The 115,343-nt window shown below is 39.1% G+C and carries 101 protein-coding genes and 4 tRNA genes (2 of these 105 only partly in view); 58 read left to right on the plus strand and 47 right to left on the minus strand.

What is annotated here, in order from left to right:
* Positions 1-270, plus strand: partial view of a GyrI-like domain-containing protein gene (locus K2F45_RS13715; protein ID WP_075992676.1) — the 3' portion only. Its footprint begins 189 nt before the window's first position; the window shows 270 of its 459 coding nt (coding positions 190-459); its start codon lies off the left edge, out of view; it ends in the stop codon at positions 268-270.
* 94 nt (positions 271-364) lie between these two features.
* Positions 365-1,660, plus strand: coding sequence for a chloride channel protein (locus K2F45_RS13720; RefSeq protein ID WP_075992677.1), 1,296 nt, complete (start codon positions 365-367; stop codon positions 1,658-1,660).
* An 81-nt stretch (positions 1,661-1,741) separates the two neighbouring features.
* Here the strand turns inward: K2F45_RS13720 and K2F45_RS13725 are convergent, their stop codons facing one another.
* The 3 genes from K2F45_RS13725 to K2F45_RS13735 all read right to left on the minus strand — a co-directional run bounded on the left by K2F45_RS13725 (position 1,742) and on the right by K2F45_RS13735 (position 4,832).
* A complete protein-coding gene (locus K2F45_RS13725) occupies positions 1,742-3,163 on the minus strand; it encodes an RtcB family protein (protein WP_075994809.1) in 1,422 nt (473 codons plus the stop codon).
* Between the two features lie 103 nt (positions 3,164-3,266).
* Positions 3,267-4,361, minus strand: coding sequence for a slipin family protein (locus K2F45_RS13730; RefSeq protein ID WP_075992678.1), 1,095 nt, complete (start codon positions 4,359-4,361; stop codon positions 3,267-3,269).
* A gap of 405 nt (positions 4,362-4,766) precedes the next feature.
* Positions 4,767-4,832: transfer RNA gene (locus K2F45_RS13735), tRNA-OTHER, on the minus strand.
* A 542-nt stretch (positions 4,833-5,374) separates the two neighbouring features.
* Between K2F45_RS13735 and K2F45_RS13740 the strand changes: the two genes are divergently transcribed.
* The gene (locus K2F45_RS13740; protein WP_237241671.1) at positions 5,375-5,962 is read left to right on the plus strand and encodes a hypothetical protein; all 588 of its coding nucleotides are present in this window, start codon (positions 5,375-5,377) and stop codon (positions 5,960-5,962) included.
* Between the two features lie 82 nt (positions 5,963-6,044).
* On the opposite strand, the gene K2F45_RS13745 is transcribed toward K2F45_RS13740, so the two are convergent.
* Positions 6,045-7,298, minus strand: a complete 1,254-nt coding sequence (locus tag K2F45_RS13745) for an amidohydrolase (protein WP_075992679.1) — start codon at positions 7,296-7,298, stop codon at positions 6,045-6,047.
* Positions 7,299-7,374: 76 nt separating this feature from the next.
* Positions 7,375-8,226, minus strand: coding sequence for an AraC family transcriptional regulator (locus K2F45_RS13750; RefSeq protein WP_075992680.1), 852 nt, complete (start codon positions 8,224-8,226; stop codon positions 7,375-7,377).
* A gap of 390 nt (positions 8,227-8,616) precedes the next feature.
* On the opposite strand from K2F45_RS13750, the gene K2F45_RS13755 reads away from it, so the two are divergent.
* The 3 genes from K2F45_RS13755 to K2F45_RS13765 are packed head-to-tail and all read left to right on the plus strand — an operon-like array spanning position 8,617 to position 10,780.
* Positions 8,617-9,231 (plus strand): hypothetical protein, encoded by a 615-nt coding sequence (locus K2F45_RS13755; RefSeq protein WP_075992681.1) that lies wholly within the window; start codon positions 8,617-8,619, stop codon positions 9,229-9,231.
* A gap of 14 nt (positions 9,232-9,245) precedes the next feature.
* Positions 9,246-9,599 (plus strand): hypothetical protein, encoded by a 354-nt coding sequence (locus K2F45_RS13760; protein ID WP_075992682.1) that lies wholly within the window; start codon positions 9,246-9,248, stop codon positions 9,597-9,599.
* A gap of 5 nt (positions 9,600-9,604) precedes the next feature.
* Positions 9,605-10,780, plus strand: a complete 1,176-nt coding sequence (locus K2F45_RS13765) for an oxygenase MpaB family protein (protein WP_075994811.1) — start codon at positions 9,605-9,607, stop codon at positions 10,778-10,780.
* Here K2F45_RS13765 and recR read toward each other — a convergent pair.
* Positions 10,777-11,391, minus strand: a complete 615-nt coding sequence (gene recR, locus K2F45_RS13770; protein WP_075992683.1) for a recombination mediator RecR — start codon at positions 11,389-11,391, stop codon at positions 10,777-10,779. The genes K2F45_RS13765 and recR overlap by 4 nt on opposite strands.
* 115 nt (positions 11,392-11,506) lie before the next feature.
* Between recR and K2F45_RS13775 the strand changes: the two genes are divergently transcribed.
* The 6 genes from K2F45_RS13775 to K2F45_RS13800 all read left to right on the plus strand — a co-directional run bounded on the left by K2F45_RS13775 (position 11,507) and on the right by K2F45_RS13800 (position 20,255).
* Positions 11,507-12,211 carry an LOG family protein gene (locus K2F45_RS13775; protein ID WP_075994812.1) on the plus strand — a complete coding sequence of 235 codons (705 nt, stop codon included), beginning with the start codon at positions 11,507-11,509 and terminating at the stop codon, positions 12,209-12,211.
* 212 nt (positions 12,212-12,423) lie between these two features.
* Entirely contained in the window at positions 12,424-12,981 is a 558-nt protein-coding gene (locus tag K2F45_RS13780; RefSeq protein WP_075992684.1) for an RNA polymerase sigma-70 factor, read from the plus strand.
* A 67-nt stretch (positions 12,982-13,048) separates the two neighbouring features.
* Positions 13,049-14,188 carry a FecR family protein gene (locus tag K2F45_RS13785; RefSeq protein WP_075992685.1) on the plus strand — a complete coding sequence of 380 codons (1,140 nt, stop codon included), beginning with the start codon at positions 13,049-13,051 and terminating at the stop codon, positions 14,186-14,188.
* Between the two features lie 35 nt (positions 14,189-14,223).
* Positions 14,224-17,496 carry a TonB-dependent receptor gene (locus K2F45_RS13790; protein WP_075992686.1) on the plus strand — a complete coding sequence of 1,091 codons (3,273 nt, stop codon included), beginning with the start codon at positions 14,224-14,226 and terminating at the stop codon, positions 17,494-17,496.
* Positions 17,497-17,514: 18 nt separating this feature from the next.
* Entirely contained in the window at positions 17,515-19,065 is a 1,551-nt protein-coding gene (locus tag K2F45_RS13795; RefSeq protein ID WP_075992687.1) for a RagB/SusD family nutrient uptake outer membrane protein, read from the plus strand.
* A gap of 68 nt (positions 19,066-19,133) precedes the next feature.
* The gene (locus K2F45_RS13800) at positions 19,134-20,255 is read left to right on the plus strand and encodes an acyltransferase family protein (protein WP_075992688.1); all 1,122 of its coding nucleotides are present in this window, start codon (positions 19,134-19,136) and stop codon (positions 20,253-20,255) included.
* 560 nt (positions 20,256-20,815) lie between these two features.
* On the opposite strand, the gene K2F45_RS13805 is transcribed toward K2F45_RS13800, so the two are convergent.
* Positions 20,816-22,276, minus strand: coding sequence for an exonuclease domain-containing protein (locus K2F45_RS13805; RefSeq protein WP_248931731.1), 1,461 nt, complete (start codon positions 22,274-22,276; stop codon positions 20,816-20,818).
* 122 nt (positions 22,277-22,398) lie between these two features.
* On the opposite strand from K2F45_RS13805, the gene K2F45_RS13810 reads away from it, so the two are divergent.
* Complete coding sequence (locus K2F45_RS13810) at positions 22,399-22,737, plus strand: GNAT family N-acetyltransferase (RefSeq protein ID WP_237241674.1); 339 nt, start codon at positions 22,399-22,401, stop codon at positions 22,735-22,737.
* Between the two features lie 90 nt (positions 22,738-22,827).
* On the opposite strand, the gene hutG is transcribed toward K2F45_RS13810, so the two are convergent.
* Genes hutG through hutH form a run of 4 tightly spaced genes read right to left on the minus strand, consistent with a single transcriptional unit; the run spans position 22,828 to position 28,669 of the window.
* A complete protein-coding gene (gene hutG / locus K2F45_RS13815) occupies positions 22,828-23,832 on the minus strand; it encodes a formimidoylglutamase (protein WP_075992690.1) in 1,005 nt (334 codons plus the stop codon).
* Entirely contained in the window at positions 23,829-25,847 is a 2,019-nt protein-coding gene (locus K2F45_RS13820) for a urocanate hydratase (protein WP_075992691.1), read from the minus strand. The genes hutG and K2F45_RS13820 overlap by 4 nt, the downstream gene beginning before the upstream one ends.
* Positions 25,848-25,851: 4 nt before the next feature.
* Positions 25,852-27,102, minus strand: a complete 1,251-nt coding sequence (hutI, locus tag K2F45_RS13825) for an imidazolonepropionase (RefSeq protein WP_172840693.1) — start codon at positions 27,100-27,102, stop codon at positions 25,852-25,854.
* 7 nt (positions 27,103-27,109) lie between these two features.
* Complete coding sequence (hutH, locus tag K2F45_RS13830) at positions 27,110-28,669, minus strand: histidine ammonia-lyase (RefSeq protein WP_075992692.1); 1,560 nt, start codon at positions 28,667-28,669, stop codon at positions 27,110-27,112.
* 77 nt (positions 28,670-28,746) lie between these two features.
* Here hutH and K2F45_RS13835 point away from each other — a divergent pair, with 77 nt between their 5' ends.
* From K2F45_RS13835 to K2F45_RS13860, 6 genes are all read left to right on the plus strand, one after another.
* Complete coding sequence (locus K2F45_RS13835) at positions 28,747-29,679, plus strand: LysR family transcriptional regulator (protein WP_075992693.1); 933 nt, start codon at positions 28,747-28,749, stop codon at positions 29,677-29,679.
* 117 nt (positions 29,680-29,796) lie between these two features.
* On the plus strand, positions 29,797-30,087 hold the full coding sequence (locus tag K2F45_RS13840; protein ID WP_075992694.1) for an antibiotic biosynthesis monooxygenase family protein: 291 nt from the start codon (positions 29,797-29,799) through the stop codon (positions 30,085-30,087).
* A gap of 109 nt (positions 30,088-30,196) precedes the next feature.
* Positions 30,197-30,703: an S-ribosylhomocysteine lyase gene (locus K2F45_RS13845; protein WP_075992695.1), complete on the plus strand. Its 507-nt coding sequence runs from the start codon at positions 30,197-30,199 to the stop codon at positions 30,701-30,703.
* Complete coding sequence (locus K2F45_RS13850) at positions 30,704-31,345, plus strand: 5'-methylthioadenosine/S-adenosylhomocysteine nucleosidase family protein (protein ID WP_075992696.1); 642 nt, start codon at positions 30,704-30,706, stop codon at positions 31,343-31,345. It begins immediately after the preceding gene.
* Positions 31,346-31,558: 213 nt separating this feature from the next.
* Positions 31,559-33,742 carry a bifunctional alpha,alpha-trehalose-phosphate synthase (UDP-forming)/trehalose-phosphatase gene (locus tag K2F45_RS13855; protein WP_075992697.1) on the plus strand — a complete coding sequence of 728 codons (2,184 nt, stop codon included), beginning with the start codon at positions 31,559-31,561 and terminating at the stop codon, positions 33,740-33,742.
* Positions 33,742-35,553: a glycoside hydrolase family 15 protein gene (locus K2F45_RS13860; protein WP_075992698.1), complete on the plus strand. Its 1,812-nt coding sequence runs from the start codon at positions 33,742-33,744 to the stop codon at positions 35,551-35,553. The genes K2F45_RS13855 and K2F45_RS13860 overlap by 1 nt, the downstream gene beginning before the upstream one ends.
* Positions 35,554-35,637: 84 nt before the next feature.
* On the opposite strand, the gene K2F45_RS13865 is transcribed toward K2F45_RS13860, so the two are convergent.
* From K2F45_RS13865 to K2F45_RS13875, 3 genes are all read right to left on the minus strand, one after another.
* On the minus strand, positions 35,638-35,823 hold the full coding sequence (locus tag K2F45_RS13865; protein ID WP_075992699.1) for a CsbD family protein: 186 nt from the start codon (positions 35,821-35,823) through the stop codon (positions 35,638-35,640).
* Positions 35,824-35,862: 39 nt separating this feature from the next.
* Positions 35,863-36,135: a hypothetical protein gene (locus K2F45_RS13870; protein ID WP_157626102.1), complete on the minus strand. Its 273-nt coding sequence runs from the start codon at positions 36,133-36,135 to the stop codon at positions 35,863-35,865.
* 181 nt (positions 36,136-36,316) lie between these two features.
* Positions 36,317-36,895 carry a hypothetical protein gene (locus tag K2F45_RS13875; protein WP_075992701.1) on the minus strand — a complete coding sequence of 193 codons (579 nt, stop codon included), beginning with the start codon at positions 36,893-36,895 and terminating at the stop codon, positions 36,317-36,319.
* Positions 36,896-37,040: 145 nt separating this feature from the next.
* On the opposite strand from K2F45_RS13875, the gene K2F45_RS13880 reads away from it, so the two are divergent.
* Positions 37,041-37,391, plus strand: coding sequence for a hypothetical protein (locus K2F45_RS13880; RefSeq protein ID WP_075992702.1), 351 nt, complete (start codon positions 37,041-37,043; stop codon positions 37,389-37,391).
* A gap of 57 nt (positions 37,392-37,448) precedes the next feature.
* On the opposite strand, the gene K2F45_RS13885 is transcribed toward K2F45_RS13880, so the two are convergent.
* Positions 37,449-37,700: a hypothetical protein gene (locus K2F45_RS13885; RefSeq protein WP_153848526.1), complete on the minus strand. Its 252-nt coding sequence runs from the start codon at positions 37,698-37,700 to the stop codon at positions 37,449-37,451.
* Between the two features lie 402 nt (positions 37,701-38,102).
* Here K2F45_RS13885 and K2F45_RS13890 point away from each other — a divergent pair, with 402 nt between their 5' ends.
* The 3 genes from K2F45_RS13890 (at position 38,103) to K2F45_RS13900 (ending at position 40,261) form a co-directional block, all read left to right on the plus strand.
* A complete protein-coding gene (locus tag K2F45_RS13890; RefSeq protein WP_075992704.1) occupies positions 38,103-38,603 on the plus strand; it encodes an RNA polymerase sigma factor in 501 nt (166 codons plus the stop codon).
* A 77-nt stretch (positions 38,604-38,680) separates the two neighbouring features.
* Complete coding sequence (locus K2F45_RS13895) at positions 38,681-38,872, plus strand: hypothetical protein (RefSeq protein ID WP_075992705.1); 192 nt, start codon at positions 38,681-38,683, stop codon at positions 38,870-38,872.
* Positions 38,873-39,286: 414 nt separating this feature from the next.
* A complete protein-coding gene (locus tag K2F45_RS13900; RefSeq protein WP_075992706.1) occupies positions 39,287-40,261 on the plus strand; it encodes a DNA topoisomerase IB in 975 nt (324 codons plus the stop codon).
* Here K2F45_RS13900 and K2F45_RS13905 read toward each other — a convergent pair.
* Positions 40,258-41,463: an NAD(P)/FAD-dependent oxidoreductase gene (locus K2F45_RS13905; protein WP_075992707.1), complete on the minus strand. Its 1,206-nt coding sequence runs from the start codon at positions 41,461-41,463 to the stop codon at positions 40,258-40,260. The two genes, K2F45_RS13900 and K2F45_RS13905, sit on opposite strands and share 4 nt — an antisense overlap.
* A gap of 128 nt (positions 41,464-41,591) precedes the next feature.
* Between K2F45_RS13905 and ku the strand changes: the two genes are divergently transcribed.
* The 5 genes from ku (at position 41,592) to K2F45_RS13930 (ending at position 45,898) form a co-directional block, all read left to right on the plus strand.
* Positions 41,592-42,347, plus strand: a complete 756-nt coding sequence (gene ku, locus K2F45_RS13910) for a non-homologous end joining protein Ku (protein ID WP_075992708.1) — start codon at positions 41,592-41,594, stop codon at positions 42,345-42,347.
* A gap of 17 nt (positions 42,348-42,364) precedes the next feature.
* Entirely contained in the window at positions 42,365-42,517 is a 153-nt protein-coding gene (locus K2F45_RS13915; protein WP_172840694.1) for a hypothetical protein, read from the plus strand.
* 6 nt (positions 42,518-42,523) lie between these two features.
* Positions 42,524-43,150 carry a hypothetical protein gene (locus tag K2F45_RS13920; RefSeq protein ID WP_075992709.1) on the plus strand — a complete coding sequence of 209 codons (627 nt, stop codon included), beginning with the start codon at positions 42,524-42,526 and terminating at the stop codon, positions 43,148-43,150.
* A gap of 166 nt (positions 43,151-43,316) precedes the next feature.
* Positions 43,317-45,485 carry a GAF domain-containing sensor histidine kinase gene (locus K2F45_RS13925; protein ID WP_075992710.1) on the plus strand — a complete coding sequence of 723 codons (2,169 nt, stop codon included), beginning with the start codon at positions 43,317-43,319 and terminating at the stop codon, positions 45,483-45,485.
* Positions 45,486-45,598: 113 nt separating this feature from the next.
* Positions 45,599-45,898: a hypothetical protein gene (locus tag K2F45_RS13930; protein WP_075992711.1), complete on the plus strand. Its 300-nt coding sequence runs from the start codon at positions 45,599-45,601 to the stop codon at positions 45,896-45,898.
* 7 nt (positions 45,899-45,905) lie between these two features.
* Here the strand turns inward: K2F45_RS13930 and K2F45_RS13935 are convergent, their stop codons facing one another.
* The 3 genes from K2F45_RS13935 to K2F45_RS13945 all read right to left on the minus strand — a co-directional run bounded on the left by K2F45_RS13935 (position 45,906) and on the right by K2F45_RS13945 (position 49,568).
* Positions 45,906-47,924 carry a glycoside hydrolase family 43 protein gene (locus tag K2F45_RS13935; RefSeq protein ID WP_216640359.1) on the minus strand — a complete coding sequence of 673 codons (2,019 nt, stop codon included), beginning with the start codon at positions 47,922-47,924 and terminating at the stop codon, positions 45,906-45,908.
* 266 nt (positions 47,925-48,190) lie between these two features.
* A complete protein-coding gene (locus K2F45_RS13940) occupies positions 48,191-48,847 on the minus strand; it encodes a response regulator transcription factor (RefSeq protein ID WP_075992712.1) in 657 nt (218 codons plus the stop codon).
* Between the two features lie 10 nt (positions 48,848-48,857).
* Complete coding sequence (locus K2F45_RS13945) at positions 48,858-49,568, minus strand: hypothetical protein (protein WP_157626104.1); 711 nt, start codon at positions 49,566-49,568, stop codon at positions 48,858-48,860.
* Positions 49,569-49,937: 369 nt separating this feature from the next.
* Here K2F45_RS13945 and K2F45_RS13950 point away from each other — a divergent pair, with 369 nt between their 5' ends.
* The 3 genes from K2F45_RS13950 (at position 49,938) to K2F45_RS13960 (ending at position 53,046) form a co-directional block, all read left to right on the plus strand.
* A complete protein-coding gene (locus tag K2F45_RS13950) occupies positions 49,938-50,444 on the plus strand; it encodes an RNA polymerase sigma factor (RefSeq protein WP_075992714.1) in 507 nt (168 codons plus the stop codon).
* Between the two features lie 170 nt (positions 50,445-50,614).
* The gene (locus tag K2F45_RS13955) at positions 50,615-51,337 is read left to right on the plus strand and encodes an SIMPL domain-containing protein (protein WP_075992715.1); all 723 of its coding nucleotides are present in this window, start codon (positions 50,615-50,617) and stop codon (positions 51,335-51,337) included.
* Positions 51,338-51,711: 374 nt separating this feature from the next.
* Entirely contained in the window at positions 51,712-53,046 is a 1,335-nt protein-coding gene (locus K2F45_RS13960) for a GH1 family beta-glucosidase (RefSeq protein ID WP_075992716.1), read from the plus strand.
* A gap of 19 nt (positions 53,047-53,065) precedes the next feature.
* On the opposite strand, the gene K2F45_RS13965 is transcribed toward K2F45_RS13960, so the two are convergent.
* Positions 53,066-53,878, minus strand: coding sequence for a hypothetical protein (locus K2F45_RS13965; protein ID WP_075992717.1), 813 nt, complete (start codon positions 53,876-53,878; stop codon positions 53,066-53,068).
* Between the two features lie 108 nt (positions 53,879-53,986).
* Between K2F45_RS13965 and K2F45_RS13970 the strand changes: the two genes are divergently transcribed.
* Entirely contained in the window at positions 53,987-54,502 is a 516-nt protein-coding gene (locus tag K2F45_RS13970; protein ID WP_120334321.1) for a hypothetical protein, read from the plus strand.
* A 69-nt stretch (positions 54,503-54,571) separates the two neighbouring features.
* Positions 54,572-54,916 (plus strand): ribosomal maturation YjgA family protein, encoded by a 345-nt coding sequence (locus K2F45_RS27455; protein WP_420833024.1) that lies wholly within the window; start codon positions 54,572-54,574, stop codon positions 54,914-54,916.
* Positions 54,917-54,918: 2 nt separating this feature from the next.
* Here the strand turns inward: K2F45_RS27455 and K2F45_RS13975 are convergent, their stop codons facing one another.
* On the minus strand, positions 54,919-55,437 hold the full coding sequence (locus K2F45_RS13975; RefSeq protein ID WP_216640360.1) for a VOC family protein: 519 nt from the start codon (positions 55,435-55,437) through the stop codon (positions 54,919-54,921).
* Positions 55,438-55,697: 260 nt separating this feature from the next.
* Between K2F45_RS13975 and K2F45_RS13980 the strand changes: the two genes are divergently transcribed.
* Entirely contained in the window at positions 55,698-56,723 is a 1,026-nt protein-coding gene (locus K2F45_RS13980) for a threonine aldolase family protein (RefSeq protein ID WP_075992720.1), read from the plus strand.
* Between the two features lie 94 nt (positions 56,724-56,817).
* Here K2F45_RS13980 and K2F45_RS13985 read toward each other — a convergent pair whose 3' ends face one another.
* From K2F45_RS13985 to K2F45_RS14000, 4 genes are all read right to left on the minus strand, one after another.
* Complete coding sequence (locus K2F45_RS13985; RefSeq protein WP_075992721.1) at positions 56,818-57,534, minus strand: MIP family channel protein; 717 nt, start codon at positions 57,532-57,534, stop codon at positions 56,818-56,820.
* Positions 57,535-57,661: 127 nt separating this feature from the next.
* Positions 57,662-59,842, minus strand: a complete 2,181-nt coding sequence (locus K2F45_RS13990) for a DUF4838 domain-containing protein (RefSeq protein WP_075992722.1) — start codon at positions 59,840-59,842, stop codon at positions 57,662-57,664.
* A 248-nt stretch (positions 59,843-60,090) separates the two neighbouring features.
* On the minus strand, positions 60,091-60,471 hold the full coding sequence (locus tag K2F45_RS13995) for a response regulator (protein WP_075992723.1): 381 nt from the start codon (positions 60,469-60,471) through the stop codon (positions 60,091-60,093).
* A 168-nt stretch (positions 60,472-60,639) separates the two neighbouring features.
* The gene (locus K2F45_RS14000; protein ID WP_120334319.1) at positions 60,640-61,719 is read right to left on the minus strand and encodes an NAD(P)H-dependent flavin oxidoreductase; all 1,080 of its coding nucleotides are present in this window, start codon (positions 61,717-61,719) and stop codon (positions 60,640-60,642) included.
* A gap of 178 nt (positions 61,720-61,897) precedes the next feature.
* Between K2F45_RS14000 and K2F45_RS14005 the strand changes: the two genes are divergently transcribed.
* Entirely contained in the window at positions 61,898-62,890 is a 993-nt protein-coding gene (locus tag K2F45_RS14005) for a 2-hydroxyacid dehydrogenase (protein ID WP_120334318.1), read from the plus strand.
* Between the two features lie 35 nt (positions 62,891-62,925).
* A complete protein-coding gene (locus K2F45_RS14010) occupies positions 62,926-63,837 on the plus strand; it encodes an EamA family transporter (RefSeq protein ID WP_120334317.1) in 912 nt (303 codons plus the stop codon).
* 4 nt (positions 63,838-63,841) lie between these two features.
* Here the strand turns inward: K2F45_RS14010 and K2F45_RS14015 are convergent, their stop codons facing one another.
* The gene (locus K2F45_RS14015; protein ID WP_088161659.1) at positions 63,842-64,180 is read right to left on the minus strand and encodes a winged helix-turn-helix transcriptional regulator; all 339 of its coding nucleotides are present in this window, start codon (positions 64,178-64,180) and stop codon (positions 63,842-63,844) included.
* A gap of 118 nt (positions 64,181-64,298) precedes the next feature.
* Between K2F45_RS14015 and K2F45_RS14020 the strand changes: the two genes are divergently transcribed.
* Entirely contained in the window at positions 64,299-65,702 is a 1,404-nt protein-coding gene (locus tag K2F45_RS14020) for an MFS transporter (protein WP_248931732.1), read from the plus strand.
* Between the two features lie 59 nt (positions 65,703-65,761).
* Here K2F45_RS14020 and K2F45_RS14025 read toward each other — a convergent pair whose 3' ends face one another.
* The 6 genes from K2F45_RS14025 to K2F45_RS14050 all read right to left on the minus strand — a co-directional run bounded on the left by K2F45_RS14025 (position 65,762) and on the right by K2F45_RS14050 (position 74,940).
* A complete protein-coding gene (locus K2F45_RS14025) occupies positions 65,762-66,709 on the minus strand; it encodes a hypothetical protein (protein ID WP_075992728.1) in 948 nt (315 codons plus the stop codon).
* An 89-nt stretch (positions 66,710-66,798) separates the two neighbouring features.
* Positions 66,799-69,939 carry an error-prone DNA polymerase gene (locus K2F45_RS14030; RefSeq protein ID WP_075992729.1) on the minus strand — a complete coding sequence of 1,047 codons (3,141 nt, stop codon included), beginning with the start codon at positions 69,937-69,939 and terminating at the stop codon, positions 66,799-66,801.
* 9 nt (positions 69,940-69,948) lie between these two features.
* Complete coding sequence (locus K2F45_RS14035; RefSeq protein WP_075992730.1) at positions 69,949-71,448, minus strand: Y-family DNA polymerase; 1,500 nt, start codon at positions 71,446-71,448, stop codon at positions 69,949-69,951.
* Between the two features lie 2 nt (positions 71,449-71,450).
* Positions 71,451-72,191, minus strand: a complete 741-nt coding sequence (locus K2F45_RS14040; RefSeq protein WP_157626106.1) for an ImuA family protein — start codon at positions 72,189-72,191, stop codon at positions 71,451-71,453.
* A 124-nt stretch (positions 72,192-72,315) separates the two neighbouring features.
* Positions 72,316-73,050 carry a LytR/AlgR family response regulator transcription factor gene (locus K2F45_RS14045; protein WP_075992732.1) on the minus strand — a complete coding sequence of 245 codons (735 nt, stop codon included), beginning with the start codon at positions 73,048-73,050 and terminating at the stop codon, positions 72,316-72,318.
* 12 nt (positions 73,051-73,062) lie between these two features.
* Positions 73,063-74,940, minus strand: a complete 1,878-nt coding sequence (locus K2F45_RS14050; protein ID WP_248931733.1) for a sensor histidine kinase — start codon at positions 74,938-74,940, stop codon at positions 73,063-73,065.
* A gap of 505 nt (positions 74,941-75,445) precedes the next feature.
* Between K2F45_RS14050 and lgt the strand changes: the two genes are divergently transcribed.
* Positions 75,446-76,264: a prolipoprotein diacylglyceryl transferase gene (gene lgt, locus K2F45_RS14055; RefSeq protein WP_075992735.1), complete on the plus strand. Its 819-nt coding sequence runs from the start codon at positions 75,446-75,448 to the stop codon at positions 76,262-76,264.
* A 63-nt stretch (positions 76,265-76,327) separates the two neighbouring features.
* Here the strand turns inward: lgt and K2F45_RS14060 are convergent, their stop codons facing one another.
* Positions 76,328-76,996: a response regulator gene (locus K2F45_RS14060; protein WP_075992736.1), complete on the minus strand. Its 669-nt coding sequence runs from the start codon at positions 76,994-76,996 to the stop codon at positions 76,328-76,330.
* A gap of 341 nt (positions 76,997-77,337) precedes the next feature.
* Between K2F45_RS14060 and K2F45_RS14065 the strand changes: the two genes are divergently transcribed.
* Positions 77,338-79,365, plus strand: a complete 2,028-nt coding sequence (locus K2F45_RS14065) for a PAS domain-containing sensor histidine kinase (protein ID WP_248931734.1) — start codon at positions 77,338-77,340, stop codon at positions 79,363-79,365.
* A gap of 96 nt (positions 79,366-79,461) precedes the next feature.
* On the opposite strand, the gene K2F45_RS14070 is transcribed toward K2F45_RS14065, so the two are convergent.
* From K2F45_RS14070 to rocD, 6 genes are all read right to left on the minus strand, one after another.
* Entirely contained in the window at positions 79,462-80,532 is a 1,071-nt protein-coding gene (locus K2F45_RS14070; RefSeq protein WP_075992738.1) for a phytase, read from the minus strand.
* A gap of 13 nt (positions 80,533-80,545) precedes the next feature.
* Positions 80,546-81,808: a right-handed parallel beta-helix repeat-containing protein gene (locus tag K2F45_RS14075; protein ID WP_248931735.1), complete on the minus strand. Its 1,263-nt coding sequence runs from the start codon at positions 81,806-81,808 to the stop codon at positions 80,546-80,548.
* A 150-nt stretch (positions 81,809-81,958) separates the two neighbouring features.
* A complete protein-coding gene (locus tag K2F45_RS14080) occupies positions 81,959-84,745 on the minus strand; it encodes a TonB-dependent receptor (protein ID WP_075994818.1) in 2,787 nt (928 codons plus the stop codon).
* 206 nt (positions 84,746-84,951) lie between these two features.
* Positions 84,952-86,574 (minus strand): tetratricopeptide repeat protein, encoded by a 1,623-nt coding sequence (locus K2F45_RS14085; RefSeq protein ID WP_248931736.1) that lies wholly within the window; start codon positions 86,572-86,574, stop codon positions 84,952-84,954.
* A 201-nt stretch (positions 86,575-86,775) separates the two neighbouring features.
* Positions 86,776-87,741 (minus strand): arginase, encoded by a 966-nt coding sequence (locus tag K2F45_RS14090; protein ID WP_075992740.1) that lies wholly within the window; start codon positions 87,739-87,741, stop codon positions 86,776-86,778.
* A 3-nt stretch (positions 87,742-87,744) separates the two neighbouring features.
* Positions 87,745-89,004, minus strand: a complete 1,260-nt coding sequence (gene rocD / locus K2F45_RS14095) for an ornithine--oxo-acid transaminase (protein WP_075992741.1) — start codon at positions 89,002-89,004, stop codon at positions 87,745-87,747.
* Between the two features lie 122 nt (positions 89,005-89,126).
* Here rocD and K2F45_RS14100 point away from each other — a divergent pair, with 122 nt between their 5' ends.
* Positions 89,127-89,579, plus strand: coding sequence for an Lrp/AsnC family transcriptional regulator (locus K2F45_RS14100; RefSeq protein ID WP_075992742.1), 453 nt, complete (start codon positions 89,127-89,129; stop codon positions 89,577-89,579).
* Positions 89,580-89,631: 52 nt separating this feature from the next.
* Here K2F45_RS14100 and K2F45_RS14105 read toward each other — a convergent pair whose 3' ends face one another.
* Positions 89,632-89,817 carry a hypothetical protein gene (locus K2F45_RS14105; RefSeq protein WP_046673540.1) on the minus strand — a complete coding sequence of 62 codons (186 nt, stop codon included), beginning with the start codon at positions 89,815-89,817 and terminating at the stop codon, positions 89,632-89,634.
* A gap of 208 nt (positions 89,818-90,025) precedes the next feature.
* On the opposite strand from K2F45_RS14105, the gene K2F45_RS14110 reads away from it, so the two are divergent.
* The 3 genes from K2F45_RS14110 to K2F45_RS14120 all read left to right on the plus strand — a co-directional run bounded on the left by K2F45_RS14110 (position 90,026) and on the right by K2F45_RS14120 (position 92,510).
* Positions 90,026-90,268, plus strand: coding sequence for a hypothetical protein (locus K2F45_RS14110; RefSeq protein ID WP_046673541.1), 243 nt, complete (start codon positions 90,026-90,028; stop codon positions 90,266-90,268).
* 84 nt (positions 90,269-90,352) lie between these two features.
* The gene (locus tag K2F45_RS14115) at positions 90,353-91,006 is read left to right on the plus strand and encodes an NAD(P)H-binding protein (RefSeq protein ID WP_083663642.1); all 654 of its coding nucleotides are present in this window, start codon (positions 90,353-90,355) and stop codon (positions 91,004-91,006) included.
* A 91-nt stretch (positions 91,007-91,097) separates the two neighbouring features.
* A complete protein-coding gene (locus tag K2F45_RS14120; protein WP_075992744.1) occupies positions 91,098-92,510 on the plus strand; it encodes an alkaline phosphatase in 1,413 nt (470 codons plus the stop codon).
* A 42-nt stretch (positions 92,511-92,552) separates the two neighbouring features.
* Here the strand turns inward: K2F45_RS14120 and K2F45_RS14125 are convergent.
* From K2F45_RS14125 to K2F45_RS14135, 3 genes are all read right to left on the minus strand, one after another.
* Positions 92,553-92,625: transfer RNA gene (locus tag K2F45_RS14125), tRNA-Thr, on the minus strand.
* A gap of 33 nt (positions 92,626-92,658) precedes the next feature.
* Positions 92,659-92,731: transfer RNA gene (locus tag K2F45_RS14130), tRNA-Thr, on the minus strand.
* 34 nt (positions 92,732-92,765) lie between these two features.
* Positions 92,766-92,838 (minus strand) — tRNA-Thr (locus tag K2F45_RS14135).
* 271 nt (positions 92,839-93,109) lie between these two features.
* Here K2F45_RS14135 and clpB point away from each other — a divergent pair.
* Positions 93,110-95,710: an ATP-dependent chaperone ClpB gene (gene clpB, locus K2F45_RS14140; RefSeq protein WP_075992745.1), complete on the plus strand. Its 2,601-nt coding sequence runs from the start codon at positions 93,110-93,112 to the stop codon at positions 95,708-95,710.
* A 61-nt stretch (positions 95,711-95,771) separates the two neighbouring features.
* On the opposite strand, the gene K2F45_RS14145 is transcribed toward clpB, so the two are convergent.
* Complete coding sequence (locus K2F45_RS14145; protein ID WP_075992746.1) at positions 95,772-96,266, minus strand: TlpA family protein disulfide reductase; 495 nt, start codon at positions 96,264-96,266, stop codon at positions 95,772-95,774.
* A 157-nt stretch (positions 96,267-96,423) separates the two neighbouring features.
* Between K2F45_RS14145 and purN the strand changes: the two genes are divergently transcribed.
* Positions 96,424-96,996, plus strand: coding sequence for a phosphoribosylglycinamide formyltransferase (purN, locus tag K2F45_RS14150; protein WP_070563826.1), 573 nt, complete (start codon positions 96,424-96,426; stop codon positions 96,994-96,996).
* 244 nt (positions 96,997-97,240) lie between these two features.
* Here purN and K2F45_RS14155 read toward each other — a convergent pair whose 3' ends face one another.
* Positions 97,241-98,473: an MFS transporter gene (locus tag K2F45_RS14155; protein WP_075994819.1), complete on the minus strand. Its 1,233-nt coding sequence runs from the start codon at positions 98,471-98,473 to the stop codon at positions 97,241-97,243.
* A 91-nt stretch (positions 98,474-98,564) separates the two neighbouring features.
* On the opposite strand from K2F45_RS14155, the gene K2F45_RS14160 reads away from it, so the two are divergent.
* From K2F45_RS14160 to K2F45_RS14200, 9 genes are all read left to right on the plus strand, one after another.
* Positions 98,565-99,062: a PaaI family thioesterase gene (locus tag K2F45_RS14160; RefSeq protein ID WP_070563819.1), complete on the plus strand. Its 498-nt coding sequence runs from the start codon at positions 98,565-98,567 to the stop codon at positions 99,060-99,062.
* Between the two features lie 40 nt (positions 99,063-99,102).
* The gene (locus tag K2F45_RS14165) at positions 99,103-99,525 is read left to right on the plus strand and encodes a hypothetical protein (RefSeq protein WP_075992748.1); all 423 of its coding nucleotides are present in this window, start codon (positions 99,103-99,105) and stop codon (positions 99,523-99,525) included.
* A 101-nt stretch (positions 99,526-99,626) separates the two neighbouring features.
* The gene (locus K2F45_RS14170; RefSeq protein ID WP_075992749.1) at positions 99,627-100,274 is read left to right on the plus strand and encodes an SCO family protein; all 648 of its coding nucleotides are present in this window, start codon (positions 99,627-99,629) and stop codon (positions 100,272-100,274) included.
* Position 100,275: 1 nt separating this feature from the next.
* Positions 100,276-100,695: a c-type cytochrome gene (locus K2F45_RS14175; RefSeq protein ID WP_075992750.1), complete on the plus strand. Its 420-nt coding sequence runs from the start codon at positions 100,276-100,278 to the stop codon at positions 100,693-100,695.
* Positions 100,696-100,989: 294 nt separating this feature from the next.
* Positions 100,990-101,577 carry a TetR/AcrR family transcriptional regulator gene (locus K2F45_RS14180; protein ID WP_158638758.1) on the plus strand — a complete coding sequence of 196 codons (588 nt, stop codon included), beginning with the start codon at positions 100,990-100,992 and terminating at the stop codon, positions 101,575-101,577.
* An 8-nt stretch (positions 101,578-101,585) separates the two neighbouring features.
* A complete protein-coding gene (locus K2F45_RS14185; protein WP_075992752.1) occupies positions 101,586-102,911 on the plus strand; it encodes a TolC family protein in 1,326 nt (441 codons plus the stop codon).
* Positions 102,912-102,937: 26 nt separating this feature from the next.
* Positions 102,938-104,095, plus strand: a complete 1,158-nt coding sequence (locus tag K2F45_RS14190; protein ID WP_075992753.1) for an efflux RND transporter periplasmic adaptor subunit — start codon at positions 102,938-102,940, stop codon at positions 104,093-104,095.
* Between the two features lie 38 nt (positions 104,096-104,133).
* On the plus strand, positions 104,134-107,304 hold the full coding sequence (locus tag K2F45_RS14195) for an efflux RND transporter permease subunit (protein WP_075992754.1): 3,171 nt from the start codon (positions 104,134-104,136) through the stop codon (positions 107,302-107,304).
* A 131-nt stretch (positions 107,305-107,435) separates the two neighbouring features.
* Positions 107,436-108,047, plus strand: coding sequence for an HAD family hydrolase (locus K2F45_RS14200; protein WP_153844589.1), 612 nt, complete (start codon positions 107,436-107,438; stop codon positions 108,045-108,047).
* A gap of 79 nt (positions 108,048-108,126) precedes the next feature.
* On the opposite strand, the gene K2F45_RS14205 is transcribed toward K2F45_RS14200, so the two are convergent.
* Together K2F45_RS14205 and K2F45_RS14210 are read right to left on the minus strand one after the other, a co-directional pair.
* On the minus strand, positions 108,127-109,491 hold the full coding sequence (locus K2F45_RS14205) for a hypothetical protein (RefSeq protein ID WP_075992755.1): 1,365 nt from the start codon (positions 109,489-109,491) through the stop codon (positions 108,127-108,129).
* Between the two features lie 14 nt (positions 109,492-109,505).
* On the minus strand, positions 109,506-110,111 hold the full coding sequence (locus K2F45_RS14210; RefSeq protein WP_075992756.1) for an RNA polymerase sigma factor: 606 nt from the start codon (positions 110,109-110,111) through the stop codon (positions 109,506-109,508).
* 326 nt (positions 110,112-110,437) lie between these two features.
* On the opposite strand from K2F45_RS14210, the gene lysS reads away from it, so the two are divergent.
* The 4 genes from lysS to K2F45_RS14230 all read left to right on the plus strand — a co-directional run.
* Complete coding sequence (gene lysS, locus K2F45_RS14215) at positions 110,438-112,156, plus strand: lysine--tRNA ligase (RefSeq protein WP_075992757.1); 1,719 nt, start codon at positions 110,438-110,440, stop codon at positions 112,154-112,156.
* Between the two features lie 441 nt (positions 112,157-112,597).
* Positions 112,598-113,653 (plus strand): patatin-like phospholipase family protein, encoded by a 1,056-nt coding sequence (locus tag K2F45_RS14220; RefSeq protein WP_075992758.1) that lies wholly within the window; start codon positions 112,598-112,600, stop codon positions 113,651-113,653.
* A 31-nt stretch (positions 113,654-113,684) separates the two neighbouring features.
* Positions 113,685-114,917: a nucleoside recognition domain-containing protein gene (locus K2F45_RS14225; RefSeq protein WP_075992759.1), complete on the plus strand. Its 1,233-nt coding sequence runs from the start codon at positions 113,685-113,687 to the stop codon at positions 114,915-114,917.
* Between the two features lie 71 nt (positions 114,918-114,988).
* Positions 114,989-115,343, plus strand: the 5' portion of a protein-coding gene (locus tag K2F45_RS14230; protein WP_075992760.1) for a methylglyoxal synthase. The gene runs 26 nt beyond the window's last position; the window shows 355 of its 381 coding nt (coding positions 1-355); it begins with the start codon at positions 114,989-114,991; its stop codon lies off the right edge, out of view.

Below are 115,343 nucleotides of genomic sequence, written 5' to 3' on the forward strand. Positions count from 1 at the left end.
CATACCCTACCTTATACGACTTTCTTGGGCTGTAAAGTAAGCAATCTTGAAGAAGTACCCGAAGACTTGGATGGTATTCATATCGCTGAAAATCATTACCAACACTTTACCGCGGAAGGAAGTTTAGAAGATGGCATCGTTTATGAAACTTGGCAAAAGATATGGAGTTCGGATTTACCAAGAACGTATGCCGCAGACTTCGAAATATATGGCGAAAAAGCCCAAAATCCACAAGATGCAAAGGTGGATATATATATAGGTATCCATTAGCGGTATACCGTAACAAAAAGTATGTCTTAAGGTATTTATCATTTATTTTAAACTAAATAACCCTTACCTTTGTGCCGATTTAAAGAAAAACATTATGCAAGGCAATACGACATACAGAAAAAAAGTTGTTCGATATAGCTATTTAAAATTAATTGGAAGTTCAGCTCTCGTTAGTATCATTTGTTGCTTATTGGCATACAGCCTCAAGCACAGCACAGGTTATGTACAGGAAGAATTGTTTGAAAGAGTATCTTCCTGGAATCCTAAACTGTTTATTATTCTACCCAGCATCGGTATTACAGCTATTTATTTCTTACGGAAATACGCTTTTCAAAACAGAAAAAACAAAGGGATCAAAGAAATCTATACAACATTGGAAACAAGAAAAGACCATTTGCCTTTTTTTAAGATTCCTTCACATTATATCAATGGTTTTCTAACTGTAATTTTCGGTGGTTCAACCGGTGTTGAAGTCTCCACAGTTGTTGCCACAGCTACAGTAGGCAACCAAGCGTATAAGAGATTACATCCGGCTTGGGCCTACAAAACCGAGTTGATCTGCGCAGGCGTAATTGCTGGAGTCACACTGTTGTTTGGAAGCGCATTGGGTGGTTTTCTTTTCGCTTTTGAGGTAATTGCACGGAGATATAATAAGACTTTACTCATTAGTGGAATAACTTCAATGGCTGTGGCGTCCGTATTTGTTTATTACCTTGAGGCAAGTCCTTTATTTACATTTGAAGTAAAAGCATGGCGATGGCAGGCGATCCCTTTTGTCGCTATTTTAGGACTGATTGGCGGGATCTTAGCGTTATATTTCACTAAAATTGTTATTTATGCAAAATCCTATTTTGCAGGCATAAAAAGTAATTTTATCCGTGTCAATTTGGGCGCAATCACCGTTGGGACGTTTATCTTTTTCTTGCCGGCACTGTATGGCGACAGCTATCATGGTCTTGGAGAAATTCTAAAAAGCAGTCTGCATGATTCTGTTAATTTACTGTACTTTCTTCCGCTGATTCTGCTTGTTCTCTTAAAACCTTTTGTAGCCTCTTTGACTTTAGGTGCAGGTGGTGATGGCGGCGTTTTTGCCCCAAGTATTGTTACCGGTGCATTGTTAGGCGTTTTGTTTGCACAGCTTTGTAATCATTACCTGGGCACACAATTGGTGGTTATAAATTTTGCTCTTTTTGGTGCTGCAGCAATGCTTTCTGCGGCTATACACGCACCATTTACGGCAATCTTTATTATTGCAAGCCTTGTTCCTTCAGGCTATTTATTACTAGCACCGCTACTCATCAGCAGTTTTATTGCGAAAGCGCTGGCAAAAAAACTATATCCTTATAATGTATACACCTATAAGGAAGTGGCGACAGCCAAACCACTTTAATCTCACGCATTGATCAACAAAACATGATCAAATTATAATAAAAAAGCGTCTCAAATACATTTGAGACGCTTTTTTCATGATTTAATCTTCCCTGCTCCCATCATCTGCCATACGGACTATCTTGGGCGAAAATTTTGCCACGACATCAACAAGATCTTTTTGTGAAGCCATTACGGTATGGATGTCTTTATAGGCCATCGGCGCTTCATCCATCCCTGCCCCAAGCAACATAATACCTTTATCTTTAAGCATCGAATGGAGATCATGGGAAGATAGCGTTTTAATCGCTTGCGTACGGCTCATCAGTCGACCTGCCCCATGAGATGCCGATTGTATCGCATTCGACTCCCCTTTTCCACGAACCAAAAATCCTGGTGTAGCCATGGAGCCTGGAATAATCCCCATTACCCCTTTTGCAGCCGGTGTAGCACCTTTTCGATGGACAATAACCTCTTGACCATTCCAGGTTTCCTTCCATGCAAAATTGTGGTGATTTTCAACCTTCGCCAACGATTCGGCCCCTAAAGCCAACGTAATCTTTTCATGGATCACTTCATGGCAAGCTGATGCATAATCGCCGGCGAGATTCATCGCTAGCCAATATTCTTGCCCTTCATGGCTGTCCAGGTCCAGATAGGCCAGATTTTCCGCTTGGTAAGGCAACTTACACAAGGATTTGGCTAATTTTGTATAATGTGCAGCAATGGTAGCGCCCATTCCTCTTGAACCTGAATGGGTCAATAAGCCTAAATAGGCTCCGCTATCAATGTTCAAAACCTCATCTCTTTCTTCAAATTCGACTATACCGAACTCCACAAAATGATTCCCCCCACCCGAAGATCCCAATTGCGTCCAGGCCTTATCCTTCAATGAAGAAAGCAAACTGTTTTCCCTAAACAACTTGTTATCTAGTACCTCATGATCGACACGTTCATGTCTCAAATATCCATTGCCAGCACCAAACTTACTATTACGCAGAATAATGTCTTTCAAGGTCATTAAATTGTCTTCCAAAAATGAGGCTGGCAAATCAAAGATCGACAAAGCCATACGACAGCCAATATCGACACCGACCCCATAAGGAATCACCGCATTATTAGTCGCCAGTACTCCACCAATTGGCAACCCATATCCTTGATGCGCATCTGGCATCAATGCTCCCGCAACTGAAACAGGTAATTTCATGGCGACACTCATTTGTGCTTTCGCCCCTGTTTCGATCTCAGACGCACCATAAATCGTATATTCCGCCGGAGTCTCGTTCAATGCAATTAACGTCTTATCAATAGCCTCTTGCCCAAGTATGGCATGGGCCAAAATTCCGAAAACAGCATCTTCTGAATAGCCGATTGGATCTTCCAAGACAGCCTTGAACTTTTCGAGTATTTCTACCCGCGTAAAACCGTGTCTTTTACTGTTGATTTTCAATGCAACACCCAAAGTATGATTCTCTTTATATCCTAATGCAATTAAATCATTGCCATTTATTCTCTTATTTTCCATTTTTTTACTTTCTTTTTTGATGGAGCAGCCATACAACTTCTCCAAAGCAGGTAACAACATCTCTTTACGTTGCTACCTGCACCTCTTTCAACTTATTAATCTTTTATTTCACAAACAATTGCTTGAGCTGATCAACAATCTGTCCATTTCCGGAAACCGAAATCGTATTGATCTTTTCAGCAATCTTTTCAACATATTCCATTTCCTTCAATTTAAACAACATACTGTTTTCTTCCATCAGCTTCGCAGTATTCAACAAACTCCGTGTTGAAGCAGTCTCTTCACGACGCATGATGCTATTTGCCTGCGCCCTCTTCTCTGCAATCAACACCTGGTTCATGATGTCTCGCACATCTCCTGGTAAAATAACATCTTTAACACCACAGGTCAACAGTGTTATACCCAAGCCCGCGACTTGTGGCAATGTGTTTTCTAAGACATAGCCCTGTATTTCAGTCTTTCGCTCCATCAACTCGTCTAAAGTCATCTGGCCAATATAGGACCGTAAGGTCAACTGCATCAACGAATACAATTGCTTTTCATATTCTTTATTATCCAATAGCGCTTTGACAATATCCACAATCTGATATTGCAGCGTGAAATTGATTCTGATCTGTGCCTTATCTTTGGACAAGATCTCCTGTCCTACCACTTCCAATGTCAAGACCCTCATATCAGCTTTTAAAATCGCTATGGTTTTTGCATTCTTCCACCAACAATACGTTCCCGACTTCAAAATATCCACAAACACACCGTCTACAAAAAGCAGCGCTTTCTCATTTGGTTCAATCTTATATTGACGTACATAATAGCCTAAGCTCTGCTTCTCCAGCAATTGACGATTAACAGATGCAGGGATCTCAATCTCCGTAATGTCTTCCAATTGAAATCTGCGTTCGCGCAATTCCTTCCAAAAAACATGCCTGCCAGACGCTAACGTCTTTTCAAAATTACCATTCAAAAAAACAAGACAGATCTCCGTATCACCCACTTCAACGATATCGACCAATTCGCGAAAACCTGTCAACTGCAACAGTACATCGACATTGCGACTGGAAGGAAATGGATGAGTAATCGTGTACTTCTCCAGTTTTTCACCAAATCCCAACCAGTAGTTACCGGATTTCAAAACACGGATCACCGCATTGTTCTTAACAACCAATCCGATTTCGTCTGTGGTTAGCTGTACTCTTTTCATTGTATATTCTTTTAAATTTTCCTCATTTCTATTATAAAACCTGCTATTTTTTATCCCTTGACCTCAAGCGGGATTCGAAAGTCCTGGTACCCTTTTTTAAAATCAAAAGTCGATGAACAAATACCCCATCTTATTGTCATGACTTTTTATGATAAATCTAGACACCTCATCTTAGGAATCTCAGGCCATCAATCAATTGCTCAATCGCATGAAAACAGCGTATAAGCAGGATAAAAGATAGCAAGCTTCTACCAAATGACCTTTTTGAAGAAAGTCTTAACTTTGAATGTCCGAATGGACAGTTCGATGCAATACCCTTATGCTATTCCATCCGAAAATGGAAGTGGGATTCGAACCCACACGATTGTGTTGTTATTCTAACCAGACTGAACTATCCTGATTGCTCAAGAGTAGGAATCGAACCTACGACCCACAACTAAATGCTTTGCTCTACCCTTGAGCTACCTTTTTTACAGGAGAGGATTCGAACCTCTATCACGAGCACTTTCCTTTCAACTTCTCGTTTTATCAGTATATTGAAACTCATAGAGAACAATACTAACCTGCTATACTGAAACAGGTGACCAGGATGCAATCTGAAGAAGAAAGGCTCTTTTATACTTCATAATAAAGTATATATCTTAAAGCTTTTCGCTATAATTTCCATCAAAGAACGTTTGTCATTGTTGACATTACAAATATCATTGGTTTAATACGCAGGGAATTTGCGTAACAATAAAAAGAAATAAGAAAAACTCATATAAAATTATATAGCTCTGATATACAGGTAATAAAAATAAATAATTGTTGTAAAAAAAGATTAGAAGTCCTGAACTACGCAAATTCATTGCGTCTTAAATCGACATGGTAGACTTACGGCCCGCTGCATTATTTCAAAAAGAATGGAAAATTAGATTTTTTGATGAATATTCTGTTGAATATAGTGGTAATCCGTGATCATGTTATCCAATTTATATCCTAATTTTATTCCAATATTAAGACGATATCAAAAAATGAAAAGTTTATGTACAACAATAGGGCTGTTTTGCATGTTAGCAAGCTGTACAAATTCAGCGCAAGACCATAAAAGCGCTACGGCAAATCATCCTGCAAAGCAAATACCATTCAAAGACAGCACAAGGACAGCGGAGCAAGACACGGCAGTGGGTGAGAATCAGCAAGCAGAAGCTTGGTTGAAAGGAATTTTTCAATGTACAGGTTCCGCATCTGGAAAATATTGTTACTATCTGGATAAAGAGGACGCATTATGTACCAAGCGATTCCAAGCCTTTTTAAAAGATGCGAATGAAATTTACGGGCCCTCCAACCTCACAGATGAAGAACTACCCAAAGCTGAGGCAGCTTACAAGGCAAAATGGGAAAAAATCTACCCCTTATATACAGCGGAAACCTGGTTATTTGGAAGAGGTAATGACGACGCATTGGATATCAAGGATGTCAAAATCGACAAAGTAACTGAAAGCAAATTTATCGTATTTATTGATTACGGTAATGACATCCGAACAAAAAATGAAGTTCAATTGGTCAATGAGCAAGGTGCTTATAAAATAGATTATTGCAAGACGACTTTCCTACACTAAACGTTACCCCCCAGCATTGAAAATGCCAATTTTCTAGACGATAAATTGGCATTCTCAATTTATGATTATTTGCTACTTTCAATTAAGCTTGGAAACTATTGTTCCATTTGACCACATTTCCCTGATGGATAAGCCCATCGACGGTTGAGATGCGAGAAACTGCTTCTGCAGAACAACTCGCATCGACAAAAAGGAGGCTAGCATCATCTCCAACTTTCGGCCATACGGAATTCCCTTGATCATCAAGCGGAATTTTGCCATTGGTCGCATAACGAAGGCAACGGGATAACTCGAATTCAGTTTCATAACCATATAATTCCGCAGCTAGATTGGCTTTTTGAAGCATATTACCGCTACCGAAAGTACCCCAATGGTCCTGAACATTGTCGTTTCCTACAAAAACTTCCACTCCCGCTTTTTTCAGTTCCCGAAATGGCATCAACATATTGCGAAAAGGAACCGAACTGCAGATACCAACTTTCGCTTCTGCCAATCGTTCGGCCGTATGTGCTAAGTCCTTTTTCGGCATGTAACCTAAGGCGAAAGCATGACTGATAAATGTACGTCCCTGCAATGCCGGATTTTCCAATGCTTTATCAATCAAATAATGTATGGTCTTAACACCTGATTCCCCACCCTCATGCAAGTGGATATCGATTCCTTTGTTATTATCCAATGCAAGTTGAACTGTCAAGTCCATCGGTTTCTCAATACTGCCGTCAATACTAAAGGGATCCAAACCACCAATAAAATCTACCTGCTCCCATTTAGCGACTTCCTCCATCAGCTTCGCTGATGCTGTGTAGAATAGACCGTGCTGAGGGAATGCAACCAGTTCTGCAGCAAATGAATATTTTAAATGTTCCAGCGCCTGTAACAAATGCTCCAATGACTTCGTCCCCGATGTAGGGTCTACATTAAAATGCGTACGTGCAAAATTTGTTCCGTAGCCCTGCAATAGCGCGATTAACTTTTCGGCCCGTTCGACAGAGGTTTTCAACAACTCGGGGATAATCACCTGTTCCTTGGCAATCATATCTTTTACAGTCCTATTTTTTGGAAATACCGCCTTCCAGGGCAGGCCATATAAGGTTTTGTCCAAATGAATGTGCATGTCACGGAATGGCGGCAATGCCAATTTACCTTTCACATCAAAGGCTTTTCCGCCCCCTGCCGATTGCGCAGGCTCAATACTTTTTATTTTATTTGCCTCAATTTGAATATCAAATAATGCTGTTTTCGTAGCAACAATTTCTTCCTTCTCATAAAGAAAGCCTGTTTCTAGCAATACATTCTTCAACAAATATGTCTCTTGATTCTGATTGATCTCATTCATACCTATATCATTTTTACCAAAGCTAAGTGATTTGAGACAATGATCTTTGTACGAATTATCACAGCTTATGTAGATATTATGGCTGCGCTTTAAACTGGCTTGGCGTCATATTCGTATGACTTTTAAAAAACTTGCTAAAGCTTGCATTATCGTAAAACCCTAAATCAAAGACAATAGCTTTGATCGTTTTATCCGAAATTTTAAGCAACCGCTTTGCTTCCAGTAACACACGTTCCTGAATCAAAAATGAAGCTGATTTCTGTAAAACCCGATTACTTAACACATTCAGATAATTTGCCGAAATATTTAGCTTCTCGGCATAAAAAGCGACTGATTTTTCACTTTTATACCATTCATCGATAAGCTGCACAAATTTTGCCATAATTGGATTAGCCTGATATTGTTCATAATCATCATAATTATCCTGAACGATCTTGCTGATCAGAAGCGTAATTACTTTGACCCGTGCGTAAATCAATTCCCATAGGATCTCACCATCCTGTAAATCATTTGCAATTGCCTTGAATTCTGTCAATAACGACTGAAAATTGGTCGTTGAAAGATCAATGACCAAATGCTTAAGATAATAAGAAATAGGAAATCGCAACGCAGGTAATAAACTTTCGAACCAATGTCTGCTGATCATGAGCTGCAGCGCATAGGTAGGATCAGCCATCTGCCACTGATGTACCTGTCCCGGAAAAACCAGATGTAGCTGATTTGCGCCTAGTACAAAACGGTCAAAATCTATTGTATGTGTACCTACAGACTCCTGGAATAATAAAAGGATAAAAAAATCGTGTTTGTGCGGTTCACTAATTTCTCTAGGGCCAATGAGTTCATGAAAAAGTAAATCGCGGTCAGCGATAATCCCTTCCTGGAATTTCTGCAGGTCTAATATTGGAAAATGGTCGTTGGGTTGATACATAAACAGTATTCCAAAGATAGTATCTAAATATTAAAACAAAAAACAAAAGCTAGTGAGAGCTGGTAACAATGCTAAAAATTACGACTAACTTATGACCAACTTCGTCATGTAAGCACAGTGAGTCCACAGTAAGTCCACGTTGAGTCCACCTTTTTAAGTGCATTTACTATGGATGCATCGTACAGACATACTGCTTACAGTCCGAAGTTGGTTACTTGTAGTCCATAATTTGTTCAAATGAAACTCTTATTGTTTGGACTCCTTGTATAAAAGAAAATTGTTACGATTATAACTATTGTTTAATATAAAAAAATGTTACTTTAACGCGGTTGCCAGGGTGTCAAGGGATATTGAATGCCGACGCCCCCATATCTAATTTAAAATCGAGAAATGCAAATCGAAATCGGTCGTATATTTTATGAAATAGTTCCCTGGAATAAAGATTATATCCAAATTTCGGGTAGTTCATCACCCTATCGTGTACATGCTCCGGCACATTGCGATGTTGCTTTCCTTAAAGAATACATCAAGTTAAACCCGCCAGAAAGTAAATCGGAAGGTATATCCTATTCCTATCTAGAAAATCCCTACTACCTATTTGGAAAACCTTATTTGGTCAAAATCTATCCTTCCACAACGCTAGCAACCGTTGAACTGACAGCTACAAGTATATGTGTATATCAAAAGAAGAGCACGAATACATTGAAATTACTGCACAAATGGAGTCAGGAATTACTCTATCATGAAATAATCAAGCAGATTGCTTATTGGGAAGAACAGTTGGATATATATGATGTAGCTACAGTAACCATCCATAACTTATCCAAAAACGATTTTAGAATCGTTGAAGGTGGATTTCATTTTTCAAATCGACTCATTGATTTCGAAAAAGAACACATCAATCTAATTATTCTAAAGGCTTTCTGTAAATTTGCTCATAAGACGCGAAAAGAAACAGAAGCAATCTTCAGTTTATATATTCCAAACTGGAGAGATCTTTATTAGTACAGCATAATAAGATGACAGAAATTAACATCAGAATCCAACTAAAGAAAGACGATCTAATCATACCATTCAGCAATCAAGATCTTATACCATTCATCGCCAAACATCAGCAAGAAATCAATGATTACGTTATCGAGCAATTGGAAGATAAAGATGGCGCACCGCATTTAAGTGACTTTAGCATAAGTGGATTAACTTTTTATACAAATAGTACCGAAGGTTCATTTAGACTTCATTTTAAAATTGATCGTCAATTTTGCTGCAGTGATCTCTCATCGTGTCAAATGGATTATATAGACTTTAAGTTTAATAAATCAAATATTAGTATCACACTAACTGGAAGTTATACCGTTTGGACAATTCAATAAAAGATATGCGAGTACCCGAACGTTATCAAGTTAATACAAGTTCATTTTCTTTTTATTGGTCGAAGGGTCTTGGTGTCGAATTGCTTCGCAAATTGCCGACGAAACTTTCCCTCGCTGCTGCCGATCAATTTACTCCTTTACTCTATCAATTTGACAATAGCTGCGACCAACTTGTCGAGCAGCTACACCTAAAAATTGGTTTCCATCAAGGTCAACAACTGCTTAAAGATGCACTTGCAGGCAAGCCTATTGATGCAGCATACGAACATGTATTGCTGAATTTTTTAAATACATTAGATCTCAGCCCTTCTTGGTTAGATTGGGATAAAATAGAACAAGGCATTGGGCTCAGTCAACGTTCTGGTTTATCAGGACTTATTGTGTTACGGGATTATGTCCTCATGGGGGGCTATGAATCCAGTGCGATCAATAAACCCTTAATCTTTACAGGTGCGTTAAAAAAAGGGGCTGTCAAACGACTCACCGAAACGGTAACCTTTTGGGTGGATATCACAGGCGATGATGCACTGAAAAAGGGTAATATCGGCATAGAGGCCATTCTACTCACCCGGTGTATCCATTCGTATGCGCGATTAAACATCCTAAAGCACGGTCAGTGGCAAACAGAAAAATGGGGTATTCCATTAAATATGTGGGATATGCTTGCAACCAATCTCGGATTTTCTCTTGTTTACCTAACAGGACTAAAACGCATGAAATTCAATGTATTGAAAAACGAGGTTGAAGGTTTATTCCATGTCTGGAAATTTATCGGAACATTGCTGGGTATTCCATTGCAACTTCTCCCCGACACAGAGGAGCAAGCCATTGAAGCTTTGTATTATTGGACCATGACACAACAATCAGGAGATCAGGATAGTTTAGCTTTAGCAAAATCACTCATGGAAGAGCCCATTAAAGCGGCCTACCCCACAAACAAATGGGGACGAAAGCTCATGCGCGAAATTCACCTCTACTACAATCATTATCTATTGGGCGACTATTCGTGTTCACTATTGGGTTTAAAGAAGACGGTACTCGGTAAAATTGCTTATGTGAATATCTTAAAAAATAAAAAAGCAAATCGTATGGTTACCGACAGCTTATGGCGACAACAACAAATTGAAAAAGGAAGAAAAGTACACGAAGGCGTGAAACAAATCTATCTTAAATACAATTAACCAACGTTGCGCTCGTAAGGCACCCGTGTCGCAATGGAGCGTCCCAGGGTTAGCTCATCGACATATTCCAACTCGCCACCAAAGGCAATACCGCGGGCAATCGTTGTAATTTTTACATCAAATTCACGCAATTTACGGTATAAATAAAAAATGGTGGTATCCCCTTCCATTGTTGCTGAAAGGGCCAAAATAACTTCTTCTACCTCACCTCTCTGGATTCGGTTAATTAACCCTTCGATTTTTAAATCAGCAGGGCCAATACCATCCATAGGCGAAATTAATCCTCCCAATACATGATATACACCTTGATAGGAATTTGTATTTTCGATGGCCATCACGTCTCGCGTGTCTTCTACAACACAGATCAAATTTTTATCGCGTTTGAATGAGGCGCATATCTCACATATATTGTGGTCAGAAATATTGAAACATTCTTGGCAATATTGAATATCTTCTTTCAAGCGATCGATAGAGGCCGTAAAACGCGCTACATCTGCATCGGATTGCTTCAACAGATGCAAAACCAGTCTTAATGCCGTCTTTTGTCCCACGCCAGGTAATTTTCCAAATTCGGCAACTGCGTTCTCGAGAAGTTTAGAAGAAAAATTCATAATGCAAATGTAAGAATAATCAGAAAAAGTAGCTAGTATTAAAAAAATAGCTATATTGTATTCCTTTTTGAAAAATTAGGTTTTAGAAATTAAATGTATAACGTTATATATGGACATTACAAAAGAAGATAAAATTATCCGCGCATTTGAAAACAAAACATGGCAGGAAATTAAAGTAAAGGACTCTTGGCAGATTTTTAAAGTGATGTCAGAGTTTGTGGATGGGTTTGAGAAATTGGCGAAAATTGGCCCCTGTGTTTCAATATTTGGATCAGCACGTACCCCACGCGAACACAAATATTATCAAATGGCGGTAGATATTGCTAGCTTATTGACGGAACGCGGTTATGGTATTATCTCTGGTGGTGGACCGGGTATTATGGAGGCAGCCAATAAGGGCGCCTACGAATCTGGAGGGAAGTCTGTTGGTCTAAACATTGAATTGCCATTCGAGCAATTTCACAACAAATATATTGACCGCGACAAATTGCTTGAATTTAAATACTTTTTCGTCAGAAAGGTCATGTTTATGAAGTATTCTCAAGGGTATATTGTTATGCCTGGAGGTTTCGGAACCATGGACGAACTTTTTGAAGCAATCACACTGATTCAAACCGGTAAAATTGCACGTTTTCCAATCGTATTGGTCGGCTCTGAATATTGGAAAGGATTAATAGACTGGGTTCAAAATACGATGATTTCAAACAAATATATCAGTGAAGAGGATTTAAAACTATTTCGAATTGTGGATACGGCCGAGGAAGCAGCTGATCATATTTTCCGATTCTACGATAAATACTTGTTGAAGCCAAACTTCTAAGAAGTACTTCTTAAAAAAAGGAGTATCTGTTGATTCAGATACTCCTTTTTTTTGTCTATTCGAAGCTGCTATCCTTTGTAAAATATGCGTTTAGCTGCTTAAAGCCAGCTTTTATATATTAAAGTTGCATTATTCATAATTTAGTCCCTACATTTATAGCGCAATTAGCATTTCACGTCGTATAACCATAGAAAAACAAATTATTGTCTTGCATGAAAGATTTTGGAGGCCATTCAGATGAAGAGTTGATCGTGTTGATTCAACAAGACGATAGCTTAGCTTTCGAAGCTTTGTATGATCGCTATTGGAAAACGCTTTATTACCAGGCTGCCCGCAAAACAAATTCACTGGAAGATGCGCAGGAAATTGTACAAAATATCTTTACTTCACTTTGGCTGAGACGCCATCAACTCCAAATCAAAAGCAATCTCGCCTCCTACCTCGCTGTGGCCGTTAAATACAAAGTATTTAAATATCTCGCACAACAATACAAACAGAAAGCTTTTAAGCATGATACGGAATGGGTGGATTTTGATAACTCGACGGAAAATTGGCTCCAGTTTGAAGAGCTTCGTGTTCGGCTAGATCAGCTTGTTTCGGAACTGCCTGAAAAATGCCAGCTTGTTTTCAAATTATCCCGCGAGGAGGGCCTCTCCTACAAACAGATCGCTGAAAGCATGAACATCTCTGTGAAAACTGTCGAAACCCAATTAAGCCGTGCTTTAAAAAAAATACGCACTGGTATTCAGCGCTTTCTGATTACTTTGTAATTTTTTTTCTCTTCTTGTCAGGGTATCAGCCCGATTTAGGGACTCTACATATAAATAACCCCTAAATATGGTTGATCATAATCAATTCCGGATAAAGCAATTGGCTTATAAATGGCTTCAAGGCACATGTACCCCTGAAGAAGAGGCCGAACTGCAACAATGGTATGAAACAAGTAATGGCGAACCTCTCCCTATCCCCGAGGAGCTCGCAACGGATGAACAACAACTCAAAGAGCTGTTATTCTTAAATATAAAGCAGGAAATCCAAGCGTCAAAAATCAAGCGAATTCCACAATGGGTGAAATTGGGTGGAATAGCTGCTGCTTTAGCACTGTTATTTATATTCCCCCTTTACCTTGTTAAAAGAACAACCGGAGATACCCCACAGGTAGCCGTGAAGACGCAACAGCAAGTTCATCCGGGCATTAAAGCAGCCGTATTAACTTTAGCCGACGGAACTAAAATTGACCTTTCTGCCCACCAACAGAGCGTTCTTCATCAGGATGAACAGGTGAAAATTGTTACAACTGCTTCCGGAACCGTGCAATATCAATTTACAGCCAGTAAGAATACTGCTGCTAGCCGAACCAATACCATTGAAACGCCGATTGGAACAGAATATACGATCATTTTGGCCGATGGCAGTAAGGTATGGCTAAACGCTGGCTCCGTGCTGACATTTCCTGAATCTTTTGCGTCAAATAGCCGTGAAGTAAAATTATCTGGTGAAGCCTATTTTGAAGTCAGCCACGATAGTAAGCGACCATTCTATGTGCGATCGAATGAACAAACCATTCGCGTATTCGGAACACATTTTAATGTAAGCTCCTATCCAAATGAAAACAATAAAACCACACTTATAGCGGGCTCTGTACAAGTCTCGCAATTCGGCAAGTCAAAAATGCTGAAACCTGGTCAAGCAGCATTTACCACAGGCGGGAATCTTATCGTAGCAGAAGCCAATATCGAAGAGGCAATGGCCTGGAAAAATGGCTTTTTCTATTTTGAATCGACACCAATAAAAGATGCACTCGCCGCCATAAAACGCTGGTATAATGTAGATATTGTCTATAAAGGAACAAATGAAAAGCGTGAACTGACAGGAAAAATAAAACGTAATTCAACGGCCCAGCAACTGGTTGAGACCCTCAACTTCCTGGATATAAAATGTCGATTGCAAAACAATAAAATTGAAGTTGAACTCTAAATTATTTAATATAAAACAAACTTACCCAACTAATTATGTATAAACTTAAAACCATCCAAGGGGCTGGTAAAAAGGCAAAACTATTTGCTGCTTTACTTGCGATCCAATGCGTTTCCCATGCAAATAATTTGGCGATGGCGAATGTAAACCAAACTAAAATCAAGTTACAAGACAAGGAATACACTTTGGCTAAGTTTGCTAAAGAGATCGAACGTCAGAGTTCTTATGTGTTTCTGTACGATAACTCACAGATTAATGATAACCAAAAAATCCGAATAAACCATAAAGATGGTTCTATTGTTGAAATTCTGGATGACAACCTAAAAGAGCTATCGTATTCTTATAAAATTGTCAACAACACCATTGTCCTAAAAAGGAAAACAGATGATATGCCCTTAAGAAACACGATCAATGTGCAACAGCTTGTCAAAGGACGCGTTTCCGATAGCGATGGTAAAGCATTAACAGGGGTCACAATCCGCAATACAACAACAGGTAAACAAACGGAAACAGACAGTAAAGGTGAATTCTCGATTGAAGCGACCCCTACACATCAACTCAGCTTTAGTTCGATAGGTTATGAGACTATCAGTAGTACGGTAGGCTCCAATAGCTTCCTCAACGTGCAGATGAAAACTGCCAACAACCAACTGGAACAGATCGTTGTGGTCGGTTTTGGAACACAGAAGAAAAAGGACATCACGGGAGCCATTGCAACCATGAGCACAAAAGATATTGAAGATCGCCCTGTGACCCAATTGGCGAGTGCCATGGAAGGTAAGATGGCGGGGGTAGAAATTGTAAAATCCTCCGGACAACCGCAAGCTGGCTTCTCCATTCGTGTTCGTGGAACTTCAACAATCACTGCAGGTAGCAATCCATTATACATTGTAGATGGCGTTCCTACCGAAAATATATCGGAGCTCAATCCATCAGATATTCAAAGCATTTCGGTATTAAAAGATGCTGCTTCTGCCGCTGTCTATGGATCTTCTGGAGCCAATGGCGTTGTGTTGATTACGACCAAAAGAGGAACAAACGGTAAGACACAGGTAAATTTCGAAACCTATCAAGGATTTTCAGCCATCAGAAAAAAGCCTAGCGTTCTAAATGCGGCACAGTATAGAGAATTAATGACTGAGGTGGGAGAAGCCTTGGATTGGTCGAAATATACCGCTGATACGAACTGGCCAGATCAGCTATTCCGCACCGGCCACAGCCAAAAATACCAGGCTTCAGTACGCGGTGGAGATGAAAAGACAGGGTTTTACATTTCTGGATCTTATCAAAAAGATAATGGCACGGTCATCACAAATACAGTAAACAAGGTCAATTTTAAGGTTAATTTGGATCATCAGATCAATAAAATCTTTAAAGTTGGAACAAGCTTATCTTACAACCGTTGGTACGATGTGGACATTAACGAGAACTCCCGAAATGGAGTCATCATGAATGCTTACCTGGGCTCTCCAGTCATCGGCATATACGGTGACAAGGGGGCTTTCACAGTAGATCCATTCTATACGGATCTTGACAACCCCGTTGCATTGGCAACAGGCAACGAGCACAGCTATATCAACAACAGATTTACAGGAAATGCCTTTGTGGAGGCTAATATCCTACCGGGACTAAAATTCAAATCGCTGTTTGGGTATGAGAAATTTAACAACCAGTATCGCACTTTTGTGGATCCGTTCCGCACGACAGAGGGTAGAAAATATAAAGGGATGGCGACGCTCCAGCAGCAGGACAATCAGTATTGGATGTCCGAAAATACATTAAACTATGACAGAACTTTTAGTGACAAGCACCACTTCACAGGTTTATTAGGTTATATTACCACTAAAACACAAACAACAATCTCAAATATTGCTACCCAGAATTTTGCTAATCCAGCGATTCACACCGTCAATGGAGGTTCGATGATTACGGCGATGCCAACAGCGATAGATGCTGCTGTATCCACTGTCTCCGGCATTGCAAAAATCGGTTATGATTATAACGACAAGTACTTATTTACAGCCAATCTGAGAGCTGACGCGTCATCTGTATTTGGGCCTAATAACCGTTGGGGGTACTTCCCTTCTTTCTCTGCCGGCTGGCGTTTATCCAATGAAGATTTCTTTAGTTCGCTGAAAAATACAGTAAACGATTTGAAAATCCGCGCTAGTTGGGGTAAGGTTGGAAATAGCCAAATCCCGGCCTTTTCCTATCTTGGTTTAGTTGACGTCACGGGATCGTACAATATCGGCGATCAGGTTGTACCGGGGTATACACCTTCTACCTTGGACAACCCCAATCTAAAATGGGAAACAACAAACCAGACCGACATTGGTGTGGATGCCAGTTTCTTTAATTCCAGATTGATATTTGGTGCAGATTATTATGCAAAAAAAACTGTAGGCCTACTTCTCAACTCAAGAGTTCCGTATAGTTCCGGTTATAGAACTGCGCTGAAAAACCTCGGCGACCTACAGAATAGAGGTTTCGAATTCGAATTGAGTAGCCGAAATTTCGTTCACGATTTCAAATGGAATACAACAGTCACCTTTGGGCTCAATCGCAATAAAGTACTGAATATTGATGGCGGAACCTACTATGACGGAAATATTGATGGCCGCGGCAATAGTACGATTGCGAAAGAAGGGGTTGCATTGGGATCATTCTGGGGTTACGTCGCGAAAGGTGTCAATCCAGAGACCGGAGATATGATCTATCAGATGGCCGACCCTGAAGCAGGTCTTCAAACGAGTGATATGTCTATCATTGGTAATGCTACACCAAAATTCTCTTATGGCATGACAAATGATTTTAGTTATAAGAACTTCAGCTTTTCTTTTTTCTTACAGGGTGTACAGGGAAATGATATCCTTAATGCGACACGTATTTATACAGAAGGTATGTGGGAACCGAGAAACCAAAGTACTGCCGTGTTAAACAGATGGACAGTCAATAACAAAAATAGTACTATGCCACGTCCGGATCTAAACAATACAGATGACAACTACAATTCACAGATTTCTTCCCGTTTTGTAGAGAAAGGTTCCTACCTCAGGGTAAAATCGATGACTTTGGCCTATACCCTACCTAAACAAGTGCTTGAAAGATGGAAGCTCAATAAGGTCCGTTTTTATGTGACAGGCGAGAATCTGTTAACATTCACAAAATACTCAGGTTTAGATCCTGAGGTAAGCATGTATGGGGGAGCTAACCAGGAAACCGTGAGCTCCAATATGGCGCCGGGCATCGATTTTGGCACTTCGCCGCAGGCACGCACCTTTATTGTTGGTTTAAACCTAACTTTTTAACCTTTTAGCTTACAAACAATGAAATCAAATAGATATACGTCATTAGCCATCGCCTTATTGGCTTCTCTTGCTCTAAATTCCTGCAAAAAGTTTTTAGATCTTCAGCCTACCTCCACGGTAACGAGTGAAAATGCCTATCTCACCGGAGACAATATTGAGAAAGCATTAAACGGGGCCTATAATTCTTTTATAGGCAATGGTACCCGCCCAGGAAGCAATGCCAATTATTATCAATGGGAGATGATTTTACAGACCGATATCCGTTCGGACAATGCGCATGCGGCCGGTGGTGGTGAGATAGACTTTGCACAAATTGACTATAATACCATTACCAATACCAATGACATGGTACGCAGGGATTGGGAAGAACTGTATGGAGCAATCTCAAAATGCAATATCGTTATCGACAATGTTGATAAAGTCACAGATCCTACTTTTTCGGATGAAAGACGCAAACAAATTCTTGGAGAAGCTTCATTTTTAAGAGCCTTCCATTATTATCAATTGGTCAAACTTTATGGTGGTGTACCCTTGGAAAAACACTCCAACAGTACAGATGCCGAAGTATTACGCATCAAGCGATCAACTGTAGAGGAGGTTTATGATTTTATAGATTCGGATCTACAAGTGGCAGCAAACAATCTTCCCGATGGATTTGGACAAGCCTCTATTGACAAGGTTAGAGCTACAAAAGGTGCTGCAAATGCCTTGCTGACCAAGATATGGGCACAACGCCCTGATCGAGATTACAATAAGGTATTGCAATACGCCGATGCAGTGATTACTGGAAAAGGTGGCTATCAGCTCCTTCAAAACTATGCGGATCTTTTTGACGGTAAACATAACTATAACAGTGAATCTATCATAGAGATTCCCTATATCGCCGGCAGTCCCAATCTAAGCTGTTGGGGTGGCGCATTCTTTTTCCCGGATCTTGATGAAAATGGCCAAATCAACGAAAACGAATGGCGCCGGTATGGCACACCTTCGAAAGATCTAGTCGAAGCTTATGACAACGCTGGCGACACTGAACGAAAGAATGCCAACATCTGGTTTTTCTCTGTCCCTTGGGCAGATGAGTTCTGGAACCCTTGTGGAGATGCCGATACAGAAATCCCATTTAATGTAAAGCAAAAACATGCCAACAGCTTCCAAAGTGGCGATCATTTTTACCTTTTGCGGCTTGCGGACATCATTCTGCTTAAAGCAGAGGCTCAAAACGCCTTGGGAAATACTTCTGGTGCGATAAACACCATTAATGTCATACGTCATCGCGCAGGGCTGTCCGATTTATCCGGTGTCAGCTCCAGTGCGCTAAAGGCCATCATTCTCAACGAGCGCCGATTGGAACTTGCTTTCGAAGGTCAACGTTGGGATGATTTAAATCGTTATGGTGTCACGGTAGATGTAATGAATAAACTAAATGAAATAAAATTTACATGCGATAACGGCAAACAGAGCAACCCTACGTTGATTAAGTATAATTTTAACCAAAATAGCCTGCTCCTTCCAATACCATTATTGGAACTGCAGGCAAATCCGAGCCTGACTCAAAATCCAGGCTATTAATTAGACCAAGCATAGGCTGTTCAAAGGATTAATTCCTTGAACAGCCTTTTTTACGAATATACTTTATTATGACTCGTTTTAAATCACTGGATATTTTCCGTGGGTTTACACTCGCGGCTATGATTCTCGTCAATAATCCCGGCAACTATCATCATGTATTTCCTCAACTTGAACACTCCATCTGGCATGGATGTACGTTTACAGATCTTATATTTCCATTTTTCTTATTTGCTGTTGGAAACTCGATGGCATTTTCTTTAAAAAATATAGATCAACAGGCTCCATCAGCCTATTGGCAAAAAGTTGCGAAAAGAACGGGCATCCTTTTTATGCTGGGCATCTTTTTAAATGTTTTTCCTTTTGTTGAATGGAATAGCCTTCACAAGCTGGAATGGATTCCATTTGCCAAGTACAGGTATTTCGGCGTATTGCAACGTATCGCTATCTGTTATTTCAGTTGCGCCATGTTAATATATTATTTTAAAGATAAAGGCACAATTATCATCGGTGTGGCCTTTCTCTTGTTCTATTGGTTGATTTGCTACTATAGTAATCCATCGGATCCCTATAGTTTGGACGGTTGGTTCGGAACAGCACTCGATATCCGAATCTTTGGTGCATCCCATCTCTATCACGGCGAGGGCACAGCATTTGATCCAGAGGATATCTGGAGCGCATTACCGGCCATCAGTCAAACAATATTCGGGTATATTACCGGAAAGTACATTATTCAAAAACTGACAGGAAAAAGGGAGCTGATGAACCTCGTTGTCGTAGGTCTGTCCTTTATCCTTATTGGCTATCTATGGTCATTTGTTTTTCCTATTAATAAGAAGATCTGGACCAGCAGCTACGCCGTATTCAGCACTGGAATTGCACTCTCTTTTCTTGGTATATTAATCTATCTTATCGAATTTCAAAACATCAAAGGGATAATTTACACTGTCCTTGACGATTTCGGTAAGAATACACTATTTATCTATTGTCTTAGCGGCTTAATCCCCACGATTTGTTCTTTTATTCTCATCGGGGATACACATCAAAATCTTTGGAACTTAAGCTACCATTTCCTGTTTGATAGCTGGCAAAACCAACGATTATCGTCCGCCCTATTTGCGCTGCTATTTGTCGCTTTGAATTGGTTGATCGCATATTGCCTACGGAAGAAAAAGATCTATATTAAAATCTAGGTCGAGGTACCGTTGGCTTAAAATAGGCAATCTGAATAATAGGAATAAAAAAAAAGGGCCAAGGCCCTTTTTATATATAAAGATATGGATAAGATATACCGCAGCTACTTTTAGAAAACGCCCCATCTTTGTTTTACTATTTCGCTATTACAGTATGCTGACACTAAAATAGCTCAAACTAACTATACAGAGAAAAAACTTAGGGGGACAAAGGGGGGACAAAATACAATCGCTTGAAAAACAGCAAATTGAAACACGTATTTAAATTAAAAAAAGCGCTACTTTATTTTGAATAATCATAATAGAAGTCATACTTCGCGTAAAATTCTTGTCCGGAAATATTAAAAAAAGAAAACCTGAGGTTGGGAGCCCCAGGTTTTAACTAACCAATTATTAACCTAAATTATGAAAAGTCTTTTTTTAATATTCTACACAAAGAATATTTCAACTATTGGACCAAAATCGCGCGTAATTTACTATTTCACATTTCTTTAACAGATTACTGAGATTGAAATGACTAAAGGGAAGACATTTCCAAAATAAGAATAGAACATAAACTGTTAAAAGAAATTAAAGAGACTATTCGGAGCCAATTTTTCATAAGAGAAATCAGGTTCTGCCGCAACATCAGGTAAAATCTTTGATTTTGTTAGGAAATGTATTTTAGCGGGATGTCTTTCTGCTGCCATTTTGACCAATTCCATCATGTAGTGATTGCTCTGATATCTTTTTACTTGTCCTTTTATATCTTCAAACCCGCTATACTGGCCGTATTGATCAATATATCCCATTCCATAAAAAACACCATTTTCAATGACGATACAGCTTTTTTCATCGGAATTACGTCCTTTATCGATCAATACAAAGGATGGCTGCTGTTTGAGCCAATCCTCGATACAACGTTCCACCCGGGTATTGTGTAGGTCTCGATCGGGCAATTCGGTCTTCTTTAGCGCTTTCGTAGACAAACTGGCGTGCCCAAACTGACAAAATTGCGGATTAATAGCGTCATGCTGAATAAAGTTTTGCAGCAACTGAATAGCGTCATATTCGCGCTGAAACAACTGAACACATTCTTGTCCCCTTGTCGTCTTCCCAATAGCCAGATGGAGATAGCCATTTTGATCCTCATAAGAAAACAAACCGAATTTAGGCTCATACCGTTTAAGTGCTCTATTATATTTTGGCCAGAACTTTTTGATTTCCGCACATTCCAACAACAATGACATCAGCTCTGTCCCGCAGCACTCATAACTTATATGATGAATTTCCTTTAAGAAATGTTGCCTTTGCGCTTGAATATTATTCCCTGTAAAATGAGACAATACTCTTTTTTTTATATTGACGGCTTTGCCAACATAAATTACTTTTCCAGCTTTGTCGTGAAAATAATAGACTCCAGCCTCGTTGGGCAATTGTTCATACTCCAAGGGATTTAAATGCGGTGGAAACCGTTGATCTAGCGCTTTATGTTTAATCATATCCTGAAATACCTGTTCGGTATCTAGCACTTTCAAATAAGCAAAGAGAATGGCTGTTGCATCGGCGTCGCCACCTGCACGGTGCCTATTTTCAATCGGGATATCTAAATAATCACATAATCGCCCCAAGCTATAGGACAATAATCCCGGCTTTATTTTTCGCGCATAGCGTACTGTACACAATTTAATCGCCGACCACTCGAAGCCCGATTCCTGAAGCTGAAATCGAATGAATGAATAATCAAAATTTACATTATGTGCAACAAAAATACGGTCTTTGAGCATTTCATAAATCTGCTCGGCTACTTCATCAAATAATGGAGCGTCCTTCACCATGTCATTGTTTATACCCGTAAGCGCAAAAATCGAATTCGGAATCTCTTTCCCTGGATTCACCAAGGTCTCCCAACGTTCCAAAACCTGATTACCATCATGAATAACAATGGCAACCTCTGTGATCCTGCTCGATTTTGCATTGCCACCTGTAGTCTCTATGTCCACAATGGCAAATTCTTGTCTTTTGCTTTGATTTACACTCATAACGCAAAGCAAACATACTAAAAATATTAGCTATCCAAAAGAATCATCGCAATTTTACAAAACACGGACGCCAATTATACAATCTAGCTGATAGAAATAGCTGTTTTTCTAAACTACTGTTCATGTTATATATTGCTGGATTTTGTTTATTTTGGCTTTTCTTAATTAAATTCATGCTCATGGAAATAATACAAAAAAATAACGATAAACATGGTAGCTTTGAGGTTATCGATCAAGAAAAGTCAGTGGCACAAATGACCTATACCTGGGCTGGCCCTACAAAATTCATTATAGACCACACGGAAGTAAATTCAGAATACGCAGGAAAAGGGCTAGGTAAACAGCTATTGATGGCGGCAGTGACTTATGTACGTAAAGAAAATTTAAAAATTATGCCTTTATGTCCTTTTGCAAAATCAGTTTTTGATAAGGATCCAGCATTAGCCGATGTGCTTTTTTAAGACCTCGCCAATGTGAAAAAAGATGGTTAGATTGCTGTCGCAATGTATCTAACCATCTTTTTTGCCTCCTGTTTAGCTAATGAGCAGTTGCTAATCAAGTTTGATTGCTAATTTGTTTATCAACTTAAAAATGAGATCAGCCGTTAGTTTGGCCGTTCTGGAATCAATATCAAAATGGGGATTGAATTCGGCAAAATCGACAGATTTTAGATTAGGCAGATCCAGTAGCATATCGTAGATCGTAAAAAACAAATGATCAGGAACTATACCGTTAAATGCCAATGCACTTACTCCCGGTGCATAGGCTGCAGCGAAAGCATCAAGATCAACCGTCAAATACACATAATCCACTAATTTGGAGAAACGAACAATTTTCTCCCTAATTAAATCCAGCTTTTCAATGACCAAACTCTCTCTTTCAATAATCTGCACATCCTTCTCTTTGGCATAGTCCAGCAATCCCTTGGTGTTACTAATTCCCTGAATACCGATCGCCAAGTAATGAAATGGCAAATCAGCTTTAGACTGATCCTGCTCGATTTGAAAGAAGCCCGTTCCAGAATTCCCTTTGCCATCCTGCAATGGACGGATGTCTAAATGGGCATCCAAATTAATAATGCCAAGACTTTGGTTACGACTCTTTAGAAATTCTTTAACACCCAAATAATGGCCGTAAGTTACTTCATGGCCACCACCTAAGATGACTGGAAATCCTTCTTGTTCGAGAATACAATTTAATGCAGCCCCAAGCCCCTGTTGAGATAGCTCTAAATCACTGTCTTTTATAAGTATATCACCGCAGTCTTTAAGTTTTAGTTTATCAGAAAAATGTACAGGAAGGTTTGTTAATACATTCCGAAGTGCTGTCGGTCCATCTTTGGCTCCTACACGACCTTGATTGCGTCCAACCCCCTCATCGCTACAGAATCCGAGAAAAGCAATGGACTGCCTTAAATCGGGCTGCCCGAGAAGATCAACACAATCCATTAATTGATGCCAGCGCATCCATTCACGATCCTGCCCATCGATACGCCCCTTCCAGACCGCTTGGTCTCCTTTGTTGTATATTTCCGGATTATTCAACAATAAGTTCATTCGCTCAGATCAAATAATTGTTCGATAATATCGTCATCTACAAGTTGGGCGCGGGTAACTTGCAATGTCGTATTTTTCTCCATTGCACGATCTAGCGCCTGATTAGCTTCCTTATTTCTAGCCCAGGCGCGCCTAGCAATCCCATTATTCACATCAAAATACAGCATCTTTTCTAACTTAAAAGCTGCTTCTTCAGAGCCATCTAGCAGTAGACCGAAGCCTCCGTTGATGACTTCACCCCAACCGACTCCGCCGCCATTGTGAATAGATACCCAAGTGGCCCCCCGGAAACTGTCGCCAATGACGTTATGAATAGCCATATCTGCTGTAAATTGACTGCCGTCGTAGATATTGCTTGTTTCCCGATAAGGTGAATCGGTACCGCTCACATCATGATGGTCTCTTCCCAAAACAATAGGTGCTTCAAATAAGCCACTTTTTACGGCTTCATTAAAAGCCTTTGCTATGGCAATACGTCCATTGGAATCTGCATAAAGAATACGCGCCTGAGAGCCTACTACAAGTCTATTTTTACCAGCTTCTTTGATCCATTGAATATTATCTTGCATCTGCTGCTGAATCTCCACAGGGGCTTCTTTTCGGAGCTTTTCTAAAACTGTCATGGCTATTTCGTCTGATTTTTGGAGATCCGAAGTCTTTCCAGACGTGCAAACCCAGCGAAATGGTCCAAAACCATAGTCAAAACACATTGGACCAAGAATATCCTGCACATAAGATGGGTAGCGGAACTGATCCTTTTTATCATTCCATACGGCTGCACCAGCACGACTGCTTTCCAACAGAAACGCATTGCCGTAATCAAAGAAATAGGTTCCCTTGGATACATGCTTATTGATGGCATCGACATGTCGTACTAAGCTTTCTTGTACACATCGCTTAAACCGGTCAGGATCGGTCGCTAATAGCGCATTGGATGCTGCAAAGGTCAGCCCCATTGGATAATAGCCCCCGGACCAGGGATTATGTAATGATGTCTGATCAGATCCTACCGTGATGTGGATATTTTCGCGATCAAAGGCTTCCCACACTTCGACAATATTACCGATATAGGCGAAGGAAATTGTTTCCTTTTGATCCATCGCCAACTGTACCTGTTCAACGAGTTCATTGATATTTTCTATCAATCGGTCTACCCAACCCTGTTCATGCCGCTTTTTTGCCGCAGCGGGATTGATTTCAGCGCATACGGTGATACAGCCGGCAATATTACCTGCTTTGGGCTGTGCGCCACTCATACCTCCCAAACCAGAAGTCAAAAACACCTTGCCTTGAATGGTATCGTCTACTGCTAAATGTTTTCGAAAAGCGTTCATGACAGTAATTGTGGTGCCATGCACAATACCCTGCGGACCAATATACATATAGGAACCTGCTGTCATCTGTCCATATTGTGTAACACCTAAGGCGTTAAAACGTTCCCAGTCATCCGGTTTCGAATAGTTTGGAATCATCATGCCATTGGTTACAACAACACGAGGTGCATGTTGTGAGGAAGGGAAAAGCCCCATTGGATGACCACTGTAAAGATGTAAAGTTTGCTCATCTGTCATCTGCGAAAGATACTGCATGGTGAGGCGATATTGAGCCCAATTTTGGAAAACAGCTCCATTCCCACCATAGGTAATCAGTTCATGGGGATGTTGTGCTACAGCTGGATCGAGGTTGTTCTGAATCATCAACATAATAGCTGCCGCCTGCTTACTCACTGCTGGATAATCATCTATCGGTCGAGCGTGCATTGCATATTGGGGTCTAAAGCGGTACATGTAGATTCGCCCAAAACTACGAAGCTCCTCTAAAAATTCAGGTGCTAAAACCGTATGCCATTGTTTTGGAAAATAACGCAATGCATTCCGTAGGGCCAGCTTCTCTTCCGACTTGGTGAGAATATCCTTTCGTCTGGGGGCATGACTTATTGTATGATCTCGTTCTACTTTTGGAGGTAATACGGTCGGAATACCTTCCGCAACCTCACTCTTAAATGTATCTTCCATGTTGTTATATTGAGAATACTTCCTGACCATTTTTCCATACTGCTGTAGGCTGCAAGCTTCCTTGGTAGTAGGTAATATCCTGATAATTATCTGTTTTAAATAAACTAAAATCTGCTTTCATGCCCTTGGTCAACACGCCGCGATCCGACAGGTTTAAGGCTTTTGCAGCACGGTAGGTTAGTGCCGCAAGCAGCTCAGCATTCGTCAACTTTTCTGCTGTTGCCAAAATACTCGCACTCGTCAGTAACTGTCCCATGGGCGCGGAACCTGGATTCCAGTCACTTCCTATTGCCAAACATGCCCCTGCATCCAGCAACTTTCTAGCAGGTGTAAAACCACATCCCAGACCGATTGAGGCGGCAGGCAGCGCCACAGCAACAGTAGCTGAGTGTGCGATGAGTTCTATTTCAGCCGCAGTTGATGCTTCAAGATGATCCGCGGATTGCGCACCGAGTTCTACAGCAATCTGACTTCCCGAAGTGGTAAACTGATCGGCATGAATAGTCAGATCAAAACCCATTTCTTTTGCTTTTCGTAAATAGGCCACAATGTCTTCCCCCTGAAAAGCCGTTTTTTCGATAAATGCGTCAATCCGATTCGATAGCCCTTCTGATTTCAATAGGGGAAAAAGATCTGTTGTGATCAGATGAAGATAATCTTTTGCGGATCCGTCGAAGTCCCGTGGGAGCATATGTGCAGCCAAACAAGTTGGAATAAGGTCTGATGCTGTACGACGATCCGATTTCTGAATGCCCCGTAATATCTTAAGTTCTTCTTTAACATTGAGGCCGTAACCACTTTTAACTTCAATTGTTGTGATTCCTTGCCTTAATAGAAAATTTGCGCGCTGGATAGTGAGATCAATCAATTCTTCTGCCTTACAATCCCGCGTATGGGAAACGGTGCTCCAGATCCCACCTCCTGCCGCTGCAATCTCCAGGTAGCTTGAGCCTGCATTTCGAAGGGCGAAATCATTCGCTCGATTACCGGCAAAAGCAATATGTGTATGGCAATCAATAAAGCCTGGCAGAGCGACCTGATCTCCTTCTACAAGTACAAGTGCCGCCTCCTTTCCCCATTGCAGTTGTAATTGCTCAAAATCCCCCACTTCCAATATATGGTTACCCGCTATTAAAATACCTCCTTCTTTAATAATAGCCAATTGTTTATCGTGGAGTGCCCCATTTACGGGCATATTTGACAGCGTTAATACCTGCCTAAAAGGTCCAACTAATTTCAGCTCTTTTTCCATCATTCTTCGTTTAAAACATTTCAAACCTTTGTTTCAAATCCGCTTCAATCTCACCTGTAGCATATTGACGATGCAATGTGATCAGTTCGCCTGATTTTACGAGGCTTAGTGCCTCCGTCAGCAGCTCTTCCATCGGTTGATCGGATTCAATATGCGGAATGGACTGGCGAATTCTTGCATGGATAGCTTCCAATGCTGCAGTCGATTTTAATGGCTGATGGTAATCTTTGGCCTGTGCCGCACATAACAGTTCAATACTTAGTATTTTATCGACATTGTCAATGACCTGCAGTAATTTTCGGCCGGCAATAGATCCCATACTGACATGATCTTCCTGGCCTAAAGAGGTAGGAATACTATCTGCACTTGCAGGAAAACAAAGTCCTTTATTCTCACTTGCTATCGCGGCAGTGCTATATTGTAAGATCATAAATCCTGAATTGAGACCGGTTGACTTCATTAACAATTTTGGGACGCCGTTGGTTTGACCTTCTAAAGACAAATAGACCCTTCGGTCCGAAATATTGCCAATTTCCGATGCGGCCAGTGTGGCATAATCCAAAGGCAGAGCAATTGACTGTCCGTGAAAGCTACCGCCACTAATGGTTAGTTCATCATTAATGATCACAGGATTATCGGTCACTGCATTTATTTCGATTTCTATGGTATCCTTCAAATGAAACCAAGCATTGCGTGATGCTCCATGGACCTGAGGGATACAGCGCAGCGAGTAGGGATCTTGTACACGAGAACAGTCTTTGTGGCTTTCCAAAATGGCCGAGCCATGAAGCATGTTAAAAATGCTTGCAGCGACATAGCGGTTTCCTGGGTGCGGGCGTAATTGATGTAATTCTGTAAAAAATGGTTTTATTGAACCATTTAAGCCTTCAATCATTAAGGTAGCAATAATGTCAGCGTTCTGAAGTACACGATTTAACTCGGCAACAGCCATCACACCATGTGCCGCCATAAATTGAGTTCCATTGATTAAAGCCAGCCCTTCTTTTGCGCCCAGCTGAACCGGTGCCATACCGTGTTTTTCCAAAACGGCAGCTGTCTCCACAATCTCCCCTTCTACGTTAACTTTTCCTAAACCAATCAATGGTAAAAATAAATGTGACAATGGGGCCAAATCACCCGATGCGCCCACAGAACCTTGTTTGGGGACCACAGGAATGACATGATTTTCAATATGCCAAATAATCCGCTCAATCGTCGCATACTGAACTCCTGAAAATCCTTTAGAAAGCGCGTGAACTTTAAGAATAAGCATCAATTTGGCCAAATCGTTGGCTATAGGTTCTCCCATACCGACAGCATGGCTTTTTAGAATATTTTCCTGTAACAGCTGCGTTTGACTTGCATCAATAAGTGTGGTGCACAATGGACCAAAACCTGTATTGATCCCATAGACAACCTCACCGCGCTCTACTATTTTCCTGACATAACTGGCGCTTTGCTCGATCTTATCCTTGACTTCGGGGGAAATTTCCCCGGTAACCGTTCCTTTTGCTATCGCTAAAGCTGTGGAGCATGTTAGCTGCCCACTGCCATATAAAAATTTTTCCATTATCATAACTGCTTTACTCAAATGTACTTGCTATATTTGATAATTAGAAATACCATTTTTATCATCAATTGATAACCATGAATTATCAAATAGAGCTAAGACATTTACTGTATTTTAAAGTATTGGCGGAAGAACTGCATTTTAGAAGGGCTGCCGAAAAATTGTTTATTGCGCAGCCAGGCTTGAGCAGGCAAATTAAGCAGCTGGAGGAATCCTATGGCGTAACATTCTTTGAGCGTAATAAACGAAATGTTCAAATGACTGAAGCGGGGATGTATCTCTTTCAGGAGGTGAAAGAACTATTTAGGCACTTGGATCAGATTGAAACTCAACTTCAAAGTTTTGCCAACGGTAAAATAAGCACCTTAAAGCTGGGGTTTATCGGGTCGGCTGTTCAAACAATCTTACCGCAATTGCTTGTCACCTTAAAACAGCAGCAGCCTGATATCGAGTTATCACTTCACGAACTAGCGAATGAAACCCAGCTGGATCTGCTGGAGAAAAAAGAACTGGACTTAGGGTTTGTTCGTCTTTCCGAAACGCCCCCCGGGTTATGTAGCCTGCCTCTACATACAGAGCACTTTAGCCTCGTTTTACCCAACGATCATCCCCTATTGAAGTCGCCGCAACCAAGTCTTGATGCGTTCAAAAATGAATCATTTATCTTATTTTCCAAAAACTATAGCCACTCGTATTATGATCTCGTGATGAGCATTTTTAGTGATCATAAGTTTATCCCCAAAGTTACTTTACGCACAGTGAATGCTTTAACTATTTTCAATATGGTTGCTCAGGGACTGGGTGTTGCAATAGTTCCTTCATCTTTAAAGAACGGATACCATGTTGATGTCACTTTCCTTGAATTGACCACTTTACCACAACGAACAACGCTCTCTTTAGTTTGGAATGCCCAAAATCGTAATCCCGGTATTCCATTAGTTATTCAGATCATCGCTTCGCAACCCAACAAAACTGGACCTGATACTGCCGGCATAAACAATAATAGCTAAGACTGCATCAAAAGAATGCCAAATAAATTGTTCGGATAAGCTTGTTATTGTATTGCATATAAAAAACAAATTCTCTAAGTTTGATATATTTACTAAACTTTATTTAAAAAACGAATTATGATTTTAGAAGTAGCTGTATTACAAATTATTGAAGGAAAACAGTCCGATTTTGAAAGAGATTATAAAACAGCTTGCCAGTATATTAGTGCGAGTAAAGGTTATATCACGCATTCCTTACGTAAATGTATTGAAAAAGATAACCAGTACATTTTGTTGGTTGAATGGGAAACTTTAGAAGACCATACCATTGGTTTCAGGGAGTCGGCATTATTTAAGGAATGGGAGAAACTTTTACACCATTACTACGATCCATTTCCAACAGTCGAACATTATGAAGTGTTAAAATAGTAGTTTTGTCGTCCTTTTCTACAATAATCTAGTATCTTTGTAGAAATTTTTGATATTCAACTTTTAACCCCTATAACGTCACAAGCGTTATAGCTTTGAACAGAACAAGATGTACACAAAAGAAAAAGCAAAAGTAAATAGTTTTACGGTAGATCATACCAAGTTAAAACAAGGGATCTACGCTAAAGCTTCTACAACCAATAACAGCAATGTTGAGAGTTATACAACTTACGACATTCGCATGATCAGACCGAATTCTCCGGAGCGTATGCTATCACCTGAGGTCATGCATACCTTAGAACATTGTTTTGCAACAGAAATTAGAACCATCTTAGGTGATGAAGTTATTTATGTTGGGCCAATGGGCTGTTGCACGGGATTTTATGTTGTATTGGCTGGAACAGCGAAAACTCCTCAGAACGTGGCGGAATTGATGAAAGAAGTATTAGAGACTGTTCTTACAGAAGGATACGAAGTACCTTTCCAAAATCCAATTAGCTGCGGAAACTACACATTCATGGATTTTCCCACCTCAAAACAGGCTTGTGTTAACTTCTTAAATCTAATTACTGCCGAAGAATTGGAATTTGAGTATCCATATATCGAAGAAAATTAAATGATCCTGAATAAAGATATTGAAACGATTATCTTGGTAGCAAATAAAAATGAGCTATCTTTTAATTCGACAAGTGAATCGACTTTTGTATACGAAATTGGTGTAGGTAAAGTAAATGCGCTCCTGTCCGTAGCTACGCTTTACGAAGACATCAAAGCATTAGGGATCAGTCCTGTTCTTCTCAATGTTGGCACGGTAGGTTGTACAAGGCATCCGATAGGCCATGTCCTTTATCCGGCATACTATGCACAAGGGGATGCTTATACGGATGGATTTTTCCTGGAAAACACCTTGTTTTTTAAAGGTCAAGGCGTATTGGAATCCATATCTCGTGATGAATTTCGCTACGAAGATGCACTTTTGACATCGGATCGTTTTATCAATGTAAATACTGCTTTTTATCAGGATATCAAACATTTTAATCCTTTGGCATTTGATATGGAATCTTATGCCCTAGCGAATTTCTGTTTTCAAAAAAATCTCACCTTTCATAGTATTAAAATTGTTTCAGACAATTGTGATGGCACAGTTAAAGATTGGGAAAGTATTTTAGGAGAAATTTCAGGGAGATTAGGTGATATTCTCGATCAATTCATGAAAAAGCTGGATAACGAAAAAGCTGCTGCGGTCAGTATATCGTAATCTAATGAAATAGCAAAAAAAAGACCTGTAGAAATAAAGGTCTTTTTTTTTGCAAATTACCGTGTTCTTTCTTCAACAGCTTCCCTCTTGTCTTTCTAATTTGAATTTATTCAAACTATTCTCTCCCGAGGTTGTTCAGATAAGTGGATTACAAGCCCATCGTTATTTCAATATAACTCTTCCACACTGCAAATAAATCGATCTAATATTCTTATGAAGAAAAAGAAGAAAATAATAATTTCAAATAGACTGCCGATACAAATAGAACGAAAAAAAGAAAAATTAATCATCAAGCCGAGTGCGGGCGGACTGGCAACCGGTTTAAATTCCGCCTTTGATACGGATGAAATACTTTGGGTTGGCTGGCCGGGAATTGTTCCCAAAGATGAAGAGGAAAAAGAAAAGATTGTCGAGCTTCTCAAACCGATGAGCTTACTTCCTGTTTTCTTATCAAAAGATGAAATACATAATTTCTACGAAGGTTATTCCAATGAGGTCCTCTGGCCTATTTGCCACTATCAGCCGAGCTACATCCATTTTGACCGCGAATATTGGTCTACCTATGTCATGGTAAATAAGAAATTCTGCGAGGCTGCGCTTTCTATCGATGAGCCATCCGATTTTATTTGGGTCCATGATTATCAGCTTATGCTGCTCCCTCAACTGCTGCGTTCAGAGAAACAAGAGCTCAACATCGGTTATTTTCACCATATTCCTTTTCCTTCGGAGGAACTCTTTATGAACATTCCGCAACGTAAAGAATTGGTTGAAGGTTTACTGGGAGCAGATCTTATCGGATTTCATACTTTCGCCGATAGTCAGAACTTTCTAAATGCCTGCAAAAAAATATTGCATGTATCATCTGGACATAACCAGCTCAAGTACAAAGACCGTCATATATTTATAGAATCCTTTCCGATGGGCATTGATTTTGATAAATTCGTCGAAGTCAGCAGTCAGCCTAAAATCCAGTCGATTGCAAGCCAATTCCGGAGCCATTTTCCCGATCAAAAGATTATTATAGCTGTAGATAGGCTCGATTATAGCAAAGGCATATTAGAGCGATTACGTGCTTTTCTCACTTTCCTTGAAAAATACCCCGAATGGCATACAAAAGTTATATTGTATATGCTTATCGTACCCTCTAGGGATAAGGTATCGCAATACAAAAAACTGAAAGATGAGATTAACCGGAAGGTGAGTGAAATCAACTCCATTTATGGCAATCTAAGCTGGACGCCGGTACTATATTTTTACAAATCACTTCCATTCGAGGAGCTGGTTGGATTATATGTTGCATCCGATATCTGTATGATTACATCTACGCGAGATGGGATGAATCTTGTAAGTAAAGAATACATCGCCAGTAAGACTTTATCAAAGGGGGTATTGATTTTAAGTGAGTTTGCAGGCGCCTCCAAGGAACTCGTTGATGCCTTGATTATTAACCCCTATAATCGTACAGAAACGGCAGACAGTATTTACCAAGCGCTTAAAATGCCGCCCGAAGAAATTCAGGAACGTACCGATGCCAATATTCAGATTATACAGAAGTTTAATGTGCAGCATTGGGTGCAGCTCTTTACCAATCGTTTGGCCGAGACCAAAGCCATACAACGTGACGAATGGGCAAGACGAATCTCGGATAAGGTATTGAATAGTATTTCAGAAAGGTATAGCAAAAGTAGCAATAGACTCTTTTTTCTGGACTATGACGGTACTTTGGTCAAATTCCAGAATCATGCCCAGAAAGCGAGTCCGACGACCCTGTTGTATAACCTTTTGGATAATATCATTTCTGATCCACTCAATACATTGGTCATCATAAGCGGCCGATCACAAGAGAGCTTATCGTCTTGGTTTGACGGTCGATCATACTATTTAGTTGCCGAACATGGCATTTGGTCAAATTTCCCAAATTTCAACTGGTCGTATAAGAAAGGATTGGCCCTCCACTGGATGCCTGAAGTAAAAAAGCTGATGGAAAAACTCGCCGATCAAACTCCGGGGGCTTACATCGAGGTCAAGCCCTACTCGTTAGCTTGGCATTATAGAAAAGTGGAACTGGGCTTAGGCGAACTTAAAGCAACCGAGCTAAAGGAGATCTTAAACCCAATGCTCAACGACTATGGATTACAGCTACTGGACGGAAATGCTGTCATTGAGGTCAAAAATACAGAAGTTAATAAAGGTAAGGCGGCATTGGAAATCGCAGGACATATAAAAGCAGATTTCATGTTGGCTATTGGCGACGACATTACCGACGAGGATCTATTCAGGTATCTACCGCAATCGACCATAAGTATTAAGGTAGGCAGCAACAAATCTGCAGCAAAATATTATTTAGATGAACAAGAAGATGTTCTTCAATTTTTAAATCAACTTATCGTAAAATAATGAACGAAAATACAACAGAAAACAGACATATCTACCAATCTGGAATCATTGGAAATTGTTCCTACATAGCGCATGTTGGCATCGATACAAACATATCATGGTTGTGCTGGCCATCGTTCGAAGATAGCTTTGTATTCGGCAGTATGATTGATAAAAATCAAGGTGGAACTTTCAAGATCAGTTCAGAGGAAGCAGTTGTGGAAACCAAGCAGTATTACATCAAAAACTCCAATGTGCTCTGTACGGAAATCCACACGGAATCCTACGCCTATCGTATTACAGATTTTGCACCTCGTTTTGAACAATTCGGGCGGTATTTTAAACCATTGATGCTGATACGAAAGATCGAACCACTGCATGGTGCCCCTAGCGTCAACATTAGATGTCAGCCGACTGCTGACTACGGCCGATTGGCACTTAAGCCTACCCGTGGCAGCAACCATATTCTTTATAGCAACGATCAGGTCGGAGAACGAATTCGACTTACCACTGATCTGCCTATTTCACATTTCTTCCAAGAGGAAAGCTGGACCATTATCAGTGAAAATAAATACCTTATACTGACGTATGATGCTGCTTTCGAATCGGCCATTGTAAGCACCTGTGAGGATTTCCTCCATAAAACGCTCAGTTATTGGCAGCGATGGATTAAAAGGTGTAGTATCCCTAACATTTATCAAACAGAAGTTATACGATCGGCTCTGGTGCTGAAACTTCATCAATATGAGGATACCGGAGCAATTATCGCTGCATCAACAACTAGTCTGCCCGAATATCCAGGTTCGGGCAGAAACTGGGACTACCGTTATTGCTGGGTACGTGATAGTTATTATGTCTTAACAGCATTGACGCACATCGGTCAGTTTGAAGAAATGGAAAGCTTTGCTAATTATATTGCTGGTATCACGCATCGCAACCCTGGAAGACTTCAACCTTTGTATGGTATCCTTGGTACCACCGAACTGACAGAACATATCTTACCTTACCTAAAAGGCTATCAGGATAACGGTCCAGTGCGGATTGGCAATCAAGCTTTTGAACATATCCAAAACGATGTATACGGCCAAGCAATGATTGCCTTGTTACCTCTTTTCACTGATCAGCGTTTTAAAATCCATGAAAACAAGAATGTTTTAGGCTGGGTAAATTTCATTCTCGAAAAGATTGAGGCTACTATCGAGGAAAAAGATGCCGGTATCTGGGAGTTTAGAAATTTCGCCAACCACCATTGTTATTCCAATCTTTTTCAATGGGTCGGATGTAAGGCGGCCCTATTGATTGCGCGTCAAAATGGTTATCAAGATATGGAGGATCGCGCGAATGTCCTCTTAAAAAAAGCAGAAGCTTACATCGAGGCCTGTTATGACGAAGAGCGAAAAGTCTATCAGAATGCTATTGATAGCCGGAATTTAGACGCCAGTACCTTGCAGCTCATTGTCATGGATTACCTTGACCCAAAATCGGAACGCGCCCTTCATCATCTCGAAATGCTGGAAAAGGAATTAAAAGGTGAAAATGGACTTTTCTATCGCTATAAACATCAGGATGATTTCGGCAGACCCAAATCCACTTTCTTAGTCTGTGCATTTTGGTACGTGGAAGCGCTAGCCTGTGTCGGCCGTGTGGAGGAAGCGAAAGAGATCCTCGAACGTTTGCTGACCTACAGCAATCACCTGGGGCTGTTCAGTGAGGATGTTACCGAGGACAATGGCAGCCAATGGGGCAATTTCCCACAGGCCTACAGTCACGTTGGCTTGATGAATGCCGTTTATCGTCTTGCCATCAAATTAGATAAACCAATTTTTCAATGACATAAAAACAAAATGTGCGATCAAAATAAATTGATCGCACATTTTTGCGCTTATAATTGCCAATTAAATGGCCTTGATAAAATATTACAATTTATCCAGCCAGTTTTCTACCTCTTCTTTGGTTTTTCCGGTCTTTTGTTGCAATTTACCCAACAATTCATCTTCCTTTCCCTCGGCATACAACAGATCATCATCGGTTAAATCTGCATATTGCTGTTTCACTTTACCTTTCAGCTCGTTCCAACGGCCTTTCCATGTTAAATTACTCATAAATGCTCCTTGTTTTTAAAAAATGAAATGTATGTGCTTTTATATTAATGTCTGTTTATAGCTGTCAAAATGTTCACAGATCTCCTCCATCCCGATTTGCTTGCCCATCAAGTCTATAAAACGGTTTTTATACAAGGAAAATATGTATAGTCCCGTTGCCAAACTCCCTATGACAAAAATACCTTCCAGCTCATTGCTCTTCACAAGCTTGTTGTTCAGGTGACACTCTTTGAGTAATGGAATGTTATAAGAAGACCATTTACCCATTTTATCTTTGAGTACCAAACCAATATTTTTTGTCCCTGTCATCATTTCAGCTCCTTTTATTAGAAAAACAGCTACTTTACTTCAAATGTTTTCTAATTTTTGTCATTTTGAAAAGAATAGGTCTTTCATACACAAGAGCAAGTAATTATACGGTGGCGTCCAAAAAAAATGTTTCCAATTGATTAATTGGAAACATACTGTTAAAGATTGCTTTTACTATTTTTTGTTAGCGTTTACCTGGTAAATAGATTTGAAAACCTACGCCAACGCCTAAACCACTCGCACCGCTGCCTGTATTAATATTAGCCTTGCTATAATTGTAGCCAAAGGTAGCTTCCAAAGCAACAGTTCGTGTGATAAAATGTGCATATCCAACATTGGCTCCTACAGCCAGTGCGACATCTTTGCCCCTAGAACTTCCTGAAATACCAATGTCTCCCTGTCCAAAAAACCGACCTGTACTTGATCCCGCATTTGGAAAGTAATAACGCACAAATGGCGCTACACCATAAGTCCATTCATTATCAGCATCTTTTTGAGTAGCCAAGCCAAGATTTGCCTGTGCACCAATAGCCAATCCATCGGACACGAAATAACCAGCTCGTGGTTGAAGTGCTACATTAAATGATTTTCCTTCAAAACTATAGCCAAGATTACCGATCGATCCACCGACCATCCAATTTCCTTGTCGAATAGGTTCAATTCCGACATCCGAGGACATCTGTGGCGTAGTTTCAATTTTCTGAGCATGGGCCTGATACCCAATTCCTGCTGTTATTAATAAAAGAAGTGTCAATTTTCTCATAGTATCTCTATTATCTAAATTACTTTAGTTTAATAACAAGATCGACAAATGAAAAGTTTTAAATTTATTCTTAAAATATATCGTTTTGTCATTTTGTAAAAAAGAGAACCAATCAGATTTGACTCATGTTCCTATTAAAAAGACGATGAATACAGCAATTCAATTTGGTGATGCTATTTCAGATTATTTCCAAGAAAGCTCCCTATTCTTGCACGAAATAGCCCCAATGGAAAACCAACCGGACAGCTACAGTCTTAAGTCCGTATTTAGTCCATCCAAGGTTTCGGATCGAGATACGTTCAATCTCAAACTAGACTCTCCAAAAAGTATGGCTGGCCCCGATCCAAGTGAAGAAGAACAACGCGACCGCACCACTAAAGAAAAGATTAATACAGAAGAGGATCAACATAAAGAGAAACCAGATCATTCAGAAGAAGATATTTATGATGCTGATTCAGATCAAAAGGAAAAGGACAAAAAAAACTCCCACAACTAAGGGAGTTTTTTTGTGAATATAACGAAGAGGTCCGAGTGACCTTTTCTGAGTGCTCCTTTAAGGTTTAGATTGTATAGCATTGATGCTATCCTTCCTAAGCGTGTCTGCTAAACTGGTATCCTTCTGCATGCTCATTTTTTGTTGCTCGCTTAAATTGTATCTTGTTTCATCGGCAGCGCTCGGAGCGATATTGTCTGCCTGACCACTTCCCTCTGCTGGATTTTTGTTTGGATTTTGGCACGCAAAAAATAGTGTGCTGCAAAATAATAACGTTCCCAAAACTACCGTAAATTTCTTGCTCTTTTTCATATTCTGTTTTGTTTTTGTGATCAACCTTTTTCTTAAGAACCACATTCAGAACTTATTAGTTTAATAAAAACTGATAAAAAACAATCATTTAAACTTCTGCTTAAAAAAATAGACAGTTCCCATACTCCACCTAATACAGAAGGATACCCGTAATAAAGACATTTTTTAATGGAACAAATACCCAATTGACCGGCCCCTAATCGGCCGCCTATTTTTATCGGGACGCTTTCAATTGTGTATTCTTGTAGCGTTTAGGCTACAAAACGATCAATACGCATGTGTACGTATTTTCCCCCTATGCCTGTTTAAACAAGTTTTAGATGAACCTGAAAACGTAAATGTAGCACTTAAATTGCACCTCCATGTATCAAATAAACATCAATCAATTTAAAAAACGGTACTATGAGCAATTCCAATTTGAATATTTTAGTCGAGGAAAAAAGAAGTCTTTTGAAACATTTTGCTGGAAAATTCACCAATGATCCCGATGAAAAAGAGGATTTAATTCAAGAAACGCTTATTCGTGCATTGAAATCGATCGATGATTTTATCCGTCATCCAAAATTAATGTCGTGGCTCTACGTTATTATGAAAAATGTTTACATTAACCAATATCGTAAAGCCAAACGTACAAACGACATCCATGAAACATACATCGGTCTAGAAAGCACGAACACTGTAGAATCCAATAAAAGTGACAACAAGTTTATCGCTGATGATATTCAAAAAGCGATGTGCAGTTTGTCCGAAGAAAATTATCAAGTATTTCAATTATTCCTTGAGGGATACAAATACCATGAGATCGCCACCTATTTTGGCATGCCCGAAGGAACAATCAAAACAAGGATACATATGACGCGAAAAAAGCTTCAAAAACAGCTTAAAATTTACAAATTAAAATAAAACAAAATGTAGCTTTTGAGGTTATTTACCTAGAGTAACTTAACCAGATAGCTGACAATTCGCTAAATAATAAATATATGAAATCAGAAGTTAAAACAAAAAATCAGCACAATATGGTCATTACGCTGATTATCTGTGGCGGTCCCATTGGAAAGGGAAATGGTAAGACCATTGTACAAGCGGCCGTTACGGACACATTAGACAAAAATCAAACTAAAGTAGAGACAGAAAAAGCTAAAAAATCTTCTTCTGTAAATAAAACAAAATAGATGAGAATTTACTCATAGAACATTTGAAATTTATCCATAGAAAGGGTTGTTTTTGTTAAGAAAGTAACCCTTTTTAGTATATTTTTCTTTCTATTTACATGATAGTCCGCCCCCCCGCCCCCTTTTCCTGTATAAAACCCTTGATTTATGTAAATAATACGCATCTTATCTTTTTTGAAAACTGGAGAGACCTCTCATCCGTTCTTACAAGAAAGATTAAAAATTCACTCATCAGCATGATACAATGGAAACCAACCTTATAAATGACCATAGAATGATCATCGATCTTATACAGATCAACCATGATCGAATTGCTGATTAACAAATGGCAACTGATATGGTCTCAAGCATCCACATAAGAAATTTAAATAACATTTTTGGGTTTAAGCATACATTGACTTTGGAGATTATTATATGAAAGTAAAAGCTGGTTATACAAGAAAGAAAATAGGCAAGTCTTTTAAATATTTCGATACATCAGGAACAGAAGTATCTGATAAAAAGATCTTAGAAAGAATTATGAAACTGGTTATTCCACCCAACTGGAAGGATGTATGGATTGCCAAAAGTAAGACCAGTGATCTGCAAGCTTTTGGATTCGATCAAAAAGAGCGTAAACAATATATCTACCATACGAAATTCGTTGACCAACGGCAAGCGGCAAAGTTCAGCAATATTCTTTTTATGGGTAAATATTTACAAGAATTAAGAAAGATCAGCACTAAACATCTAAAAAAACAGGTCTGGGATATGGATAAATTGTGTGCAATTGCTTTTAAAATTATGGACAGCACATTAATTCGTATCGGCAATAAGCGCTATACACTGACCAATAAGTCATATGGCCTAAGTACACTGGAAAAAAGGCACGTCACCATCGAAAACAACACGATATCTTTGGCTTATAAAGGTAAAAAGGGTGTTTTTCAGCAAAAGTCATGGTCCAATAGGCAACAAGCTAAGCTTTTGGAAGAACTTTTAAAAATGAAAGGAAAAAGGATATTTCAGATTGATAGTGCTACGTGCGAAAGCACGTTCTGCGGTGCGGCCTTTAATCAGTATCTCCGGGAGAATTCTACAGGTCAGATCAGCTGTAAAAGCATTCGTATTTGGGGAGCCAGTCGAGAAGCTTTTTACCAGCTCGCCCAAACAAAACAGGCTGAGTCGCTTAATGCCCGAAAAAGACAGTTAAACAAAGTCATTAAACATGTTGCTGAGCAACTCGGCAATACAAAGACTGTTTCACAGACTTATTATATCCATCCTGCCATACAACGTTTATTTATGGAGGGAAGATTCCCCAGTATAAAAAGTAAATTACCGCTTGCGAAATTAGAGGATAAATTGTACCGTTTTCTGCTTAAACACACCGATAAGGCAATTGTTTAACGTCCAAACCTAAACCATTCGTCCAATGGATGGCTTAGGTTATTCATCCAGCATGATGCCATATCCATGGCGGCAACAGAAAAAGTGATACCATTTCCACCGAAACCACACACAAAGTATGAGTTTTTAAACTTTTCATGTTTTCCAATATAGGGCAATCCATCTTTGGTTGTTCCAAAAGTACCAGCCCAGGCGAAATCTGCATGAAAGACCCTATCGGTAAAAATTTTGTTAAATGACTTTTCCAATTTAAGTGATTTCGCTGAAATGAGACTATCTCGCTTGATGGGGTCTTTAAATTCTTCATCTTCTCCCCCAATCAGAAACCTATGATCATCTGTGGTACGCATATACAGATAGGGTTCAGCAGTATTCCAAATGAGCAGATCGCGATACCGATCATAATTGTCTTTATCGACTTCTGACACGATTGCGAATGTACTCAATAGATCGACAAATTTTTCAGGAATAAGGTTTGTCGTTTCGTATCCTGTACAATAAATAATTTTCTTCACTTTGATTTTAGCTCCTGTCGAAGTGGTTACAAGATTATGCCCCGACTTATATAATACAGAGCCTAAGGCTGTTTTGTCGAAAATCAATAATCCCTTTCTAACGTTGTATGCCAGCAGTTCATGTGTAAAGCAAAAGGCGTCTATGCTTGCCCCTAAAGCCGAGAGAATTCCAGCATAAGCGCCATGTATAGCATAACGAGCCCTGATATCTTGTTCCGTTAACCATTTAACATCAAAACCCGCCGCTTGTCGGGCTTCAAACTCTTGCTTCAACCAGGAGATATCTTTTTTCCTTGCCGCGTAGTAGAGTGACTTTTTTGTTTGAAAACCAGCTTTGGACCGGATTTTCTTTGCAATTTCCCCCAATTTGACAATTGCTTCACCACAGGCTCTGTAGCTCGCTATTGCGCCCTCTTTACCAATTAATTCCTTTAATCTATACAAAGGCACATCAATTTCATATTGCAACATAGAGGTTGTTGCCGCCGAACTCCCATTCACAATTTCACGCTTGTCGATTAGAATACATTTCTTTCCATCGTTTATGCATTGATGTGCGATCAGCGCCCCTGTAATGCCGCCCCCAACGACAAGAATATCACAGTTAAGATCATCTTGCAAGGAAGGATAACTGTTTAGAAGACCGTTTTTTATTAACCAGAAAGGTTCATTTGACTTTAAATCCATTGTAATAAAAGCTTATTGAATGTTTGTATAACTATTTCTTTTCAGAAATAGTTTGGTTGGCATTTTATTAAATTTCAAACCATTTGAGCATTACCAAGGTTATCCTATTAGCAATTAATAGATTACTTATGCGAGCAATTTGGACGGGGGCTATTGGTTTTGGTTTGGTCAATATCCCAATTAAAATATATAGTGCAACGGAGAATGCAGCTTTAGATCTGGATATGCTTGATCGAAATGATCTATCCAATATTAAATTCAAGCGGGTAAATGAACAAACCGGCAAAGAAGTAAAATGGGACAATATCGTTAAGGGATATTTCATGAAAGACCACTATGTCGTGCTGGAAGATGCAGATTTTGAAGACGCAAGTCCGGAGAAGACCAAACTTATCAATCTTCATGCTTTTGTCAAACTGATGGATGTAGACAGTATATATTTTGAAACGCCCTACTATCTGGAGCCACAGAAAGGTGGAGAAAAAGCCTATCAGTTATTGCTCAAAGCATTAGAAAAAACTAAAATGGCGGGCTTAGGGTCGTTCGTCATGCGAAATGTAGAACATCTAGCTCTTATAAAGCCCTACCAAAATGCATTGGTTTTAAATAAAATACGTTATCAACAGGAAATTAGAGCACTTGATGAGCTTAAATTACCTGCTGCAATTAAAATTCAAAAAGCAGAAATGGATATGGCTACACAGCTGATCGAGCAACACAGCACATCCTTCGATATCAGCAGCTATAAAAATGAATATATGGACGAGCTCCTCAAAATAATCAAACAAAAAGACAAGGGTAAACGTCCTACCATTCGAAAGATGAAAATAGAGCATACAAAAGCAGATGATTTGCTTGCAAAACTTAAAGCAAGCCTTGGTTAAACAAAACACCCTGTGCCATGATACGTAAACTAAAATCGGGTCAATATCGAATATATGCCAAGCATCCTGATAAAGAGACTAACCGACGTCGGAATCTGGGTACTTTTGATACCCTTGAGGAGGCAAAAAAACACGAGCAAGAAATTCAATATTTTAAGCATAAGAAGTGAAATAAGATGAAGAATATCATACCAGAACAGAAAGAAGGCAAGCAACTGGATTGCTTTGAATCCCTCGAGTTTCCAAGTGAGGCTATTGCCGATTTAGCCTATACTTCGGCTATAAACAATCTTAGAAAGGTCAATCATTGGTATGAACTCGCTCAGATTCCTTCCACTGTATTTCAATTAACGACGGGTTATGGTACTCCAATAGATCGTTTACTCGAATTACACGATTATATCAGACTCGATATTCCAGGACCGGGACTTCCCAGTAGTAATGGTTATGATTGGGTGAATGTAGTCAGCCTCATATCAGACAAAACGGACGATTATAGGGTTTTTGCCATAACATTAAAACCTTGCCCCGATCCAAGCCATCCTGGAGATAAAAATACAGCTCATTTTTTTGAAGGGATTTCATCTTCTACCTTTTTGATCGAACAACGGAGGAATAGTATTTTGTTCCAGTACGCTGGAAGAAACGAGATCATCAATGTCGACAATGAGAATATAAGTGATAATGTCAGGAATTATGTTATTGGACTAGCAGCTAAAATTGGGGCATCTTACCCACAATGGAAATCACTTCTTAAAGGGATGGCTCATGCAATCGCCAAAGAGTTTAATGTTCAGCATTAGTTCCTTCTGCCGAACGGAAATTGGCAGCTGCTTTAATTTAAAAGTAAAAAAAAACCAATAAGACAATTTTATATAACTTTATAACATTCTGTTAGCAAAGATTCGATCTATGTAGTCGTAATTTTTTTTGTATATTTATGTATATCATAAGAAGTTTTGGGGTATTATGAATCATACATTTCAACCGAACAATCAAACCATCATTACGCTTCAATCTTTTGGCAGTCTGGTCATCTTAGATCGACATTTTAATGTCGTTGGGATAACCGAATCTGTCGTAAATGATCACGACGCCAAAGAGAACCTATTAGGAACTCATTTCTTTGATAGCTTTAGCAATACATTCGGTGAAGCGTTATCCAAAATCAAGAATGCAGTAACTGATCTACTTGAAAACGGGCAGTCGCGCCATATTATACCCATTAAAATGAGAAAAGAACGTGTTTATGTAAAATTGCGAAGACACGATGAATACTTCTATATCGAGTGGGAACAACAACACAAAAAATACATTGCTGCAAAAAAAATAAATGAACTTAATTTTTTGCTAGATACTATTCAACCAAATAATTGGGACCGTGTTTGTTCGGCCATCAACAAATTACTGAATTACGATCGGGTTTTCGTTTTGCAGGTTCAGGAAACGGGTTATAGTTCCGTGATTGCGGAACATACAGCAGATGGACAAGCTCATTTCAAAGGAATGGAGTTCTCGAAAGATTTCATGCCCGAAGAGGTCTTGTCGTACTATCGGAGCTATTCATATCGATATGCTCCCAATATTAATATCGAGGGACAAGAATTCTATTATACGGACGAAGGAATTGATCCGGTCTCGAGCTTATTATCACCTTTACCAGAACTTCACCGGATTTTTTTAAAAAAGATAAATGTCGAAAGCGCCTTGTTTTTTAGAATCTGTATCGATGATGACTTTTGGGGTCTTGTGGTCGCACAGAATGATGAAGAGCGGGTGGTCGATCTGCAGCAGCGAAAACTATGTACGTTTGCCATCCAGGCAGCCACCAGCAAATATGAGAGTCATGTCAAACAGAATCTGTTGGAAAGAACGGAGCTTCTTAAACTCGCTGAAGAAGAGTTAAAAAGGAGCCTTTCTGAAAATAAAATGGTGAATTGTGCTTTGATACAACATATGGATATTCTTACCCAGCTGGTCAATGCAGATGGATTGGCCATATTCAATCAGGGCGATGTCTTTAACTATGGTCACTCTCCGCAGAAAGCACAATTTTATGAAATCATTCAATTCCTGCAGAAACATACCGATAAAGCGCTCTTCAAAGATTATAACTTTCGGCTGAATCATCAGGATAACTTTAACGATAAACTTGATTTTGCGGGTCTCATGTATCTAAAGGTTGGCTTGGAAAACGATTATTACCTGGTTTGGTTTAGAAAGGAAAACCGCAATCAAGTGATGCAGATGGAGCTGAAAAATGAGCCGCATGAAAACAAACAGCTCAAAATTTGGGAAGATATGCGCTATGACGTTGCCAAACCCTGGAATGATGCTGAAATCAATTTTGTCCTTCGTCTGAATCAGATTATCAAGGAATCCATTTTTGCAAAACTAAAGGAACGTCAGTTGCTGAATGAAGAGCTTCTGAGCTTGAACAATGAGTTGGAAATGTTTACACATACCCTTTCTCATGATTTAAAAAATCCCTTGTCCATCTTAAAAATGGGCATACAGTTTCTCCAGCAGCACTCCGACAATATTGATTTTACAAAAATCAATAAGTGGTACCAGAATTTCAGCAGAAGCGTTACAAACATTGAAGATATTATCAACAATATGGTCCAGTTGAGCCAGCACCGTTCCAGCGTTTTAGACAAGGAACCACTTCCTATGGCCTATACAATTCAGCGCATATTTCAAGAAAACAGCATTTTATATAACGCCAATAATTGCCAACCCACTTTTGGTACTCTATTACCAATTTGGGGCGAAAAAAGTGCCGCGTATCAAATTTTTTCAAATTTAATTGTTAATGCAATAAAATATTCTGCACAAGCAGACAGGCCTTTAGTGACAATAGATAGCTCCAACGAAGACAATTATACCCATTATCGGATTAAGGATAACGGTATTGGCATACCAAGTGACCACCTACCCCACATTTACGAAATGTTTACCAGAGCCGACAATGTGGGATCAATACCTGGTACGGGCATTGGGCTTTCGCTGGTGAAACGGATAATGGAACGATTGGGAGGAAGTATCGAAATTGAATCAGAGGTTGGTGTAGGCACCGTCGTCCACCTTTATTTCCCTATTGTTAAACCATTTCCTGAGCAAATGCTACTTGATTGATCGTTGTTTCAAATCCTGAACTCTTTCAAACTATTTTCCATCTAAAGTTGTTCATTTAAGGAGAGTATATCATCCAATAAAAAGGATCGTATCACTTAAAAAAGAAATTGAAAATGGAAGAGATATTGCAACATGCAGTAGTAAAACGAGGTTTAATTATTGCCTATTATTTTAGTAACATCTGGTATCGTAAAGGATTGTTCGGGGAACGTACTATTCCCGATTCAAATGACACTGATCCCATCGAACATCCTGAACCTGATATAGATGAAACCGATCCTGAAGAAGAGGAGAATATCAACTACACACATAAAAACCCGCAGCCAAGAAACAGTATAAGTCCTGGAAAGAAGTCTGCCGCTAACTGGGACGAAAATGTAGAAAATCGGGCCATATCCAAAAAGACAGATTGACCCAGGGTCAATCTGTAAAGATATTCAACTGTCCTTTTTCATCAAAAAAAACATCGCTAATAAAAACGATACGCTGATCTCCCGTCTTTAGGGTGCGGCCATGATATACACAGCGGATTTTTCCCTCCTTGTCCTGAAATAAACTATTATGCCCAGTGCCCGAAACCACTCCACCTCTATTGGTATTCTTTTCAATGATCGGATTAGATGCCGATTTTTGATAGCTTCCCAAAGGAGCAGTTGCTGTTGCGTAGCCAACAGCATAATTGGCTCCTGCAAAATAATTGGCCGAATACATCATGTAGTATAATCCGTTTTCTTTGACCAAAAAAGAACCTTCCGTCCATCGTCTATTGACCTCACCTGAAGTTACCGATCTACTTTCCCATTCTGATTGAGCATCGTTCATCGTAATTGGGGGGCGCATTAAAAGAACCGGATTCCCTATCACCTTTGTCATACTGCTATCCAATTCGACTCCGTAAACCCAGCTTTCTTCAATATTCTTATAGCCAAATTTCTTTTCTGCCCAAGTTGCAATTTCTGATTCCACAGGATGTTCGTAGCAGCAGCGTGAATAGAACAGATAATTTCTATGGTCTGTATCTCTAAAAACATTCGCGTCAATGATGGGATATCCAGGATCAAAAATAGGTTTCCCGCTCAGATCTTTAAATGGCCCCAATGGACTATCCGACACTGCAACTCCTATACGATAGTTTTCCAGGTGTTTTTTCGGATTTTCTTTCCAATGAGCACTATAATACATGTAATATTTGTTATTCACACGATAGACCTCTGGCGCCCAGAAATCCTTTTCCCCCCAACCATTCGGCTGTTTGGCATCGTATACTTTTCCCTCCTTTTTCCATGTCTTTAGATCTTTGGAACTATAGGCTATAAATCCATTTTCAGTCCCGCCGGTTCCATATAAATAGTATTGATCCGAAGGTGGATCGAATACAATAAAAGGATCACCAAAGGCTACATCTGTTTGATAGGATTTTCTAGGTTGTCTCGATCGTTGATCTGTGCTTAAAAATCGAAACTTTGCAGTTTCGAATTGGGGAACCAAGACACCGCTGCTATTTGCCACAAATTGAATCGGTACTATGGCTGTCCGCCGAGGTGCAACTTTTTCATCTGAAAAATGTGTATGACAGACGTAATACCATTGCTTTCCTTTTTTGAAAATGTCGCCATGTCCAGTTCCGGCAAATCCGCTATTTTTTCGGCTTAATGCTGGCTGACCTTCTAGTTTTTTCCAGGGTCCATAAATATTTTCGGCGATAGCAACACCCACAGCGTAGTCCTTATTCCGAAAATCATTTGCCGAATAGAACATATAATAATATTTTCCCTCTCGAATGATGGTGGGACCTTCACTTACTGTCCAGTCGGCATTTGCCGTATTTTCCCAGGCAAGTTCTGCATGGAGACATTCTTTCAGCGTTTCTTCCTTTATTCCGGAATAATCTGACTTCAGCTCCGCCACAAAAATTCTATTCCCTTCCTTTAACCTTACATGAAATAGGTATTTTTTTCCATCTTTATCGCGGAATACAAACGGATCAATTTGCTTTTGTCCGATAGCAATTGGCACTTTAGCTGTTTGCTTAAAAGGACCCGCTGGAGCATCACCGACTGCGATTGCAATATGCTCATCGGCTGTGTAAGCCATATAAAACTTACCATTCTCAAACCATACTTGCGGTGCCCAAAAACCTTTTGATCCAAAGATATCGCCCTTTACAGCCGCAAAACCTGAATTAATTCCCTCCGGACTTACCCAGGAATCTAAATCCTTGGACTGGTATACTTTAAAACCCTGTTGTTCATCATGATCACCATTCGTACCATAGAGGTAATAATTTCCTTTGTGATAGAATATGGTCGGATCCGCTTGAAAAATGCCATTTATCGGCATGTGCACATTTTCAATCTGATCTTTGTTTACAGTTTGCGCAAATGTACTTTGGACAAAAAACAGCAAGAGAGCAATAGGCAGCAAATATATTTTGTTCATTGATTATAATACATCATATAGGTGAAAACCTAAAATTGAACAAATATTTGCTAAGATTGGAGGTAAATCGTATCAATTGAATATCATTTTGTATCAGATTAAAAATCTCCTGATAAATTTATTGAAATCCATTCCTCTTCTATTCCCACAACCCCATTTTTTATCCAGACTTTTTCTATCCGAAAACATTTCGATATATACACCAACATACTGACACTATCTTTACGGATCAAAATTTCCCTGATCATTTGCCCGCAAAATTTTCGCTAATTCAAAATTCCTCTTTCAAAAGCAAACTTAACCAGATGTGCCGTGTTTTTTACTCCCGCTTTGTCTATGAGGTTCTGACGATGGCCCTCAACAGTACGCTTACTTAAAAAAATCTTATCTGCAATTTCGACATTCGTGTAGCCTTCCGCAATCAGTTTTAATACTTCCAATTCCCGTTCCGAAATATCAAAATCCGTTTGCAATTCTCCTGGGATCTGCGCATAGCTTTGACCAGAACGGACTTGATCTAAAAGTATCATGGCGATCTCTTCGCTCATGTACCGTCCGCCGTTAGCAATATGATTCAACCCGAAAAGCAATTCGTGATAGCCAACATTTTTGACCAAATAGCCAGCCAGACCAGATTCAAACGCCTCAATGACATAATTAATCTGATTCAGCATGGATAGTATAACCACTTTAATAGATGAATACTGTTTGTTTAGGACCTGAAGCAATTCCATGCCGTCCATTTCATCCATACTGATATCCGTTAAGACGATATCAGGAACAGGATTTGCACTTAGGAAGTCGAGCGCCTCTTTGCCATTCGACGCTTCGCCAACAACTTCAAATCCTTCTTGAGATTCTAATAGTAATTTTATTCCGTTACGTACAACCATGTGGTCTTCAACCAATAGGATTTTTATCATTATTATCTTTTTAAATAGTCAATTTTAGTAAAATACCTGTCGCAAGCGTATCATTCATAATCCGCGCATTATAGAGCTCAGCAATCTTTATCAAACGCATTGGGCTGTCTTCGAGTTTTAATACTGACAAGGCTTCTCCTTGTTTGAAAAACGGCGATACTTTGACAAAGATTTCAAATTCGATTACCTGCACTGAAATTGAGATCGCATGTGCGGGTACTTCATCATTTAAGTACTGAAAAATAGCTGTCAGGAGCTTAAATAGATGAACTTGTGCCTGTTGATGCAGCTCTCTCAGATGAGGATCAAGAAGGATATCAATTATAAAACCAGATCGTTTCTTGTAACTGGCAACGGCTTCATCAACGGCGTGAAAAATTCCCAGGTCATTTAATATGGGATTGTAAAGCAATCCCGCTTTATTGCGGATTTCTATAACTAAGGTAGTCAATGAATCACGTAGGCAACGTAATTCTTCAAAATCGCCATAACGATTAGTAAAATTCTGAAGCGATATACGCATTCCGTAAAGCTCCTGAGCCAGTTCATCGCGAAAATACCGTCCTATTTTTCCGATATCATCCTGTTGATTTCTAATAATCGATTTATAAAAATCTTCTTGGCTACCGTCCCATACCTCCTTTAACTCCGCCTGATCTTTTAGACCTTCAGATTGGCCTTTCGGTCCATCTGATAGGTCAAAATATAGTTTTTTGTTCACGTCCCCCATATTGTTTTCCATTTCATGTTGTAACTAATAACCACTTCAAGGCACGAACAGTTTTAAAAATTAACACCTATTTAGCTAAAAGATGTATTCTTTAAAGTACTACGTATAAATACGTGCAAGAAAAAGATAAATGGGGGAATTTAGACAGGAAAACACTTGTTGTTAAAGTAAAAAATTTCAAATAAAGCACCAATACACTTAGTGAACAATCCGCGCAAAACACTGTACAACAACAATTTAGAGTAATAAATAAATCTACTCGGTTGATAACACTTGCCTCAATCCATCCTTCCAAATTGTTTTTTCTAGCATCTTAATTGCAGAGAATGTAGAAAAGATAGACACTTAAAATTTGATAATATGGAAAATACAACAATCGATCAACTGTTTAAGGAAAAAAGGCCTACGTTAAAATATTTGGCAGCGCAATTTACGAACGATCCGGATGAACGGGAAGATTTGGTTCAAGAGACCATGGTGAGGTCACTAGCATCTATCGAAAAATTCCTGAAACATCCGAAATTGATGTCTTGGCTCTATATCATTATGAAAAACACGTATATCAATCAATATACACGTAACAAAAGGTTAGAAAATTACAGAAGCGAATACATCAGCACTGGTTATCGCAATGAAATAACAACCAATCGCGGAGAAGATAATTTTGTTGCTTCTGATATACAGCATGCGCTCAATAATTTATCGAAAGACTATTATGACGCCTTTGCTATGTTTTTGGAAGGATTTAAATATTATGAAATTGCAGAGCATTTGCAAATACCGGAAGGAACTGTGAAAACACGTATACACATGGCACGAAAGTCCTTGCAAAAACAGCTTAAGATTTACTCAAAAAGTATTAATTAAAAAAAATAATCTTATTTAAAGAACAAAAAGCAGGCTATAGCCTGCTTTTTGAATTTACACCCCGTTATTTTGGCTAATATTGTTTTAGTCACTGCCCCTACCTCTGAATATATTTATTATATTTAGGGTGAAACTTACTAATTAAAATATCACTTTGAACATCATGTAATATGAAAAAGCAAACAATCGCTATATTTTTTATATGCTTGAGCAGCATAATTTTAATATCGTCGTGTGGTTCGGTATCAAAGGAAAGTGAAAACAGAATTCGTGTAAGTGGCGAAGGAAAGATTAGGATCATGCCCGACCAGGTCACCCTGACCATCAATACGACTTTCACAAAACCCAGAATGGTAGACGCGGTACGAGAAACACAAGCAACAGTCGACACCGTAATAGCGTTGCTCCAAAAATATGGACATCAAAAAGAAGATATCAAAACGAGTAGCGTGTCTGCAAATAAAGACTATCAATACATTGGTAATACCAATAAATTTATAGGTTATCAAGCACAGCAAACAATCGATTTCGTTTTACATGATTTATCGAAATTCACAGAATTAACGGGAAAATTGCTAGAAACAAAAATTAGTGGAATCGGTTCCATCTCATTTGACCACTCCAAAGCAGATAGTATTTTAAGAGAGGCAGATCTTATTGCATATGATGATGCTTTAAAATCGGCAAAAAAACTTGCATCTAGGGCTGACGTTAAAATTGGTAAACTGTTATTTTTGTCCAATGATGGAAGCGCATCCAACGAATCAACGCAGTACAGAACGGGGATGGCTTTAGAAACATTCAATAAAGGCTATGGTGGTGAAGGTTTTAAAATTGCTCCCGAAGTTTTAGAATTTAAAAGAACGATATTTACGGAATTTGAAATCAAATAGAGGCCACACCGATTCTGTCTCCAATCAACCAGCTTCATCGATTCAATAGTTGAATGAAAAAATAACGCTCGAGGGATAGTGTTTTAGCCGTTACGCGGACGAATTAGCTACCGATGATCATCGAACTATTTTTTCGTATATTTAACATATAGTTTATATCCAGTTCATATAAGTTCTGTTACTTTATAATGCGATAATTAATGTAGTCAACGGAGTTAATGTATCTATTATGAAAACGATAAACTATTTTTTCCAGCGGATTATATTTAGAATCTTTTTAGGTCGATTCAGTTCATTCTATTCACCATTAAGATTCCACAAAACTTAATTGTTTTTAAAAACGGCATTGAGGTCCGATAATTTTATTTTTGTAAATGCTATTAACCAAAGATGCCTTTGGCAAAGATTTTATTTGGGGAGTTTCTACAGCTGCCTACCAGATTGAAGGAGCACATGATTTGCATGGAAAAGGCCCTTCTATCTGGGATATATTCGTCAAAAAAAGAAACCGTATATTTCAAAATCAACATGGTAATGAGGCCTGTGATTTTTACAATCGCTATGTTCAGGACCTGTATTTGATGCAGGGAATGCATATTCCTAATTACAGATTCTCTTTATCATGGAGTCGTATATTTCCTGCTGGTATTGGTGCGGTAAATCAATCTGGATTGGATTTTTATGATCGTTTGATCGATTTATCCCTTGAGTTAGGGATAACACCTTGGCCTACCTTATATCATTGGGATCTTCCACATGCATTGGAAAAGAAAGGTGGCTGGGTAAACCGTGATGTGAAAGATTGGTTTGGAGAATTTGTTTCCAAATGTGTGCAAACCTACGGGGACCGGGTCAAGCATTGGATGGTTCTCAACGAACCTACAGTATTTACTGCTGCAGGTTATTTCTTCGGTGTACATGCGCCAGAGAGAAAAGGTCTGGGCAATTTTTTGGCTGCGGCCCATCATGCTGCATTAGCACAGGCTCAAGGCGGCCGAATTATTAAGTCTTTACAGCCTAATAGCGAAGTAGGAACGACTTTTTCTTGCTCCCATGTTGAGCCCTTTACGTCGAAAGACAGAGACATTCTTGCGGCAAAGAAAGCAGATGTATTGCTCAACCGCCTATTTATAGAACCGCTACTAGGAATGGGCTATCCAACACAAGAGATTAAAATACTGGGTAGAATTGAAAAGTATATGCACGCGAATGATGAGCGAGATCTGAAATTTGATATGGACTTTATTGGCGTACAAAATTATACACGGGAAATTATACGATACGCCATGTTCGTTCCTTATCTTCAAGCGAAGATAGTATCGGCGAAAGAGCGCAAAGTTGAGATGACCGAAATGAACTGGGAAGTTTACCCAGCCTCCATTTATTATATGCTCAAGAAATTTAGTGCCTACCCTAATATCCCCACTTTAATTGTTACCGAAAATGGTGCAGCATTTCCTGATCAAATTGAAAATGGTTTAGTGCATGACCCCAAAAGATTGAGCTATTTACAGCAAGCTTTACAGCAGGTTTATCGCGCAAAACAAGAAGGAATAAATGTCAACGGGTATTTTGTATGGACATTCATGGACAACTTCGAATGGGCTGAAGGATACCGTCCAAGATTTGGACTAGTTTATGTTGATTTCAACAATCAACAGCGCATCGTCAAATCCTCTGGACATTGGTACGGAGACTTTTTAAAATAAATAAATGGCTTTTCCATCGTTATGAACGATATATCAAATTTGTAATTTTCAATAAAATCAGGCCAAGAAACAATGCGGCAACAATACTAAGTATTGTGACCAATGTATTCCTTCCGTTGTCTGCAAAAAAATAGATGGATAGTCCAGCCAACATACATGGAATACCGATAACAATAAGCTTGACCCAATATATTCGGTCTTCTTCCTTACGGATAATTTTTGTTTCAACTGCGGCTAAAACATCCGGTCTATTCTTTCTAAAATATTCGAGAATAATTTCGATTTCTTCTGAACGCAATTCACGAGGACGTACAATCTGCTGTTGTAAGGCAATAACTAAACTATTTCCATCTCGTTGAACTGAAATAACTGCTGACATTGGAAAGCGCTTTTTATACCCCATAGGGTTCATTGCATATCCTTTGTAGTCACTGTTATCTGGACTTAAACATACAAAATACTCCGAACTCATTGCGAAGATCACATCGGTATGTTCCTGTTTGGTTTCTTTCCATATAACGATAGCAGGCTTAATGGCTGCTAGTAATAGACATTGGAAAATAAATATACCAAAAGACAAGCTGAATATCCATGACAAAGAAAATGAAAGGAGTAAAAAAGCGATGATAAACCAAATAACATTTGACCAAAAGTCAATTTTCCGCTCGATTAAATAGAAGATAATGACGCAGACTATTGGCGCAATACCGGCTTTCCAATCCCAAAATATACTCACAATTCCGAGAATTGAAAACAGCGCATAATTCAACAGCTGAAAGTATGCTGACTTCCGCTGAAAATTAGTTCTTTTAATTTCAATGATATTTTCCAATGCTTTCTTTAATGAAATAGCAAAATCTCTGTCGCTAAGATAGCTCTGATTGCATAAATATAAATATCTTTACTAAAATAAAAATGCGTAAAAATAGAAGCCACTGCTATGAATACCTTTCAATTTAAATCACATAATGTTAAAAAGGGCTTGATCTTTGGATTTGGTTACCTAATTGTTGTATTTATCCTATGCTGTTTAATTTTTGGCGGTATAAACGGACTAGCCGATGCAGTAAACAATTTTGGTTCGGCAAAAGGTCTTGGGATATTGGTTGCTGTCGTTGTAATCGGTCCCCTAGTCATACTATTGCAATTCATCAATCCCAAGATAGAAATACAAGTTGATAAAAATAACTTATCTATTAAACAACCGAGAAAGGAGGACAAAATTATTCCGTTAGAAGTAATTCATTCCATGGAAATAAATCATTCCTTGGTTAACCAACTTCAACTGTTCGACCAAAATGGAAAACTACTTACGACTATTCACCCTCAAAACGATATGAATGTTATTTTCTCCATTGCAAATATAATCGCGCAACAGGGTGGATTTACACAAAAAAAAGGAACCAAAAAGATCTTTGGTAATCCCGTTGAAACGAGCTCATATTTCAGGCAATAACACTGTAGCACATTCGTTTCGATGAAACCAAAAATACACTATCTACTTTGCGTTGCTTTAACCATCTTCATGGGTTTGTTGTCACGGAAAATATCCGCCGTTCCTACCATTACCGGCGATGTACTTTATGCGGTTATGATTTATTGGTTGTCACGTTTTTTATTTACGAGGAAATCGTTATTATTTTCTTTTACGACGACACTTATATTTTGTTTTGCCATCGAATTTTTACAGCTTGTACAACATCCTTTACTTATATGGATAAGAAACAATCCGCTTTTGCGGCTCGTGTTTGGACAGGGCTTTTTATGGTCGGATCTTGTGGCTTACTGCCTGGGAACCGTCGGAGCTGCATGCATTGATTATCTTAATTATCAAATGTTAAAGACAGACCCTACGTTAAGAACTAAATAGACCTACTTCGTAGTTTTGGCCCCCAAATCGATGCCCATCTTTTCATAAGCAAGATCATTGGGCTGCCAAAGCTCTATTTTGTTTCCTTCAATATCCATGATATGAGCAAATTTGCCGTAGTCAAAGGATTCGATCGTATCAAGTACCGTAACGCCCTCCTTCTTCAATTCTTCGATTAAAAGCTCAATATTGGCTACCCGATAATTGATCATAAAATCTTTTTCCGAAGGGCCAAAATAGGAAGAGCTCTCTTTAAAAGGGCTCCATTGCGTAAATCCCTTTTTCGTACTGTCGGCTCCCTGATGCCACTCAAATACAGCGCCGTAAGAATTTGTAGCCAGTCCCAAATGATCGGCATACCAAGCGCTTACTTTTTTAGGATCTTTACATTTGAAGAAAATTCCACCTATACCGGTTACTCTTTTCAACTCGGTGGATCGATATGAATGGCTCAAGTTATTAAAAGCATATCCCATTCCAAATGCCAGCGAAATACTTGCAACAAATATGAATCTTTTCATAATTTAATAAGGACAAATCAGTTATTCTGCCTTCTCTCCCGAATTTAATCATTAGTTTTGACAAAACATTTACGGTGCTCCAGAAAACATTCTTATTCTACAACATCAATACTTAAAACGCATAGCTTTTGTCCTAATTTTTTCCAGATCAAGATTGTTAAAAAATGAGATTGTATGTATACATTTGACCTACACAAGACTCGAGCAGCCTACCCTAGGAAAAGAGTTTAATAAAGCATCCGCATTAAATAGATAAATTTATGTACAACTTTAAAAATGACTATTCAGAAGGGGCACATCCCCGCATTTTAGATAAGCTTATTGAAACGAATCTGATACAGCAATTGGGCTATGGGGAGGATGACTATTCCAATGAAGCCAAATCGATTTTGAAGAAAAAGATAGCTAATCAGCAAGCCGTTATCCACTTTTTATCTGGGGGCACACAAACGAATCTTCTTGTCATATCTTTTCTTTTACGTATCCATGAAGCAGTGATCAGTGCAAAAACAGGGCATATATCTGCAAATGAAACTGGTGCTATAGAAGCAACTGGACATAAAGTCATTACTGTTGAAACGTCTGATGGAAAATTGACACCTAACGATATTACTACGGTACTCAAGGAACATGCCCTGGCGCCACATGTGGTAAAACCAAGAATAGTTTATATTTCTAATTCCACTGAAATCGGCACAATATATTCTTTGGCAGAATTGGAAGCGCTATATGTGTGCTGTCAGCAGCAACAGCTGTTACTTTATTTGGATGGCGCACGATTGGGCCATGCTTTGACGGCGAAAAACAACGATTTAACCTTTGCAGCTATTGCTAAGTATACTGACGTTTTCTACATTGGCGGAACAAAAAACGGAGCTCTTCTGGGTGAGGCAGTTGTGTTTAACCGTCCCGAATTAGCCGTAGATTTTGACTATGCGATTAAGCAGAAAGGCGCCTTGCTCGCCAAAGGCAGAGTGCTTTCAATTCAATTTCTAACGCTATTTCAGGATGATTTGTATCTTGAGCTGGCATTAAGAGCTAATTCGCTTGCGATGCGTATGGCGAAGGCCATCAAAGGCAAAGGATATTCCTTTTTAACGGAATCAACCACCAATCAGATTTTCCCCATTTTACCTAAATCGCTCATCGAAGCACTGCTTATAAATTATCAATTTTATATATGGAAGGATATCGATTCAGATTATGCAGCGGTTCGTTTGATCACGTCCTGGGCTACGGACGAGAAACAGGTTACTAACTTTATAAGTGATATATTGAATTCCTAGGGATTGTTCCGCCCCAACCAATAAATCTTATATACACGAAAGCGCCCAATAGGTAATCTCTTACGTATTGGGCGCATCTTATAAAATTGAAAAACTAGTCTTTAGGTTCAAGGGCTTTCCATACCCCTGCTGCTACAGCTGCCCCTACTAATGGTGCTACAATAAAGAGCCAAAGCTGCGATAAAGCCTGACCGCCAGCCAGAATCGCTGGCCCAAATGAACGAGCAGGATTAACCGAGGTACCTGTTACAGGAATAGCAACCAAATGGATCAAAAGAAGCGTAAAGCCGATTGCAAGCCCAGCCATTGTGCTGTTTCCTACCTTCGAAGTTGTTGCCAATATCACAAACAGAAAAATGAAGGTTAACACGGCTTCAATCAAAAAGGCGGAAGCAGTACCATACTCGTTTTGATATCCTTTACCCCAACCGTTTGAGCCATACGCCCAGTCTCCTGCCGTAAATCCGGCCAATTGCCCACTTAAAATCTGCTGAAGGACAAATGCCCCCAAAAGTGCACCAATAAACTGAGCAACAATATAGACAACCGCATCCTTGGCAGACATTCTACCTGCCAATAACACACCAACGGTCACCGCAGGATTGATATGACAGCCTGAAATTCCACCGATCGCGTACGCAAATACCACCACCGAAAGACCGAATGCGACAGCAATACCCAAAAGACCAAGACCAGAAAGCCCAGCTGTGGTATTGGCTCCTGCAATAGCGGCCGCACCGCAACCAAAAAGTACCAAACCAAATGTTCCAATTAGTTCGGCGATAAATTTTGAAGATGTTTTAATTTCCATATGAATCTGTTTATAACTTAGTTAACTCTAATTTAATCATTTTCCGTATAAAATTATACTGCTCAATAAATTATTGTAGAACAATATCCACACCGCTTTAAAACCAACGTTAATAAGCTTTTCTATATTAATTTAACCAGATTTCATCACAGGCTATAAGAGGCTTTCGCTTAGGATGATACCGCCATTCGGGTAGTTTTGCCAAAGGTGCAGCATAAACTCGGATCACTTTAACACTGTCATTTAATAATACTTGATAAGGTATCTTGTCCAAGGTGTAATCCTCCTCAACGGATTCAAGCTTACTGAGAAATACATCTTGGAAATCTTTTCCATTCTTAGATACCGAAATTCGAATTTCTTTTGGTGGAAATATCCAATGTCGCGCATCCTTTAGAAAATTAAGCGCTATGGTATCTATTCGCCTTTCCTTTTCAAAATCAAAAGTAATATCCATCGGCTCCCCGTTCCATAGCAACCAATTATAGCTATAATCCATATAGCCCGGCACACTATCTGTAAGTGTTTTTAGCCCATTGGCAGGGAAAGAAGGATCAAATGGATATCTCAACTTAATATTTGCTTCAGAGGCCTTATTTGCTCTAACGCCGGCTTTGAATATTTCAGACCACTCCTTTGCATAACTATCGGGTGATGCGCCACCTTCGGCAAGCTCTATAACGCCCAATTTTTTTGCATCTTCAACAAATTGTGTTACTTTACGACCTACCTTTGGTCTCACACCCCAACGCTCCCCCTCTTGTTCAAATATGCCATGTTGATGCGGTCCATAGAATCTTGCTTGTTGCAAATAGGTATAATCCAACCCAAGTCCAATACGCCTGACACGGGATTCCAATAAAGGATTACCTTCACTGGCTATTTCCGCTTTTTCTAATAATGTACTATATTTATCCATGGCCTCTGGACTTAAAAAGTCATGTCTATTATCGATCGGGTTTCCGTAAATAGATAAAGCTGATGAAGGCCCAGGCAAGTGATTTCTTCGTTCAGCAAGGTATGCTTTAATAAAGGGTGCAGCCTTGCCGTAATAACCCTCGATAAACTCGTTGGTTAGCTGTTCTTCTGAAAGCGTCGTATCCCAGGCGAGGTTAGCCAATATATAGGCATTTAGCTCTGCCATATCGCTATAAGTCGCTCCTCCACCTTGCAAAAAGACCCCTTCGACACCTTGCGTTTTCAAATATTGTAGACTTTCCTGCATGGTTCCTTGGATCGGAAATGGCGCAAGATAATTGGTGAACTGTGTCAGATAATCCCATACAAATACATGCTTGGCTTTAGCTTTCCAAGCTCCTAATTGTCTACGAAAAGTTGCTGCTGATGGTTCGCTTCCAATGTCATTTTTTCTAAAAGCATCGATATTACTTAATATAACAGAAACATTATCGGCAACCCTGAGGTGTGTTGGGGCGTTTGCTGATTCTAAATACGCCAGTGTTGTAATTTTTTTTTCGGGAAATTGTGCGGCCACTCTATTCACAAAGTGAATCAGTGAGCCTTGCGCTCCACCTTCCCGCTTATCAATAGCCTGACAACGATCGCAAGTACAGCTTCCGATATCGTCATTGGCCGCGATAGACCAATAAGTAGCTGTGGGATTTTCGCTTATCCTACGCTTGAAATAAGCTACTGTAAGATTAAAAACGTCCTCGTTAGATAGACAAAGTTGAATAGGTTGGTGTTTTCCATCATAAAGGGAGTAATACTCCGGATGTTCTTTAAAATAAACTGATGGCGGCAATATTTTACTGAAAGTGTGCCCCCAATCTCCCCAGCGTTCTTCCAAATTATGTAAACCATACCAATCCATATACTCCTGATCTAATTCAACAGGGAAATAAACCTCTCTAAACTCAAAATTTGGTTTGGAATAAATCTTAAGATCTGAATCCACTGCCAGGAATGTCAATTTTGGAACATATGTATTTTCTTTACCTACATACCACTTTCGTCCGCCAATAATATCCCTGACATAACGATATGCCGCAAATAGCACACCTTTACCACTTCCCTTGAGATAAATATTCTTTCCTACAGCTTGTATGGAATAACTGTCTTCGGGAAACGTATTAGTTATTGAGCTTTTTTCCAAAATAATGGCATGTGTGACTTCGCCTTTAGCTTGTATTGCAAAATTTACGCCTGTACTTTCTTTTGTAAAAGTGTTTATCACTGCAACCGCTTTTTGTAAAACAGGATCATTTGCATCCGCTTGAATGACATAATCCGTTCTCCCTTGATCAACCAATGTAATTCTTTCTTTACCCTGAACTATCGTTACCATTGACAATAGACATAACATAAACTTCCACATCATATTAAAAATATTTCCTTAATGATAGATTTAGGTCATACTGATTCATAAATCTATTTTCAGCAACTTTGTAACAGCTCCAACCGCCCATGAGTGTAAAACCCCAGTTGTCTATACGATGTTACCAGCCAGCGTTAATTGATCGTGATCCCCCCTAAATAGACCAGCCCTCACCTTCGAAAAAGGATCGAATGAAATGGATTATATGTTCAATTTTACTAAGCATGACCTATTCTTAATCGTACTCGAGATATAAGTTCTGACGGAGAGATAGGCTTTTTAATATAATCATTGGCTCCGACTTCAAAGCCTTCCACAATACTATTATCATCACGGTAACCAGAAATAATAATAACAGGTACCTGATTATTCGTATCGCTTTTCCGAATGCGATTGATTATTTCGTAACCATTAGCAAAAGGTAATGCCAGATCTGTTATGACCAAATCAATGGTTTCGTCAGAAACCAACGAGAGCGCTTCCTTGCCAGATTTAGCAAGTAATAGGTCATAGCCCTCCCTTACAAGAACAAATTGCATTGTGCTTAATAGAATCTCATTATCTTCGATAACAAGAATTCTCTTTTTTTCGTTCCCCATAGCGGTAAAATTTTAGTTTTTCACGGTGACACAAAGTTTCAAAAAAAAAAGAGAATTCGTTGTAGATTAACCACTACAACTCCGTTTAAATAATTTAAACAAAGATTTTAGTTATTAGTTTTAATTAAAATGACCGTATGTTGACAGGAGGCGGACGCTATTATATTATTAAACAACTAAACTAGTATGCAAATTTTCAACTTCTCGGATTAACGTTTGCATAATATCTGTTGTCGAAAGTTCACTGTAAGAATGGATCGATTGTCCGGCCCAAATATTTACAAAATCGACATTTTTATTGGCTTTGGCTACTTTTCGTAATTCCCCGGTGAGTTTATTTTGATAGGGATATGGTAAGATATATTGCGACTTGTCCAAAGCTTCAATAAATGTATTCTTTATACCTCTGGCATAGCGCCCTGAAAAACTCCTTGTCAAGACAATATCTGATTCCTTAACATGAGAAAGACGCGCTTTCTCAAAGTCCAGTAGTGCGCTTTCTTTAGATTTGAGCAATAAACTACCAATCTGAAAACCACTGGCACCTAATAGCTTTGCAGAATGGATCGTGCTTGCATTATATAATCCACCCGCATAAATAAGCGGCACGTTTACATGCTCTTTCACTTGTGGTAGCAGAGAAAATCCGCCAATCTCAGGAACAGGTGCCTCCTGAAAACTTCCGCGATGTCCCCCAGCTTCTAATCCCTGTACACAGATCACATCAATACCAGCTTCTTCCAAAGCAATTGCTTCTGCCACTGAAGTGCATGTACCAATAATCATCACATCATTGTCTTTCAATCGTTTTATACTTTGTGCATCCAGATTTCCAAAAGTAAAACTCACAACTTTACACTGATGGCTTATGATCGCGTCAATTTGTTCCCTGTAATCTGTAATATGGATGCTATCGAGCTCCGGTAAAGCTACTTCTAAACCATGTTGCAGGGCTAACTGTTCCACAAAAACCTTTGTTTCATTATATGCCAGCCTCAAATTCAGTGAAACTTCAGGAACATGATTTACAAAAATATTGACTGCAAAAGGCTTCATTACATATGCAGCGGTTGAACGAATAAGCTCACTACAGCGTTCTGCTGGTAAATCACCCAACGATAACGACCCGAGCGCTCCAGCACGCGATGCTGCAATGACCATTTCTGGTGTGGTAACACCAAACATGGGGGCCTGGATAATCGGATAATCAATACCTATTAATTGTGTAATTTGATTTGACCATTTCATATCGGAAGTAATTAATATCCTTAAGATTCAACTAAAATAGCTTTCATGTGATTGTTCTAATTTAAGCTATTTTAAAACAAATTATACTATAATACTAGAAAATCATCCTGCATTGCGGTACCAAATAAGCGATTTATACCGTATATTTATACTATAGTATTAAGTAACAAACAATTTTATGAAAATCGCTTTCTTTTCGACAAAACCATACGACAAATTATTCTTTGAGCAAGAAAACAGCACCTATGGCTTTCAGTTCAATTTTTATGAAACGCATTTAGGTCCACACATTGTTAATGCTATTGAAGATGAGAAGGTAGTCTGCGCATTTGTCAATGATAAACTCAACCGGCAAGTTATTGAAGTACTTGCTCAAAAAGGTGTTGAACTGATCGCCTTACGCTGCGCTGGCTTTAATAACGTTGATCTGGAAGCTGCCAGGGAATTTGGGATAAAAGTTTGTCGGGTGCCCGCCTATTCCCCTGAAGCCGTAGCTGAACACACCATGGCCATGTTATTGACATTGAATCGTAAAACACATAAAGCCTATAATCGCGTGCGGGAGCAAAATTTTGCATTGAATGGACTTTTGGGATTTAATCTCCACCAGAAAAAAATTGGCGTTATTGGTACTGGAAAAATTGGAAAGGCTTTTATCAAAATCGCATTGGGATTTGGGGCAAATGTAATTGCCTATGATTTATACCCAGACCAGCAGCTTACAGCACAAGGTGTTAATTACAGATCGTTGGATGAAGTCTTCAAAGAATCAGATATTATTTCTCTTCATTGCCCACTTACTCCCGAGAACCACTATCTCATTAATAAGGAGTCATTGGAAAAGATGAAAGATGGGGTAACAATTATTAATACAAGCAGAGGCAATCTAATCAATACCAATGATGCTATTAAAGCGCTTAAAGAGCGAAAAATTGGCTTATTAGGTATTGACGTTTATGAACAAGAGGAAAAGTTGTTTTTTAAAGACTTATCGACAACAATTATTGAAGATGAAACAATACAATTATTGATGAGCTATCCGAATGTTTTGGTTACGGCGCACCAAGCTTTTTTTACAACAGAAGCATTAACAGAAATTTCTCAAAGAACGCTTCGGAGCATCTCCGACCTATCAACCAAAGGGATCACTGACGCAGAAGTCTTGCTATAGCAAGACTAAGTACCAAATTTAGTTCGGATAAAACAATGAAAAACCATGTTTTGAAAGGATTCCTCTTGGCAATCGGGGCGGCTATTCTTTGGGGTGTATCGGGTACTTTTGGCCAATTTCTTTTTCAAAAAAGGGCAGTTAACGTAGAATGGCTTATTACGGTAAGAATGCTTGTGACAGGCATTGTATTATTGCTTTTGGCGGGAATGCACAAGAAAAATGAGATTTGGCAGATTTGGCGTCATCGTAAAGATAGTTTAGCACTTCTTCTATTCAGTATTTTTGGTGTATTAGCCGTCCAATATACTTATTTTGCCGCCATAAATTATTCCAACGCTGCTACCGCAACTGTGCTACAATATACAGGTCCGGTCCTGATCGCAATCTATATGGCGTTGAACAAGAGAAAATTCCCTTCGAAAGTTGCCTGCCTGGCCATACTTTTAGCTATACTGGGCACATTTCTTTTAGTCACACATGGGAATTTTGGTTCCCTGTCGATTTCTCCTCTCGCATTATTTTTTGGTTTGATGTCAGCTGTTACGCTTGCTTTTTATACACTACAACCAATCCACTTGTTAAACAAGTATAATGCGGCAATAGTTATCGGTTGGGGAATGCTATTGGGAGGTCTCGTTTTTTGCTTTGTCAAACCTCCTTGGGAAATTGATGGAATCTGGGATATATATACCTATAGCTACACTGCTTTTATTGTTGTCTTCGGCACACTAATCCCTTTTTATGCTTATCTAACAGCAGTTAAGCTTATTGGTGGACAAAAGACAAGTCTTCTAGCTTCTGCCGAACCCTTATCGGCGGCCCTATTAGCTGTCTTGTGGTTAAATACACCATTTAGAGAAACAGACTGGATCGGCACTTTTTGTATTATCGGTACAATAGTCTTATTGGGCATCACCAAAAATGAGGAGCGAAAAAGGATAAGCTAAATGCCTATCCCCTTTCGCGCTTGTAATCTGACCACCACTCATCAAGTCTTTCAATGACGGGTAGTAAAGTTTTACCTAATTCGCTGAGTTTATATTCCACGCGTGGTGGAGATTCAGCGTAAATCTGTCTACATAAAATACCATCGCGTTCGAGCTCACGGAGCTGAACAGTCAATGTCGTTTGTGCCAGATCTTCCATTTCCCGTCGTAGCTCACCAAATCTTTTGGGGCATTGTTTAGCAACAGCCTTAATGAGCGAAACTTTCCATTTTCCACCTATTATCTTAAAAATTCCATTGACATCACAGCAGGCGCCAAAATTTTCACTTTTTTTTTCATTCATAATCACCTCATACTGACCATTAGTTCATAAAAACATACCAAGTACATAATTTATAACTACTTGATTGTAGAAAATATCCAAGCTATTTTTAACCATAAAATTATTAAAAACTTTCTATATGCGCTTTCAAATTAAAGATTTAATTCATATTTTCCTCCTTTCAACTGGTATATTTCTATTTGTCATAGATCTCTTTATTATTAATGTTTCCCTTCCCACAATTCAACATGGACTACATCTACGAGACAGTGATACGCAATGGATTATAATACTTTATATTATTGGGTATGCAAGTCTTCTAATCAATGCTGGGAATGCCGGAAATCATTATGGAAAGAAGAAATTATATTTAATTGGGATGGCTTGTTTTACTGTAGCCTCCCTTTTATGTGGCTTAGCCAATAATCTTTACATTTTATTGGCCGGAAGATTGATCCAGGGGATTAGCTCTGGACTTATGGTTCCACAGGGCATCGCATTGATCACCTTACTTTTTGAAAATCCCGAGAAGCGGTCGATGGCTTTGGGCATCTATGGAAGTATAGCAGGTATTGCCTCAGTAATAGGTCAATTGTTAGGCGGAATTCTGCCGGATCAGACGTGGTTACATGAAAGTTGGCGACTTATTTTTTTGATCAATGTTCCCATTGGGGTACTTGCCTGCTTTGCTGTCTATCGCTATACATTCAATGATCAAGTTACTGGAAAATCTAAGATCTCTTTTATCCCTATGATAACGTTGTTTATCCTTTTAATGGGAATAATTTTTCCTTTAATCATGGGACCTGAGTTGAAATGGCCATTCTGGTCATTACTGCTATTGGGAGCAGCAATTGTTCTCGTCCTGTTGTTTCTAAAAAAACAACGTAAATTAGAACAAACGGGCCGTTCTAGTCTACTCAATTTCTCCTTATTTAATAATCGGGTTTTCAATTTAGGCCTTCTAGCGGCTTTAGCCTATTATATGGTCCAAGATGCTTATTTTATTATTAACTCCAATTACCTTCAAAATCAAAAGAATTATACGGCAACAATGACAGGAATTGCGTTTGTTTTTCAGGGTATTGGTTACGTATTGGCAAGTGTTATTGTCAGCAAGTTAATACAGCGCCACGGAAAGATCATTGTCCTATATGGATTAGGAATAATGATTTTGGGTTTGCTGTCTCATCTTTTCGTTTTCAATACGATGATCATAGATAGCAACCAAATACACGCGCTCTTCTTTTTTTATGGTATTGGCTGCGGTAGTGTACTGCCGGCATTAATGACACTTGCATTAAAAGACCTTAACGAAAAACTAATCTCCGTAGGATCCGCCATCTATCTTACTGTACAACAGTTATCTATATGCTTGGGAATCGCTTTTATTGTCGGTATATTCCTCCATCGGAAAGAGACTAAATTTCTTATTTTGCAGAACATCTCATCTGCCTATGGCTACTCGATCGTACTATCGGTCATATTACTCTTATTTGTCGTATGTACAATAGCTTATTTACCCTCAAAAAAAGTAAAATAGCAGGTAATTCGTTCATGATTTCGCTGGGTCTATCATACTTTCTCTCAGGATTAATGTAGCTAATTTGCTGCTTCATACTTGTCTACTAAAGCGTAGTCGTAAGGAATACGGATGCTCAGCGGGCTGGCTTCCCATAAGTCTGAACCGCTGGGCAAATAGAAATCATAGGCATTACGCAGGAAATTCTCCCCATTGGGAGCTTCTTGCCAGTTTTTCTTCTCCCTATTGTAAAGTAATATCATACAACTCACGCAGGTGCCCTTATCTTTCATGGTCGAATTTTCATAACACTTCCCTATTTTTACAGTTAATTTTTGCTGAATAATAACATCAGTCAACCGCCCATTTGTAAGGTGAATTAGAGCGATCTGTGCATCGTCATCTGTTGGTGAATGTTTTGCTGCTTTCAATTGATCGAACTGAGCCCGATATATTCGCGCTATTTCAGCCTGCCTCACATCCAATGGTAAGAGATTTGTATCTACGGGATGGAGGTCTTCAACATCACCCGCCCGGGTAACACCAGCACTTAATACAATATTTTGTTTGGATGTATCAGTATCAGCGGCAGCTGAGCCTTCATTTTTATCGAATAGCTGCGTAAGTTCTGAAATATGATGCCCTATTTGATTAAAACCCACAACGTAATTTAAGATAACGAAAGCCAACAGGGCAAGGACTGAAAAGATAAAAAGTGCCTTCCAAATACTAGTTCGCCCACGCTCATTTGTTTCTACTTCCAAAAAAGAAGATCCTTTGTGATCTGCTTCTTGAGAATCGCCGCGATGTTCAACAAGATCATAATCAGCCAAAAACAGGTCTTTACCATCAAAAAGATCAATATGGTCTTCTTTAAACATCTCTACAATATCCCGAGCAGTTTTATACTTTACATTTGCCTGGATGGCAATCAGGTCAATAGCAGCATTTACATCACCCTGTTTAATGAATTCACGAATAGTATCTTTATCAATTTCGATCGTATTGACGAGAATATTTTTGGTCATATCTTTTAATTTTCTATGAATTAGAATGCTTTGCTACCTACGCAAAGTAAAAGCATTCTACTTCAAAAATGAGATTAATAAATGAGAGATCAATGAAAATTTCTTCCCCCATGAAAAATATCCGCAGCATGATCTCCGTCTGTGGTCAGATCTTTTAACAAACCTGACATATCAAAGCATCGTTGCGCTATTACATGAATAACTTCACCTTCAACTTGGATTTTACCCGCAACCATAAGGAGTTTTGCCCGAAGGATTTCTTTACGATATTTTTCAAATACATTACTCCAAACGACAATATTTGAAAAACCAGTATCATCTTCAATAGTGATAAATAAAACACCTTTGGAGGTTCCTGGTCGTTGTCTAACAGTAATCAACCCGCATACTTTCACAGGCATATCATTTTGTATCAAGCCCAATTTTGCTGTGGGCACTACATGGAGAAGATCGAGCTTTCCGCGCAAGAAACTTACTGGATGTGCTTTAATGGATAGCGAGGTCCTTGCGTAATCAGCCACAACATGCTGGCTTTTTGTTAGCAATGGTAATTCAATTTGCCCCTCCATGATACTTTCAGATGCTTGGCCTTCAAATAATGCAATCGGCCGATCACCCAATGCTGTAATTTCCCAAAGCGCTTGCCGACGATCAATACCTAATGATGTAAAGGCATCTGCATCAGCCAATTTCTCCAACGCAATAAGAGATAGTCCAACATCCATCATACCAGTAATGGATGAATAGGCAGACTGCCGACCTTGAGTCAACACAACGGCCTCTTCCCTTGAAAATCCTTTGATCTGACGTAAACCCAATCGAAGAGCATGTGGTTTTCCAATTTCTCCCTCTAAAGTATTGTCCCATGAAGAATGATTGATATCAATAGAACGTACTTTTACGCCATGTTTCTGTGCATCAATAACAATTTGAGCAGGTTGATAAAAGCCCATGGGCTGACTATTGAGTAAGGATGCCGCAAAAATATCGGGGTAGTAATACTTAAGCCATGAGGACACATACACCAGTAAGGCAAAAGACGCTGCGTGACTCTCTGGAAAACCGTAACTCCCAAAACCTTCCAATTGCTTAAAAACTCTATTGGCAAATTCTTCCGTATAGTTTTTCTTTACCATACCATCGACCATTTTTTTGTGAAAAGCAGATACCTGTCCTTTTGCTTTGAATGTAGCCATGCTACGCCGCAATTCGTCGGCTTCCGCAGGAGTAAATCCGGCAGCGACTATGGCAATTTCCATGGCCTGCTCCTGAAAGAGAGGAACCCCCAAGGTTTTTTCAAGAATGGTTTGGATCTCAGTGCTGGGATAATCAACATCCTCTTCTTTATTCCGACGGCGCAAATAGGGATGCACCATATCGCCTTGTATCGGTCCAGGCCGAACGATAGCTACTTCAATGACCAGATCATAAAACTCTCGTGGTTTTAATCGCGGCAACATCGACATCTGGGCCCGGCTTTCGATCTGGAATACACCTAGAGTATCTGCATGGCAGATCATATCGTAAACCTTTGGATCGTCTTCTGCCCCAATATCAGCCAGGGTAAGCTCTTTTCCATAATGCTTTTTAGCGAGATCAAAAGCTTTGCGAATACAGGTCAACATCCCCAAAGCAAGTACATCAACTTTTAGAAAGCCGAGTGCTTCAAGATCATCTTTATTCCACTCGAGATTTGTCCGATTATCCATGCGGGCATTTATTAAAGGACAAAGCTCATGCAAATTACCTTGCGTAATAACAAATCCGCCTGTATGCTGCCCTAATTGACGTGGAAAGCCAATATACTGATGTGTCAATTCGAGAACTTTTCGCAAATGTTGGTCTTCAGGATTAAAGCCCTGTTCAACCAAACGTTCCAAATTGATATAATCGTCCCAATGGCTACTCACAACCCCTGCTAAACGCCCTACAGCATCCATGGAAAGTCCCATGGCCTTGCCAACATCACGTATAGCCCCTTTGGAGCGTACCTGTGTGACAGTTGCTACGATAGCAGCACGATTGCGGCCATATTTCTCATAAATATACTGGATGACTTCCTCACGGCGCTCATGTTCAAAGTCGACGTCTATATCTGGTGGTTCATCGCGTGCATCGGACATAAATCGCGCAAACAAAAGCCTGTATTTTGACGGGTCAACAGAAGTAATACCTAAGCAGTAACATACGGTTGAATTTGCTGCAGATCCACGCCCTTGGCATAAAATTCCCTTTTCCTTCGCAAATCGAACATAATCATACACCGTCAAAAAATAAGAAGCATAATTTTTCCGTTCGATAAAATCAAGTTCCATTTGAATCGTTTCGCGAATTGCATCCGGGATATCTCCGTTAAATCGTTTACTGGCACCTTCCCAAGTTAAATAACTTAATTCTTCCTGTGTAGTCCGACCATGAGATGATAATTCATCTGGATAGATATATTTCAAATCATCTAAGGAAAAACGACAAGCATTGGCAATTTTTACACTCTGTTCTACAGCTTCAGGGTACAACCTAAACAAGCGTTCAACTTCAGTTATTGATTTTAGATAGCGCTCTGCATTGGGATATAAATTAAATCCAGCCGTATGTATTGTGCATTTTTCACGAATACAGGTTAAAATATCCTGCAATTCACGCCTTTCAGGTACATGATAATATACATCACCAAGTACAACAAGCGGGATAGCCAGGTGTTCGCCCAACTGATTTATTCTAAACAATAATTTAGCATCATCACCACGATAGAGTTTTTTTATTCCTAGATTAAGACACCCCTGTAGACGCTGTTGACATTCCTGTACAAACGCTATAAATGACTGCTCAAGCTCAAAACCGACCACTAGTTTTTCAGGTGGACAAATAATGAATACAATCCCCTCAGCATATTGAAACACATCATTTTTGTACAATTCGCATCTTCCTTTTTCCGTCCTTAGATTTCCAACAGTTAACAATGTTGAAAGCCGTCCGTAAGCCTCTTTATCTGTGGGGTATGCCAATAAGCTTGGCCCATCCTGTAAATCTAGACGACAAGCAGGAATCAGTCGTATACCGGCTTTTTTTGCAGCCATATGTGCACGGACGATTCCAGCAAGGCTATTGCGGTCAGTTACTGCAACGGAATTATACCCCAATCGGGCCGCTTGCTCGATCAGTTCTTCCGGATGAGAAGCACCTTCGAGAAAACTAAAATTACTTGTTATCTGTAATTCACAATATACCATACACTAACCTTATGCAAAAAAACCATGTATAAACCATTGATCTGCCTGTCCGTCATAATGCCCGGCGCGATATAGCCAAAAGCGCCGACCTTGCAGATCTTCCACGGCATAGTAATCCCGATGTTCACCAGGATCAATCCACCATTCGCGTTCAATACGTTCGGGGCCATCTGCTTTCCTTATAGTATAGGTATCTCCCTTATAACGGAACAGTATGGGTGGATAGTCGGGTATGGGTGCTGTGACTATAATACGTTCAGGGATCTTCAATAGTCGTGTTGGACGTGGCCTTGCAGTTTGCCAGTCAACAGCTGCAACCTCATCCATTTTAGCCGCTATTTTCATGGATCGTTCCGGCCAGTAGTGCGCAGATGGCACATAGCGTGAAATCTCACAATTGGCGTCCCTACTTTTCAAGCGATCTAAAAGTTCGGTAACCGTCGGGTTTTTGAGACCAATTCTATTGTTCCAAAGATTTTCCTGAACTGGATCTGCCGTCTCAACTTTGGATACGCCCAAGGTAAATAATTCAATTCCCAATGCCGGTTCAATTTGCGGAATCTTTAGGACAAATAATTGAAGGATATGTTTAACCTGAGCAGTAGCACGATTAGTCTCAATAGTAATGGTCTCTATTTTTCCATCCACGCGATGACAATTCAATTCGGCTGCACGTAATCCTTTACCCTCCCCCGACAAACGCTTACACAACTTGTTTAATAAATCTTCCAAAGCCAGTTCAATACCATTTGCTGTACAGATAGGCTCCAAACAAGGTAAACGCTCTTCATACGGTAAGATGGGTTTTATAGAAATAACAAATTCATCTTCCAATCCCATGGCCTGGTCCAGTCGGAGCAGTAAACTATCGCCAAACCTTCTACGCAACACTGAACGTGGCATTTTTGAAAAACTTCCGATTGACCGTAATCCAAGCGATTGTAAGCGCTTCAATTGAACATCTTCCAGTCGTAATGCAGCAGGACTTAATGGAAGAAGCGTTTCCGACTGCGCCTGTTCATTTATAATGATATCTTCGTGTCCAAAATGCGCTACCGCCCATGCGGCCCCAATGGTATCAGCAATCCCCATACGTACATCATAACCATGTTGTCTAAATTTCGAGACAATACTTGTTAAGTAGGCCGCCTCCCCGCCCCAAAGATGAGCACAACCACTAATATCCAGGATGATACCGTCGGGCGTATCTAATGCAACCTGTGGTGTGTACCTGATGCACCACTCTGCTATCGAATGGAGTAACTTTTCGGCCAATCCAGCTTGCTCATTGATTATTTTAAGTGATGGAATAAATGCCCGTGCATCCGCTATGGCCATACCTGAATGCACCCCCGCTTGCTCCGCTAATAAGTTACTCCCACTGACGATTAATCTTCCTTGAGCGGCGATGGACAATACAAAGGGAATATTTTGCAAATGTGGTTTGCAAACAGTGAGCCAATCTGTTTTCAGATGAGGAAACCAAAGTGAGGCAAATCTTTTTTTCATGACTAGCCAAGATTTTGGTAGTTATAATTCCAGTCTTTTACCTGTATCTCCTTTTTAGAAAATGTTTTAAATCCTTGTGGAGACCAGGTTATTTGCTCTTTGGCTGGACTTCCATTCCTTACCTTGAGGAGCTCTACATCCCAACAGGGATAGCCAATACCAGGTAATCCATCATCCGATTGACTAGGTAAAGAAGTGACTTTCCAACGTGCCGCACAACTCGTCGCCAACAAGATCTTTGGGTTATGTTGAAGTATAAACCCTGTAACCCGACTTTTTTCTACGGCAAGTTGAAGGCGCCTCGACTGAACAAAATCCAGCTGATGTATTTCGGCCAGCACGGCTGTTATGCCCTGACATTTCAACGCTTCTTCCATCGCCCATAACACATCCTTCTCCCGTTTCATAGAAACAAAAACAATCGATGCTGGATCGACTCCAAATGATCTGATTGCCGCTGGAAATACTGTTTGAATGGAGCCTATCCAAATACAAATCCCATCAGCTTGCATTAGTTTTCCAAGAAGACCACCAATAAACCCACAGGATGCAGCACTATCCATGCGGTTAAAGCTCACAAACTCGTGTATTACCCCTTTAGGAAAAACGCCATTCGGAAAAGCTTTCTCCAATGGCCCCAAACCCATCGTGCTTGCATCATTTGACCTTTGAGGTACCCCTTGCCAGGCAAGCAAGTCCTTTTTAAGTTTGCTGATCAAAGCCTGTTTATCTTCTAACATCATAGCCCCTCGTATTTAATATTACATACAAATATAATACTAATTATTTTAGCAATAAAAGAGAATACTACATTTTTTAGTAAAAACAACAAAACTTAGAACCGTAGAGCCTTTGTTACTTCAAGCCTTATATTTCATTCAAGAATTGCTGGATAACATCTTTTTTTCTTGTCGCAACAGGAATCATTTTACCATCGGACATTTCTATCTGGCCATCCTTGAAATATTTTTTTATATAGTTTGCATTGATTAAATAAGATTGATGACAACGAATAAATTCGGATTCAGGAAGCATAGTTTCAAAATGTTTGAGGACTTTCGAAACCATCATCGGTTTATTGTCTTTAATATAAAATGTGGTATACCCCTTATCTCCATGGCAATAAAGAATATCATCGATATTCACAATCTGAGTGTATTCAAATGTACGTAGTGCTATTTTCTTTGGTCTAACTGGTGACTTCAGATAGCTTTCGGCCATACTTAATTGCATGCTATTGAATCTAAACTCTGTATTTTTCTTATAGCATTTTTCAATAGCCTCTATAAATTGTTCCGGAACCAAAGGCTTTAATAAATAGGCAATAGCGCCTATATTAAGGGCTTCTATAGCATATTGGTTAAATGCGGTTATAAAGATTGTATTTATGTCCAATTTCAGCTCGGAGAGGAAGGATAAGCTTGATCCATCTTTCAATTGAATATCAGCTAAAATAAGATCTGGATTAGATACAAGTAACTCACGTTCTGCTTGGGCGATTGATGGACTATAACCAACGATCTGGACATAAGGAATAGCATCCAATAAAGACTTAATGTACAAATAGATATTATACTCATCTTCAAGAATATAAACTTTCATAATTTCACGTATTTAATTAAAATATAAAACGAGTGGGATATAGAGTTCTACGCGATATCCACTTTTATCTTCTCTATAATTGGGCTTTATTTCAATCCTTGCTTTTTGATGAGGATCATTAAACAAAAGCTCAAGGCGCTCTTTCGTGATAACTTGTGAAAGAGAGGTCTTGTGTGCATTATTTTTCTGATAAGATTGCATTCCCCAGCCATTGTCACTGATAACAATATGCAATTGATCTGCTTCCTGATTAAAAAGAATTTGCAATTGTCCACGATAATTCAAATTTTTGAAAGCATGTTCAATAGCGTTTTCGACAAAAGGCTGAATCAACATAGGAGGAATCATGACATCATCAACATCCAAGTTACCGCTCTCAATTTCAAAATCAAATACATCTTGATAGCGCATCTGCTGTAAAAGTATATAATTCTTTAATGATTTAATTTCTTGATCCAAAGAAATATACTCTTCCCTATTTAATTCGAGTATATCGCGAATTTGACGGGACAATAAGATGAGGTACTGATTTGCCTTTGCTTTTTGCTCACTACTGATCAAACCTTGCAAATTAGCTATAGCATTATAAATAAAATGGGGATTAAGCTGGTTTTGTCGCGTCTTCTGCTCTAAAATTAATTGTCTATTTTCGGCAACTATACGCTGATTAATATTTTTCAATAGCTTTTGTTTATTCCGGTAATAAATGAAGAACGCAATGCTAAAGATTAGTGCAAATAAAATAACAAAAATCCAGCGCTGTTGGACCATAATCTTATGGTTGAATGCATTTGTTGTTTTTAAAAGCTTAATCGCCTGATCCTTTTTTTCAGTTTCATATCGTGTATTGATCTCATTGATACGTTCATTTTCAATACTTTTTGTGCTATTTTTATAATCCTGATAGGCCGAATCCAAGGTAAAATAAGCCCGTTCATAATCTCCTTTTAATGCGTGTGCTACTTGTAGATTCTGGTAATAGAATAATTTATTTTGCTTGCCTTTATGTGTTTTGATAAACTGCAATCCAGCATTAAAATAATAGATCGCCGAGTCAACTTGATGATTATTCAAAAAATTTTTTGCCAAATTCGCATACGCATAGGCATTGAGTGCCTTGCTTGAAGATAAATAATTAAAATATTTTTGGGATGCCTCTACCGCTTTTCGACTATTCCCTATGCTAAAGAAATACTGTGCCTGTAAATTATACATGCGCATAATGATAGCAGAATCCGCCGTTTTATTAGCGTAATATTTGCAGCTATCCAGTGTTGCTTTTAGCTTCTCAAAATCATGCAATTCAATATACTGCATAAATTTGATCTCCTGATACGCTTGCGCAACATGGGCATCGGATCTATTGGGATGATAATGATACCATGACTCGTTATCTTTGAGCGCCTGGTTATAGTCAGCTCGACGATAATTTGCATTAGCCAATAAATTGAAAAAAAGAAAGCTAAACCTACTCTTATTTTCTAACGCATATTCTTTAGCATCGATAATTTGTTCCATGATGCCAATAGTAGTCACATCATTAAAACTAAAATTAGCCCTTATTTTAAAGTAATCCTTCAGAACAAGCAAATCCGGAGGCAGTTTTCTCCCTTCAAGGTTTTTCAGCGCGATTTCTATTGAATCTATGTTATCGTCCAACAAATAGTTGTACGCCAAAAAAATCCAATTATAACCAGAATTATTAAAATACTTATCCTGAGCAAACTCCGCTATCTTCTTTGCTATAATAGATTGATCCCTAAAATCTTGTAAAGCGAGAAATTTTAATAACGTATCCTGATAGGTTAAATCAAGTGAGTTATCTTCGATATGCGTATTATTTTTAGACGCCTGTTGGCCACTTTGATGACAAGAGAGTAACTGTGCCATGAGCACGAGAGATAAAAAACAAAAAGTAAATCTTGTCAAATTTCGTATCATCAGAATATAACTATCTGTTTAAATTTACATGAAAGTGCCTATATTTTTCCATAACCTCGTTCATTAACTATGATAAGCTTTCACCGGATGTAAACAGCTATTAAAGAAATATGCAAGATGCTGTCCATATCATGTTATCAATTGTCGAATATCGGAATATTATCAAAAAAACAAGATATACTTTCAAAAGTATTTAACCCGGCTGATACTTATGCTAATATTCTTCTCCAATAAAAACACCGGTCGCAATTATGGAACTCGGCTATAGTTAATTTCCTTTTACTCCCCACAAACATACAAATTGGTCAAACAACGAAAACTTCATATTTAATAATCGCAGTATATGAATCAATATTTGCATCAATAAAGAGAATTTCGTGTTTTCTCATCAAAATGTGTAACGAAATATCCCTACCGCATACCTATATTATGGAGCATCACGCTAAAACGTCATATGGTAAATAATCTAATCTTAACTTACATAAACTGGAATATAGATAGTGACATCTTTGTTATTCCAATTATTGAACACCCTATTCGCTGGTACGGACTATTTTGGTTATTGGGCATTGTATTATGCTATAAGATACTAGGTTCATTATTTAAGAAAGCAGGTCGGCCAACCGAGTTCTTAGATCAGCTAACCATTTATATCGTTTTAGGTACTGTTATTGGTGCTAGATTGGGGCACGTATTGTTTTACGACCCCAGTTATTACCTGGATCATCCCTTAAAAATAATGGCCATTTGGGAAGGTGGGCTGGCAAGCCATGGCGGAGGTATAGGTATCCTGATTGCGATCTATTTATTTGCAAAAAAACAGCAGCTTCCTTTTCTTTGGGTTGCAGATCGGGTTGCTTTGGTCGTCCCTATAGCAGGGGCTTGCATTCGCCTGGGCAACTTAATGAACTCTGAAATGATTGGCACCGCAAGTAGTTTACCTTGGGCCTTTGTGTTTACCCATATCGATACGATACCCCGGCATCCGGCACAGCTTTATGAAGCATTATTTTGTCTCCTATTATTCGTATGGTTATATCGTTTGTGGAAAGAAAAAGAGCTTCAACGTAACAATGGAAACTATTTCGCCTTGCTGTTGGTTTTGCTGTTTTCGTTCCGGTTTTTGGATGAGTTTTTGAAAATCAATCAAGAGCATTTTGAAGACTCCCTATTCATCAATATGGGACAGCTACTTAGCATACCATTTATTATTATTGGAGCTAGTCTATTTATTTTCAACCGTTTTCAAGAAAGAATACCAAAATTAAAGTAACGGGATGCGCAATACTTCCAAAAATCATCACCGATGACATGGCCACCAGGAACAGAAATTTTATCATGATTTTTTTAATAAGCCATGTTGAAAAGCATATTTTACTAATTCCGCAGTGTTCTTCACCCTTGTTTTATCAATCAAGTTCTGCCGATACCCTTCAACAGTACGCTTACTCAAAAAGATTTTATCTGCAATTTCTAGATTTGTAAACCCGTCTGCGATCAATTCCAATACGTCTAGCTCACGTTCGCTTATTTCCAAATCTAGGATAGTATTCGAGCCAGCATCCGTATAAACTTGACCCGAAGAAACTTGTTCAAGTAAGGCTAAGCTAATTTCTTCACTCATATACCGCCCGCCCTCAGCGACATGCTTTAATCCAAAAAGTAATTCATTATAACCTACATTTTTCAACAGGTAGCCTGAAAGACCATGTTCAAACCCTTCAACCACATAATGAATTTGACTAAGCATGGATAATATCACAACTTTGACCAGCGGATATTTTTGACTGATGATTTTTAAGAGCTCCATCCCGTCCATATGCTCCATACTTATATCAGTTAAGACAATATCGGGAGCTAGACCATTCGCCAATTTAGACAGGGCTTCCGTACCTTCAGATGCCTCGCCTATCACCGCAAATTCTCCATCGGATTCTAAAAGTAGTTTAATACCATTCCGTACGACCATGTGATCTTCAACCAATAGTATTTTAACCTTATTCATCTTCTTTAGCATTTAAATATAAACGTTCAATTCTATTTTCTTCCAACCATATACCACAATGATGGTGTATTGTATTTTCCGATTTGGAATAAAAAAGAAACAGACTGCATAAACAAAATAAAGATACGAATTTCTATTCACTGTACTATTGATCTCATGACTCCATATTAAACAGCCTCCGCGATGACTAACAGATCAGAAAGTAGGTATTGCTAATGACCGACAACTGCTATCATTTATCGATAAAGAGAAAACTTATGAGAAAAGGAACAATATTTGTACGCTATTAAATCAAGCTATACATGATGTCGCTTTAATCAACGCTTAATTTTTGATATGTTATGATTTGTTCAGATAAAGATATTTTAGCCGTTCTCTCCTCTTCATTGGATGCTTGCGCAATTTATGATAGCGCAGATCTCCGTATTTCCTATGCAAGCACTAACATGTTAAAATTGTGGAATTGTGATCACAGCGCGATTGGGCAATATCTTGAGAATTGTCTTCAACAAGAAGAATTAACGCCATATATCCCTCTCTTGAAAAACGTTTGGGGAAATGAAAATACACAGCTGATCGACAAGATAAAGATTAAACTCAAAAGCGAACAACAGTCTTCACTCCGATATACGCACACGTTTGAATATCATCCGCTCATCAATGAAAAGGGTGAAATTTATGGCATATTTAATCAAATTAGGCTGCTACCTGAAAATGAAGACAACCATCCACTTACACAAGAAAAAAATACCATTGAACGAAAACTGCTACAAGATTTATTAACTCAAAAATATACAGTAGCAGGAAATCACTACAAAATCCCCACGAATAATTACACCTTATCACCTAAACATACCGAAGATCTCAATGAAAAACTCAAGGGGGCACTAAAGAAAATCATAGAGAGTGAAGAACATTACCATTTTGCATTACAGTCGGCCGAGATGGGAACATGGAACTTAAATTGCAAAAATTACCTAGTCAATTGGGATGAACGGACTCGAGAACTCTTTGGTTTTGCGAAAGGTGAATATGTTCCATACAATGAGGTCCTCAAATATATTCATCCAGAAGATAGGAATAGAATCGATCAAGAAGTCAAAAAATCACTGACTTTTCAAAACAAAGGTGTATATGACGTACAATTTAGAACCATTGGAGCACAAGATCTTCAATTACGGTGGTTGCACTGTAAAGGAAGAGTATACTTTGACCAAGACCAACAGCCCGAATGGTTTGCAGGCACCGCTATAGATATTACCACCCCGCATCAAGAACATGAAAAACTTGAAGCAATTAATCAACTTATCGCCAAAAGAGATCAACAGTTCAGAATGATCGTTGAAGCCGCCGGTATTGGTATCTTTTCTATTGACATAGAAACCAAGAAAATGGAACTCAATGATCGCTGCCGTGAATTATTTGGCTTCCACCAGCATGACAACATAAAAGAAGCTGACTTTTTCGCCCAAATTCTACCTCAGTATAGAAATATCATTCAGCATGTTTTTCAGGAAGTAACACGCAAGCAATCGCCTTTCGATTGTCAATATGAGATAAAAGATAAAAAAACGGGTAAGATAAAATGGTTAAGGTCAATAGGCGGAAGTCAATTGGAATCGGATACAACAAGACACATGATCTATGGCGCCATAATAGACAACACCAATGACAAGGAAGAAGAAAGGAAAAAGCTCGATTTTATTAGTATCGCAAGTCATGAACTCAAAACACCTTTGACCTCACTCATTGCCTATATCCAATTACTACAAGCCAAAGAAGGTACATTGAGCAGCGAAAAGCGCATGCAATATCTCCACCAATCGAATGAGCAAGCAACGCGTATGCGCGGCTTAATCGACGGCTTTCTAAATGTTACTCAACTAAATGAGGGTAAGTTAGTACTTCGCAAAAAGACATTTAACGTTTGTTCTTTACTCGATTATATTCAAAATATCTATTCTTTAAAATCTGTAAAGCACTTCATTCATTATTCAGGAGCAATAGATTCGAATTTGGAGATTATCGCCGATCGTGATAAAATCGAACAAGTGTTAATCAACTTCATGAATAATGCTATTAAATATTCGCCCAGTAATTCAACAATTACCATGCATGTGGCGATACATTCAGGTTATTTTGAAGTCGAGATCAAAGACCAAGGAAAAGGCATCAATCATAAGGATCAAAAACAAATATTCAATAAATTCTATCGTGTAAATGACGATGCGGATCGTTATGCATCGGGATTTGGCATAGGACTGTTTATTTGCAAAGAAATTATTCAAAAACATCAAGGAGAAATTGGTGTCGACAGCCAGATCGGCCAAGGATCAACCTTTTGGTTTAAAATTCCGGTCAGTGTATAAATAACAGCGCTAATTACCACCGATAAAATTTTCGACGAAAAGAAAGCAACAGTTGCGAATCAAATCACAACTGTTGCTGAAATATGAATTCGCCACCTATTTCTTTTTCAAATCGGCTCCGGCAATATCTTCCCATCGATAATAATGGAATGTTTTATCGTCACTCATAACAACAAACAAGCCATGTTTGAAGGTTTCATTTAAATTAAAAGAGGTAGTTTCTGAACCATCACTTTGTGTTGCCATAACTGGCACAGTCTTCAGATATTTATGTTCGAAAGGATTGCTTTTGGTTCCTTCCCGACTAAAAACCTGAAAACGATTTGCCCCCTGGTCCGAAACCAAGATATATCCAGTACTGTCGGTCACTTTATAAATCGAAATACCTTCATGATCTTCTTTAAAACCTGCTGTAGCAAACAATGCCAACTGTTGGTTTCCCTTTGCTGGATCCGCATAGTATTGTTTTACGCCAGTCTGTTCGTCCGAATAGTAAATATATCCAAGCTCATTATCCACCGCTATTGCTTCAATCTCTTTCTTTCCACTAAATGAACCAAATTTGCGAACCAGTGTAGCTTTTACTGAACCAGAGCCATTATCCTCCAATAAATATTGTCCCAAATAGCCTTCTTTTGGTCCATTTTTTCGCCCAACAATAGCATAGATCTCTCCTTTTGGAGAAGTATATAGGGCAATCCCCATTAGATCTCTGAATTCAGGTTCAGTTTCACCAACAAACATATCTAATCCCCCTTGATCGATCGGCTTCATGTCAGGTAGTGAAAAAATACGCAATTTATGGGTCATACGCTCTGTTGTGACAGCGATATCAACAGGTTTCCCCTCCAATACCAAACCGTAAGCTACATCGACATTGTTTGGCCGTTTTAAATTGGAAACCACTTTTTCTTTGACCGTTTTACCCTGTAAATCGTACACGAATAAAGCTCCATCGGCATCTTTATCCGTTGCTATAATCAGACTCTTGCTCGGATCGTTCTTATTGATCCAAATTGCAGGATCATCCGAATCATAGCGTACAGCATCGGTCACAATAACAGGTTTAACTGAGTTTACCGTATTTGTTTGCGCATTTTTGCATGCTATTTGAAGCAGGGTTGATGCTCCCAAAGTTAGTGTTAGTATTGTTTTTAAATTTGTCATTATATGAAGTAAATTAGAATTTGGAACCAAATGCCCCAACATAAGCTGCAGGCTGAGGAGAATTATATGTTAGGCCGTTTGACATCACCAGGCCGCTCGTAAAATGGGGTTTAAAAGCCAAAGTACCGGCCTTTAATGCAGGTGAATTCCCCTGAAGATGAAAATCCCAGCTTGAATCAAATACGTAATTGTCAACTGATGTTTCTAAAGGATAAGAAACAAATTTAGGATTATTCTCCCCTGCAACTTTACCTCTAACATCATTACTACCGCCTACAATATCATTTTTACCGACCTGAAACTGATCTACAGTCAATTGACCGTAACCATAATACCAATTATTACCTGACACAGAACGGCTATCTTCTGGTTTTTTAGGATCACGCTTGACTCCAAAACGTGTATTGGCAAAAAGATTATTATAAATTTCTGCTCTGACAGAGGCTTCTAACCATATGGAACCTCCTTTGGCTGTAGGTCTGCGCCACCCTGTATTGAGCATGGTATTATTATAAACAATAATATAAGCCTGAGGTGTACGATCTCCCGAATTGGATAGTTTTAATGCATTGGTATTTACACTATACACTAGGTTATAAGCAACATCTGCAAGACATCCGGATTTGAAATTCATCGCTTCTCCACCTGTCACTCCATTAGAAAAGAAACGATTGTTAGCGAAAATGATTTTTCCGCCTTCAATATACGTACAGTCTTCGTGAAAATGACTTACAGTACTATTTTGAACAACTAGCTTTCCGTCTGGATTTGAGAACCACAAAGCTGGCAAAGCTTCACCAGACACTTTTTTATACAAGCCCATTTTTACAGAAGTCGACGCATCCGATGTAATTGCACCACCATATTCAATGACGGTATTGTCCAAAACAAGTTCCTGGCAGCTTGGAGCGGCTAAAATTCCTCCCCATAACTTGCCAAATTCATTCGTCTTCGTCTTATACCCATCTTCAACCGTAAATTTTACAGGATTTTCAGCTGTACCTAGTGCATACAAATTACCCAAAACAACAATTTCAGGCTTATTGACAGAATCCATCAATACGATTACACCTTCCTCAATCGTCAGGCTCTTGCCTTCAGGAATAATAATATCTCCCTTGATATGCTGCACACTCCCTTTGCTCCACACACCAGAGACCTCACCTATAGCACTTCCATCAGCATCAGAAGTATCAACATCAATATTTGCTTTTTCACAGGCACTTAGCACCACGATAAAAAACGCTAGAAACGATAAAATACATTTATTTTTCATCTGTATATATTTAATTTTTAATGATGAAGCAGATTTCACTTATCCAAAACATTGGCTTTCCAAAAAAGTGAAAGCTTCACCGAAACAAACTGTTGTTATTTCACGTCGCACATGTTCAGATTAAAACATGCCCCGTTTTACGCGGGTCTATTATTTACTAAACGAATAACGTAAACCAAGGATATAGTTCTGTCCATACAAATCCTTTCTAATCAAAGTATTTCCGCCTTCAATAAGCTTTTCAGCGATCTTCTCATTTTCGGGATTTGTTCCTTTCACATACAATTCCATTGGTGTATTCAAGATGTTGTTAGCTTTGGCAAAAATGGCCCAGCCAGCTTTAAATTTCTTCTCAATAGAAGCATCTAACTGAACAAATCCTTTTTGCCATAAATCATCGTTCAAAAATTGCGACACTGTATTGATTCGTGAGCCGGTGTAAGATCCAGCTAACTGTCCTTCCCAGCCATTATTAGCATCTTTGTAAAGTAACGATAGATTGGCCACATGTGCAGCTTGCCCATATAGCGGTCTCGTTTGATCCACGATAATCGCTTCAGGGTCCTGGGTGGTCTCATTGATTCGACGTGACATCTTGGAGGTCGTTATACGTGAATGGGTATAGGTATAATTGGCCTTAACACCAAATTTCTGGATATACTTGATATAATCAACCTCAAGACCAAAGTTATTGGCATTACCAAAATTACCAGGTGTGTAGTATACATCCTGCTTACGAACCTCATCCGGTTGAAAGGTATATTCAATTGGGTTTTTGATTTTCTTGTAAAACATACCCACAAGAAATTGAGAGGAAGCTTCTGGGAATAATTCATACCTTAAATCGAAGTTATCTGCTAAGGCATGTTTTAAATCTGGGTTTCCTTTTTCTAAAAACTCTTCATTAACCACACTTGAGGGTACAATTTCATAAAATCCAGGTCGGTTTAACGCACGATAATAGGCCGCATGAAGCTGTTGTTTTTCGTCCAAATGATATTTCATGGTCAAACTTGGCAGCCACTCTGTATAAATTTGGGATCCTTCCGGTCTTTTTTCTCCTGCAGGAAACAATAATTTATAATTCTGATTGGTATGCTCCATCCGGATCCCACCGATCATCTGCCATTTGTCATTCTCATAATTGAACATACCGTACAATGCTGTGGTCTTCTCACCAGCATCGTAAGTTAATGGATTTGCAACAGCTCCGGTAGGATTGGTGACGGTCAAATTGAGATCGGTATAGCGCTGAAAATCTACGCCGTATTTATACTTTGCCTCTTCTGCCGAAGCTGGTGATAAGTTATAGTTATTGTAAAAACTACTACGCTGTTTATCACGATACAAACCTCCGGTCGATAGCTCCAGCTTACTGTTTTCCATTGGAACTTTATAAGCTACATCCCAATAGCCTGCATGATCATTATCGGTATTCCGCTCCCAACGATAGGTTACAGGAGATTTATTGACGAGAGAAGCCCTTTTACGTTCAAAATTTTCTTCTACTCCATCCAAACTGATCATCGTGTTTTGTGGCAATTGATTGCGCGCTGAAGAAAGCACACCTGACCAACGGACATTCAGACGATTATCTAAAAAATGATGATCCCCCTGTAGCGTACCATTGTAGATCTGTTGCTGTGTTTTTCGGCTTCTTGTCACATAGGTCAGTTCGGCTTTACCAATACTGGGATCATACTGACCATTATATATCGTATTTACAGCATCACGCAATTGCATGTTATTTAAATTCACATACATTTGATAAAAGCTAACCCGATGATTTGGATTAAATCGATAGTCGATCTTGTTATGCAAACCTAAGCGTTGTTGCTGTTCATCATATTGACGATCATTCTGCTCAGTAATTACCGCATTGGGATTTACGCCAACGACAGCCGATTTGTAGAAAATAGAACGACTACCTCGATGTAAATTTTGATAACTCGCACCCAAAATAACGCCCAATTTATCATCCAAATACCGATTGCCTATTGTCAAATTGCCGACAAGGTCTGGAAGGGGTTTTTTATAGGTGTAATCTAACGCACCCTTATTAAAATCAGCAGCGGTTGCATTGTAATTCTTCCCATTCAGTTCGTAGGGAGATTTTGCCGAAGTTCCGCCTGTTGAAAAGCTTCCAAAATCACGATTAAAATAACGTTGACTGTAACCTGTTGCCAAGTTTGCCTGCAGCAATAATTTAGTCGGTGCCGATTTCATAACCATATTGACAACTCCACCCACCGCATCGGCTTCCATATTTGGTGTTAGCGACTTGTAGACTTCTAAGCGTTCCAACATATCTGAAGGAAATAAATCCAAAGGCACATAACGGTATTTATTATCCGGACTTGGAACCTTTACACCATTCACTAAAGTGGTATTGTAACGTTTGTCCATCCCCCTCAGAATAGCATATTGTCCCTCGCCATTCGAATTTCTTTCTATAGATACACCCGAAACACGCTGTACAACATTTGCAACGGTGATATCCGGAGAAATCTCTATTGCACGCGCCGAAACAACATTCATAATTTGTGACGCATTCTTTTCCAAACGCCTTGCACTAGGATCATCATCCCCCCCATTCCGACGTCCCTTTATGGTTACTTCCATTAATGTCTGTTCGGTAGATGTCAGCTGAAAAATAAAATGAGGAGTATTTTCTTTTTGAATTTCGATTTCTTTAATTAATTCGGCATAGGCCATATGCTTGATATGAACCCTATCCACACCTGCAGATAATCCTTTGAATTCAAACGAACCATCCAATTGTGTTTTGGTCGATAGCCCACGCTGTTCCAAGAATACTGTTGCACCAGCAATAGCTTCACCAGTTTGACCATCCAATACCTTACCTTTGATTTTGGTCGCATAAGCAGCGCTGACCGAAATACTGGAGGCAAGTAATACCGTTAAAAAGTTTTTCATTTTGCTTAGATTATTATGAATCTTTGATTGTTGTCGCAAAGATGGCAGCCAATTTTAATCACACAAAATATCTAGCGTTACAACAAGGAAACAAGGTAAAAAGAGCACTATACAGCAAGGAAACAGATAGATCTAAAACACTATCAAACAGCAACTTAAAAACAAATTACACGCCATTAACATTCTATTACTCCTGTGTTAAAAAATTATGAAATACCAACGAGATAACCCGCTAGATCATCTCCTTGTTCCAATCTTAATTTTTTTCGCAATCGATGTCTGGCAACACGAAGGCTATCTTGTGATATGCCCAATAGGACGGCAATCTCGATATTATTCAAATTTATTTTAAGCAATGCTATTAATCGCATATCTGCGGCCGTCAAATCTGGAAATCGTTGAATAAGTTTTTCAAAAAAGCTGTGATGCACCTTTTCGAAAGTTCCCATAAATTCTTTCCAATGGATGCCCTGTGTGATATTTTCATTGATCTGCAACACCAACTTCTGCATTTGTCGTTTTTGATCCCTGCGTTCGTCCTTAACCATTCCCTTTAATTCATCACGAAGTTCTTCCAAAAATTGATTGTTACGGATTAGATTTAAGGTATGGGATGTCAATTCTTTCTGCTTGATCGACAGCTCCTGTTTGAGCTGCTTATCTTCAAGCAACTGGTTTTTAAGGGCTACTTCAGTCAACTCACGTTCGGCCTCCTGTTTTCGCGATTCAGTAATCTGATTTTTGATCTTAATTTTCTGACGACTATGCAATACATAGGATAATACAATTAACAAAATTAAAACCACGATTGTTCCCCACAGCATGATTAAGTTAATTCTTTTTGTTACCTGCAATTTTTCAATCTCCTCAGCTTTTTGATTCATATCGTAGAGCGCCTGAAAAAAAGCGGTATGTCGAGCACCATCTACGCTATACAGTTCAAGCACCAGCTTACGGCTCTTTTCGGCATAAAAATATGCGCTATCCATTTGGCCACGCAAGGCGTATGTTCTACTCAAATCTTTTGTCGTAGCAGCCATTTGATACACATCACCCAAATTTTCCGCCATCTGATAGGCCAATTGCGTGAGTTTGATACTTTCTGGATATTTATTGGTCTTTCTAAAAATATCGCCCATATTATTTATGACCACAATTTTTCCATAATTGTCTTTTGTTTCCGTATAGAGGGTACTTGCTTTTTCAAAATGAAAAAAAGCGCTGTCATACCTTGCAAGATCTTCATAAATACTGCCCAAATTTTCATGGATCTTGGCTTCTCCATTTTTATTACCCGCACTGCTATAAATGGACAAAGCAAGATGCTGGTAGACAAAGGCGGAGTCGTAGTTAGCTTCCTTTTCAAATAAATGACCTATATTCCCTAATGTACCTGCCTCTCCATTTTTATCCCCCTCTGTTCGGAAAGAATGTAGCGCCTTGTTAAAATAAACTTTCGCTACATCATGTTGTTTGTTGAAAATATTGAGCTCCCCGATATCACTCCAATTCGAAGCAAGATGCTGTTTTGAATTTAATTGCGTATAGATTCGATCGGCTTGAAAATAGTAGTCCTGCGCCTGTCCATAATGTCCCTGATTGACACATAACCATCCAATCGCCTGTAAACAATTGGCTTGTAATAATAAGTCTTTATCCGTAACAGCTTTTGCATAACGTTTTTTGACGAGCATAATTGCAGAATCAGGATGGTTTTGACTTAATCCTCTAATATCCTTAAAGGATTCAACCTGCGCAGTACCCGGGTGACACAAAAAAAGCTGTATAAAAAAAAGTAGAAACAAAATAATTTTATCAGAAATCCTCATATTTAACGTAAATAATCGAATTGCAAATGTACATGAAACATGTTAACACAATATTAAATCACATAAAGCAATACGAGTTTTAACATAAGGAAGGCTGACTTATTTTTATCCGCCAAGCTCAACGATATACTATTAAAAAAGCCCTTTTATTGACGATACACATCAATAAAAGGGCTTGAAAATAGACAATCCCAAAACCGGTTAATTACCCGATTTCAATTCAATGAGCGGAGTGATCCGTTCTAATATATCAAATGCCACCTCTGCCATTTTATTACCTTTATTGTCCAATAACGGATTAACTTCAACAATTTCAAAACAAATTACCTTTCCAGATCGGATGATCTCTTCTAAAATCAACACAATCTCCCTTGGCAAAAAACCCTTAGGTACTGGTGTTCCCGTGCCATCCGAGATCAATTCACTATCCATGCTATCTACATCAAAAGAGATATAAACCATATCACATGCTTCTAGGATTTTCAATGCTTCAGCCACACAATCGGTTATTCCCCGCTGTCTCGTATCTTTCACACGATAGTTCTTAATGCCAAGTCGTTCAATGACCAGATCTTCCGGTTCTTCCGTATCCCTTACACCAAAATAAATCAAATGATTGGATTGTATTTTACCTACTGGGCCAGCTATTCGTTTTAGTTTATTCCAAAATTCTTGTGTCGATTCGTCTATTTCATTGATTTTGCATGGCAAATTATCCTCATTCAACATCGCCGCTAAAGGCATTCCATGCATATTGCCTGAGGGTGTTGTGTGCGGAGAATGAATATCGGCATGCGCATCTACCCAGATTACACCGAGTTGCTTATCGGGATAAGCGGACTTTATACCACTGATCGTCCCCATTGCGGAGGAATGATCCCCCGAAAACACCAATGGAAAATTGCCGGAAGATAAGCTATCTTCAACGGTGGAAGCTACTTGTTTGCATTGTTCATAAATCTGCTGAATATGTTTCGCAAAAGGATGATTATCATTCTGATAAATGGAGCTATTTCGAGTCGGCACATCAACAAATGGATAGTTAATGAAATATTGACTTCCTTTATTAATTGCAGCTATCTCGATGGCGTCGATGCCTAGATCTGAACCCCTAGTCCCTGCTCCTATATCCGATCTGTTTTTGATCAATTCAATCATTTTCTCCATACACTATTTCAAATTAGTCAACGATCGCTCAATAATCCCTAAGCAAGTCTCGACTTGCTCTTTTGTAATAACCAGCGGCGGAGCCAATCGAATTTTGTTACCATGTGTAGGCTTCGCTAAAAGTCCATTTTCTTTAAATTTGAGACAGATATTCCAGGCCAAATCACTTTCTTCATCCGCATCAATTACAATGGCAGTCAAGAGCCCCTTTCCTCGCACTTCTGTAATTAACGTGCACTTAGCGGCAATCTGACGCAATCCATCCAAAAACAATGCCCCCATCTGAAACGCCCGTTGCGTCAAATTTTCATCCCGTACAACATTTAACGCTTCCATAGCCACTGCACAGGCCAACGGGTTTCCACCATAAGTCGAACCATGTTCGCCCGGTTTAATACACAACATAATGGAATCATTTGCCAACACTGCCGATACCGGCAATACACCTCCCGATAACGCTTTCCCTAAAATCAGAACATCTGGTTTGCTTTGACTCTGCGCAGCATCAATATCATAGGATGCCAACATACTTCCCGTCCGAGCAATACCGGTTTGGATTTCGTCTGCAATAAACAATACATTGTATTTTGTACATAACTGTCTCACACGCATCAGATAATTCTCATCAGGAACGACAATACCCGCTTCGCCCTGAATTGGCTCAACAATAAAGCCAGCAATATTTTCATCTGCTTTGAATAACTGTTCTAGCGCATCAACATCATTATAGGGAACGAGTACTATGCCATCTAAAAAGGGACCAAATTCATGTGTTGCAGTACGATCATTGGATGCCGATATAACGGAGATTGTCCTACCATGGAAATTGTCTTTGGCAAAAACAATTTTCGCTTGATTGGCTGCTACACCTTTCACCTGATAGGCCCATTTACGACAAAGCTTCATTGCCGTTTCTACCGCTTCAACTCCCGAATTCATCACCAAAGCCTTATCAAACCCAAATAACTGACAAAGCATTTCTTCAAAATCGCCCAATTTATTATTATAAAACGCTCTCGATGTAAGTGTCAATTTCGCAGCTTGCTCTTTTAAAGCATCTATAATTCGCGGATGGCAGTGTCCCTGATTGACAGCAGAATATGCAGACAAGAAATCAAAATAAGATTTTCCATCAACATCCCACACCATGACTCCTTCAGCTCTTTCCAATACGACTGGAAGAGGATGGTAATTGTGCGCTCCATATTTTTCTTCTTTGGCAATGAACATCTCGCCCTTACCATGTTTAGCTACTGTACTCATAATTCAGATTTTTTCTAATAATAACAAATATACAATATTTACTTTTTTATTGACTGAAAAATAAAATTTAACACTAAATTAGCATAGAAATATTAAAATTAACTTTTAAACCACTTTCTACAATGAATAATATCGATGATTTTGATTTACAAATTTTAAAATATTTAGACGAAGATGGACGAATGGCCTACTCTGCAATAGCAACAGCTATGGGCGTATCCAATACGATGATCCATCAACGAATCAACCGATTGACAGAACAAGGAATACTGGCCGGTATAAAGCCTGTATTAAATGAAAAAAAGCTAGGCTATGATTGGGGTGCTTTTACAGGGCTAAGTTTAGAAAAAGATCATGACTCGAGCCGAATTATTGAAGAACTTAAGAAAATACCAGAAGTTACAGAATGCTATTACATTACGGGCAATTACACGCTATATGTAAAAATTATTGCTAAGAACCACGAACATATGCGACAATTGCTTTATGAAAAAATCGATAGCATTCCAGGAATTGCAAAAACAGATTCCCTTATTGAATTAGGCTGTGCCTTCAAGCGAAATATTATATTCTAGAACAAGGCAACAACCGACGGGATCCTGAATATGATTTTTCAGGGTCTCCACGTTATTTACCGATATTTGCCAACTCTTCTTCCGTCCAATAGATCAATTCGCGCAAAACATACACATTTTCATAACTTCCCAATCCATCGATATAATCCCACAAATCACCTTCAACTTTCACAGGTCTTCCATGATGAAGTATGTCATATCCATTGTCCAACCAATTTTGTATCTGCTCTTTATCCATCGTTATCAAAACTTATTGTTAATTATCTTTAAAATGACTATATCAAATATAATGTATTTTACGATGGCTACCCACATCTGTCTAAAAGAAACTCAAATTTCAACAACTTTTTGACATAGCCTTTATCACAATTTAATAAGTTCTCGCGCTAATTGACAAATTTTAAAAAGAAAAAAAGTATATTCGTATAACATCAAATATCATTGTTATGGCAGATTTTTTCTACGTTGGATACGAAGGTGAAGACGAATTACTCGAACTGGTGGCTGTATCTACTATTCAATCCCTCCTCTATTTTCAGGACGCCGATCAAGAGGATTTTACGACAATAAAAACCGCTATTGATCAAAATTTTATCGTCGAAGAAGACTTGATTACCGTCGCAGACACCCTCCGATTGGATCAATCTATTGTTCGCTTTACTCCTGGCAAGCCTAATTATAAAGATTAATTGCATGCTCAATCATCTCGGCAAATAACGCTCAGTAAAGCAATTAATACAAGATAATTAGTAAAGAAAAGAAGTAAGGAAATAATGAAGGTAGTTTTAATAGGCGGTTCTGGCGCTACAGGAAGGGCGCTCGTTCAATTGATGTTAAAATCTAAGGAAATTACGGAAATCGTAGTGCTTTTAAGACGTGTCTCGTTTGAGGAGCATATTAAATTGAAACAGGTTATCGTAGATTTCGAAAATCTAACGGATTTTGAGCAAGTGATACAGGGCAATGTCGCAATTTCCTGCCTTGGCACCACATTAAAAGACGCAGGCAGTAAAGATGCACAATGGAAAATAGATCATGATCTTAATTTGCAATTTGCGGCATTGGCTAAAAAAAATGGTTTTCCTACCTTTCTCTTATTATCGGCTGTTCTTGCGGATCCTGCATCAAAAATTTTTTATAACCGCATGAAAGGAAGCCTTGAACAGGATGTTAAGGCACTTGATTTCAATCGGCTTATTATTTTCCAGCCTGGAGGACTAATCCGACCAAATACAGATCGCTTGGGTGAAAAAACAGCTATAGCTGCCCTTCGTATCTTTAATACAATAGGATTATTCAAAACATACGAGCCTCTTTCAGTAGGACAAGTTGCTATGGCAATGTTACAGGCGATCAATCACTACAAAACAGGTATCCATACAGTAACCGTGAAAGATATCCAGAAATTAGCAGCAGAAACCAGTTGAAACAAGTAAAAAAACAATTCATAATATTGAATTAACAGTAAGCTAATCCTAAGGTTGTAATTTGTGTTTTTTTAAAATAACAACCATTCAAATGAAAAAACACGTTTTATTTCTGTTTCTCCTCGTTTTTGTACATGTTTTCCCCTCTTTTGGCCAAGAAGCAAAATACATCTTTTATTTAATTGGTGATGGCATGGGCCTCAACCAGGTTAATCTCACCGAAATTCATCAAGCTGAAGTACAGCATAAAGATAATCCCATCCCACTTGTGTTTACCCAATTTCCTCATGTTGGATTTGCCTCCACACATTCACTCTCCAATGGCGTAACGGACTCAGGCGCTGGAGGTACCGCATTAGCCGTTGGAAAAAAAACCAAAAATGGCGTTATCGGTATGGATAGTACAGGAACTGTCCCCTATAAGAGTATAGCTTATGCCGCAAAGCAAAAAGGAAAGAAAGTCGGTATTATTACAAGCGTCAGCATAGACCACGCTACCCCGGCTTCATTTTATGCGCACCAAGCAGACCGCGACATGTATTATGAAATCGGTAAAGAAATTGTCACTTCCAATTTTGATTTTTTTGGCGGATCCAATTTTCTCAAACCCGAAACAACATTTGATCATAAAAAGGCGCCATCGCTTTTCCCCATATTAGAAAAAGCCGGCTATAAAGTGCTTAAAGGAAAAGATGCTTATGCACAACTACCAAATAAATCAGATAAGATCATATTGATGAATTCAGATGGCAGTCCTATAGATGCCCTTAAATATGCCATAGACCAAAAGCCAAATGATTTAAAATTGGCAGATATCACATCTGCAGCTATCACTTCACTGCATAAAAACAATACAAATGGTTTCTTTTTAATGATTGAAGGTGGAAAAATTGATTGGGCATGCCATGCAAATGATGCGGCTACAACGATCCAGGAAGTATTGGATTTCAATGCCTCCGTACAACTCGCCTATGATTTTTATAAAAAATTCCCAAATGAAACACTTATAGTCGTTACGGCGGACCATGAAACAGGAGGATTAGGTGTCGGTAATGGAAGTTCTTCGCTGAAAACAAAATTCTTGTCACACCAAAAAATCTCGCATGCAGAACTTTCGAACGCAATTGGCAACCTTCGTAAGAATAATCCAAATGCAACATGGGACGATCTCAAGAATCTCATTGCTGCTCAAACTGGTTTATTTTCCAAAATTACAATCCATGAAACTGATCGTAATGCTTTAGAAGCTGCCTATCAAAAAAGCTTTGTCGATCACCACAATGAAACCGCAAAAAGCCTTTACGCAAGCGACGACAAAATAGCCGCATTGAGTATTTCAATCTTAAATCGGATGGGATCAATAAGCTGGGCCTCTAACAACCATTCGGCCGCCTATGCACCGGTATATGCGATCGGAGTTGGCTCCGAGCAATTCAGTCAGAAAATGGATAACACAGATATACCAAAGAAAATCGCTACAGCAGCACAACTTAGTTTGGACTAAACAAAAAAAGATCCTCAAGAAATCTTGGGGATCTTTTTTATGAGCCTCTTATCGGAATCGAACCAATGACCTACTGATTACAAGTCAGTTGCTCTACCAGCTGAGCTAAAGAGGCTTTCACATGAATTTTAATGAGTGTCGCTCAAAGAGCCTCTTATCGGAATCGAACCAATGACCTACTGATTACAAGTCAGTTGCTCTACCAGCTGAGCTAAAGAGGCTTTTTAAAGAAGTTTAATGCATGTTGCTTAAAAGAGCCTCTTATCGGAATCGAACCAATGACCTACTGATTACAAGTCAGTTGCTCTACCAGCTGAGCTAAAGAGGCGTTACTTCTTTTCAATCTTACAACGTCTGACCGTTTTAAGATGCTGCAAATATCGAAAGCTTAAACCAAAAATGCAAGTCGATTTCAAGAATTTTATACCCTGTTAAGCCAATTATTTAAAAATCAAGCGCATTATTTTCAATAACTGAAAATTTGTCATGATTCAATAAAAAATATCGCCATTTTTTCCGAAGTATGGCTTAAAAACCGAATGGCACTTCAATTGTTATAACCAATATGTATCAACGAAACTTTAAATAAGAGAATAAAAATGAATTTTAACAACTATACAATTAAAGCCCAAGAGGCTATACAAAAAGCATCCGAAATTGCGGCTGGCCATCAACAACAGGCGATTGAGACAGCGCATATTTTAAAAGCTTTACTCACAGTGGATGAAAATGTTGTCAGCCACTTATTAAAAAAGTTAAATGTCAACATCAGCTATCTCGGAACTGAACTTGACAAACAAATTGAAGGTTTTCCGAAGGTTAGTGGTAGCAATATTTATTTAAGTAGCGATGCCAACAATGCACTTCAGAAAGCACAGGGCTATCTCAAAGAATTCAATGATGAATTTGTCTCGGTAGAGCATTTATTATTGGGTATCCTGGCGACCTCTGATAAGACCTCAACATTACTTAAGTCACAGGGCGTTACAGAAAAAGACTTAAAGACCGCCATAAAAGAATTGCGCGGAAACAGTCGGGTAACCGATCAAAATGCGGAGGCCACCTATAATGCTCTGGGGAAATATGCACGAAATTTAAATGAATATGCCGAATCCGGCAAATTGGATCCTGTTATCGGCCGTGATGAGGAAATTAGACGGGTGATGCAGATACTCTCCCGTCGTACCAAAAACAACCCAATACTCGTTGGTGAACCTGGGGTTGGTAAAACGGCTATTGCGGAAGGTATTGCTTACAGAATTATAAAAGGCGACGCACCTGAAAACTTAAAATCTAAGATTGTATTTTCCTTAGATATGGGCGCTTTGGTTGCCGGAGCTAAATATAAAGGTGAATTTGAAGAACGTCTAAAAGCGGTTGTAAAAGAAGTTACCGATTCCAATGGAGACATTATACTCTTTATCGATGAAATCCATACATTAGTGGGTGCTGGAGGTGGTGAAGGCGCAATGGATGCGGCTAATATCCTCAAACCGGCGTTAGCTAGAGGTGAACTACGTGCAATTGGAGCGACAACCTTAAACGAATACCAAAAATACTTTGAGAAAGATAAAGCATTAGAGCGCAGGTTCCAGAAAGTCATGGTTGAAGAACCTGACACGCAAGATGCCATTTCCATTCTCCGTGGCCTAAAAGAACGCTACGAAACACACCATAAGGTACGCATTCTGGATGAGTCTATCATTGCTGCAGTGGAATTGTCACAGCGCTATATTGCCGATCGTTTTCTACCAGATAAAGCGATTGATTTAATTGATGAGGCAGCATCCAAATTGCGCCTTGAAATGGATTCTGTACCGGAAGCTGTCGATGAGCTTGAACGTCGTATCATGCAATTGGAAATTGAGCGTGAAGCTTTGAAACGTGAAAATGACGATAAAAAAGTCGCAGAACTGTCGGAAAGTATCGCTAATCTATCTGCAGAAAGAGATACGTTGAGAGCATCGTGGCAAGAAGAAAAGAGTCTTGTTGACAATGTCAATCAAGAGATTGAGAATATTGAAAACTACAAACTCGAAGCTGAGCAGGCCGAGCGTTCCGGAGACTATGGAAAGGTAGCAGAACTTCGTTATGGACGAATTAAAGAAGCGCAAGAAAAAGTGGACAAACTAAAGGCTGAACTCGCCGAAAAACAAGAAAGTAAGCGTATGCTCAAAGAAGAAGTTACTTCAGAAGACATTGCTGATGTTGTTGCAAAATGGACGGGAATACCTGTGAGTAAAATGATTCAATCAGAACGCGAAAAATTACTGAATCTAGAGGAAGAGCTTCATAAACGTGTCGCCGGTCAGGATGAAGCAATAGAAGCTATTTCCGATGCCATTCGTCGATCACGTGCTGGATTAAATGATGCGAAACGACCAATAGGATCGTTCATATTTTTGGGGACTACTGGAGTCGGAAAAACCGAACTTGCAAAAGCACTTGCCGAGTTCTTATTTGACGACGAACAATCCATGGTTCGTATTGATATGTCGGAATATCAAGAACGACACGCAGTGTCTCGTTTAATCGGAGCGCCTCCGGGATATGTCGGCTATGATGAAGGCGGACAGTTGACTGAAGCAGTCCGAAGAAGACCTTATTCTGTTGTTTTGTTAGATGAAATTGAAAAAGCTCATCCCGATGTATTCAATATCCTATTGCAGGTATTGGATGATGGCCATCTTACAGACAACAAAGGTCGTACGGTAAACTTCAAAAACACCATTATCATTATGACCTCCAATACGGGGTCAACCATTATACAGGAGAATTTCAGTCATCTGACCGATGATAATAGGGATGAAATTATCGCCAAAACACGCAATGAGGTCTTCGATCTTTTAAAACAATCGATTCGCCCCGAGTTTTTGAACCGTATCGATGAAGTGATTATGTTTACGCCATTAAGTCGAGACGAAATTGGAGATATTGTTCGTTTACAATTTGCACATGTTCAGAAACAGCTGGCCGAACAAAATATATTCATTACGGCTTCTGATGAAGCAATGGATTGGTTGGCACAGCTTGGTTATGACCCTATTTATGGAGCGAGACCCTTAAAACGTGTTATTCAAAAACGAATTTTAAATGAATTATCAAAGGAAATTTTATCCGGAAAAGTAAATCGCGATTCGATTATTCGTCTGGATGTATTCGACGGTAAATTTGTGTTCATCAATAAACAAGAACAATAAAAAAAAGAACGTCCGATAGTACTATCGGACGTTCTTTTTTTTATTGCTAATTTTTAAACATTTAACCTGTAATACCTAAAGCTTTTAACAACTTGTTTATATCGTCTTCGCCGTCCAAATGCTGCACCAATACTTTGGTTTTTGCATCATAGATATAAAGCGAAGGGTAATTGCTTGGTTTAAATTTTTCAATAAATTGGGTTCCAGCATCAAACAAGAATTTGACATTTGGGGCACTTTTCAATGCCTTCGCATGCATATTAATAAATCCATCGACATAAGGCTTGTCATTCATGGAGATAAAATAGAAGGATACATTCTTGAATTTGGACAAGTGCTGTGCGATACCAGCGCCCATTTTCTGGCAATGGCCACAACCCGGGTCGTAAAAATCCAACACAATATAACCCGATTTTGGAAGCTTGTCCGAATTAAACTTGTTAGCCTGATAGACCTCCTCGAAAGTAAACGATGGAAGTGTTTTGGGTGCCTGTGCAAAAACAGGTTGAAATAAGAAAAATACACTTACAAAAAATAGGGAACAAAGGAACCTCATGTTAAAGAAATTTAAACCAACAGTGACTATTCAATTAATTTTAATCAATAATACTTAAAAATGCGCTTCAGTCAACTATTATTTTAGTTTTTTTACAAAAAATCCGTAAGTTTGGGCTAATTTTTAAATCGATCAAATCTATTAATACTTATTAATCGTGAAAAAACGAATTGCTATTTTTGCTTCAGGTTCAGGGTCCAATGCTCAAAAAATAATGGAACATTTCAAGTATTCAGATGAAGCTGAGGTTGCCTTGATTTTATCCAATAACCCTGATGCTTACGTTATTCAACGAGCCGACAATTTTGAAATACCTGCACATATATTTGATCGTGATGAATTTTACAAAACCGACAACGTTGTCAATATTCTTAAAAACTTAAATATTGATCTGATTGTTTTGGCAGGTTTTCTTTGGCTCGTTCCGAATAACCTTCTGAAAGCATTTCCAAATCAAATTATAAATATACATCCTGCTCTCCTACCAAAATATGGTGGCAAAGGTATGTATGGTGACCATGTGCACAAAGCCGTTTTGGCCAATAAGGAAGAGGAACATGGCATTACGATCCACTTCGCAAATGAACATTTTGACGAGGGGGAAATTATATACCAAGCACGATTCAAAGTGGATCCCAACGATACTTTAGACATTATTAAATTTAAAGGGCAGCAACTCGAACATCAGTACTTCCCTAAAATAATTGAAAATCTTATCAAAAAAATGTAAAAACAATTCTATTATTTAGAATTGTTTTAAACAAATTGTAACTTTGTATTATGAACGAAGTTATTGAATCTGTGTTGGAGATCGATGAGTCAGAAAATAAAGCCGGGTTGTTTCAGTTTCGGAATACGGCTATGAACCCTTTTTCTGACTTTTCTTGTGCCTGCTTTAAAAAGTGTTGCAAAAAATATAAAGAAGGCAAACGCTGTAAAAAATGTCCGGGACGAAAAAAATAGCTATTTGTTGACTACTCTTCCAGGTAGTCTAAATCTTTATCAAAGCTTTCTTCTAACTGGGTCAACGAATAAATTGCTATACCCGAAAGAACGACAACCATTGTAATTGCTGCTGGCACAATTCCAAATGCATTTACTAGAAGCCCATATAGCATTGTTGACGGAATGAGTGCACCCCGTACAAAATTGGGGGCCGTCGTTGCAACAGTTGCTCTGAGATTTGTACCAAATTGTTCCGCTGAGATAGTCACAAAGGTTGCCCAATATCCTACTCCTAAGCCCATTATAAAGGCAAGGCTTAAAAACTTTGTCGCTGTAATACCATCACTCAATAAATACCATAGTGAACTTCCAATGATAATTAATTGACATATAAACACCACTTTTTTGCGGGATTTTAAAATCTGTGCGAATATTCCTGCCAGTACATCCCCGATAGAAATACCGATATAGGTAAACATCACCCCTTGACCAGCACTCAGTGTACCTGTAGCCCCCAAGGCCTTGCCGATTTCCGGAGCCTGTGTAACCAAAACACCGACAACAAACCAGATTGGAAGGCCAATACAGAGACAGTTAACATACCGTTTTAACCGGCTTTTATTTGTAAAAAGCATACGGATATCTCCTTTCACAACACCCGATTTATCTTGATCCTTAAATAATCCTGATTCAAAAGAGCCAATGCGCAACAGTAACAACAGTAAGCCCATTCCACCACCGACAAAGTAGGCCGTCCGCCAGTCAAATTCTTCCGAGACAAAATAGGCCAATATAGCGCCTAAAACACCGACACCGGCAACCAACATGGTCCCATAACCGCGTTTTGATTTATGCATACTTTCAGAAACCAAGGTAATTCCCGCCCCCAGTTCTCCGGCCAATCCAACGCCCGCTATAAAACGAATAATACCATACATAAGCACATCATGTACAAAACCATTTGCAATGTTCGCTACAGAGTATAAAAGAATCGATCCAAAAAGCACTTTTAAACGTCCAAATTTATCCCCTATAATCCCCCAAAGAATTCCACCCAACAGCAAACCGCCCATTTGCATATTGAGCACAAATTCACCCTTTACCCGCATTTCTTCCGCAGGGACGCCAATATCAGTGAAGGACTGAATACGAACTATGGAGAAAATAATCAAATCGTAGATATCGACGAAATAGCCCAGTGATGCAATCATAACCAGTAACCATACTTTTTTGCTGGATTGTTTTTCTTTTATTGTTGACATTTTAGGTTTTTTGATCTGTAAAAATACCATAGTGAAGCTATAAAACCAAGATTTCGAAAAATAATCCGACACATTGTTTTATTTTTGCATCATGAGATATAGTCCACTTGCCTTAACATGGCTATTACGTATTTACCCACCATTTCTATTTCAGGGAATCTGGGTTAAAAAAATTAGCCCCGGCTTCCAAGGCGCCAAAGTAAAAATTTATAAGACACCATTCAATATCAATACCAACAAAACATTATTTGGCGGAACGATCTTTTCTGCAGCAGATCCAATATTCCCCATCCTCATTGATCAGTATCTTCAAAAGATTGGTTTTAAGAAAACGGTGGCCTGGTTAAAATCATCACAGATCACCTTTAAGAAACCCGGTAAAACCAGCGTGGAATATTCTGTGCAACTCTCCGAGGAAATCCTTGAAGAATGTGCCCATATTATCCGCACAAAAGGCAAAGTAGTAAAGGATTTTACACTGGAAATTAAAGATAAGTCTGGCGATCTCTGTGCCACGGTACGTTGTGAAACCTATATTCGTGACTTGAATTTTACATTCCCTTCCAGAAATCGAAATATTGAGCCATAAGAAATTAATATATTTGTCCAATTACCAAAAAACAAAAAACATGAATAAAATCGCGTTTGTAGCTATCGCATCCTTGGCAATAGCAGCATGTGGAACTCAGGGAAATGGTGCAACAGGTGTAAAAGCCCTGCAAGATTCAACTATTAAGATACATGATGAAATTATGCCTCAAATCGCTCATTTCGACCGCGATGCTGTTAAGATAGATTCTATTTTGGCAAATTTAAAAAACCTAAAAACAACTAAGGCTGATTTAGACACCAATTTAACAAGAAAAGAGCTAAGCACATTGAAAGCTAATTTAGAAAGTGCTACAGACCATATGATGGACTGGATGAAAGGATATAACCCAGATTCAACAGATGTTAAATATTTTGAAACAGAGCTGCAAAAAGTAAGTGATATGAAAAAAATATTTGATAATGTTTCTAAAGAAAGCCAAGACAAATTAAAGAATTTTTAAATCCAAAAATTCAAATAACGCAGTCCACCCCGCTTTAGATTAACATTAAATTGTTCGTGTAAAGATGGAATCAAGCTTTTACAAACAAAACTATTAAACACATGAGATCCATAACTAAATTTTACTGCGCAACTGGCCTTTTACTCGGTTTATTTTCCTGTAAAAACAATAGCCAGACAAGCCTACCCATCTATGGCGAAAGAGAAGCTGTAGAAAAAACAGTTGATGGAAAACAAATCGTAGATACAGTCTATCATACTATTCCACCTTTTAAACTGCTCAATCAGGATAGTACAATGATTTCAGATAAAGATTTTGAGGGTAAAGTATATATCGCCAACTTCTTCTTTACCCATTGTCCAAGTATCTGTCCGACGATGAATCGCAACCTATTAAAGATATACCAGCAATACAAGGATAATGAAGAAGTTCGTTTCCTGTCCCATAGTATAGACTTTAAATACGATCAACCCTATGTACTGAAAGATTATGCCAATAAATTGGGTGTAACCAATAATCACTGGCAATTTGTTTCGGGGACTAGAGCAGAAATATATGGTCTAGCCAATCAATACCTGGTTTATACCGCTGAAGATAAAAATGCACCTGGAGGTTACGATCATCAAGGTTACCTTGTCTTAATAGATAAGGATAAAAGAATTCGGGGTGCCTACGACGGTACAAACGATGAGCAGGTAAAAAAATTGATGAACGATTTACCTTTACTCTTGAGTGGGGCTAAAAAATAACATGCGCATTCTCTTAACAACAGGTATAACGATCGGGGTTATTTTATCGATCTTGATTGGTTGTCAGCAGGAAGTTGATATCAAAACGGCACAATATGCGGTTAATGGTCAAAAGGTATACCGGACACATTGTCAAAATTGTCATGGAGAGAAAGGTGAAGGATTGGGAAATCTCTATCCTCCCCTAACCGATACTACCTTTCTGCAAACGCATCGTCAGGAGCTTGCTTGTATCATCAAGCACGGGACTTCCGGAGAACTTGAAGTAGCAGGCAAAAAGTTTAATAATACCATGCCCGCTTCAAATCTTTCTGCAATTGATATCGCTTATGTATTAACATACATCAATACCAAGATCAATAAAGGAAAGAATCTATATCCTCTGGAAGAAGTGGAGAAAAATTTAAAAAATTGTAAATAGAAAAAAGCGTTGGTTTTATAAGCCAACGCTTTTTTTTCTATGCAACCGATCCACCTCCTCTAAGAAAGATCTTCGGGCCAATCTGCAAGCGACAATCAAGCTACAACCCTGGCACTCTTGGCACTACTTCCCCTCCGCCCATCAAAAAAAATAAAAAGTTGAAAACAATTTCACCTTTTTTTCCTTATTGTATTATTGGTTCAAATCGTTTTATATTTATTGATTTATAACAATATTCTGACATTTTGGATCCAAATTAATCGTTAATTTTGCAACCGAATGAACGTTCGATTGATGAATTCCAATGAAAAAATTGCGGCAGTACTTGCCAGCACACTAAAACTTATACAAACAAACGGCTTCCATGGAACGCCGATGAGCAAAATCGCACAAGATTCTGATGTAGCAATAGGAACTATCTACCATTATTTTCCATCAAAAGATGACCTAATCTTTGCACTGTTCAAACATTGTAGAACATTACTGAATGATTACATTTTTGATGGTATAAAAGATGATTTCGATTATAAAGATTCCTTTATTCATATCTGGCGCAACTTTGTCAAGTTCTATTTAGAAAATGGGCATATCTTCAGTTTTTTTGAACAGTTTTTTTCCTCTCCTTATTACGAGAAAAACAAAGCTGAGATACAAGAACCTGTAGGTGGACAAAATAAAGTTGTTGATTTTTTACAAGAAGGCATTGATCGAAAAATATTGAAACAGGTAGACGTCCATCTTTTGGTGGCCAGTTATATTGGTGTAGCCTTATCGACTGTTCACAGTATCAAATTTAAAGATCTCAAATTCTCTGAACAGAATGTAGAAGATTTAATTGGGATTATTTGGGATGGAGCTATTAATAGAGAAAAAAATAATTAATTACATATATGAAGTTTAATAGAATCGTTTATTCCTTGGCGGCCCTGTCGCTTTTGAGTAATACAGGATTTGCACAACAGCAATCTGAAAACTTGCCGGCAAATGCAACACTTCAGCAGCTGATTGATTACGCCTTACGTAATCAAATCTCTGTAAAACAAGCACAATTGGACGAGGCCATCGGTGAAAAAGATATTGACATCTCCCTTTCAGGTTGGTATCCACAATTGGGTCTAAAAGGAAGTTACAATTATAATGTCATTGTTCCATTAGCAAATATTGGCGGAAATAATATTAAAATGGGGCAGAACAATGCGAGTGCCTTAACGCTTCAAGCAGACCAACAGATCCTTAATCCGGAGCTAATGCAGGCAAAAAAAGCCGCTGAGCTGGTACGTCTCGGTAATAAACAAAATACGGAGAACAAAAAAATAACAGCTGTTGTGGAGGTCAGTAAAGCCTATTATGACATCCTTACCTCGGAAGAGCAGATCAAGATTGTTCGCGAAAATATTGCTCGCCTTCAAAAACAATTGAAAGATGCGAAGTCACAATATGATGTGGGTTTAGTTGATAAAACCGACTATAAGAGAGCGCAAATTGCGTTGGCAAATTCGAATGCTGACGAGAAAAGAACGGTTGAGCTTCGTAAATATAAATACGAATACCTTAAACAATTGCTAGCTTTGGATAAAAGCAAAAATTTGACGCTTTCATTTGACAATAGCAGTATGGAATCAGAGATTCTACTTGATACAACTGCAGGAATAAGTGTCTCTAATCGAATTGAATTCCAACAATTGGAAACATCGAAAAAGATTCAACAGTTGAGCACACAGTATTATAAATGGACATATTTACCAAGCGTAAGTGCCTTTTATAATTACGCATTCAACTATAGAAATGATAAATTCAGTAAGCTTTATTCCGACAATTTCCCGGGTTCAGTAGCTGGCCTAAATGTTTCTTTTTCAATTTTCGACGGGTTTAAACGTAAAAAACAAATCAATAAATCCAGATTGCAGGAAGAAAGAATTGACTGGGATATCAAAAATTTAGAAAACAGCATTAACACAGAATATTCGTTGGCAAAGGCAACCTATAATGCAAATTTAAATGACTGGAAAACAGCTAAAGAAAATGTGGATCTCTCCAAAGAAGTATACGAGACAATCAAACTTCAATATGACGAAGGTATCAAAACTTACCTCGATTTAATGACGGCAGAGACTGATCTCAAAACAACACAGCTCAATTATTTGAACTCCCTTTATGCGCTATTATCAAGTAAATTGGATGTTCAGAAAGCAGTTGGGGCAATCCACACAAATTAATCAATAAACGGAAACTAATACAAATCATGAATAAAAGACAATTATTATTCGCTTTCTTCCTTGGGACGGCATTAGTATGGACCTCTTGTGGAAATAAAGATGCAAAAAAGCAAGGTGCAGCACAGGCTCAGGCTGAAAAAGTTGTCCCTGTCAGCTTTGGTGTCGCATCGCATGAGACTGTTACAGGTACAATCAGCTATCCAGCAACAGTCAAACCGTTGAACGAAGCAGATCTATATGCGGAAGTAAGCGGCTATATCACAAAAATATATGTTTCTGACGGTGCAGTAGTTTCCGCAGGACAAGCTCTTTATGAAATTGATGGAACACGCTACAACGCAGCTGTCCAACAAGCTAAAGCAAGCTTACAGGTCGCACAGACTGATTTGGACCGACAAAAAAGAGATTTAGCACGTTACCAGACATTGGCCGATAAAGATGCGATTGCGAAGCAGGTTTTTGACAATGCAGTATCAAATGTAGCAGCTTCTCAGGCACAGGTAGAGTCGGCTCGTGCGGCATTGGTCACTGCAAATACAAACTTATCACGGTCGACGATCCGCGCTCCTTTCAGTGGTACTGTAGGGATATCACAGGTACGTTTGGGAGCCTTGGTTAACCCAGGTACAACCCTATTGAATACTTTGTCTTCAACCAGCCCAATTGCTGTTGAGTTTCAGGTAAACGAAAAGGATATTGCCAAATTTACTCAATTGCAAAGTAGCCATTCATCTTCGGACCTTTCTCTTTTATTGCCAAATGGAAGCACTTATGAAGGCAAAGGAACGATCACAACCATTGACCGCGCAGTTGACCCTGCTACCGGAACAATCAAAGTGCGGGCGACTTTCCCGAACAATGCCAACGAATTGCGGGCTGGTATGAATATTACGATGAATGTATCAACAACCTCGGCTACAGAAGAAGTTGTTGTACCTTACAAAGCGGTCTTTGAGCAGCTCGGGGTATTTAACCTTTATGCGGTGAATGATAGCAGTAAAGCCGAAATACGTCAAGTAAAATTAGGTATTAAAGCTGGTGATAAAATTGTGATTAAAGAAGGTGTCAAAGACGGTGAAAAGATTATCGTCGACGGTACCATGAATGTCCAAAATGGAGTTAAAGTAGTTGATGCTGCTGTCGCTGCCCAACAGGCTGCCAAAGGAGCACCTCAAGGAAAATAACACCATTAATTTTTTAAAGAGAATCTAAAAGATATAGAATGATTTCAGAAGTATTTATTAAGAGGCCAGTTACCGCAATCGTTATTTCGATATTGATTTCAATTATCGGGATCATTGCAGTATCCACGTTGCCAATTAGCCAGTATCCTTCTATTGCACCTCCAACAGTAACGGTTACGGCCAATTACACCGGAGCTGATGCACAGACGGTTGAACAAACCGTGACAACTCTTATCGAGAGTCAGATCAATGGTACACCTGGCATGATTTATATGTCGTCCAATAGTACGTCAAATGGTCAAGCAACAATTACGGTGACATTTGAAGTAGGTACGGATATCGATATTGCGACCTTAGACGTACAAAACCGCGTGGGAATCGCTGAACCAGCCCTTCCCGAAGCTGTGAGACGTCTGGGAATTACGACCCGTAAAGCCAATAACGATATCCTGATGTTGGTTGCCTTAACTTCACCAAAAGGAACAAGAGATGAAAATTTCTTGGCCAATTACAATAACTTATACGTTAAAGATGCGCTCTTACGTGTGAAAGGTGTCGGTGACGTAACCGCTTTTGGTCAGCCGTTTTCAATGCGTGTATGGCTAGATGCAAATAAATTGGCTAATCTAAGCATGACCCCGGCCGATGTATCGACAGCGATTGCGGAACAAAACTCCCGCATACCTGGTGGTAGTGTGGGTGGACGTCCACAAGAGTCTTCGACGGTATTTGAATATCCAATCATTACCGATAGTGACCTTTCGAATCCGGAAGACTTTGAAAACATCGTTGTAAAAACCAACAAAGATGGATCTATCGTACTTTTAAAGGATGTTGCACGTGTTGAATTGGGTCAATTTAATTATGGTACATCATCTACCGTAAATGGTATGACCTCATCTGCGATGATGATTAACCAGACCCCGGGAGGAAATGCCGTAGAATCCGCAGAAGGTATTGTGACAGCATTGGAAAAATTAAAGAAATCTTTTCCAACTGACGTAGATTATACCATCAGTTACGAGACAGTTTCGGTAGTAAATGCCTCAATTTCTTCGGTTATCCATACCCTAGTTGAAGCATTGATCCTGGTAACAGTGGTGGTATTTTTCTTCCTTCAAAGCTGGAGGGCAACATTAATCCCCGTATTGGCAATTCCTGTATCCATCATCGGTACATTCATCTTCTTCCTGATGTTTGGCTTTTCGGTCAACAACCTGACCATGCTCGCCTTTGTATTGGCCATCGGTATTGTGGTGGATGATGCCATCGTTGTGGTGGAAGCTGTCCAGCACTATATCGACCATTATAAGCTGGATGCAAAAGAAGCGACACGTCGCGCCATGGGCGATATCACCGCTCCGGTTATTGCAATTGCATTAATTTTGGCTGCCGTATTCGTTCCTGTAGGTTTTATCCCTGGGATGGTCGGTAAATTGTACCAACAATTTGCCATCACGATCGCTGTGTCCGTTATGTTGTCTGCATTTATTGCCCTTTCGTTGACCCCAGCATTATGTTCGATTTTATTAAAACCAACAGCAGTACATGAAGGTGCCAAAGGTTTGAATAAATTTTTCTACAAATTTAATGTCTGGTTTGAAAAGGTGACCATCAGATACTCCAATGGTGTAAAACAAGCAATCAAAAAAGCACCACTTGTATTGATCATTCTGTTGTGTATTTTTATCGGAACAGGCTGGATGTTTACAACCAAACCGACAGGATTTATTCCTTCGGAAGATGGTGGTGCATTTTTTGCAGGTATTACTTTGCCGGAAGGTTCTTCTTCTGCACGTACTAATGAAGTCCTTAAAGAGATTGAAGCCGATCTACACAAGACTTTCCCTGAAATCAAGTATGTTACCGCAATTTCTGGTATCAATATCCTAAACCGCGCGTTTAAATCCAATGGAGCAACAGTGTTCGTTTCTCTTAAACCTTGGGAAACCCGTACACGTACTGCAAACGATATCGCTGGAATGATTATGGGTAAATACATGGGTTATACCAAAGCACGGGTATTGGCGGTAACACCGCCGGCAATTCCAGGTTTAGGTACATCTGGAGGTTTCTCTTTGCAAGTACAGGATTTACAGACTGTAAATATCAAAGATTTCGAAGCAACAGTCGGCAAATTCTTGATGGCAGCCAACCAACGTCCGGAAATTGGAATGGCCTACACGATGTTTAATACCAATTCTCCAAACTACAAATTGGAGGTCAATCGTGAACAGGCAAAACGTATGGGCGTGCCTATCTCAAGTATTTATTCGACAATATCATCCTATTTGGGAAGTAGCTATGTCAATGACTTTACAAAGTATGGTCGTAGTTACCGTGTCGTGACACAAGCTGATATTCCGTACCGTATGAATATTGAAGACATCAACAAATTGTATGTCAACAATGTTTCTGGGAACCCTGTACCGATGGGTACACTGGTCAAGTACGAATTAATGACAATGCCTTCAATCATCAACCACTACAATATCTTTAGAAGTATCGAGATTAATGGTAGTTCGGCTCCCGGTTTCTCATCTGGAGATGCATTGAAAGCTTTGCAAGAAGTGGCTGCACAAACATTACCAGAAGGTTTTGACTACCAGTTCTCCGGTCTATCTCTTCAAGAGATGCAATCCGGGTCAAAGACCATCCAAATTTTTGCCTTATGTATCCTGTTTGTGTTCTTACTATTGGCTGCCTTATACGAAAGTTGGTCTGTACCTTTCTCCATTTTGTTATCTGTACCACTAGGTGTATTTGGGGCTATATTAACCCTAACATTAATCCCTACATTGGATAATAACATCTATGCACAGATTGGTCTGGTCACCATCATTGGACTTGCTGCTAAGAATGCGATTCTAATCGTTGAGTTTGCTAAGGAACGGGTTGATATTGGGATGAACCTTTATGAAGCGACATTAGATGCTGTAAAATTGCGTTTACGACCAATTATCATGACGTCCTTTGCCTTCATCTTGGGGATTATTCCATTGATGCTATCCCATGGAGCTGGAGCAATTTCTCGCCAAACAATCGGTTGGACGGTATTTGGTGGTATGACTGCAGCCACACTCCTAGCGATCTTTATCGTTCCAGTGCTATTCGTTGTGATTACACGTATGGCATACGGTAAGAAAAAATTGGCTGAATTAGAAGCTAATTTCGATGAAGAGAAAGCGAAAAATTTAAGTTCACACTAATTATACGCTGCCTCTGTGAAGAATCCACACGGAGCTAACAGCAAGAAGCCTTTCCTTGTAACAAGGGGAAGGCTTCTTTTTTGCTCGTCCAATTATATTTTTTTATTTTTACAGCTCACTATTAAAAGTATATGTCACCTGAATCACAACGAAAATTTGAATTACTAAACCTTCTTGCCGAATCCTATGACGCGCTATTATTTGATGTCGATGGTACCCTGGCTGATAATATGGATGCACACAAGCAATCATATAAGGCTGCAGCTCAACAATACGGGGTCGAGTTGGACGTCAATTTGATTGATGAAACTGCCGGATGGCCCACTGTGGCTGTTGCAGAGGAAATCAGCAAACGCTATGGCGTAGATTTCGATTATCAAGAATTTTCAACACTAAAGTCTACCATTTTTCGAGACGAGTATGTTTTCAAGACTAAGCCTGTAGATTACGTTGTTGAACATCTAAAATATCAGAAAGGTAAAAAACACATCGCTGCCGTTTCAGGAGGAACCAGAACAACCTTATCCATGACCTTAACCACCATTGGTGTATGGGATGATTTGGAAACACTGGTTTGTGCTGGAGATACAGCTGAGGGAAAACCTTCACCCCAACCCTTTCTTTTGGCAGCGGCTCAATTGAATATTGCTCCGGAAAGATGCCTGGTCTACGAAGACGGGATCCCAGGAGTTGAAGGTGCGAAAGCCGCAGGAATGGGTTGGGTTCGCGTTGATGAAATTTAATAAATCCCGATTTGCAGACTATAAAAAAAGCCGCAGTAAACTTCAAGCTTACTGCGGCTTTTTTATAGCATTATGCTATTTAAAAACTAGTAATTATTTTCACTCCCCCGTTGCTATAGTTCAAATCGGATGATTTCAAATTTCCGATTGGAGCTTTATAATAAGGCTCTACAGAAATGGATAATTTTCCAACTTTCTGTTTCCGACCAACTGAAAAATTAATAAAGCCGTTCACACCTTTATCATCAACATTTTTGTCTTGGGATTTTTGTCTGTACTCCGTATTATTTGTTTCATAGATCGTTGCCCGTTCCTGATCCAATACACCAACATAGGATACACCGACTGAGGTATAGAAATTCTTGTTGATCGCATATCTAACATCCAATGGGATATCAACTGTTAGGATTTTACCTGACACTCGTTCATTACTCTTTGCATCTTTTGCATCTGCTGCCCGCATCGCAAAGGAATTATTCAAATTCGATTGAGAAATATAATTTGGCGCATCTGCATTAAGAGAATTTGATCCCATTGCAGGAGTAATGGGTGAATTACCCGAAACAGCTCCATAATGTTGAATGGAAGCTCCTGAACGAAGACTTACCTTACTCGAAATATTATAGGCTAGTGCGACCCCACCGCCCAGCGTTATACTTTCTGACGTAGAGGCAGGTGATACAAAAGCGCCCATTTCCCATTTCTTATCTTGGTTAACGTTCGTGTGTACAACACTATTCCTTGCCCCACCTTGTTGCGCAGCATACAATTGTGATAGTTTTGCAGCATCGCGTTGCGTTTGATTAACAGGCGACATAAACCCTGAATTGGCCGAAGCAATAACGGCACTACTATTCGTCACAGTGGTATTTGTTGACGCGCTTACTCGTTCCACTTCACTTTCCGTTAGACCAACCTGCGCTGAAAATGAATTATTTTTCAATTGCATGGACTGCAGCCTTCTTAAATCGGCTGATACAGCCACATCGTGGCCCCGCATTAATTGCCCAGTACTCAATACCAAGTGGTGATTGTCCAAATTTTCAGTTGAATGGTCCGTTGGCACAGAATAGGTATAGGGCTTCTTCGCCGATAATACCTCTGCACTCACAATCCTATCGCCCGTAACATCCGATAACGAACGCTGTATCGATCCTTTTAAATCCTTATGATCACCTAAAACATCTTCGCGTTCCGGCAGATGTGTCAAAACGACAGCAGGTAAATCAGTCTCCACATTCGTCTTTAGCCCCCAATATCCTACACCAAAACACAATAACACAGCCGCAGCAGCACTCCAATACTTCCAATTAGAGGAACGATGTGCTGAAACGCCATAATTTGAGGCAAATTTCTCCCAGGAACCTTCTTTATAAGGTAGTTCATGGTCTTTTAATTGTCCAATGATCTCTTCTATCAATTCCTTTTTCTTATTGTCTTTCATCGTAACAACAATATTTATCTTATTTCTTGAACTACGCCTGTATAATCCAAGTATAATTTTCTAAGTTTTTGTTTCGCTCGCGTCAGATAAGTCCTTGACGTACTATCTGGTATATTAAGCATCTGGGCAATTTCATCATGTGAATACCCCTCAATTTCATAGAGATTAAAAATAGTTTTTTGAATTTCAGGGAGCTGATCGAGCAGACGCATAATCTCATTGACCTCCAGTCGACTGTCCAATTGTACTGCCGGTGTATGCATATCCCCTTCTCCCAAATCTTCAACCGAATAAAACTGCTTTTTACTTCGTAAAAAATCAATCGAAATATTGGCAGCAATTCGTCCTATCCATGCTCTAAACGATTTTTCGAGATTTTCATCTTCAATATCCCTATTAAATGATTCCAATTTTCGAAATACCCGAACAAAGCTTTCATTCACGAGCTCTTCCGCGTCCACATCCTGTTTTACATAACGAATAATAATAGCCATGAGATAACCATAATACTTCTTATAAACGAAAGCCTTGCCGTCCTCACGATCGCGCAAGCAACGCTCTAAGGCATCATGTAAAGATGATAGCTTCTTGTTATAAAAATATGACCGAATTATGCCCACTTAAACCATTTAATTATTAAGTTTCAAACTTAGACAAATTGCCTTTCATATGCAATCAATAACACATGCCATGTAAACAATCTATCGAATTCTCCCCTTCATTATGAACGTTTTTTTCGAGGAGATAACGAAATTAAAATTATAAAACTCAAAATCAAATAGTCGAATGTCCCCTTGTAATAATATCACTATTTAACTATTTTTATCCCATATAACGGAATGCCATTTCCTTTCGCTACAGTGTTTTCAAAAAAAATCCATAAAAAGAATTGAAAAAAATGGCTATTTTTGCGTGATTTTCACATTTTAAATATTATTCATACCGAATGAGTACTGTATTATCCGAACAGGAACAACTTAGAAGACAAGCGATGCAATCGTTGTTGGATATGGGAATTGATCCATTTCCAGCAAACGAATTTGTCGTCAATGCACATGCTGCTGATATTTTAGAAAATTACGATAGAGATAAATTGAATTATAAGAACATTACCATTGCTGGACGTATCATGAGTCGTCGTGTGATGGGTAGTGCTTCGTTCTTTGAAATTCAAGACTCTACCGGACGTATTCAAGCTTATATTAAGCGTGACGATGTATGTCCTGATGAGAATAAAGACCTATACAATGTCGTTTTCAAAAAGCTATTGGATATCGGAGATATCGTTGGTATCAAAGGCTATGTCTTCACAACACAAACCGAGGCTATTGCAGTACACGTAGAAGAACTTACCGTTTTATCCAAATCGCTACGTCCCCTACCTGTCGTTAAATCTGCAGAAGGTAAAACTTTTGATGCCTTTACAGACCCAGAGCAACGCTATAGAATGCGTTACGTGGATTTGATCGTAAATCCAAGTAACAAAGACATATTTATCAAACGTACGAAGCTTTTCAATGCCATGCGCCAGTTCTTTAACGACGCGGGGTATATGGAAGTAGAAACACCTGTCCTACAATCCATTCCAGGCGGTGCTGCAGCACGTCCGTTTATTACACACCATAATGCTTTAGATATTCCATTATATCTTCGTATCGCCAACGAGCTTTATTTAAAAAGACTAATCGTTGGTGGATTTGATGGTGTATACGAATTTTCTAAGAACTTCCGTAATGAAGGAATGGATCGTACCCACAATCCAGAGTTCACCGCAATGGAAATTTATGTAGCCTATAAAGACTACAATTGGATGATGGACTTTACAGAACGTCTGTTAGAACATTGTGCCTTGGCTGTAAACGGTACGACTGAAGCTACCTTCGGGGAACATAAAATTGACTTCAAAGCACCATATAAACGGATATCGATGACAGATTCCATAAAGGAATTTACTGGATTTGATATTACTGGAAAATCTGAAGACGAAATCCGTATTGCCGCCAAAGGAATGGGCATTGATGTAAACGAAACCATGGGTAAAGGCAAATTGATCGATGAAATTTTCGGTGCAAAATGTGAAGGAAACTACATCCAACCAACATTCATTACAGATTATCCAAAAGAAATGTCTCCTTTAACGAAGAAGCACAGAGATAATCCTGATTTAACCGAGCGTTTTGAGCTGATGGTTTGTGGAAAAGAGATTGCCAATGCTTATTCAGAGCTTAATGATCCAATTGATCAACGCGAACGATTTGAAGATCAATTGCGCCTTTCTGAAAAAGGTGATGATGAAGCCATGTTTATTGATCAGGATTTCCTTCGTTCATTGGAATATGGAATGCCGCCGACCTCTGGACTTGGAATCGGTATGGACCGTTTAATCATGTTCTTGACCGATAATGCGTCAATCCAAGAAGTTCTTTTCTTCCCACAAATGAGACCTGAAAAAGTCGCCAAAGTAGCAGAAGTGAAAGATTATGAGGAACAAGGTATTCCTGCAGCTTGGGTTCCTGCCTTACAAAAAATGGGCTTTACAACCATTGAAGCTTTAAAAGAAGCGAATCCGAACAAGGTTTTTAATGACCTTGGTGGTATGCGTAAAAAACTGAAACTAGATATCAATATGCCAACGAAAGACGAAGTATTTGCTTGGTTCAATTAAATCGGTATCTATAATCGCTAAAAAAGCTGCCTCAATAAAATTTGAGGCAGCTTTTTTTGTTTAGAGCGATCTTGTAAAAATGTTTAAAATGGTCCAATGCGACCCACAAACCCCGAGATTCCTTTCTGTAGTATCTCCGATCCTATCAGATTTGTATAATCCGCTCATCAGCCTCTATATTAACAGGGAGATTACAGGGGGTTAACAGGGGTAAACCCTTGTTAATACCCTGTTAACCCCCTACAATAAGTATGGTAAATCCCCATCAATTCAGAAGCTGTTAAGAGGATAGCACGATGCTATGCAACGTAATGCAGCTAAAAAGATGCGCTATGCATTTAAGCACAGGATATATGACACAATTGTCACCAATATATGACTCCCGTCAATTGGAGACATTTATTATATTTACATATCGTTAACTAAGTCAGTTTTTAGCATATGAAGAATATTCTTGCGCTTGATGGTGGTGGTATCCGGGGTATCATTCCTGCAATGGTTCTTGTCGCTCTGGAAGAGAAGTTACAAAAGCAGACCATGGATCCCAATGCACGGATTGCTTCCTACTTTGACTTTATTGCAGGTACAAGCAGCGGCGGAATTCTGACTAGCATTCTTTTGTATCCGGAAGAAGGCAATCCCACCCATCCGAAATTTTCTGCGCGAGATGCCTTAAATCTATTTGTTAATCATGGCACTGAAATTTTCAACGCTTCCAAATGGCGGCGTTTTTTAGGTGGATTTGGTCTTGTCAGCGAGCTCTACTCGTCCAACACATTATCAGACGTTTTGGATGAGTATTTTCAAAATGCACGATTGAGCCATCTTATCAAACCCTGTATCATCACTGCGTATAACATTGAATTACGGAAGAATCATTTTTTTAGACAACAAAAGGCAATTACACACGGCGAAGCAAGGGATTTCTACCTTAAAGATGTTTGCAAGGCTACGTCCGCTGCACCCACATTTTTTCCTGTTGCAGAGATCTATTCGCTTTCAAAAACAAGATACCCTTTGATTGATGGCGGTGTGTTTGCTCAAAACCCCTCAATATGTGGTTTACTTGAAGTTTTAAAGGCTTTTAACAGCACGCAGATAAACGACATGTTTATGGTATCCTTAGGTACAGGAATGTCAAAAACAGCTTATAATTACGAACATTTTAAAAAGAAACTTGCTATACAAATCGGTCCCGCTTTAGTTGACATTATGACAAGTGCATCTTCTGAAAGTACCGAATTTTTTATTCGGCAACTATTTCAAAGTAACGGTAAGCAACAGAATTATCTCCGCATAGAACCAGCCAATCTATCGAGCATCAATGCATCATTAGATGCAGCCTCGCCCAACAATATACAGAAGTTGATCTCCTTATCCGATAAAATGATCAGTGAGCATGAGGATACATTGGATTATATCGTTGCGCATCTCATTAAAGAAAAGAGTCAAAATAAGAAGAAAAATCCATGGAGCCAGTTGATGGATAAGTTCTAAAAGATTACTTTTACGCATATTTTAAATCTATATGGCATTAAACTACGTTTGGGTTGCATTTTTCTTAATCACATTTGCCGTAGCCCTTGTAAAACTAATCTTTTTCGGAGATACGGAAATCTTTCAGCAAATTGTAAATTCAATCTTTGACAGTGCAAAAACAGGAGCAGAAATCTCTTTAGGACTGATCGGCATGATGAGTTTTGCACTTGGGATTATGAAAATTGGCGAAAAAGGCGGTATGATCAATATCTTCGCAAAAATCGTGGGCCCTTTTTTCCATAAACTATTCCCAGAGATACCCAAAAATCACCCTGCGCTTGGTTCTATTCTTATGAATTTCTCGGCTAATGCACTAGGATTAGATAATGCGGCAACGCCATTAGGGCTTAAAGCCATGAAAGAACTCCAGGAGCTCAATCCAAATAAGGAAACAGCTACCAATGCACAAATCATGTTTATTGTGCTCAATGCATCTAGCTTAACCCTCTTGCCCATTTCAATTATGGCTTATCGGAAAGAAGCTGGTGCACCAGATCCTTCAGATGTATTTCTGCCAATTCTGATCGCAACCTTCTTTTCCACATTGGTGGCATTGATTCTCGTTTCCATCTACCAAAAAATCAATTTATTTAATCGTGTAATTCTAGGATACCTGGGAGCAATGGGACTATTTATCGGTGGACTACTTTATTACTTTTCAGGACTCCAACAAACAGAAATTGAAATATTCAGCAAGGTATTCGGCAATCTTATTTTATTTAGCTTATTCACCTCTTTTATAGGTTTGGCTCTTTTCCGTAAAGTGAATGTATACGATTCATTTATAGAGGGTGCCAAAGAGGGCTTCGAAGTCTCTGTAAAAATAATACCCTATCTCGTCGCGATGCTTGTCGGTATCGCTGTATTTAGAGCATCAGGAACCATGGACTATATGGTCGCTGGAATTTCCAAAGCTATCGCATTATGTGGTCTAGATACATCGTTTGTAGATGCTTTACCTGTAGCCTTTATGAAACCGCTCAGTGGATCCGGTGCACGCGGACTTATGGTCGATTTGATGAATGCCAAGGGGCCAATGGACTTCGCTGCCAGGGTTGCTTGTGTTATTCAGGGATCAACAGAAACTACTTTTTATGTCCTCGCGGTATATTTTGGTGCAGTGGGAATAAAGCGTACACGACATGCATTACCCTGCGCTCTGCTAGCTGAATTGGCTGGTGTGATAGCCGCAATTATTATATCCTATATATTTTTTAAATAGTATACAAAACGGATCTAGAAAGGTTCTGTTTTTAGATTTGAGCCGATTCTTTTACATATAATTATATACTGATGAAAAAAACAATTGCACTAATAGCCCACGACGGCAAAAAACCTGAAATGGTCGCATTTGTCAAAGACCACCAGGAATTATTGGAGCGCGCCAATATCATTGCCACAGGTACTACGGGATCTTATGTTAGACAGACGGGCTTGCCTGTGGAATTGAAATTGAGTGGCCCCATGGGTGGTGATGCACAAATCGCAGCTTTGGCGGCCGAAAGAAAAGTTGATGGTATTATTTTCTTTCGCGATCCACTCGGAAAACACGCACATGAACCAGATATTCAAATGCTCATGCGTGTATGTGATCTTTATAATGTCCCTTTGGCAACAAACCCTGCAACAGGAAGCCTCATCATTGAAG

This window comes from Sphingobacterium siyangense (genome assembly GCF_023277505.1).
GTDB lineage: Bacteria > Bacteroidota > Bacteroidia > Sphingobacteriales > Sphingobacteriaceae > Sphingobacterium > Sphingobacterium siyangense.

Coding starts and splice junctions, on each gene's coding strand:
- K2F45_RS13805 (WP_248931731.1), bottom strand. CDS start 22,276: ATGAGTGTAAATCAAAGCAAAAGACAAGAATTTGCCATTGTGGACATA.
- K2F45_RS13975 (WP_216640360.1), bottom strand. CDS start 55,437: ATGAAAAGATTCATATTTGTTGCAAGTATTTCGCTGGCATTTGGAATG.
- K2F45_RS13865 (WP_075992699.1), bottom strand. CDS start 35,823: ATGAGTAATTTAACATGGAAAGGCCGTTGGAACGAGCTGAAAGGTAAA.
- hutH (WP_075992692.1), bottom strand. CDS start 28,669: ATGGAAAAATTTTTATATGGCAGTGGGCAGCTAACATGCTCCACAGCT.
- K2F45_RS14080 (WP_075994818.1), bottom strand. CDS start 84,745: ATGAAAAACTTTTTAACGGTATTACTTGCCTCCAGTATTTCGGTCAGC.
- K2F45_RS13790 (WP_075992686.1), top strand. CDS start 14,224: ATGTATAAACTTAAAACCATCCAAGGGGCTGGTAAAAAGGCAAAACTA.
- K2F45_RS14045 (WP_075992732.1), bottom strand. CDS start 73,050: ATGAAAGTTTATATTCTTGAAGATGAGTATAATATCTATTTGTACATT.
- K2F45_RS13995 (WP_075992723.1), bottom strand. CDS start 60,471: ATGGGGAACGAAAAAAAGAGAATTCTTGTTATCGAAGATAATGAGATT.
- K2F45_RS13760 (WP_075992682.1), top strand. CDS start 9,246: ATGACAGAAATTAACATCAGAATCCAACTAAAGAAAGACGATCTAATC.
- K2F45_RS13980 (WP_075992720.1), top strand. CDS start 55,698: ATGTACAACTTTAAAAATGACTATTCAGAAGGGGCACATCCCCGCATT.
- K2F45_RS13855 (WP_075992697.1), top strand. CDS start 31,559: ATGAAGAAAAAGAAGAAAATAATAATTTCAAATAGACTGCCGATACAA.
- K2F45_RS14120 (WP_075992744.1), top strand. CDS start 91,098: ATGAAAAAACACGTTTTATTTCTGTTTCTCCTCGTTTTTGTACATGTT.
- K2F45_RS13870 (WP_157626102.1), bottom strand. CDS start 36,135: ATGATGACAGGGACAAAAAATATTGGTTTGGTACTCAAAGATAAAATG.
- K2F45_RS13785 (WP_075992685.1), top strand. CDS start 13,049: ATGGTTGATCATAATCAATTCCGGATAAAGCAATTGGCTTATAAATGG.
- K2F45_RS14050 (WP_248931733.1), bottom strand. CDS start 74,940: ATGGCACAGTTACTCTCTTGTCATCAAAGTGGCCAACAGGCGTCTAAA.
- K2F45_RS13930 (WP_075992711.1), top strand. CDS start 45,599: ATGGAAGAGATATTGCAACATGCAGTAGTAAAACGAGGTTTAATTATT.
- ku (WP_075992708.1), top strand. CDS start 41,592: ATGCGAGCAATTTGGACGGGGGCTATTGGTTTTGGTTTGGTCAATATC.
- K2F45_RS14100 (WP_075992742.1), top strand. CDS start 89,127: ATGAATAATATCGATGATTTTGATTTACAAATTTTAAAATATTTAGAC.
- K2F45_RS13835 (WP_075992693.1), top strand. CDS start 28,747: ATGAATTATCAAATAGAGCTAAGACATTTACTGTATTTTAAAGTATTG.
- K2F45_RS13955 (WP_075992715.1), top strand. CDS start 50,615: ATGAAAAAGCAAACAATCGCTATATTTTTTATATGCTTGAGCAGCATA.
- K2F45_RS13950 (WP_075992714.1), top strand. CDS start 49,938: ATGGAAAATACAACAATCGATCAACTGTTTAAGGAAAAAAGGCCTACG.
- K2F45_RS13990 (WP_075992722.1), bottom strand. CDS start 59,842: ATGGTAACGATAGTTCAGGGTAAAGAAAGAATTACATTGGTTGATCAA.
- K2F45_RS14030 (WP_075992729.1), bottom strand. CDS start 69,939: ATGGTATATTGTGAATTACAGATAACAAGTAATTTTAGTTTTCTCGAA.
- K2F45_RS13745 (WP_075992679.1), bottom strand. CDS start 7,298: ATGAATGAGATCAATCAGAATCAAGAGACATATTTGTTGAAGAATGTA.
- K2F45_RS13960 (WP_075992716.1), top strand. CDS start 51,712: ATGCTATTAACCAAAGATGCCTTTGGCAAAGATTTTATTTGGGGAGTT.
- K2F45_RS13985 (WP_075992721.1), bottom strand. CDS start 57,534: ATGGAAATTAAAACATCTTCAAAATTTATCGCCGAACTAATTGGAACA.
- K2F45_RS14145 (WP_075992746.1), bottom strand. CDS start 96,266: ATGAGGTTCCTTTGTTCCCTATTTTTTGTAAGTGTATTTTTCTTATTT.
- K2F45_RS14065 (WP_248931734.1), top strand. CDS start 77,338: ATGATTTGTTCAGATAAAGATATTTTAGCCGTTCTCTCCTCTTCATTG.
- K2F45_RS14155 (WP_075994819.1), bottom strand. CDS start 98,473: ATGTCAACAATAAAAGAAAAACAATCCAGCAAAAAAGTATGGTTACTG.
- recR (WP_075992683.1), bottom strand. CDS start 11,391: ATGAATTTTTCTTCTAAACTTCTCGAGAACGCAGTTGCCGAATTTGGA.
- K2F45_RS13885 (WP_153848526.1), bottom strand. CDS start 37,700: ATGAAAAAGAGCAAGAAATTTACGGTAGTTTTGGGAACGTTATTATTT.
- K2F45_RS13750 (WP_075992680.1), bottom strand. CDS start 8,226: ATGTATCAACCCAACGACCATTTTCCAATATTAGACCTGCAGAAATTC.
- K2F45_RS13820 (WP_075992691.1), bottom strand. CDS start 25,847: ATGGAAGATACATTTAAGAGTGAGGTTGCGGAAGGTATTCCGACCGTA.
- K2F45_RS14035 (WP_075992730.1), bottom strand. CDS start 71,448: ATGAAAAAAAGATTTGCCTCACTTTGGTTTCCTCATCTGAAAACAGAT.
- K2F45_RS13890 (WP_075992704.1), top strand. CDS start 38,103: ATGAGCAATTCCAATTTGAATATTTTAGTCGAGGAAAAAAGAAGTCTT.
- K2F45_RS13740 (WP_237241671.1), top strand. CDS start 5,375: ATGAAAAGTTTATGTACAACAATAGGGCTGTTTTGCATGTTAGCAAGC.
- lgt (WP_075992735.1), top strand. CDS start 75,446: ATGGTAAATAATCTAATCTTAACTTACATAAACTGGAATATAGATAGT.
- K2F45_RS14060 (WP_075992736.1), bottom strand. CDS start 76,996: ATGAATAAGGTTAAAATACTATTGGTTGAAGATCACATGGTCGTACGG.
- K2F45_RS13860 (WP_075992698.1), top strand. CDS start 33,742: ATGAACGAAAATACAACAGAAAACAGACATATCTACCAATCTGGAATC.
- K2F45_RS13780 (WP_075992684.1), top strand. CDS start 12,424: ATGAAAGATTTTGGAGGCCATTCAGATGAAGAGTTGATCGTGTTGATT.
- K2F45_RS14180 (WP_158638758.1), top strand. CDS start 100,990: ATGAATTCCAATGAAAAAATTGCGGCAGTACTTGCCAGCACACTAAAA.
- K2F45_RS14190 (WP_075992753.1), top strand. CDS start 102,938: ATGAATAAAAGACAATTATTATTCGCTTTCTTCCTTGGGACGGCATTA.
- K2F45_RS14105 (WP_046673540.1), bottom strand. CDS start 89,817: ATGGATAAAGAGCAGATACAAAATTGGTTGGACAATGGATATGACATA.
- rocD (WP_075992741.1), bottom strand. CDS start 89,004: ATGAGTACAGTAGCTAAACATGGTAAGGGCGAGATGTTCATTGCCAAA.
- K2F45_RS13925 (WP_075992710.1), top strand. CDS start 43,317: ATGAATCATACATTTCAACCGAACAATCAAACCATCATTACGCTTCAA.
- K2F45_RS13800 (WP_075992688.1), top strand. CDS start 19,134: ATGACTCGTTTTAAATCACTGGATATTTTCCGTGGGTTTACACTCGCG.
- K2F45_RS13795 (WP_075992687.1), top strand. CDS start 17,515: ATGAAATCAAATAGATATACGTCATTAGCCATCGCCTTATTGGCTTCT.
- K2F45_RS14160 (WP_070563819.1), top strand. CDS start 98,565: ATGAGATATAGTCCACTTGCCTTAACATGGCTATTACGTATTTACCCA.
- K2F45_RS14075 (WP_248931735.1), bottom strand. CDS start 81,808: ATGAAAAATAAATGTATTTTATCGTTTCTAGCGTTTTTTATCGTGGTG.
- hutI (WP_172840693.1), bottom strand. CDS start 27,102: ATGATGGAAAAAGAGCTGAAATTAGTTGGACCTTTTAGGCAGGTATTA.
- K2F45_RS14085 (WP_248931736.1), bottom strand. CDS start 86,574: ATGAGGATTTCTGATAAAATTATTTTGTTTCTACTTTTTTTTATACAG.
- K2F45_RS13845 (WP_075992695.1), top strand. CDS start 30,197: ATGTACACAAAAGAAAAAGCAAAAGTAAATAGTTTTACGGTAGATCAT.
- K2F45_RS13900 (WP_075992706.1), top strand. CDS start 39,287: ATGAAAGTAAAAGCTGGTTATACAAGAAAGAAAATAGGCAAGTCTTTT.
- K2F45_RS14175 (WP_075992750.1), top strand. CDS start 100,276: ATGCGCATTCTCTTAACAACAGGTATAACGATCGGGGTTATTTTATCG.
- K2F45_RS14225 (WP_075992759.1), top strand. CDS start 113,685: ATGGCATTAAACTACGTTTGGGTTGCATTTTTCTTAATCACATTTGCC.
- K2F45_RS27455 (WP_420833024.1), top strand. CDS start 54,572: ATGGGTTTGTTGTCACGGAAAATATCCGCCGTTCCTACCATTACCGGC.
- K2F45_RS14110 (WP_046673541.1), top strand. CDS start 90,026: ATGGCAGATTTTTTCTACGTTGGATACGAAGGTGAAGACGAATTACTC.
- K2F45_RS13880 (WP_075992702.1), top strand. CDS start 37,041: ATGAATACAGCAATTCAATTTGGTGATGCTATTTCAGATTATTTCCAA.
- K2F45_RS14015 (WP_088161659.1), bottom strand. CDS start 64,180: ATGAATGAAAAAAAAAGTGAAAATTTTGGCGCCTGCTGTGATGTCAAT.
- K2F45_RS14185 (WP_075992752.1), top strand. CDS start 101,586: ATGAAGTTTAATAGAATCGTTTATTCCTTGGCGGCCCTGTCGCTTTTG.
- K2F45_RS13720 (WP_075992677.1), top strand. CDS start 365: ATGCAAGGCAATACGACATACAGAAAAAAAGTTGTTCGATATAGCTAT.
- K2F45_RS13940 (WP_075992712.1), bottom strand. CDS start 48,847: ATGATAAAAATCCTATTGGTTGAAGACCACATGGTTGTACGTAACGGA.
- K2F45_RS14025 (WP_075992728.1), bottom strand. CDS start 66,709: ATGACCAAAAATATTCTCGTCAATACGATCGAAATTGATAAAGATACT.
- K2F45_RS14115 (WP_083663642.1), top strand. CDS start 90,353: ATGAAGGTAGTTTTAATAGGCGGTTCTGGCGCTACAGGAAGGGCGCTC.
- K2F45_RS14090 (WP_075992740.1), bottom strand. CDS start 87,741: ATGGAGAAAATGATTGAATTGATCAAAAACAGATCGGATATAGGAGCA.
- lysS (WP_075992757.1), top strand. CDS start 110,438: ATGAGTACTGTATTATCCGAACAGGAACAACTTAGAAGACAAGCGATG.
- K2F45_RS13755 (WP_075992681.1), top strand. CDS start 8,617: ATGCAAATCGAAATCGGTCGTATATTTTATGAAATAGTTCCCTGGAAT.
- K2F45_RS13895 (WP_075992705.1), top strand. CDS start 38,681: ATGAAATCAGAAGTTAAAACAAAAAATCAGCACAATATGGTCATTACG.
- K2F45_RS14205 (WP_075992755.1), bottom strand. CDS start 109,491: ATGAAAGACAATAAGAAAAAGGAATTGATAGAAGAGATCATTGGACAA.
- K2F45_RS14200 (WP_153844589.1), top strand. CDS start 107,436: ATGTCACCTGAATCACAACGAAAATTTGAATTACTAAACCTTCTTGCC.
- K2F45_RS14170 (WP_075992749.1), top strand. CDS start 99,627: ATGAGATCCATAACTAAATTTTACTGCGCAACTGGCCTTTTACTCGGT.
- K2F45_RS14005 (WP_120334318.1), top strand. CDS start 61,898: ATGAAAATCGCTTTCTTTTCGACAAAACCATACGACAAATTATTCTTT.
- K2F45_RS13935 (WP_216640359.1), bottom strand. CDS start 47,924: ATGAACAAAATATATTTGCTGCCTATTGCTCTCTTGCTGTTTTTTGTC.
- K2F45_RS13725 (WP_075994809.1), bottom strand. CDS start 3,163: ATGGAAAATAAGAGAATAAATGGCAATGATTTAATTGCATTAGGATAT.
- K2F45_RS14020 (WP_248931732.1), top strand. CDS start 64,299: ATGCGCTTTCAAATTAAAGATTTAATTCATATTTTCCTCCTTTCAACT.
- K2F45_RS14220 (WP_075992758.1), top strand. CDS start 112,598: ATGAAGAATATTCTTGCGCTTGATGGTGGTGGTATCCGGGGTATCATT.
- K2F45_RS14165 (WP_075992748.1), top strand. CDS start 99,103: ATGAATAAAATCGCGTTTGTAGCTATCGCATCCTTGGCAATAGCAGCA.
- K2F45_RS13920 (WP_075992709.1), top strand. CDS start 42,524: ATGAAGAATATCATACCAGAACAGAAAGAAGGCAAGCAACTGGATTGC.
- K2F45_RS13905 (WP_075992707.1), bottom strand. CDS start 41,463: ATGGATTTAAAGTCAAATGAACCTTTCTGGTTAATAAAAAACGGTCTT.
- hutG (WP_075992690.1), bottom strand. CDS start 23,832: ATGAACTTATTGTTGAATAATCCGGAAATATACAACAAAGGAGACCAA.
- K2F45_RS13850 (WP_075992696.1), top strand. CDS start 30,704: ATGATCCTGAATAAAGATATTGAAACGATTATCTTGGTAGCAAATAAA.
- K2F45_RS13730 (WP_075992678.1), bottom strand. CDS start 4,361: ATGAAAAGAGTACAGCTAACCACAGACGAAATCGGATTGGTTGTTAAG.
- K2F45_RS13765 (WP_075994811.1), top strand. CDS start 9,605: ATGCGAGTACCCGAACGTTATCAAGTTAATACAAGTTCATTTTCTTTT.
- K2F45_RS13915 (WP_172840694.1), top strand. CDS start 42,365: ATGATACGTAAACTAAAATCGGGTCAATATCGAATATATGCCAAGCAT.
- K2F45_RS14010 (WP_120334317.1), top strand. CDS start 62,926: ATGAAAAACCATGTTTTGAAAGGATTCCTCTTGGCAATCGGGGCGGCT.
- K2F45_RS14070 (WP_075992738.1), bottom strand. CDS start 80,532: ATGACAAATTTAAAAACAATACTAACACTAACTTTGGGAGCATCAACC.
- K2F45_RS14040 (WP_157626106.1), bottom strand. CDS start 72,191: ATGATGTTAGAAGATAAACAGGCTTTGATCAGCAAACTTAAAAAGGAC.
- K2F45_RS13840 (WP_075992694.1), top strand. CDS start 29,797: ATGATTTTAGAAGTAGCTGTATTACAAATTATTGAAGGAAAACAGTCC.
- K2F45_RS14195 (WP_075992754.1), top strand. CDS start 104,134: ATGATTTCAGAAGTATTTATTAAGAGGCCAGTTACCGCAATCGTTATT.
- K2F45_RS13810 (WP_237241674.1), top strand. CDS start 22,399: ATGTTATATATTGCTGGATTTTGTTTATTTTGGCTTTTCTTAATTAAA.
- K2F45_RS13875 (WP_075992701.1), bottom strand. CDS start 36,895: ATGAGAAAATTGACACTTCTTTTATTAATAACAGCAGGAATTGGGTAT.
- clpB (WP_075992745.1), top strand. CDS start 93,110: ATGAATTTTAACAACTATACAATTAAAGCCCAAGAGGCTATACAAAAA.
- K2F45_RS14000 (WP_120334319.1), bottom strand. CDS start 61,719: ATGAAATGGTCAAATCAAATTACACAATTAATAGGTATTGATTATCCG.
- K2F45_RS13970 (WP_120334321.1), top strand. CDS start 53,987: ATGAATACCTTTCAATTTAAATCACATAATGTTAAAAAGGGCTTGATC.